The following is a 110117-nucleotide window of genomic DNA, read 5'->3' as shown; positions in this document are numbered from 1 at the left end:
AGGCGTTCAACGACGTGCAGCTCACGCCGACGACCTCGGTGACCGTCGCTTGCCGGGTCTGCCGGTCGAAACCCACGCCCGTACGCTGGTGCGCCGATGCTCCGCCGGGCCACAGCACGACCAGCCCGACCACCACGGCTGCGGTGAACGGGATGAGGATCGCCGCGATGACCTTGCGCAGGTGCTTGGAGACGGGCGCCGCGGGGCCATGGTTGTGCGAGTGCCCGTGGCCGGCGCCCTGGCGGTGCCCGGCACCGGCGCCGTGGCCGTGCCCCGCACCGGGGCCATGAGCATGCTCGGCACCGTGATCACGTTCCGCCCGGGGGCCGTGTCCTGGGCCGCCGCCGGAACCGTGCCCGTGGGGAGGCTCCGTGGGCGGATACGGGTGCTGACGTGTCGTGGTCACCGTCCGATCATTGCAAGAAGAACCGAGGCCCCCTGTTCAGCTCGCCCGGAGTGGCGTTAGCGTGGAGACTCCTTTGCACACGCGGGAGCTCGGAGCACCGGGCTGAGAGGGCGCTGACCTCCGTCCCAGCGATGTTTCACGTGGAACATCACCGAAGTCGAGTGATGGTGCCGGTGAAACGCCGACGGACGGATACGGCTGCGTCGACCGCCGAACCTGTTACCGGGTAATGCCGGCGTAGGGAGTAGGTCTCATGACCAACAAGGACGCACGCACGCCTGCCTCCGAGCATGAGGAACTGTCCACACAGGGCGAACAGTCCGGTGGACGGTCCACGGAGGCCGGGAAGTCCATCGGCTGGCACAAGGCGTATGTCGAGGGCTCGCGCCCCGACTTGCGGGTGCCGGTCCGTCAGGTGCATCTCACCACCGGGCAGTCGGTCACGCTGTACGACACGTCCGGCCCGTACACCGACCCGTTCACCGAAACCGATGTCCGCAGGGGGCTCGCCCCGCTGCGCGAGAACTGGATCATCGCCCGCGGCGACACCGAGGAGTACGCGGGCCGTCCCGTCCGTCCGGAGGACGACGGCATCAAGCACACCTCGCCGCGCGGCGGGCTGCGCAACCTGGACGCGGTCTTCCCCGGGCGTCCGCGCCAACCGCGGCGCGGACGTGAGGGCAAGGCGGTCACCCAGCTCGCCTACGCGCGCCGGGGCGAGATCACGCCGGAGATGGAGTTCGTGGCCCTCCGGGAGAACGTGTCACCCGAGGTGGTCCGCGAGGAGATCGCGGCGGGCCGCGCGGTGCTGCCGGCCAACGTCAACCACCCGGAGATCGAGCCGATGATCATCGGCAAGAGGTTCCTGGTGAAGGTCAACGCCAACATCGGCAACTCCGCGGTGACCTCCTCCATCGAGGAGGAGGTCGAGAAGATGACCTGGGCGACCCGCTGGGGCGCCGACACCGTGATGGACCTGTCCACCGGCCGCAACATCCACACGACCCGTGAGTGGGTGCTGCGCAACTCCCCCGTGCCCATCGGCACCGTGCCGCTCTACCAGGCCCTGGAGAAGGTCGACGGCAGGGCCGAGGAACTCACCTGGGAGATCTACAAGGACACCGTCGTCGAGCAGGCCGAGCAGGGCGTGGACTACATGACGGTCCACGCGGGAGTCCGCCTGCCGTTCGTGCCGCTCACCGCGAACCGCAAGACCGGCATCGTCTCGCGGGGCGGCTCGATCATGGCGGCGTGGTGCCTCGCCCACCACAAGGAGTCGTTCCTCTACGAGAACTTCGAGGAGCTCTGCGAGATCCTCGCCGCCTACGACGTCACGTACTCGCTGGGCGACGGCCTCCGGCCGGGTTCGATCGCGGACGCCAACGACGAGGCGCAGTTCGCCGAGTTGCGCACGCTCGGGGAGCTCAACACGATCGCCAAGCGTTTCCACGTACAGACCATGATCGAGGGCCCGGGACACGTCCCGATGCACAAGATCAAGGAGAACATCGACCTTCAGCAGGAGATCTGCGACGAGGCTCCGTTCTATACGCTCGGCCCGCTGACCACGGACGTCGCCCCGGCGTACGACCACATCACCTCCGGCATCGGTGCCGCGATGATCGCCTGGTGGGGCACGGCCATGCTGTGCTACGTCACGCCCAAGGAGCACCTGGGCCTGCCCAACCGTGACGACGTCAAGACCGGCGTCATCACCTACAAGATCGCCGCCCACGCCGCCGACCTCGCCAAGGGACACCCCGGCGCCCAGGAATGGGACGACGCGCTGTCCGACGCACGCTTCGAGTTCCGGTGGGAGGACCAGTTCAACCTCGCCTTGGACCCGGACACGGCACGGGAGTTCCACGACGAGACCCTCCCGGCCGAGCCGGCCAAGACCGCCCACTTCTGCTCGATGTGCGGGCCGAAGTTCTGCTCGATGAAGATTAGTCAAAGCATCACAGAGCGGTTCGGTGGTGCGGCGTCTGAGGGCGCGTCACCCGAAGAGGTCGCGGAGGGGATGCTCCAGAAGTCGAAGGAGTTCGCGGCGAGCGGGAACCGGGTGTATCTGCCCATCACGGACTGAGGAACCGGTTCGACGAGGGTGGTGTTCGGCTTGCGCTCCCCCGGCCGGCCCCGACGGGGCGCTGCGTCGCGGAGGGCGCAAGCCGGCGGTGTCACTCCGGCTGGTGTTCCGGGCCTCCGAACTCCGGGCTGGTGTAGTCCGGGCTGGAGAAGCTCGGGCGCGGGCCGGTGGCGCCGTCGTCCGGGCTGCTGAAGCCGGGGCGGTCGTAGCCCAGGTTCGGCATGCGGCTGTTCGGCGTCCGCAGTGTCGTGCTGTGCAGTGCGGCGGCGGCGCCCGGGTCGGCCAGGGCCTCCCTGAGGAACGGCATGATGCCGCGCTCCAGGAGTGCGTCGCGCCAGGCCGCCCTGGCCAGGGCCACGTCCTCGCGCAGTTCGCCGTACGGTCCGCTCTCGAGCGAGGGCCTGTTGCGCAGAGCGGTGAGCAACAGGCCGACCGCGGCGACGAGGATCGCGGCCGCGGTCAGCGCGCCGAACACCCAGCCGGTGGTGATCATCGTCTTGCCGAACGTCTGTTTGGGGTCGAGCGACCTGATGACGTAGCCGACGAGGAGGAAGATCACCGCTGCTGTTCCGGCGAGGACGGGTGTGAGGACGGCGGCGACGGCGACGGCGCCCGCGCCGGCGGTCTCGGCGGCCTCGCCGAGGGTGGTGGCGAGCCCCATCGCCGCTCCGCCCGGCTCCGAGGAGCCGGCCTCGCGGGTGGACGGCGGGGTGGACGGCGCCGGCCGGCGCACTTCCTCTCGTACCTTCACGTAGTGCTGGTACTCGACCGCCGCGGCCGCGGTGATGAGCGCGGAGGCGTTGAGCGCCATGGTGCGCAGTTGTTCGGCGTTGAGCCGCTGTCCGACAGCGGCCAGTTCCGGGTGGCTTGGGGCGGAGCGCAGCGCCTCATCGAGGATCCGCTCGTATTCCTGGCGGTCCTCGCTCAGCAGGTGCTGCGGAACGCTGTTCATGTGCATCCCCCGATGCTCCGTAGGGCTTGGGGCTCGCATGCCAACGAGCCGTCGGGCAGAAACGGAGGGGAGCCTGCTACGGATAAGTTGATGGTAGAGCGGTCACGGCACGTGGTGACAGGGGGTTTCCAGAAATTGGGCCCTGGCCTGCGCCGTTCGTCGCGATTCCTCCGCGGGGGGCGCCTGCCCCGTGAACGTTCAGATATCCAGCGGAAGTTGTTGCACCAGTAGCTTTCCGGCCATGGTCACTCCGCCGTCCATCGCGATGGCCAGGCCGTCGGCGTAGACGTGCGGTCCCTCGACCACGGGACCCGCGCTGTCGTCGCCGTCCTCGGAGCCGACCTCGCCCAGCAGGTACGGGATGGGGCTGTGACCGTGAACGATCCGTGTGCCGCCGTAGGTGTCCAGCAGGGAACGGACGGCGGCCGGGCCCCCCTCGTCGCGGAAGGAGAAGCGCTTGGTGAACTTGCGGAACAGATCCCAGCACTCGTCGGCGTCGTTGCGCGTGAGCGTCTCGCGGACGGTGTCGTTGACCGCCTCGATCGAGTCGCCGTAGTCGAGGTAGGCGGTGGTGTCGGAGTGGACGAGCAGATAGCCGTCGACCGCCTCCATGGCGTCGAGACGGGCCATCCACTGCAGGTGGTGGTCCTGCAGGCGGTCCATGTCGGTCTTCTGGCCGCCGTTGAGCAGCCAGGCGGCCTGGAAGGTGGCCGTGCCCGCGCCGGAGTTGACGGGGGTGTCGCCGAACCGCTTGGCGCCGAGCAGCAGCAGCTCGTGGTTGCCCATGAGCGCCTTGCAGTAGCCGCCGGCCGCGGCGGCCTCCGCGGACAGGCGCATCACGAGTTCGATGACGCCGATGCCGTCGGGGCCGCGGTCGGTGAAGTCGCCGAGGAACCACAGCCGGGAGGTGCCGGCGCACCACTGCCCGGCGGCGTCGACGAGGCCCTGTTCCCGGAGGGCGGTGAGCAGCTCGTCCAGGTAGCCGTGCACGTCGCCGACGACGTAGAGCGGGCCGGTGCCGTCCGTCTCCTGCGGGCCGGCCAGGGGCTCCGGGGCGACGGGCACCTGGAGCGTGTCGCCGCGGTTGATGACGGGCAGGTCGCGCTCGGTCGGCGTGTAGCCCTCGGGGTAGGCGGTCTCCTGGGGCGGGACGACGTCGCCGGGGTGCGTGTTGTGGCCGTAGGGACCGGTCTCGTGGACATACGCCGGTACCCGGAAGTCGCGCAATGTCGCCGTCCGTTCCGCTTCGGGTCCCTGACCGGCCCCCTGAGTCATCAGACCCCTCCACCATCGCGCCGCATCTGCACCGCTTCGGACTGCCTGGTCGCAGCGGCCCGCGGTGTCGTGGGCCCATCATAGGAATGCCGATCGCGCCATGTGATGACCCAGGGGTGGTGAATCGGAGTAACAGTCCAGTTCACCGCGGCTTTCGCCCCGATTGGGCAGGGCTTGGGCCGCATGCTGACGGCCCGTGTGCTACTCCTCCTCGGGCGCCCGCGGCGCACTGACCGTCGTCCGCGGCGGACGGCGCTGGGACGAGGTGCGCACGATCAGCTCCGTCGGTATCACCTGCTCGACCGGTCGGTCCGCGTCGGCTCCCTCGATCGCGTCGATGAGGAGCTGGACCACCGCGGTGCCGATGCGCCGCGGCTTGAGCGAGAGGGTGGTGATCGGCGGCTCGGTGCTGGCGTACACGGTGGATTCGCTGCAGCAGACCAGAAGCAGGTCGTCCGGTACGCGCAGACCGTAGCGGCGGGCGGCGGCGAGCAGGTCGGTGCCGTTCGGGTCGAACAGGCCGTAGACGGCGTCGGGCCGGTCCGGGCGGGCGAGCAGCCGGTCGGCGGCGACGGCGCCCGCGCACGGGTCGTGCGCGGGGTAGGCCTCGTACACCGGATCCTGGCCCACGCGTTCGCACCAGCGCAGGTAGGCCGTCGTCGACAGGTGGGTGTACGTGTCCGTCGACGTCCCGGTCAGCAGGCCGATGCGGCGGGCGCCGGCGTCGGCCAGGTGGTCGAGGATGCCGAGGACGGCGGCCTCGTGGTCGTTGTCGACCCACGCGGTGACCGGGAGCGAGCCGGCGGGGCGGCCGTCGGACACGACCGGCAGCCCCTGCCGGACCAGCTCGCTGACGACCGGGTCCTGGTCGGAGGGGTCGATGACGACCGTGCCGTCCAGCGCGACGTTCGACCACACGTCGTGGCGCGAGGTCGCGGGCAGGATGACCAGCGCGTAGCCGCGGGCCAGGGCGGCCGAGGTGGCGGCGCGCGCCATCTCGGCGAAGTAGGCGAACTCGGTGAAGGTGAAAGGTTCATCCCCGTACGTCGTCACGGTCAGGCCGATGAGGCCGGACTTGCCGGTACGGAGGGTTCTGGCCGCTGCCGACGGGCGGTAGCCCAGCCGGTCCGCGACCTCGCGGACATGGCGCCGGGTGGCGTCCGGGAGCCGGCCCTTGCCGTTGAGGGCATCGGAGACGGTTGTGATGGAGACTCCGGCGGCGGCGGCGACGTCCCTGATGCCCGCCCGACCCGGCCGGCCGCCTCGACGTGAGGTTTCCGCGCGGCTCACCTGGTGCTTCCCTGCTGCTGTCATGGCGAGCCGATAGTAGGGCTCATGGAGTGGGGTAGGGCGGACGCATATGCACGCGTTGACAGGCACGTTTCTGCAAGGTCATTCATAGCCAACTACCTTTGAAAGCAAGACAGTTGAACGATGCAATGGCATTACGTGACTTGTCTGTACGCATGGGCCTGCCAAGCCCCGGATGTTTCGAAGAGGTCTCAACTCACCTGTACGGGGGATGCGCACCACGGCGTGAGCCACCGGCGCATAGATATATGTGAGAGCGCCCCTCGATTCGTCTGCCTACGGGTGGTGTTGCCCCTGATGCCCTTGTGACGGAGGAGGACGGAAGGGGACGGAGGAGGTCCGTCCCCGGCTGTACGCGAAGACGCCGAATCCTCATAAGGTAAGCAGTATTGAAAGCCGGTGGTGGTCATGAGGAGGACTGCGGTGAGCGAGACGAGCCCCAAGCTGCGCGCCGAGCTGGCGGGTATCCCCACCTACAAGCCGGGCAAGCCCGCGGCGGCCGGCGGGCCGGTGGCCTACAAGCTGTCCTCCAACGAGAACCCCTATCCGCCGCTGCCCGGCGTGATGGAGACGGTGACGGCCGCGGTCTCGTCCTTCAACCGCTACCCGGACATGGCCTGCTCGGGCCTGATGAGCGAGCTCTCCGACCGCTTCGGCGTGCCCCTTGCCCACCTGGCCACCGGCACCGGCTCGGTGGGCGTCGCCCAGCAGCTGATCCAGGCCACCAGCGGCCCCGGCGACGAGGTGGTCTACGCCTGGCGGTCCTTCGAGGCGTACCCGATCATCACGCAGATCAGCGGCGCCAGGTCGGTGCAGGTGCCGCTGACCCCGGGCGATGTGCACGACCTGGACGCGATGGCGGACGCGGTCACCGGCCGCACGCGCCTGGTCTTCGTCTGCAACCCCAACAACCCGACCGGCACGGTCGTGCGGCGGGCGGAGCTGGAGCGGTTCCTCGACCGGGTGCCGAGCGACGTGCTGGTGGTGCTGGACGAGGCCTACCGCGAGTTCATCCGCGACCCCGAGGTGCCCGACGGAGTGGAGCTGTACCGCGGGCGGCCCAACGTCTGCGTGCTGCGGACGTTCTCCAAGGCGTACGGGCTCGCGGGCCTGCGGGTCGGTTTCGCGATCGCTCATGAGCCGGTGGCGGCGGCGCTGCGCAAGACGGCGGTGCCGTTCGGGGTGAGCCAGGTCGCGCAGGAGGCGGCCATCGCCTCGCTGCGGGCCGAGGACGAACTGCTCGGCCGGGTCGGCTCCCTGGTCTGCGAGCGCAATCGCGTGGTCGACGCGCTGCGCGCGCAGGGCTGGACGGTGCCCGAGACCCAGGCCAACTTCGTCTGGCTGCGACTGGGGGAGCGCACGGTGGCGTTCGCGGAGGCGTGCGAGCAGCACGGCGTGGTGGTCCGGCCGTTCGCCGGCGAGGGCGTGCGGGTGACGGTCGGCGAGACCGAGGCGAACGACATCTTCCTGAAGGTGACGGAAGCGTTCCGCAAGGAGCTCTGAGGCTGCCGCGCCGCGGAGCGGGGGCCGTCCCGCCCCAGTGACCAATTGCACACAGACCGGGTCATCGCCGCGCACGGTCGCGCGGTGGCCCGGATCTCCGTTCCGTGGCCGTGCCAGGAGCCCGCGGAGCATGCGCCCATCGGCTCGCGGGCCGCGTCTCCCGGGCCCGCGGTACACGTCCCGGACCAGGACATTCGGTCGCGGCGGCCCTGATCGGCCGTCTCCGGTGGGCCGGGACAGCTCCCTCGGACCAGGAGCCGTGCGGCCCCACCCGCTGGGGCCGGTCGGGCCCCTGTTGGGGACCCCCCGCCCATCGAGTGCCGGACGCGTATGCGCCATAATTGCTTGTGAATGTGAACGCGTTCACAAACGTGTCCCGGTTGTCCCGTGATGAGTGCTTTCGTCGAGGGCAAACTGCCGCTTGTGACCACGGCCACGTAAGGAGACATACGACGTGGAAATGGCTTTGGCGCCGGAGACACTGGCGCGATGGCAGTTCGGCATCACCACCGTCTACCACTTCCTGTTCGTTCCCCTGACGATCTCCCTGGCCGCTCTCACGGCCGGCCTGCAGACCGCCTGGGTGCGCACGGAGAAGGAGAAGTACCTCAGAGCGACGAAGTTCTGGGGCAAGCTCTTCCTGATCAACATCGCGATGGGCGTGGTCACCGGCATCGTGCAGGAGTTCCAGTTCGGCATGAACTGGTCCGACTACTCGCGCTTCGTCGGTGACATCTTCGGCGCCCCGCTCGCCTTCGAGGCGCTGATCGCCTTCTTCTTCGAGTCGACCTTCATCGGCCTGTGGATCTTCGGCTGGGACAAGCTGCCGAAGAAGATCCACCTGGCCTGCATCTGGATGGTGTCGATCGGCACGATCCTGTCGGCGTACTTCATCCTCGCGGCCAACTCCTGGATGCAGCACCCCGTCGGCTACCGGATCAACAAGGCCAAGGGACGTGCCGAGCTCACCGACTTCTGGCAGGTGCTGACCCAGAACACGACGCTCGCCCAGGTCTTCCACACGCTCGCGGCGTGCTTCCTGACCGGCGGCGCCTTCATGGTGGGCATCGCGGCCTTCCATCTCTTCCGCAAGAAGCACATCCCGGTGATGAAGACCTCGCTGCGGCTGGGCCTGGTCACCGTCGTCATCGCCGGCCTGCTCACCGCGATCAGCGGTGACACGCTCGGCAAGGTCATGTTCAAGCAGCAGCCGATGAAGATGGCGGCCGCCGAGGCCCTGTGGAACGGGCAGGACTCCGCGCCGTTCTCGGTCTTCGCGTACGGCGACGTGAGCAAGGGCCACAACACCGTCGAACTGTCCGTCCCCGGCGTGCTGTCCTTCCTCGCCGACGGCAACGTCAACTCCTACGTCCCCGGCATCAACGACACCAACAAGGCCGAGCAGCAGAAGTACGGCCCCGGCGACTACCGGCCCGTCATCCCGGTCACCTTCTGGGCGTTCCGCTGGATGATCGGCTTCGGCATGGCGTCCTTCGCCATCGGCCTGGCCGGACTCTGGCTGACCCGCAAGAAGTTCATGCTGCCCCAGCATCTGAGGGTCGGTGAGGACGAGGTGCCGCATCTGGTGCTGTTCCGCAACAAGGCCCTCAGCCCCAAGCTGGGCAGGCTGTACTGGCTGGTGGCCATCTGGACCCTCGGCTTCCCGCTGATCGCCAACTCCTGGGGCTGGATCTTCACCGAGATGGGCCGCCAGCCGTGGGTCGTCTACGGCGTCCTGCAGACCCGGCACGCGGTCTCCCCCGGTGTCTCCCAGGGCGAGGTGCTCACCTCGATGCTCGTCTTCACCGCGCTGTACGCCGTCCTCGCCGTCGTCGAGGTGAAGCTGCTGCTGAAGTACGTCAAGGCGGGCCCGCCCGAGCTCACCGAGGCCGACCTCAACCCGCCCACGAAGATCGGCGGCGACACCCGTGACGCCGACAAGCCGATGGCCTTCTCGTACTAGGCCGAGGGAGATCGAGTCATGGAACTGCACGACGTCTGGTTCGTCCTGATCGCCGTCCTGTGGACCGGCTACTTCTTCCTGGAGGGCTTCGACTTCGGGGTCGGCGTGCTCACGAAGCTGCTGGCCCGCGACCGGCCCGAGCGGCGGGTGCTGATCAACACGATCGGCCCGGTCTGGGACGGCAACGAGGTGTGGCTGCTGACGGCGGGCGGCGCGACCTTCGCCGCCTTCCCCGAGTGGTACGCCACGCTCTTCTCCGGCTTCTACCTGCCGCTGCTGATCATCCTGGTCTGCCTGATCGTGCGGGGCGTCGCCTTCGAGTACCGCGCGAAGCGTCCGGAGGAGAACTGGCAGCGCAACTGGGAGACCGCGATCTTCTGGACCTCGCTGATCCCGGCGTACCTGTGGGGTGTCGCCTTCGGCAACATCGTGCGCGGCGTGAAGATCGACAGGAATCTCGAGTACGTCGGCAACCTCTGGGACCTGCTCAACCCCTACGCCCTGCTCGGCGGTCTGGTGACGCTGTCGCTGTTCACCTTCCACGGCGCGGTGTTCACCGCGCTGAAGACGGTCGGGGACATCCGGGAGCGGGCGCGGAAGCTGGCCCTGATGGTCGGTCTCGTGACGGCGGTGGCGGCACTGGTCTTCCTGCTGTGGACCCAGATCGACAAGGGCAACGGCAAGAGCCTGGTGGCCATGGCCGTCGCGGTGGCCGCGCTGGTCGCCGCGCTGGTGGCCAACCAGCGCGGCCGGGAGGGCTGGTCGTTCGCGCTGTCCGGTGTCACCGTCGTGGCCGCGGTCGCGATGCTCTTCCTGACGCTGTTCCCGAACGTCATGCCGTCGTCGCTCAACGCGGACTGGAACCTCACCGTGACCAACGCCTCGTCGAGCCCGTACACCCTGAAGATCATGACCTGGTGTGCCGGTATCGCCACGCCGATCGTCCTGCTCTACCAGGGGTGGACGTACTGGGTGTTCCGCAAGCGCATCGGAACGCAGCACATCGCCGAGACCGCGCACTGAGGTGTGTTTCACGTGAAACCGATCGATCCGCGTCTGCTCCGGTACGCCCGCGCCACCCGCGTGTTCATGGTGGCGGTCGTCGGTCTGGGCGCTGTCGGAGCGGGCCTGGTCATCGCGCAGGCGATGCTCATCGCCGAGGTGGTGGTGGGCGCCTTCCAGCACCGGATGACGGTGTCCGAACTCGGCACTCCCCTGCTGCTGCTGGCCGCCGTCGCCTGCGGCCGTGCGCTGGTCTCCTGGCTCACCGAGCTCGCCGCGCACCGGGCGAGCGCGGCGGTGAAGTCGGAGCTGCGGGGACGGCTGCTGGAGCGGGCGGTCGCGCTCGGGCCGGGCTGGCTGGGCGGGCAGCGGACGGGTTCCCTGGTCGCCCTGGCCACCCGGGGGGTCGACGCCCTCGACGACTACTTCTCGCGCTATCTGCCGCAGCTGGGGCTCGCGGTGGTCGTACCGGTCGCGGTGCTGGCCCGGGTCGTCACCGAGGACTGGGTCTCGGCGGCGATCATCGTGGCCACCCTGCCGCTCATCCCGGTCTTCATGATGCTGATCGGCTGGGCCACGCAGTCCCGGATGGACCGGCAGTGGCGGCTGCTGTCGCGGCTGTCCGGGCACTTCCTGGACGTCGTCGCGGGTCTGCCGACCCTGAAGGTGTTCGGGCGGGCCAAGGCGCAGGCCGAGTCGATCCGCCGTATCACCGGCGAGTACCGGCAGGCGACGATGCGCACGCTGCGGATCGCCTTCCTGTCGTCCTTCGCGCTGGAGCTGCTGTCGACGCTGTCCGTGGCCCTGGTCGCGGTCACGATCGGCATGCGGCTCGTGCACGGGGAGATGGACCTGTACGTCGGTCTGGTCATCCTCGTCCTCGCGCCGGAGGCGTACCTGCCGCTGCGCCAGGTCGGGACGCAGTACCACGCGGCGGCGGAGGGGCTCGCGGCGGCCGAGGAGATCTTCACCGTCCTGGAGACGCCGGTGCCCTCGTCCGGCACGGCGGACGTGCCGGCGGGTGCCATCGCCTTCGAGGACGTGACGGTCCGCTACCCCGGGCGGTCCGAGGACGCGGTGTCGCGGGTCTCCTTCACCGTCGAGCCCGGGGAGACGGTCGCCCTCGTCGGTCCGAGCGGCGTCGGCAAGTCGACGCTGCTCAACGTCCTGCTGGGCTTCGTGCGGCCGGCCGGGGGCCGGGTGCGGATCGGGGGAGTCGATCTCCGCGAGGCCGACCTGGAGCAGTGGCGGTCGCGGATCGCCTGGGTGCCGCAGCGACCGCACCTGTTCGCCGGGACCGTCGCCGAGAACGTACGGCTCGCATGGCCGGACGCCGACGACACCGCCGTACGGCGGGCGCTGGCGGACGCCGGAGCGCTGGAGTTCGTGCGGGCGCTGCCGGACGGTGCCGACACCCTTCTCGGTGAGGACGGCGCCGGGCTCTCCGCCGGGCAGCGGCAGCGGCTCGCGCTGGCCCGCGCGTTCCTCGCGGACCGGCCCGTACTGCTCCTCGACGAGCCGACGGCCGCGCTCGACGGTGCGACCGAGGCGCAGGTCGTGGAGGCGGTACGGCGGCTGGCGGCGGGGCGCACCGTTCTGCTGGTGGTGCACCGGCCGGCCCTGCTCGGCCCGGCGGACCGGGTGGTGCGGCTGGACGCCCCCGCGGTACCCGCGCCCGTGGAACCCCCGGTGTCCGTGGAAGGCCCGGCGCCCGAGGCGCGCCCGGCGGTCCGGGAGACCGACGAGAGTCCCGCGCCGCACGGACCGCAGGACGCCGAACCCGTCAGGAGCCGCGGCGGTGTGCTCACCCGCGTCCGCGCCATGTCCGGCCCCCGGCGCGGCCGGCTGGCCCTCGCCCTGCTGCTCGGCAGCCTCGCGCTGGGCAGTGCCGTCGGCCTCATGGCCACCTCCGGCTGGCTCATCTCCCGGGCCTCGCAGCAGCCGCCCGTGCTGTATCTGATGGTGGCGGTCACGGCGACGCGCGCCTTCGGCATCGGCCGGGCCGTCTTCCGGTACGCCGAGCGGCTCGTCTCGCACGACGCGGTGCTGCGGATGCTCGCCGACACCCGGGTCGCCGTCTACCGGCGTCTGGAGCGGCTGGCCCCCGCCGGTCTGCGCCGCACCCGCCGGGGCGACCTGCTCTCGCGCCTGGTCGCCGACGTGGACGCCCTGCAGGACTACTGGCTGCGCTGGCTGCTGCCGGCCGGCTCCGCGGCGGTCGTGGCGGCCGCGGCGGTGTCCTTCACGGCGTGGCTGCTGCCCGAGGCCGGTCTCGCGCTCGCCGCCGGGCTGGTGGCGGCCGGTGTCGGGGTCCCGCTGATCACCGGGGCCGTGGCGCGCCGCGCCGACCGCAGGCTGGCCCCCGCCCGCGGGGCGCTCGCGACACGGGTGACCGACCTGCTCACCGGCACCCCTGAGCTGACGGTCGCCGGCGCCCTGCCGGCCCGTACCGCGGAGACCCGGCGCGCGGACGGCAGGCTCACCCGGATCGCCTCGCGCGCCGCCACCGCCACCGCGCTCGGCGACGGGCTCACCGCGCTGCTGTCCGGGCTGACGGTCGCGGCGACCGCGCTCGTGGGCGCCCAGGCGGTGGCCGGCGGGCGGCTCGGCGGCGTGTCGATGGCCGTCGTCGTCCTCACCCCGCTGGCCGCCTTCGAGGCCGTCCTCGGGCTTCCGCTCGCGGTGCAGTACCGCCAGCGGGTGCGCAGGAGTGCCGAGCGCGTGTACGAGGTACTGGACGCGCCCGAGCCCGTACGCGAGCCCGAGCGGCCCCGGCAGGCGCCCGCCTCTCCGTTCCCGGTGACCCTCAAGGGCCTGACCGCACGGTACGAAGGGCAGCGGCGCGAGGCGCTCGACGGCCTCGACCTGACGCTCGACCAGGGGCGCCGGATCGCCGTGGTCGGCCCGTCCGGCTCCGGCAAGACGACGCTCGCACAGGTGCTGCTGCGCTTCCTGGACGCCGGCTCGGGCTCGTACACGCTGGCCGGTGTGGACGCCTGCGCGCTCGACGGCGACGCCGTACGCCGCCTCGTCGGGCTGTGCGCGCAGGACGCGCACCTCTTCGACAGCTCGGTGCGCGAGAACCTGCTGCTGGCGAAGCGGGACGCCACCGAGGACGAACTGCGTGACGCGCTCGGACGGGCCCGGCTGCTGCAGTGGGCCGACGGCCTGCCCGACGGCCTGGACACCCTGGTCGGCGAGCACGGGGCCAGGCTGTCGGGCGGGCAGCGGCAGCGGCTGGCGCTGGCCCGCGCGCTGCTCGCCGGATTCCCCGTCCTCGTCCTCGACGAACCCGCCGAACACCTCGACCTGCCGACGGCCGATGCCCTCACCGCCGACCTGCTGGCGGCCACCGAGGGCCGTACGACCCTGCTCATCACGCACCGGCTGGCCGGTCTCGAGGCGGTCGACGAGGTCGTCGTCCTGGACGAGGGGCGGGTGGTCCAGCGGGGGACGTACGCCGAACTGGCCGCCGTGCCGGGGCCGTTGCGGCGGATGGTGGAGCGGGAGGCGGAGGCGGAGTCGCTGCTCGCGGCGGCGTAGTCCCGCCCCGCTCCGCAGGCCCCGACTTTCTTGAACAAAGCGGACTAATTACCCTAGGGAGTATGTCCGTCGAGCCGCTCCCGGGCCCCGAGCAGCCCGTCCCGCGGCTTCCGGCCGACCCGGGCGCCCGTCTGCCCCGGCTGCTGGAGGCCATGCGGTCCGTCGGCAGCGGGCTGGAGCTGCACTCCACACTGGAGCGGATCTGCGAGACCGCGGCCGCCCTGACCGGTGCCCGCTACGCGGCCATCGCCGTCGTCGGCGAGCACGGGGACGCGCTCGCCGACTTCGTCCACCAGGGCGTGGACGAGGCGACCGCCCGCAGGATCGGGCGGCTGCCCGACGGGCACAAGGGACTGTTCGGGGCGCTCCTGCGTGATCCGGAACCGGTCCGGCTCGCCGATCTGACGGCGGACCCGCGCTCCTGGGGCCTGCCCGCGCACCATCCGCCGATGCGCACCTTCCTCGGCCTGCCGATCCGGGTGCAGGGCGAGGTCTTCGGGAACCTGTACCTGACGGAGAAGCACGGCGGCGGCCCGTTCGACGACGAGGACCTCGACATCATCCGCGTGCTCGCCACCGAGGCCGGCATCGCCATCGGCAACGCCCGGCTGTACGAGGCGGCACAGCAGCGTGAGCGCTGGATCGACGGGTCGGTCGCCGTCACCACCGCCCTGCTGGCCGGCGGCGACGTCGACGACGCCCTCCAGGTCGTCGCCGAACAGGCCCGCCGGCTGTCGCGGTCCGCGGCCGGCATCGTGCTGCTGCCCGCCGACGAGGGCGGCCTGGAGATCGTCGCCGTGGCCGCCGACCGTCCGTCCGGACTGCTGGGCACGGTCCTCCCGCCCGAGAGCGGCGTCGTCGCCGAACTCCTCGCCGGACGGGAGGTGTTCACCGGCGACGCGGCCACCGACCGGCGCATGGTCACCGGGCCGGCCGGCCGCTACGGGCCGGTCATGATGCTGCCCCTGCACAGCGGCGGCCGGGTGCTCGGCAGCCTCGTCATGCCTCGCGCGCGCGGGGAGCACGCCTTCACACCGGCGGAGCGCACACTCGCGGTCCAGTTCGCCGCGCAGGCCGCGCTCGCGCTGATGATGGCCGAGGCGCAACGCGACCGGGAGCGGCTCGCGGTGTTCGAGGACCGCGACCGCATCGCCCGTGACCTGCACGATCTGGTGATCCAGCGGCTGTTCGCCACCGGCATGCTGCTGGAGAGCGCCCAGCGGGGTTCGGTCGTGCCCGAGGTGCGGGACGGGGTCGGCAGGGCCGTCGACGAACTCGACGTCACCATCCAGGAGATCCGCAGCGCGATCTTCGCCCTCCAGCAGGGGCCAGCCGAGGCGCCCTCCGGGCTGCGCACCCGCGTGCTGCGGGAGATCAACATGGCCGCCGTGCCGCTCGGCTTCAAACCCTCGCACCGCTTCGTCGGCCCCGTCGACACCCTGGTCGGCGACCTGACCGGCAAGAACCTCATCGCCGCGCTGCGCGAGGCGCTCTCCAACGCCTTCCGGCACGCGGGCGCCGCACGGATCGACGTGGTCGTCGACGCGACCGCGACCCTGCCGGACGGCCGCCCCGGCGTACGTCTGAGCGTCGCGGACGACGGCGTCGGCATCGCCGAGGGCGGCCGGCGCAGCGGCCTGCGCAACCTGCGGCGGCGTGCGGAGTCCCTGGGCGGCGACAGCAGCCACGGTCCGGGCCTCGGCGAGAACGGCGGTGGCACCACCGTGGTGTGGCAGGCGCCGTACTGACCTCCCGGACACGAGTGGACCGTCTGCACCGGCGGGCGGACCCGCGGGTGCGCCCGCGGGCTCTACGGCCGCCCGGTCAGCAGCATCCGCTCGATGACGACCGCCACACCGTCGTCGTTGTTGGCGACCGTGCGGCCGGAAGCCGCGGCGATGACGTCGGGGTGCGCGTTGCCCATGGCGAACGACCGGCCCGCCCAGGTCAGCATCTCGACGTCGTTCGGCATGTCCCCGAAGGCGACGACCTCCTCGTGCGAGATGCCGCGCTCGGCGCAGCACAGGGCGAGCGTGCTGGCCTTGGAGACGCCGGGTCCGCTGATCTCCAGCAGGGCACTGGGGCTGGACCGGGTGACGCTGGCCCGCGCGCCGATGGCGAGCCGGGCGGTGGTGAGGAAGCCGTCCGGGTCGAGGGACGGATGGTGGGCGAGGATCTTCAGCACCGGCTCGTCGCCGCCGGGACCGTCCGGTGCCAGCAGTTCCTCGGCCGGCGCGAGGTGGTCCGGGATCTCCATGTGCAGCTTCGGGTACTCCGGCTCCTGGTGGAAGCCGTAGGTCTGCTCCACCGCGTACATCGTGCCCGGTGCCGCGTCGCGCAGCAGCCGTACGGCGTCCAGCGCGTTGTCCCGGGCCAGCTCGCGCACCTTCACGAACCGGTGGGCGCCCGGGCCGCCGTGCAGGTCGACCACGGCCGCGCCGTTCCCGCAGATCGCGAGGCCGTGGCCGTGGACGTGGTCACTGACGACGTCCATCCAGCGGGCCGGGCGGCCGGTCACGAAGAAGACCTCGATGCCCGCCTTCTCGGCGGCCGCGAGCGCGGCGACCGTGCGCGGGGAGACCGACTTGTCGTCCCGCAGGAGCGTGCCGTCGAGATCGGTGGCTATGAGCCGCGGCGGGACGGCGGGGGCCGCGGTCTCGGGCTGTCGGGTCGCTGAGGTCACCGGTCCATTCTCCCGCATATGCCAGCACGGGCGTGCGGGACTGCGCACATCTGAGTGGTTACCGTCCTCGGGCGCACCGTCACCCTCCGCCGGCTCAGCCGAGCTGCGCCGGTGCGTCCATGGCGATCTGCTCGAAGACCTTCCGGTCGGCGGCGAAGCGGGTCCCGGGGACCGGCCAGTGGATCACGATCTCGGTGAAGCCCAGCTCGTGGTGGCGGCCCGCGAAGTCCACGAACGCGTCCAGGGACTGCAGCGGGCGGTCGCGGTCCGGGGTGAACCCGGTGAGCAGGACCTTGTCCATTTCGGCCACGTTCCTGCCGATCGCGGCGCAGGCGTCGGCCAGTTTCGCGGCCTGTCCGCGAATGGCTTGAACCGACTGTTCAGAAGTGCCGTTCTCGTACAGCTTCGGGTCGCCGGTGGTCACCCACGCCTGTCCGTGGCGTGCGGCGAGCCGCAGCCCGCGCGGCCCGGTGGCGGCCACCGCGAAGGGCAGCCGGGGCCGCTGCACGCAGCCCGGGACGTTCTGCGCCCCGTGCGCCGAGTAGTACTCGCCCTCCTGCGACACGGTGTCCTCGGTGAGCAGCCGGTCGAGCAGCGGGACGAACTCCGCGAACCGGTCGGCGCGCTCCCGCGCGGTCCACGGCTCGCCACCCAGCGCGGTGGCGTCGAAGCCGGTGCCGCCCGCGCCGATGCCGAGGGTGACGCGGCCGCCGGAGATGTCGTCGAGGGAGATCAGCTCCTTGGCGAGGGTCACCGGGTGCCGGAAGTTCGGCGAGGTCACCAGGGTGCCCAGGCGCAGCCGCTCGGTGGCGGTCGCGGCGGCGGTCAGGGTCGGCACGGCACCGAACCAGGGACCGTCGCGGAACGGGACGCGCCAGGACAGGTGGTCGTAGGTGTAGGCGGTGTGGAAACCGAGCTGCTCGGCCCGCAGCCACGCCGAGCGGCCGCCCTCGTGCCAGCGGCGGTGGGGCAGGATCACGGTGCTCAGACGTGGACTCATGGCTCATGAGCCTACGGCGCCGCCGGGCGTTTCCACGAAACGCCCGAGGTGGGCGCAGGTCCGGCATCCGGTCCTGACGAGTCCGCCTCGCCCGTCAGGGACGGACCGGGCGGCCCGGCGCGGGTGCCGGGCGGGGGGCCGAGGTCAGCCGCAGGGCCATCACCGGGCAGGCGGCGACCGCCCGGCGGGCGTCGCGGACCAGGGTGGCCGGTACGGTCGTGGCGCGGAAGACCGGATAGCCCCATTCGTCCAGCCCGATCAGCTCGGGCAGCAACTCGGCGCACAGCCCGTGGCCGTCGCAGACGGTGAAGTCGAGGACGAGCGTGTGGTCGCGGCTCATCGCCATTCCTCCTCTTCCGGTGGCCGGGCGGCCGGTACCCGCAGGGTCAGCGGTGCGTGCGCGGAGGAGCAGGGCCGGTGGCGGACGTGCCGGAGCACGTCGTCGCCGAAGACCCGCAGGGCCGAGGCGGCGAGCCGGGCCGCTCCGTCGGGGTGGCGGCAGGCACCGCGACCGGGGAGCAGCCCGAGCCGCTGGTTCAGGCGCTGCAGTACCGAGGCCCCGGGCCGCCCCCAGGCGAGTTCCGCGAAGTCCTCGGCCACGGAGGGGAGCCCGAAGCGGCAGGGCCCGCACTGCCGGGCGCTCTGTGCCGCCAGATAGGACAGCGCCGCGGCCGTCTCCGCGAGACCGCACGCGTCCTCGGGCAGCGCCGCCAGGACCCCGGCGCCCCGGCCCAGGGTCGCGTCGTTCAGCGGCACGGGCAGCCAGCTGCCGAAGAAACCGCCCGCGAGCACCGCACCCAGCGGTCCGGTGGGCCCGCCCGCCGCGTCCAGCACACCGGCGACCGGGCTGCCCATCGGCACCTCGTACACGCCCGGGGAGCGGACCGCGCCGGAGAGCGTCACCAGGGTGGTGCCCGGCGCCTCCGCGCTGCCGTACTCCCGGAACCAGCCGGGACCGTAGCGGGCGATCAGCGCCAGGTGGGCCAGGGTCTCCACATTGTCGACGAGGGTGGGGCGCCGGCCCACGCCCTTCTCGAAGGGCCGGGGCGGGGTGGCCCGGGGCCGGGCCCCGCCGCCGTTCAGCCAGTTCACCAGCGAGGTCTCCTCGCTGGAGACGAAGTGGTGCGGCAGGGTGTGGATCCGGACCGCGACCCGGTCCGTCCCGGCCCGCCGGCGCTCCTGCACCGCCTCGGCCAGCCGGCGGGCCTGGTCCTCGCGGGTGCGGGGCAGGCACATGTGCACCGCGTCGGCGGCGACCGCCTCCGCGGCGAGTACGGCTCCGTCCAGCACCAGGTGCGGGGCGAGGAAGAGGAGCGTCTCGTCCTTGCGGCTGGCCGGTTCGCTCTCCATGCCGTTGGCGATCACCACGGCGGGCCCCCGCTGCGCGGCGACCGCGGCGAGTTTGCGGCCGGTGGGGAACCCGCCGCCGCCCCGGCCGGTGAGCCCGGCCTGCTCGGCGGAGCTCACCAGCGTGCTGCGGGCCGCGGCCAGGGGCGGCGGGCCGTAGCGGTCGAGGTGCTCGGCGAGACCGGCGGGCCGGCAGGTCTCGTACCAGCCGTGCAGCAGCCGCGCGCCGTACGGGTCGGCCGGTGGCCGCATGTCCGGTCCGGGGGGTGCGGTGACGGTGTCGGGGTTCACTCGCTGTCTCCTCCTTGTGCGTCGTCCTCCCCGGACACCGGCTGGTGGGTGGCGGGCGGTGGTGTGGTCGGCCGGGCCGGGGCGGTGGACGGCACCGCGCCGCCGGAGCGGTGTGCCCAGCCGGGCCGGAGCGGTCCGGCCGCGAGGAACGCGGTGAGCGCCACCGGGACCAGCGCCATGGCGGGCAGCGCCCAGAGCCGGACCCGGCGCGCCGTGGCGCCGGTCGCGCGGGCGAGCCGCCACCCGGCCGCGGCGAGCACGGTCGCCAGACAGCCCGCGTACAGCAGCAGCTGCGGGCCCAGCCGGGTGTCCGTGCCGGTGCCGACCGCGTGGAACACGGCCACCGGCCACGCTCCGTAGGCGAGCCAGTGCACCGCCTTCCACCGGCGGCGTCCCAGCCGGTGGCGCAGGGCGCTGGTGAGCGCGACCGCCAGCAGCAGGTCCAGGGCCACGGCCCCGAGCCCCACCCACAGCGGCCGGTACGCCGACGCGAACGGCACGACGGCGGCCAGCGGGCTGATGCTCGCGTAGCTGTCGGCCACGGCGGTGGCGATGTGCAGGCCGAGGAAGGCCAGGGCGAGCAGGGACAGGTTGCGGTGGAGTGCGGACACCTCGAACCTGGCGATCCGCTGGGGCGCGTACCGTCCGCCGGCCGCGACGCCGAGCGCGACCGTGACGGTGAGCAGCAGCAGCGAGACCGTGCCGGAGGCCCGGGTGGCGTACCAGAGCGGGCTCGGCCCGGACGCGAGCGCGGCCAGGGCGTGCGCGGAGCCGGTCATCGGGCACCTCCCGTCGAGTCGGCGGGCCAGCCGTTCACCCGCAGGACGCTGCCGTCGGGGCGGACCAGCCGGCCGGGCAGCCCGGTGGCGCGCAGCCAGTCGGGCGCGCGTTCGCCCAGGACGATGGCGGCGGTGGTGGCCGTGTTGGCGTCCACGCAGGTGGCGGCGGCCACGCTGACGGTGCGCCAGACCTCCGGCGCCGAGTCGCCGGTGGCCGGGTCGACGATGTGGTGCCGGACCAGGCCGCCGCGACGCCAGGCACGGACCGTGGTGCCCGAGGTGGCGAGGCCGCCCGAGCGCACGGTGATCACTTCTTGCGCCTGCGGGAACGGGGCGGCGTGGTCGTCGGCCATGGCGATCCGCCAGCCGCCGTCCGGGGGCCGGCCGGCCGCCGACAGGTCACCGCCGAGGTTGACCAGGACCCCGCAGCCGGCCGCGCGGGCCGCCCGGCGGGCCGCCCGGTCGGCTGCCAGCGCCTTGGCCGTGGCGCCCAGGTCGAGCGCGGTGCCGGCGGGCAGCCGCAGCAGTCGCAGGTCCGGGTCCCAGCCGATCGTGCGCCACCCGGCGGCGGGCCTGAGCACGGGCGCCGGCCCGGTCCTGGCGACCTGTGAGAACGTCCGGTCGTAGCCGAGGGCGGCGACGGCCCGACCCACGGTGGGGTCGACGGCGCCGCCGGTCAGCTCGGCGGCGCGCAGCGCGGTCTGCACCGCCTCGGCCAGCAGCGGGCCGACCGGAACCGGACGGCCGGTGCCGGCGGCGGCATGGGCGCGGCTGAGTTCCGAGTCGGCACGGAACCGGCTGCACGCGGCGTCGATGGCGGCGAGTTCGGCCCGCAGCACGTCCAGGGCCACGTCCTCGCGGGCCGGGTCGGCGGTGAGCAGGACCGCCGTGGTGCCCAGGGCGCGCAGCGAGGTGCGCGCGGGCTCTGCCCGCGGCCGGCCCGCGACGGCGGCGGTCATGACGCACCCGACTGGGTCTGCGGAGCCTGCGAGGTCGTCCCGGGGGCCTGTCCGGGAGAGGACAGACCACCCGACGTACCCGACGTCCCGCTGTTGTCACCGCTGCCGGGCGCGGTGCGGGACGGCGACGTGTGGACACCGGGGATCGCGTGCGCGTACCCCGCGCCGAGCGTGGCGGTACCCGCGACGGCGGCGGCCACCACCCAGCGGGTGGCGCTTCTCACTCGGCGTCGTCCCTGGTCACGGCGGTGTACGGCAGCCGTGACGGTAGGGTCGGGGCGACGTTCGGGCACAGACATGAGGGACTCCTCAGCAACGAGGCAGTGCTTCCATCTGCCAGACTGCCGTGCGGCCGCTCAGGAACCTGTTCAGGAAACCCTCAGAAGTGGTTAAGACCCCCGGCGGGCAGTTCCAGTACGACGGTCAGGCCGCCGCCCGGGGTCTCCTCCAGCCGCGTCGTGCCGCCGTTGGCGGTGATCAGCCGGTGCACGATGGCCAGCCCCAGGCCGGTGCCCGACGCCTCCGGGTTGCCGAACCGGCGGAAGGCCGCCTCGCGCGCCGACTCGCTCATGCCCGGGCCGTCGTCGGCCACCGTCAGCACGACACGGTCACGGCGGGCCACCCCCTCGACACGCACCCGCGTGCCCTCGCCCAACGCGTCCAGCGCGTTGGCCAGCAGGTTGTCGAGCACCTGCTCCAGGTCCCCCGCCCCCAGGCGGGCGGTCAGCCCGGGGCGGCACCGGTCCACGAGCGAGACGTGCCGTTCCAGCGCCACCGGGTTCCAGGCGGCGACCCGGTCCTGCACCACCTCGTCGACCCGCACCGGAACCGGCCGCGGCACCGCGTTCTCCGCGCGGGCCACCGCGAGCAGCCCGTCGACCAGCCGGGACAGGCGAGCGATCTCCTCCTGGGCGGAGGCGAGTTCGGAGGCCGTGTCGTCGTCGGCGTCCGCCGCCAGGACGTCCAGTCGCAGCCGCAGGGCCGCGAGCGGCGTGCGCAGCTGGTGCGAGACGTCGGCGACCACCACCCGGTGACCGTGGATCAGGGCTTCCAGACGGGCGGCCATGGTGTTGAAGGTCGCCGAGAGCCTGCGCACCTCATCGGGTCCCCGGTCGCCCGGGGCCCGTACCTCCAGGCTGCCCTCGCCGAGCTGCCGGGCGGCGGCGTCCACGGCCCGCAGCGGGCGGCCGACCCAGCGGGCGAGCGCCACGGCCAGCAACGCGCCCGCGACGAGGCCGGCCGCTCCGATCAGGGCCAGCCGCCCCCACATCGTGGAGATCCGTTCGTTCATCGGCTCCGCCGACCGGGACAGCACGGCGGCGCCCGCGGGGTGCGCGCTGTCGCCGACCGGCACCGCGACGACGAGCCGGTCGTCACGTTCCAGGGCCACGGCCGCCTGATCGGCGATCGCCCGGCGCGCGAGTGCGGCCCAGTCCTCGGCGGCCCTTCCGGCTTCCTCCTCCCCCTGCCCCGGACAGGAGGTGGCCGCTTCCCTGTCCCCGTCGGAGTCGAAGACCGCGGCACAGTCCCCGGACTGCCGGGTCCGCTCCAGCAGCTGCCGCATGGACGCCGGGGAACGCCGGTCGGACAGGTGCTCCTCCGCCGCGGCCGCGATCGCCCGGTCCGCCGCCGCGGCGCCGTCCCGGAAGGAGGTGCGCTCGCGCCCCGCGAGCGACAGGCCGAGCGGCACGACCGCCAGCGCCAGGAGTACGGTGACCAGGGCCATGACCGCCAGCGCGATCCGCCGGGTCATCGCGGTACGGGCCCGGTCGGGTCCGTGTCCGGCGTACCGAGGCGGAAACCCCGGCCGTACACGGTCTCGACCAGTCCCGGGACGCCGAGCTTGCGCCGCAGTGCGGCGATGTGCACGTCCAGCACCTTCGTCGGGCCGTACCAGTGCGCGTCCCAGGCGCGCTCCAGGATCTCCTGCCGGGTCACCACCCGTCCGGGGTCGACGGCCAGGGCCTCCAGGATGTCGAACTCCTTGGGGGTGAGGGCCACTTCCCGCTGCCCGACGGTGACCTTCCGGGTGCGCAGATCCATCTCCAGGGGTCCGTGGTGCAGCACCTCCGGGCCCGCCGAGCCGACCGGGCGCACGCGCCGCAGCACGGCCCGGATCCGGGCCAGCAGCTCCGCCAGGCCGAACGGCTTGACGAGGTAGTCGTCGGCTCCCTCGTCGAGTGCGGCGACCCGGTCGCCCTCCTCGCCCCGGGCCGTCACGACGATGATCGCCACGTCCGAGCGGCTGCGCAGCCGGCGGCAGACGTCGACACCGTCCAGATCGGGCAGCCCCAGATCCAGCAGCACGACGTCGGGCTCCGGCACCGCCGTCAACGCCTGGTGGCCGCTGGACACACTGCCGGCGGTGTAGCCGGCCCGCCGCAGTCCGCGCACCAGAAGGTCCGCGATCCCGGGGTCGTCCTCGACAACGAGTACCCGCATCCCCTCAGCGTAGAGCCTGTTGCGACCGGCACCGTCCGCCCCCGAGGGAGCGCCGGCCGAGGCGAACGGGCCCGGCCGGGACGCGGCGGGCGAACAGGACCTGAGCGAGGGCCGGAGCCGGAGCCGGAGCCCGTGGCGTCCGGCGGGGGTCAGCGCGCCTCGGGAAAGCGCAGGTAGCGCGGCGGTACGGCCTGTGTCAGCCACACCCCGTTCGCGCTGACGCGGAAGACGTGTCCGTCCCGGTGCATCGCGCCGGCGTCGACCGGCAGGACCACCGGGCGGCCGCGGCGGGCGCCGACGCGGGTGGCCGTCCCGCGGTCGGGCGAGAGGTGCACGTCGTGCCGGTCCATGGGGCGCAGCCCCTCGGCGCGGATCGCGTCGAGGTGGCGCGCCACGGTGCCGTGGTAGAGGTACGCGGGCGGTGTCGCCGGGGGCAGACCGAGGTCGACCTCGACGCTGTGGCCCTGGCTGGCGCGGATCCGGGACCCGTCGATCGCGAAGCGCCTCTTGTCGTTCACGGCGACGACGTGGTCCAGCTCCTCGCGGGTGAAGCGGAATCCGTGGGCGGCCGCCGCGGCCAGCAGCGCGTCGATCTCCACCCAGCCGGCCTCGTCGAGGGCGAGCCCGATCGTCTCCGGCTGGTGGCGCAGGTGTTTCGAGAGGTACTTCGACACCTTCACGGCGCGTCTTTCGTCCATCGGCTCAGCATGGCGGAAGAGACGCGGATCACGTGAACTGTTTTCGCCGTGCGGGTTTGATCCACAGCCAACTGGTGTTATCCACAGGCTGGTTGGCGTTTCTGTGGACAACTCCCCGCCGCCCGGCCCCGTCTGCCCGGCCCCGTCTGCCCAGGCCCGTCCGCCAGGCCCCGTCCGCCCCGCCCCGCCCGTCGGGCTCCCGCCCCGCCCGGCAGCGCGCGCCCGGCCGGCGCGCTCACAGCGGTGGCCGCATCCGGGCGACGGCCCCCGACAGGCGCGGGGCGAACCGGGACAGCAGGCGGGCGCCCCGGGCCTCCGGGGTGACCGGCACGACGGCCTCGTCGCGCACGACCGCGCGCAGGACGGCGTCGGCGACCTTCTCCGGCGGGTAGTTCCGCAGGCCGTACAGACGCGCCGCCCTTCTCCGGAGCCGTTTCTCCTCGTCGGCGTCCACCCCCGCGAAGCGCGCGGTGGAGGTGATGCCGGTGTTGACGAAGCCGGGGCAGACCGCGCTCACGCCGATGCCCCGGCCCGCCAGTTCCGCGCGCAGGCACTGACTGAGCATCAGCACGGCCGCCTTGGAGGTGCTGTAGGCGGGCAGCGCCCTGGAGGGCTGGTAGGCCGCCGCCGATGCGGTGTTGACGATGTGGCCGCCCTGTCCGCGCTCGGCCATCTGCCGGCCGAAGAGCCGGCAGCCGTGGATCACGCCCCACAGGTTGACGTCGAGGACCTTCTTCCAGTCCTGCGGGGTGGTGTCGAAGAAGGAGCCGCCGAGTCCGACACCGGCGTTGTTCACCAGTACGTCCACCACGCCGTACTCGGCGGCGACCTTCTCGGCGAGCTCCTCCATGGCCCTCTCGTCGGAGACGTCCGCGGTCTCCGCCCACGACTCGGGGGCGCCGGCCGGGCGGCACAGCTCGGCGGTGCGGGCGGCGGCCTCGGTGTCCCGGTCGACGGCCACCACGCGCGCGCGCGCCTCCGCGAAGGCGAACGCCGTGGCGCGTCCGATGCCGCTGCCGGCGCCGGTGACCAGGACGAGCTGCCCGCCGAAGCGGTCGGCGTACTTGCCGGTGGCCCGCGCGGTGGCGGGTGTGCCGCCCTCGACGGACGTGACGAACTCGGTGATCCAGGCCGACAGCTGGTCGGGACGGGTGCGCGGGATCCAGTGCCCGGCCGGCAGGGTGCGGCGGGTCAGCCGCGGAACCCACTGCTCCAGGTCGTCGTAGAGCCTCTCCGACAGGAAGGCGTCCCCGAGGGGCGTGATGAGCTGCACGGGCGCGTGCGCGTAGGCGTCGGTACGGGGCCCGCGCAGCCGGGAGCGCACGTTGTCGCGGTACAGCCAGGCGCCGTGCGCCGCGTCCGAGGGCAGCGAGGGGGTGGGGTAGTCGCCGGCCGGGACCTTCTCCACGCGCCGCAGGATGCCCGGCCAGCGCCTGCCCAGGGGGCCGCGCCAGGCCAGTTCGGGCAGCACGGGGGTGTGCAGCAGGTACACGTACCAGGACTTGGCGCCCTGACCGAGGAGCTGGCCGATCCGGCGCGGGGTGGGCCGCCTCAGGCGCCGGCCGATCCAGTGGCCGAAGTGGTCCAGGCTCGGCCCCGACATGGAGGTGAAGGAGGCGATGCGCCCTTCGGTGCGCCGGACGGTGACGAACTCCCAGGACTGCACCGAGCCCCAGTCGTGCCCCACCAGGTGCACCGGACGGCCGGGGCTGACCGCGTCGGCCACGGCCAGGAAGTCGTCGGTCAGCTTCTCCAGGGTGAAGCCGCCGCGCAGCGGCCTCGGCGCCGTCGACCGGCCGTGCCCCCGGACGTCGTAGAGCACGACGTGGAAGCGGTCCGCGAGCCGGACGGCGACCTCGGACCACACCTCCTTGCTGTCCGGGTAGCCGTGCACGAGGATCACCGTCGGCCGCGCCGCGTCCCCCATCTCCGCCACCCGCAGCTCGACGCCGCCGGTCCGTACCCGGCGCTCGCGCGCGTCCTTCGGCAAGGTCACCTGTCCTCCGCCCAGCGCCGCACGTGCGGCAGATCGTCGCATGCCGATCGCGGTACGCGTCCGTAACGTGACATGGGCGAATCTGACAGTTGTTAGAGGCCACGTCAATAGCGGGGCCGGGCCGTGGACCGTGCCGGGGCCGGGCCCCGGACCGCGCTCCGTAACTCTCAGGTAGGGGGCACCCCTACGGACCCGTACATCTGGAGTCTGAGGCCAAGACAGCTCTGCGGTCTGACGACCGGCGTGGCGCGCGTCACTATCGTCGGGGACGTGACTGTGATCGCGACCGAAAGCCTGAGCAAGCGGTTCCCCCGGGTGACCGCGCTTGACCGGCTCTCCGTCGACGTCGGGCCCGGTGTGACCGGCCTCGTCGGAGCCAACGGAGCCGGCAAGTCCACGTTGATCAAGATCCTGCTGGGTCTGTCCCCCGCCTCCGAGGGCCGCGCCGAAGTGCTCGGGCTCGACGTCGCGCACAAGGGCGCCGCCATCCGGGAGCGGGTCGGCTACATGCCGGAGCACGACTGCCTGCCGCCGGACGTCTCGGCCACCGAGTTCGTCGTCCACATGGCGCGCATGTCCGGCCTGCCGCCCACGGCCGCGCGCGAGCGCACCGCGGACACGCTGCGGCACGTCGGTCTGTACGAGGAGCGCTACCGCCCCATCGGCGGCTACTCGACCGGCATGAAGCAGCGCGTCAAGCTCGCGCAGGCCCTCGTGCACGACCCCCGGCTGGTCTTCCTCGACGAGCCGACCAACGGCCTCGACCCGGTCGGCCGCGACGAGATGCTCGGCCTGATCCGCCGGATCCACACCGACTTCGGCATCTCCGTCCTGGTCACCTCGCACCTGCTGGGCGAGCTGGAGCGCACCTGCGACCACGTGGTGATCATCGACGGCGGCAAGCTGCTGCGGTCCAGCTCCACCACGGACTTCACCCAGACCACGACGACGCTCGCGATCGAGGTCACCGACACCGACGGCCACCCGGACGGCACGCGCGCGGTGCGTGAGGCGCTGCAGGCGCGCGGGGTGGAGGTCATCGACGGCAGCGACGGCCTGCCGGGCGCCGGGCACATCCTGCTGCTCACCGCGCGGGGCGAGGAGACGTACGACCTCGTGCGCGACGTCGTCGCCGACCTCGGCCTCGGCCTGGTGCGCATGGAGCAGCGCAGGCACCACATCTCGGAGGTCTTCCACACGGGCCCCGAGGACCGGGACGCGACGAAGGAGGCGGCCGTCCATGGCGGTTGAGCAGCCACAGCCCCTGCGGACGGCGGCCGGTGCGCCGGGCGACCAGACCCGCATCCACAACATCGGCTACCGCAAGTACGACGGCCCCCGCCTCGGCCGCTCCTACGCCACCCGCTCGCTCTACTCGCAGTCCCTGCGCGGCGCCTACGGCCTCGGACGCTCCATCAAGTCCAAGGTGCTGCCGATGCTGCTGTTCGTGGTGATGTGCGTGCCCGCCGCCATCATGGTGGCCGTCGCGGTCGCCACGAAGGCCAAGGACCTGCCGGTGGACTACACGCGCTACGCGATCATCATGCAGGCCGTCATCAGCCTGTACGTCGCCTCGCAGGCACCGCAGTCCGTCTCGCGCGACCTGCGCTTCAAGACCGTGCCGCTGTACTTCTCACGGCCGATCGAGACGGCCGACTACGTGCGCGCGAAGTACGCGGCCCTGGCCTCCGCGATGTTCGTCCTGACCGCGGCGCCCCTGATCGTGCTCTACGTGGGCGCGCTGCTGGCCAAGCTCGACTTCGCCGACCAGACCAAGGGATTCGCACAGGGACTCGTCTCCGTGGCTCTGCTCTCGCTGCTCTTCGCCGGCATCGGCCTGGTCATCGCCTCGGTGACCCCGCGCCGCGGCTTCGGCATCGCGGCCGTCATCGCCGTCATGACCATCTCCTACGGCGCCGTCTCCACGCTCCAGGCGATCGCGGACGCGCAGAACAGCTCGGGGGCCATCCCCTGGATCGGCCTGTTCTCCCCGGTCACGCTCATCGACGGCGTGCAGTCCGCGTTCCTCGGCGCGAGTTCGGCCTTCCCCGGGGAGGTCGGCCCGAGCAGCGGCCAGGGCGCCGTCTACGTCCTCGTCGTCCTCGGCCTCATCGCCGCCTGCTACGGCCTCCTGCTGCGCCGCTACCGAAAGGCCGGACTGTGACCACCCTCAGCATCGACCACGTCTCCCGCTGGTTCGGCAACGTGGTCGCCGTCAACGACATCACCATGACCATCGGCCCCGGCGTCACCGGCCTGCTCGGCCCCAACGGCGCCGGGAAGTCCACCCTCATCAACATGATGGGCGGCTTCCTCGCCCCCTCCACCGGGACCGTCACCCTCGACGGGCAGCAGGTCTGGCGCAACGAGGACATCTACCGGCACATCGGCATCGTCCCCGAGCGCGAGGCGATGTACGACTTCCTCACCGGGCGCGAATTCGTCGTCGCCAACGCCGAGTTGCACGGCCTGGGCGCCAAGGCGGCCCAGCAGGCGCTGGCCACGGTCGAGATGGAGTACGCGCAGGACCGCAAGATCTCGACCTACTCCAAGGGCATGCGCCAGCGTGTGAAGATGGCCTCCGCCCTGGTGCACGACCCCTCGCTGCTGCTGCTGGACGAGCCCTTCAACGGCATGGACCCGCGCCAGCGCATGCAGCTGATGAACCTGCTGCGGCGCATGGGCGACGAGGGCCGCACGGTGCTGTTCTCGTCCCACATCCTCGAAGAGGTCGAGCAACTGGCCTGGCACATCGAGGTCGTCGTCGCGGGCCGGCACGCGGCCAGCGGCGACTTCCGCAGGATCCGCCGCCTGATGACCGACCGGCCGCACCGCTACCTGGTGCGCTCCAGCGACGACCGCGCCCTCGCGGCCGCGCTGATCGCCGACCCCTCGACGTCCGGCATCGAGGTCGACCTCGCCGAGGGCGCGCTGCGCGTCCAGGCCGTCGACTTCGGCCGCTTCACGGCCCTGCTGCCGCGGGTGGCCAGGGACCACGGCATCCGGCTGCTCACGGTCTCGCCGTCCGACGAGTCCCTCGAGTCCGTCTTCTCTTACCTGGTCGCGGCGTAGGAGGCCGAAGATGTACGACCCCACAGTCGCCCGGCTCACCTACCGGGCCCTGCTCGGCCGTCGCCGGGCCCTCATCCTGGGGGCACTGCCCCTGCTGCTGATCGCGATCTCCGTCGTCGTACGGGCCCTGGCCGGCGCCGACGACCAGACGGCCTCGGACCTGCTCGGCGGACTCGCGCTCGCCACGATGGTGCCGATCATCGGCGTCATCGCCGGCACCGGTGCCATCGGGCCGGAGATCGACGACGGTTCGGTGGTGTACCTGCTGTCCAAGCCGCTGAAGCGGCCGACGATCATCTTCACCAAGCTGATCGTCGCGATCGCGGTGACGATGGTGTTCTCGGCGCTGCCCACGTTCGTCGCGGGCCTCATCCTCAACGGCAACGGCCAGCAGATCGCCGTGGCCTACACCGTCGCCGCCCTCGTCTCGTCCATCGCCTACGCCGCGCTCTTCCTGCTGCTCGGCACGGTCTCCCGGCACGCCGTGGTCTTCGGACTCGTCTACGCGCTGGTCTGGGAAGCCCTGTTCGGCTCCCTGGTGCCCGGTGCGCGCACGCTGAGCGTCCAGCAGTGGTCGCTGGCCGTCGCCCACAAGGTCGCCGGCGGAGACCTGGTGACGTCGGACGTCGGGCTGACGACGGCGACGGTACTGCTCGTCGTGGTGACCGTCCTGGCCACCTGGTACGCCGGGCAGAAGCTGCGGTCGCTGACGCTCGCCGGGGAGGAGTGAGGGGCTTCCGCCCCGGCGGGGCGTCGTCTTGACGGGGGCTTCATCCCTGTCCGGGCACACTGGGCGAAACGGGACGGACGGTCAGGAGGGCCGGGAATGGCAGACGACTGGGACGACCTGGTCCTGGACGAGGACTTCATACGGTCCGCCGAGACCTCCGAGCCGTCAGCCCGTGCCCGTATGCTCGCCGCGCGCTGGCGGAACGAGGAGCCCGAGCCGCGGCCCTGGCGCTCCGACGAGCCGCCCGCGGGGTGGTTCTTCAGCAAGGCGCGGCGGCGCAGGTGGCGGCGCCGCTGACCGGCGCGCGGCCGGTTTATTCGATGGCGCCCGGCTCGGCGTGCAGGCACCATGGGTGTGTGAACAAGCCGGTGGTCACCGGCGCCACGTTCCGGGAGAGGAGCCGGACGGTGTCCATGCACGGCAGTACGTCCCGCTCCCCACAGGGCAGCCCGCGGCGGGTTCCGGTGTAGTTACCCCCACCGTCGAGCCCGCTCCGCATCCGGAGCTGCCCGGGGCGGCCGCTTCGAGCACGCGGCGCTCTGCGCCCGCGTGGGCCGCCTTCCCTCCGTCGCCCCCGCCGCACGGGGGCGCCCTCCGCTGGGGCGGTCGACCGGCCACGGACTCCGTGGGCCGGGAGCCGCCCCAGCGGCACGACCGCCGCGGCTACGGCAGCAGGCGCTCCAGCACCACCGCGATCCCGTCCTCCTCGTTGGAGGCCGTCACCTCGTCCGCCACCGCCCTGAGTTCCGCGTGGGCGTTGGCCATGGCCACTCCGTGGGACGCCCAGCCGAACATCGGGATGTCGTTGGGCATGTCGCCGAAGGCGATCGTGTCCGCGGCCTTCACACCGAGCCGCCGCGCCGCGAGCGACAGCCCGGTCGCCTTCGACAGTCCCAGCGGCAGCAGTTCGACGATGCCCTCGCCCGCCATCGCGACCGTGACGAAGCCGCCCGCGGCCTGGCGGGAGGCCTCCGCGAGTTCGTCGTCGGTCAGGTCCGGATGCTGTATGTAGATCTTGTTCAGCGGGGCCGCCCAGAGGTCGGACGCGTCCGTGAAGGGCGTGGACGGGAGCGCGCCGGTGACCGCGTAACCAGGGCCGACCAGCACTTCGCCCGACAGGCCGTCACGGCTCGCGGCGAGGTACAGCGGGCCGACCTCCGCCTCGATCTTGGCCAGCGCCACGCCCGCGAGCTGCCGGTCCAGGGTCACGGACGTCAGCAGGCGGTGCGCCCCGGCGTCGTAGACCTGGGCGCCCTGCCCGCAGACCGCGAGGCCCCGGTAGCCGAGGTCGTCGAGGATGTGGCGGGTCCAGGGGACCGCGCGGCCGGTGACGACGATGTGCGCGGCGCCCGCCGCGGTGGCGGCGGCGAGCGCCGCACGGGTGCGCGGGGAGACCGACTCGTCGGAGCGCAGAAGCGTTCCGTCGAGGTCGGTCGCGATCAGCCGGTACGGGAGACCCCGGGCGGGGGACGCCTCGCTCACCTGGCGACCGGTTCCAGGACCTCCCGGCCGCCGAGGAACGGGCGCAGCACCTCCGGCACGCGCACCGAACCGTCGGCCTGCTGGTGGTTCTCCAGGATCGCCACGATCGTGCGCGGCACGGCGCACAGCGTGCCGTTGAGCGTCGCGAGCGGCTTGACCTGCCCGCCCGTCACCCGACCACCACCCCGGCCGGAGGTCGCTTCGCTCCCGCCGGACTTCTCCCGGACCCGGATGGACAGGCGGCGGGACTGGAACTCGGTGCAGTCCGAGGTCGAGGTCAGCTCGCGGTACTTGCCCTGCGTCGGGATCCACGCCTCGCAGTCGAACTTGCGGGCGGCGGAGGCGCCGAGGTCGCCCGTGGCGACGTCGATGACCCGGAACGGCAGCTCCAGCGAGGTCAGCCACTGCTTCTCCCACTCCAGCAGGCGCCGGTGCTCCGCCTCCGAGTCCTCGGGCGCGACGTAGGAGAACATCTCCACCTTGTCGAACTGGTGGACGCGGAAGATGCCCCGGGTGTCCTTGCCGTGCGAGCCGGCCTCGCGGCGGAAGCAGGGCGAGAACCCGGCGTAGCGCAGGGGCAGGCGGTCGGCGTCCAGGATCTCGTCCATGTGGTACGCGGCGAGGGGCACCTCGGAGGTCCCGACCAGGTAGAGGTCGTCCTTGTCGAGGTGGTACACGTCCTGGGCCGCCTGGCCGAGGAAGCCCGTGCCCGCCATCGACTGGGGGCGGACCAGGGCGGGCGTCAGCATCGGCGTGAAGCCCGCCGCCGTGGCCTGTGCCATCGCCGCGTTGACCAGGGCGAGCTCCAGGAGGGCGCCGACGCCGGTGAGGAAGTAGAAGCGGGAGCCGGAGACCTTCGCACCGCGCTCGACGTCGATGGCGCCGAGCAGGGTGCCGAGCTCCAGGTGGTCCTTGGGCTCGAAGCCCTCGGCGCCGAAGTCGCGGATCGTGCCGTGCGTCTCGCGGGTGACGAAGTCCTCCTCGCCGCCCACGGGCACGTCCGGGTGGACGAGGTTGCCGAGCTGGAGCAGGAGCTCCTGGGTCTCGGCGGCGGCCGCGTCGCGCTCGGCGTCGGCGGTCTTGACGTCGGCGGCGAGCTGGCTCGCCTTCTTCAGCAGCTCGGCCTTCTCGTCACCGGCGGCCTTGGGGATGAGCTTGCCGAGCTGCTTCTGCTCGGCGCGCAGCTCGTCGAAGCGGACGCCGGACGACCTGCGCCGCTCGTCGGCGGACAGGAGAGCGTCGACGAGCGCGACGTCCTCTCCACGGGCGCGCTGGGAGGCGCGCACACGGTCGGGGTCCTCACGGAGCAGGCGAAGGTCAATCACGCGGTCAAGGCTACCGGTGCCGGGATACGGCTCACGACACGTTATCGCCGACACTCCCTACCGTCCTTTACGGGGCGTTATGGGTTAATTGCGCAGAGTGTCAACAAAAAGCGCGCCTCTCCCTGGAACGGGGCGGGCCGGTCAGTGCCGGGTTGACCGGATTCCCTTGTGCGGGGCGGGACTTGAGGAGTCCCTCGTCCACAGCGATCCACAACCCTCCCAGGGTTATCCACAGGGTGTGCGGCCCGTCTGTGGATTTCGGAGTTGATCACTCCGGAACCGTCGTGTCACGGTGCGGATTCCTCGCGCAAACCCGCTTTTACCACCACTTTCGACGGAAAACAGTCGCCCCAAAGGATTGCCTATGGGAAACGAGTGGACGAACGGTGACATGCGCGCGAGTGGACGTCGCGGGTGCCCGCAGGGCGATTTGTCGACTGACTGAGGCCCTGCTGTCGACTTGTCCCCAGGTCGAGAACCCCGCCTGTGGATAACTCCTGTGGACAACGAAAATCTGCAGGTAGGACTGGCGAGGACGAGCGCGCGGCCGGCTAGAAACGGCCGTCCTGGCAGCGGGCCACCCAGTCCGCCGCCGCCACGAACTCCTGGTCGGACGTGCCCTGCCGCGGGGCGCTCACGTCCTCGACGCCGATGTCCGCACGCGGGTACGAACCGAGGAACCGCACTTCCAGGCAGATCCGCTTGAGGCCCATCAGGGCCTCGGCCACCCGGCGGTCGGAGATGTGGCCCTCGGCGTCGACGCAGAAGCAGTAGTTGCCGATGCCGGCGCCGGTGGGCCGGGACTGCAGCAGCATCAGGTTGATGCCGCGGGTGGCGAACTCGCCGAGCAGGTCGCGCAGGCCGCCGGGGTGGTCGTCGCGCTGCCACAGCACGACGGAGGTCTTGTCCGCGCCGGTCGGCGCCGCGGGCCGGGCGGGCCGGCCGACCAGCACGAAGCGGGTCTGGGCGTTCTCGGCGTCGTGGATGCCGGTCTCCAGCGCCTGAAGGCCGTACAGCGCGGCGGCGAACTCGCCCGCGAACGCGGCGTCGTACCGGCCCTCCTGGACCAGGCGGGCGGCGTCCGCGTTCGAGGCGGCCGACTCCCAGTGGGCGTCGGGGAGGTTGTTCCTGAGCCAGTTGCGCACCTGCGGCTGGGCGGCCGGGTGCGCGGAGACCGTCTTGATGCCGGACAGCTCGGTGCCCGGCCTGACCAGCAGCGCGAAGGTGATCGACAGCAGCACCTCGCGGTAGATCGTCAGCGGGGCGCCCGCGACCAGTTCGTCGAGGGTGGTGGTGATGCCGCCCTCGACGGAGTTCTCGATCGGCACGAACGCGGCCTCGGCCTCACCGGCACGGACCGCGTCCAGCGCGGACTGCACGGAGACGTACGGGATCAGCTCCCGGGTGGCCGCCTCGGGAAGAGTGCGCAGGGCGGCTTCGGTGAAGGTGCCCTCGGGACCGAGATACGCGTAGCTCGCTGGCATGCTTTCACCCTAATGGGCGCAACGGGACGCGGCTCGCACCTCTCACCCGGGCCGCCCGGGTGAGTGAACCGAGGCTGTCTCATCCCTCCAGCAGCCGCTGGCCCACGTACTCGCCCTGCGCGGCCCCGCCCGGCACCGCGAACAGACCGCTCGCCTCGTGACGGATGTATTTCGACAGGGCGTCGCCGCGGTCGAGTTTGCGCTGGAGCGGGACGAAGCCGCGCAGTGGGTCGGCCTGCCAGCAGATGAAGAGCAGGCCCGCGTCGGGCACCCCGTCGGCGCCGATGCCGTCGTGGTACGAGAACGGGCGCCGGAGGATCGCCGCACCGCCGTTCTGGTCGGGGCGGGTGATACGGGCGTGGGCGTTGACGGGGACGACGTACTCGCCCCGGGCGTCGGTCTTGTCGAGGTTCATCGCGGTCGTCTCGGAGCCGCCGGACAGGGGCGCCCCGTCGGCCTTGCGGCGTCCGATGACGTTCTCCTGCGCCCGGAGCGTCAGCTTCTCCCAGTCGTCGAGGAGCATGCGGATACGGCGTACGACGGCGTAGGAGCCGTTCGCCATCCAGGACGGGCCGGCCGAGCCGGAGGCGGGCACGAAGATCCGCCGGTCGAAGTCGGAGCCGGCGGGCCGCGGATTGCGGGTGCCGTCGATCTGGCCCATGAGGTTGCGTGCCGTCATGGGGCGGGCGGTGGCGCCCGGTGTGCGGTTGAAGCCGTTCATCTGCCAGCGCACCCGGGCGGCGCTTCCCGCGTCCCGCTGGATCGCGCGCAGGGCGTGGAAGGCCACCAGGGCGTCGTCGGCGCCGATCTGCACCCACAGGTCGCCGTCGCTGCGGGCCTTGTCGAGCCGGTCGGAGGAGAAGTCGGGCAGTGGGTCGAGGGAGACCGGGCGCTGCTTCTCCAGGCCGGTGCGGGAGAAGAAGCTGTGCCCGAAGCCGAAGGTGATCGTCAGCGACGACGGCCCGGCGTCCCGTGCCACGCCGGTGTCGTCGTGCGCCGCCGGCTCGCCCGCCATCAGCCGCTCGGCCGTGGCCGACCAGCGGCGCAGCAGGGCGGCCGCCTCCGGGCGGCCCGCGCCCGCCGCCAGGTCGAAGGCGACGAGGTGGCCCTTGGCCTGGAGGTCCTCGGTGATGCCGGGCTGATGTTTCCCGTGAAACATCGACCGGCCGGTGCCGACGGAGGTCAGCGGGGTGGCCGCGGAGGGCGCGGCCGCGTATCCGGCGGCGGCGCCGGCCGCGCCGAGCACGAGCCCGGTGGCGCCGGCGGTGCCGAGCAGGGTGCGCCGCGTGACGCCCCGCTCGGTCGGGGGCCGGGGCGGAGCACCGGCGTCCGCTCGGGTGCGGGCCTGCGGTGTGGACTGGTCAGCCATGGTGCGGTTCAGCCGATCTGCGCGTTCTTGGAGACGGTGACCTGGTCGATGTCGGAGGTGCGCACGGTCACGGCGACCTTCCAGTCGCCGGCCATGGGGATCTGCACGCCGTTCGCCGTCCAGTGTCCGGTGGTGATGCGGTCGGGGGTGATGGGCAGCGGCCCGATCTTCCTGGCCTCGAGCGTGAAGGCGAGCTTGACCTCGGGGACGTCGAAGGCGCGGCCGTCGGGCCGGGTGACGTAGACGTGCAGTTCGTTGCCGCCCACGCGCGCGGGGTCGAAGCCCACCGACACGACGCCCTTGCCGCCGGTGCCGCCGGTGTCGAACGGCATGGTCAGCGTCAGGGCGCCGGAGGAGGCGTCGGCCGGGTCGGAGGAGGAGGCGGTGGCCGGGGAGGCGGTGGCCGCCCTGGCGTCCAGCTCGGTGCGGCCCGGTTCGGTCTGCGTCAGCACGGTGGTGACGGCGAGCAGGACCACGGCGACGCCGGCCTCGGCGAGCACCGATCGGCGCAGACCGAGGCGGTGGGGGTCCGCGTCGCGCTGCCGCTTCCTCTCGGCGGTGGCCACGGCGGCCCGCTGCCGGGCGAGCTGGGCGGCACGCTCGCGGCCGCCGGGCGCCGCGGAGCCGTCGGCACCGGTGTTCTTCGCGTCCGGAGTGGTTCCGGTCGTGGTGGTGCCGGTCGTGGTGTTCTGCGTGTCCGTGGTGGTGCCGGTCGTGGTGTTCTTCGCGTCCGTGGCGGTCCTGGTCGTGGTGTTCTTCGCGTCCGTGGTGGTGCCGGCCGCGGTGTCCTTCGCCTCCGTGCCGGTATGGAGCGCCGTGTTCTCCGCCACGGCGGCTTCCGTCGCCGTGCTCTCCGCCGTGGCGGGGGCGGCGCCGGCTGTCGTCTTCTCCGTCTCCCGCCGCCGGGTCCGAGGGGGCGCCGTGTCCGCCAGCTGCGCCGTCCACCGCCGGGAGAACCACCCGAGGCCGGCCAGCACGCCCACCAGCGAGACCTTGGCGAGCAGCAGCTGTCCGTACGCCGTGTCGGTGAGGGCCGGCCAGGAGCCGAGCTGGCGCCACGACTGGTAGACGCCGGTCGCGACGAGCACGAGGACGCTGCCGAAGGCGATCCGGGAGAAGCGCCGTACCGCGGCGGACTCGATCGGGGCCGGCGAGCGGTACAGCGCGACCAGGAGGGCGCACAGTCCGCCCAGCCAGGCCGCGACCGCCAGCAGGTGGACGACGTCGACCGGCATGGCGACGCCGGGCTGGAGCCCGGTGGAGGCGTGTTCGGCCATGGCCCAGCTCGCCGCGAGGCCGGCCGACACGACGAACCCGCCGATGGCGAGGCCGAAGGCCAGGTCCCGCTTCTCCTCGTCCTCACGTTTGTCGTAGGCGCCGAAGAGCACGGCGATGAAGAGGGCAGCCGCGGCGAGCAGCAGCAGCCGGGAGACCAGCGCCGCTCCGGTCTTGGTCTGCAGCACCTGCCCGAGCAGCCCCAGGTCGAAGATGTCGCCGGCCTTGCCGGAGCTGGTGTAGGAGCCGCGCAGCAGGAGCAGCAGGAGGGTGGCGGCGGTGAGCGAGAGCCATCCGGAGACGACGAGCCGCTGCAGCGGCCGTACCCCGGAACCGCGCCGCCAGCAGGCCAGGACGAAGGCGGCGCCACCGGTCATGACGATGAAACCGGCGTACGACAGGTAGCGGCCGAGGCCGTACAGCGCGCCGACCAGGCCGCCGCCGACCTCCCGGCCGACCACCTTGACCGAGGTCGTCGACGGGGCGCCGACGGAGAAGGTGAAGGCGCCAGCGACGGGGTGGCTGTCCGCGGACACGACCTGCCAGGACACCGTGTAGGTGCCGTCGGCCAGGCCGCTTCCGAGCCGGACGGCGTAGGAGGTGCCGCTGACCTCGGACGGCTTCCCGGTGTCGACGCGCCGGCCCTTGGGGTCGAGCACGCGCAGTGAGTCGCCGGAGGTGGCGACCTTCTCCGAGAAGGTGAGGGTGACCTGGTCGGGCGCCTTGCCGACCACCACCCCCGGCGCGGGGTCGCTGCCGGTCAGCGCGGCGTGCGCGGAGGCCGGTCCGGCACCGGCGAGGAGCACGCCGATGACGGTCAGGCACAGCAGCACCAGGGTCCGCACGCGGCGGGGGGTGATGGTCTGCGTCACGGTGGTCCGTCCCTCAGTGTCCGTTCATGGGCTGGTACGTGGCCGGCTTCACCGGCATCTCGACCTTGATCGGGCCCGAGTCGGCGAAGTGGAGCTCGACGGTCACCTTCTCGCCCTGCTTCGGTTTCCGCTTCAGCTTCTCGAACATCAGGTGGTTGCCGCCGGTTTCGAGTACGAGCCGGCCGTGCGCGGGGACGTCGAGCGACGTGACCTGCCGCATGGACTGTCCCGCCGTCCGGTGGAGGGTGACGCTGCCGGCGGCGTCACTGGTGACGGAGGTCAGCGCGTCCTTCGCGCCGCCCTTGTTGACGATCGTGAGGAAGCCGGCGGCCATGTCGGAGACCGGCTGCGGTATGTAGGAGGAGCTGACGGACAGGTCGGCCTTCGTCCCGCCCGGGTCTCCGGAGCCGCCGCAGGCCGTCAGGGCCAGCGCTCCGGCCGCGACCGCGGCGGACACGGCGAGGTGTCTCACGGGTTCTCCCCCTTGATGAGCTTGGGGAGGTCCTTGGTGTAGTCGTCCACGGTGGCGTCCTCGCCGTAGAGGACGTAACCGCCGTCGGTCTTCGGCGAGAACGCGATGACCTGGGTGCCGTGCACCGAGACGGTCTTGCCGGTCTTCTTGTCCTTGTGCGTCGGCTCGATGGAGATGCCCAGGGTGCGGGCGCCGGCCTGGATGGTGGCGAAGTCGCCGGTCAGGCCCACGAACTGGGGGTCGATGCCCCTGAGCCACTTGCCGAGTTCGGACGGGGTGTCGCGCTGGGGGTCGGTGGTGACGAACACGACCCGCAGCTTGTCCTGCTCGGCCCTGGGCAGCGCCTTCTTCGCCACCGCGATGTTGTTCATCGTCAGCGGGCAGACGTCGGGGCAGTGGGTGTAGCCGAAGTAGACCAGTGTCGGCCGGCCTGCCGTCTGCTTGCGGAGGTCGTACTTCTTGCCCTGTGTGTCGGTCAGGACCAGATCCGGCTTCTCGAAGGGCTGGTCGAGGACGGTCGCGGCCTTCTGCGAGGTGTCCTCGGACACCACCGAGACGGGTGACGTGCTGTCGTCACCGCTGCCGCAGGCGGAGAGGGTCAGGGAGGCGGCGGCGAGCAGCGCGGCCGCGGCGAACGTCTTCTTGCGCATAGGAAAATGTCCCAGATGTGAGAGTTTCAGTGCGCACCGGGGCGTGCGCGGGCAGGCGCCCCGGTGCGGCACACGGACGGACGGGCCTCAGCCGTCGCCGCGGCGACGGCCGGCGAACACGCCGTACGCCACCCCGAGCGCGCCGACGAGGATGCCCACGACGCCCAGCACGCGCGCGGTGGTGTCGCTGCCGTGGGAGCCGGAGGCGGTGGTGCCGGCGGCGGTGTTCCCGGCGGTCCCGGAGCCGTCGGAGGCGTCCTCGGCGGCGGTGCCGTGCGCGCCGTCCGCGGAGGCGGCGGACAGGGTGAGGACCGGAGCCGGGTGCTCCGGCTCGGCCTGGCCCTTCTGCTGCACCTCGATCCAGCGGACGACCTCCTTGTCGGAGTACGTCTGCAGCGCCTTGAAGGTCAGCTGGTCGGTGTCCTCGGGCAGGGCGCCGACGGAGACGGGGAACTTCTGGAAGAAGCCGGGTGCCACGCCGCCGTTCTTCGCCGTCCAGGTGATCCTGGAGACGGCCTCGTCGATCTTCTCTCCGTGCATCTCGACCGGCTTGGCCAGCTTGGACCTGGTCACCTTGATGTCCCAGCCGTCCATCGGCTCCGGCATGGCGGAGGCCAGCGGGTGGTCGGCGGGGAACGCGACCTCGAACTTGGTGGTCGCGGTGTCGTCGCGCTCGTTGGGGACCTTGAAGTCGACGACCGCGTAACCGCCCTTGGCGGCGGTGCCCTCGGGCTGCACGCTGACGTGTGCGAAGGCGGGCGAGGACAGGACGACGACGGCCGAGGCGGCGAGGACGCCGGCGGCGGCGAGGCGGGAAGCCTTCATGAACGGGTGCACTCCACTTCGAGTGGGTACCGGTACGCAACCGGTGGATTCCGGTGGTCGGAGGAGCGCGTGCGCACGCGGGCGCCGGCGACGGCGCCGGGGGCGGGCACGCGCGGGTGCCGCACGACGGCGGCCCCTCCGGGTGGCTGCACCGGGTGGCGGTCGCGTCGTGTCAGGCGGCGAGGGCGAGCACGGCGGCCGGCGGGCCGCGCCTGATCACGGTGTGCTGGAGCGCGGTGGTACGGGGTTTTGGTGACGTCCGCCGCGCGGTGCGCGGGGGACGCGGGTCCGCCTCGGGTACGGCCGGGAGCCCGGCACGCAGGGCGCGTACCAGCGCGAGCGCCGCGCGCAGGGAGCGTACGGCCGCGCCCTCGGCGACCGACTGCGCCGACAGCGCGGACAGTTCGGAGAGCCGCAGCAGGGCCAGGTCCCCGCGGCGCAGCAGCCAGCCGGCGGCGACCGCCGCGAGGACGTGGCCGAGCAGCATCGGCAGGGACGGCAGCAGTGAGGCGACGGAGCCGGAGGCGGACAGGGCGTCCGCCCGGTGGGGCAGGGAAGCCGTGCCCGCGCCGGTGGTGGTGTCCGGGGACAGGCGGGCGGCGGCGAGGATCCGGTGGGCCTGGGCGGGGCTGATCGCCGCGGCCGTGGTGCCGCAGACGAGGCGTGCCGCGCGTGCCACGAGGGTGGCGTCGGACGGGGCGTGCAGGGTGGCCGCCGACGGCATCGACGCCATGGGGGACGATGCCGCGGCCAGCTGCTGTCCCAGTTCGAACAGCGTGTGCAGCGCGACCTGTCCGACCGCGAGCAGCGCCACGATGCCGGGCAGCGAGCGGGCCCGTCCGGCGAGCGGTGCGGTGACCAGGACGGTCACCGTGAACCCGGCGCCCAGCGTCCACAGCGGGACCGTGGCACAGGAGGCGAGGATGTGACCGCCCGCGGCCAGCGCGACGCAGACCGCGGCGAACACCGTGGCCCTGAGGATCCGGAGATCGTTTCCGGAGCGCGCCGTGCGCTGGTGGGGGGCAGTCATGGCGGGCCCATCATCGCACTGGGCCCGAGGGGGCCGTGCGGCAGGTCCGCAAGGTTCCACAGGGGCCGGAAGGTCACTCTCTGGTACGGGCCGCCCGCGCATACACCGATTCCGTTCCGGACGCATCGCCCATATGGGCTGCATCACGTCAACTCTGTGCTTACACCGGGGCACTCGCGGCAATAAGAAACGGTATGTCGAGTCGCTGCCTGGAGGCCGGAGCATGAGCATCTGGTGGTCACTCCACTTGCGGCGGGAAGCCGCGAGCGTCCCGCTCGCCAGGCGGCTGCTGCTCGGCACCATGGAGTCGGCGGGCGTCGACCCCGACATCTCCTACGACCTCTCCGTGGCCCTCAGCGAGGCGTGCGCGAACGCCGTCGAGCACGGCGGGGGCACCGTTCCTTCCGAGGCGTACCGGGTCACGGCCTACCTCGACGGCGAGAAGTGCCGCATCGAGGTCACCGACTCGGGGCCGGGCTTCACCCCCTCCCCGGCCCCCCGCCCCGTCCGCGCCGACTCCGAGCACGGCCGGGGCCTCTTCTTGATCCGCGAACTCGCCGACCACGTCCACATCGCCGAGAAGCCCGGCCGCGAGGGCACGATCGTCAGCTTCGACAAGATCCTCAAGTGGCGGGAGAACGCACCGCTGCTGGCGGTGTGAACCACCCGCCGCTGATGCCGGGCCGCGTGATGACGGCGCTGCGCCCGAGCGAGGCCCCGACGCGGCTCACGGCCGCCGCACGGGGCTGACCTCCCGCGGCGACGGCGGCCCCGGGCACCGCCCGGCACCCGCGTGCGGCCCACGAGGCGGCGGGTCCGCTCGCGGGGGTCAGTCCACCGCGAGCACCTTCCGCAGCACCTCGAGCGCCTCCGGGTACGCCCGCTCCCGAGGCGTGCCGTAGCCGACGACGAGCCCCTGCGGCCGGCCCGGGCCGGGCGTGTGCCAGTGGTCGCCCAGGTGCCCGACCGCGAGCCCCTCCGCCTCGGCGCGCTCGAGCGCCTCCTCCTCGTCGGCGACCGCCACCAGCGCGTGCAGCCCGGCGGCGATCCCGCGCACCTTGTTCCGGCCGCCGATCCGGTCCAGCAGCTGGTCCCGGCGCCTGCGGTAGCGCAGTCGGGACGCGCGCACGTGCCGGTCGTAGGCGTGGCTGTCGATGAGTTCGGCGAGTGCGAGCTGGCCGATGGACTCGGTGTGGTGGTCGCTGTGCAGCTTGGCGTCGGCGACCGCGTCGACGAGGTGCGGCGGCAGCACCATCCAGCCGAGCCGCAGCGCGGGGCCGAGCGTCTTCGAGGCCGTGCCCAGGTAGACGACCTGTCCCGGGGCCATGCCCTGCAGGGCGCCGACCGGCTGCCGGTCGTAGCGGAACTCCCCGTCGTAGTCGTCCTCGACGATCAGTCCGCCCCGCGCGCGTGCCCAGTCGGTGACCGCCCGCCGCCGCTCGGGGTGCAGCGTCACCCCGGTCGGGTACTGATGGGCGGGCGTCACGACCACGGCCCCGGCGTCCCCCAGCTCCTGTGCGCACAGGCCCCGTCCGTCGACCCCTACCGGCACCACGTTTCCGCCGTTGCGCCGCACCACCTCCCGGTGGAACGGCAGTCCGGGGTCCTCCATGGCGATCGTGCCCCCGTTGAGGACACGGGTGAGCAGCGCGAGCCCCTGCACATAGCCCGAGGTGACCACGATCCGCTCGGGCGGCGCGATGACCCCCCGGGCCCGTCCCAGGTATCCCGACAGCGCGGTGCGCAGCTCGATCCGGCCGCGCGGATCGCCGTAGTCGTACGCCAGCAGCGGCGCCGTCGCTATGGCCCGGCGCAGCGCCCGCAGCCAGGCCGCCGCCGGGAACGCGCCGACGTCCGGGCTGCCGGGCCGCAGATCGAAACGCGGCGTACGCGCGCGTGCCGCCGCCGTGGGCGCGCCGTCGTCGAGCGAGGGCAGCGAGGCGACCTGCGTCCCCGACCCCTGCCGCGCCGTCAGATACCCCTCGGCGACGAGCTGGTCGTAGGCCGCCTTGGCGGTGCCCCGCGACACCCCGAGTTCCGCGGCGAGCCGCCGGGTGGCCGGCAACCGGGTCCCGGGCGCCAGCCGCCCGTCCCGCACGGCGTCGCGCAGAGCCCGCTCGAGCCCGACCCGCCGTCCCTCGCCGTCGTCGGTCTCCAGATGCAGATCGACACCGACACCGGCCAGAAAGCCGTCCACCTATCAACCCCCGTGAGCAGAGCGCCCCTCGGGGGCGCGGGGAACTGCGCGACCGGCCCACGACTACCCGCAGACCGCAGAGAAATGGCCGGGCACACGTCGTACCCGGCCATCGATCCGGCCGTCAGCCCTTCAGCGAAGCCATCCAGGACTCGACCTCGTCCGACCGCCGCGGCAGCCCGGCGCTGAGGTTGCGGTTGCCGTCCTCGGTCACCAGGATGTCGTCCTCGATCCGCACCCCGATGCCCCGGTACTCCTCGGGCACCGTCAGGTCGTCGGCCTGGAAGTACAGCCCCGGCTCGACGGTCAGGCACATGCCCGGCTCCAGCGTGCCGTCGACGTACGACTCCACCCGGGCGGCGGCGCAGTCGTGGACGTCGAGGCCGAGCATGTGCCCGGTGCCGTGCAGCGTCCACCGCCGCTGGAGACCGAGCTCCAGCACCCGCTCCACGGGCCCCTCGACGAGCCCCCACTCGACGAGCCGCTCGGTGAGCACCCGCTGCGCCGCGTCGTGGAAGTCGCGGTACTTGGCGCCCGGCCTGACGGCCGCGATCCCGGCCTCCTGCGCGTCGTACACGGCGTCGTAGATCTTCTTCTGGATCTCGCTGAAGCGCCCGCCCACCGGCAGGGTGCGCGTGACGTCCGCCGTGTAGTACGTGTGCGTCTCGACGCCGGCGTCCAGGAGCAGCAGCTCACCGGAGCGCACCGGCCCGTCGTTGCGCACCCAGTGCAGCGTGCACGCGTGCGGTCCGGCGGCGGCGATGGTGCCGTAGCCGACGTCGTTGCCCTCCACGCGCGCGCGGAGGAAGAACGTGCCCTCGATGTACCGCTCGGAGGTCGCCTCGGCCTTGTCGAGGACCTTCACGACGTCCTCGAAGCCGCGCACGGTCGAGTCGACCGCCTTCTGCAGCTCGCCGATCTCGAACCCGTCCTTCACCAGCCGCGCCTCGGACAGGAAGACGCGCAGCTCCTCGTCCCGCTCCGCGGTGACCTTGTCGGTCAGGGCCGCCTCGATCTCCGCGTCGTACCCGCGCACGACGCGCACCGGACCGGTGGCCTCGCGCAGCGCGTCCGGCAGCTCGCGCACGTCGGAGGCGGGGACGCCGTACAGCTTCGCCGCCTCGGTGAGGGAGTGCCGGCGCCCGACCCACAGCTCGCCCTGACCGGACAGCCAGAACTCGCCGTTGTCCCGGTCGGAGCGCGGCAGCAGGTAGATCGTCGCCTCGTGGCCCCCGCCCGCGGGCTCCAGCACGAGGACGCCGTCCTCGGTCTGGTTGCCGGTGAGGTACGCGTACTCGACCGACGCGCGGAAGGGGTACTCCGTGTCGTTCGAGCGGGTCTTGAGGTTGCCCGCCGGGATCACCAGGCGCTCGCCCGGGAAGCGCGCGGAGAGCGCGGCGCGGCGCGCGGCGGTCTCGGCGGCCTGGGCGATCGGCTCCAGGCCGCGCAGCTCCGTGTCGGCCCAGCCGGACTTCATGTTCTCGGCCAGCTCGTCGGAGACGCCCGGGTACAGGCCGTTCTTGCGCTGCTTGATCGGCTCTTCTTCAGTGGTCTCCATCCCCGCTGCGGCAGCAGCAGGTTCCATGGAGTCCGGGAGCTCCTCCGCCACGGTCATCCTCCTCGATACGGCACTGGACCCCCTCCATCGTACGGTCGTACGGAAAGGGGTCCGGGACCGGAAGCCCTGCTCCGGGCGGTCACTCGAAGCGCGCCGCCAGCAGTACGACGTCCTCCGGGCTCGGCGCCTCGTCCAGCCCGTCGGGCAGCACGGTCCGCAGCACGTGGTCGGCGATCGCGTCCGGGTCGTCGCGCAGCGCCCTGGGCACACCCGCGGCCGCCGCGTGCAGCCGGGCGAAGGCGCGGTCGGTGGGGTCGCCGGTGCGGTGCAGCAGCCCGTCGGTGTAGAGCAGCACCGTTTCGCCGCGCTCCGCCTGGAGCTCCACGCTCGGCGCCTCCCAGCAGGCGAGCATGCCGAGCGGCGCGGACACGGACGTCTCCACGAACTCCGTGCGCCGCTCGCCGACCAGCAGCGGCGGGCAGTGCCCGGCACCGGCCAGCGTGATCTTGCGCAGCGCGGGCTCGCAGTAGGCGAACAGCGCGGTGGCGGAGCGCGCGGGCTCGGTCAGCCGCAGCAGCAGTTCGAGGTCGGACAGGACGGCGACCGGGTCCTCGCCCTCCATCACGGCGTACGCGCGCAAGGACGCCCTCAGCCGTCCCATCGCGGCCACCGCGCTCGGTCCGGAGCCCGTCACCGAGCCCACGGCGAGACCCAGGGCGGCGTCCGGCAGCGGCAGCGCGTCGAACCAGTCGCCGCCGCCGCGCGGACCGGTGCGGTGCCGGGCGGCGAGCTGGACGCCGCCCACGCGGGGGAGCCGGGACGGCAGCAGCTCCTCCGACATCGTCGCCATGGACGCGCGCGTCCGCTCCAGCTCCACCAGCCGGGCCAGGTGCTCGCCGGCGTAGCGCGCGTAGAGGCCGACGAGGTGGCGCTGGCGCTCGAGCGGCTCGGCGGGCTCGTCGTACAGCCAGACCGCCGCGCCCAGCCGGCCCGCGCTCTCGCCGGCCAGGGGCAGGGCGTAGCACGCGGCGTAGCCGAGGCGGGCGGCCACCTCGCGGTGCCGGGGGTCGAGCCCGTCCTCGGCGAAGAGGTCCGGCTGGGCGATCTCGCCGTCCGCGCCCGGCGTGCCGTCGAGGATGCGGCCGTAGGACATGGCGCTGCGCGGCACCGTCTCGATGTGCCCGAGGTCGGCGCGGGCGAGGCCGAGGCCGATCGTCGTGTCGGGGCCGAGCCCGTCGCCGGGTTCCAGGACGACGAGACCGCGCCGGGCGCCCACCAGGGCGGCGCCGGCGCGCAGCAGTTCGCTCAGGGCGTCCGCCAGCGTGTCCGTGCGGGCCAGGCGCTCGGTGAGTTCGTGCAGTGTCGTGAGGTCCGAGACCCAGCCGGCGAGCCGGTCGGTGAGCAGCGCCCCTGGTGGGTGCGGCAGGGAGACCGGAGAACTGCCGGAGGCTGCGGGCGCGGGCGCGACAGTGTGTGCGGGCTTGGGAACCGTTGAATCGATTCCGGCCACTTTCGGAAGGTGAGGGGCGTTCATGGCGTCCGGCTTTCCGACCGGTGCGTACTGCTCAAAAGCATCGCAAACCCCCATGTCATTCTGCGTCGCCGGCAGTGTCTCCACATGTACACGCACTCGTGAGGGGATGTCCAGCATTGTCCTGCCGGGATTCCTGGTGTCCAGGGGCAAGCAGTGGCTCCTCTGCCTAAAAGCAAATTTGGCTTAAAACTGACTCCGGTTACGGCTTATTGCGGTCGACTGGGTTTGCTCCACAGAGCGTCACAGCGGTCGTGATGGGTACGTACTCGGTGAAGGCCAGGGGTGGTTGCCGCCACCCGGAACCTGGTACCCGACCCGGGCGTCTTAGCCACCGACGACCGTGCCCCATCCTCCCGTGGCAGCGGCGAAGAGAAATACACGGACGGCAAAACGCCAGACTTCGCCACCCCCGCGCCACGCCCATGCTTCTGATGGAATCGGCATGGACGGTGCCGTCGAGGCTGCCGCGGACGCAGTCAATGTTCGGCCGATAGGGGTTCCCCGTGCCTTCGGGCGGGGTGTGATGCGCCAACAGGTACGCACGGTGAAGTGATCGACACATGGTGTGATGTGGCCCACGGTGTTGCCAGCGGTGCAACGGAAAGGAACGAGCGCTCATGCGCGAGATCCTCGGAAGGCGACGCAGGCTCCTGTCCCAGCGCGGCGACGGAAGGCCTGAGTTGATCGGCGCGGCCCTGACCTTCGCGACCGAGTGGCAGTGGCCCGTTCTCCCGGGCGTGGCGGCGGACCCGCGGGGGCACTCCCGCTGCGGCTGCCCCGACGCGGACTGCACGGTGCCCGGCGCGCACCCCTTCGACCCCGGCCTGCTCGCGGCCACCACCGATGCCCGGATGGTGCGCTGGTGGTGGACCAACCGGCCGGCCGCGCCGATCGTCCTGGCCACCGGGGGCAACGCGCCCTGTGCCGTGAGCCTGCCGGCCCTCGCCGCCGCGCACACGCTCACCGCGCTCGACCGCCTCGGCATGCGCCTCGGCCCGGTCGTGGCCGCCCCGAGCCGCTGGGCGATCCTCGTGCGGCCGTACACCATGGAGCAGCTCGGCGAACTGCTCTACGCCAAGGACTTCGTCCCCGGCTCCCTCCGCTTCCACGGTGAGGGCGGTTACCTCGCCCTGCCCCCGTCCGAGACCGGCGAGGGAGAGGTCCGCTGGGAGCGCGCACCACTGCCCGGTTCGGCCTCCCCGTGGGTCCCGGACGTCGAGGCCGTGGTGGACGCCGCCGTCGAGGCCCTCACTCGTACGGGTGTGAGCGCGCCCGAGTTCTAGGGGTGTCGGGCGCGCACAGGTCCGCGCGCCCCGAAGCGGTGGCTATCTTCCGCCCTATGCTGCGACAACCTCGGGGACACAGCGCCCCACAGCCGCCCCGCGGCGGGCCAGACCCCCGGAAGGTCCGCCTCCTCGCCCTGGTGGGGGTCGTGGCGTGCGCGGTCGCGCTGCCGCTGGCCGTGGCGTCCGCGGGACCGGCGGGTGACGCGGGCCGCACGGTCGTACGCGCCCCCGCACGCGAGACCGTGCGGTCCTCCCCGCGCGAGACCGTACGGCCCTCCGGGCACGAGGAGGACGCCAAGGCGCGCTCCGCCGCCCCCGCCGGCTCGCCCCTGCTGCTCGGCCTGGGCCTGGCCACCGCCGTCCGCTGCGGCCCCGAACTCACCTCCCCCGGCGGCGTCGAGGCGCAGACCTGCGTGCTCACGCAGGGCGAGGAGACCTGGGCGCGCACCTACTACCGCAATGTGACGGGCGGGGCGCTGGACTCCGTGCTCAGTCTCATGGGGCCGGGTGGCCGCGCGGTGCGGATGACGTGCCGCGTGGGGGCCGATGACGAGCCGGGGACCTGCGAGACGCCCCGCCGGCCCAACCGGGGCGAGCCCTCCGCCTACACCGCCGTCGCGGAATTCGCCGGGCGGGCCGCGAACGGTCCGCTGCTGCTGCGTGCCGGAAGCAACTCCTCCGGACCCACCGGTGGTTGACGTCCCGTTGCGTTCCGTAAAGGAACTCGCGCGGAAAAAGGCCCGGTTGCTGGCGACGGGGGATGCACCAGCAACCGGGCTAATGGAACGGTAACAAGAGATCGGCGGTTCGCAAATTCGATCCTGACTTTCCAGTCACGTAATGTGCGTGGATCGAACGGGACTTGCGAGCGGACCAGCCGATTCCGGATGCTCGGGTTCAGCTGACCCGCCGGTCAGCCCGGCCCGGCCGCGCCGGATCCGTCAACTGAGCGTGACCTGCCGGTTGGTGAGGCCGCCGCGGGCCCGGCGCTCCTCGGCGGTCAGCGGCGCGTCCGAGGCGAGGGCGGCCTCGAGGCGCTCGGCGAACTCGGCCGCCGGCTTCTCGACGTCCTCCGCGCCGACCCCGCTCGGCAGGTCCCAGACCGGGACGGTGAGCCCGTGAGCACGGAAGGACCCCACGAGACGGGTGCCTTCACCGAGGCTCGAGCGGCCCGCCGCGTGCAGCCGCGCGAGGGCGTCCAGAAGCTGCTCCTCGGCGTGCGGCATGACCCAGCGCAGATGGTTCTTCTCCGGGGTCTCGCACCAGTAGGCGGCGTCCACGCCGGTGAGCCGGGCGGTCGGGATGGCCGCGGCGTTGGCCCGCTCCAGGGAGGCGGTCACCTCCGGCGTGGCGTTCTCCGCGTCCGGCACCCAGAACTCGAAGCCGCTGTGCACAACTGGCTCGAACGCGCCTTCGGCATCGAGCAGGTCCTGCAGCCGCGGGCCGCCGGCCGGAGCGCGGCGGCCCTCGACCGGCGTACCGGGCTGGACGGTCAGGGCGCGCCGGAGGTTGTCGGCGAGGTCGCGGCTGACGTCACCGGACGCCGTGTCGTTCTGCAGGCCCAGCAGCACCGAGCCGTCGTCGCGGCGCAGCGCCGGCCAGGCCATCGGCAGCACGGTCGCGAGCGTCACGGACGGCACGCTCTCCGGCAGGCCGCCCTTCAGCGTCAGCGCGACGGTGGCCGCGGGCACCAGCTCACGCAGCGCCACCCAGTCGCACTCGCCCGCGAGGCCCTCGAAAGGACGGTGCACCAGTTCGGTCGCGGCGTGCGCGGCGGCCCGCCCGTGGCAGGCCTTGTAGCGGCGGCCGCTGCCGCAGGGGCAGGGTTCGCGCGCGCCGACAACCGGGATCTCTCCGTCCGTGATCTGCGGCTTGGCCTTCGTCTGGGGTCGCTTCTTGGCCATCGTGGGTGTCTCCCGGTTACGGCTCGTCTGGTACGGCGGGAGCCTAGCCGTTCACACCACGACCCACGGAAACCTGCCACGCGTTCACCGCGGACGCCTGGGATACCGGGGACGATCGTCCGGATCCGGCCCGTGGGCCGCTCGGTCCGGGCCGGATCGTCCGGACCCGGCCTGCGGGCCGCTCGGTCCGGACCCTCGCACGCGGACCACCGGGTTCGTGTCCGCTGGGTGGGTCTGTGTCCGGGTTGCGGTTGTTTGGCGCGCGACTGCTGGGTGGGTCTGTGTCCGGGTCGCGGTTGTTTGGCGCGCGACTGCTGGGTGGGTCTGTGTCCGGGTCGCGGTTGTTTGGCGCGCGACCGCTGGGTGGGTCTGTGTCCGGGTCGCGGTTGTTTGGCGCGCGACCGCTGGGTGGGTCTGCGTCCGCGGCACGGTTGCTCGGTGCCCGACCGCCGGGCGTGTCCGCGTCCTGGTCGCGGTCGCGGGCGCTCGAATCGGTCCGTGTCCTGGAAGGTCAGTCCAAGTCCTCGAAGGCGTCCGCGAAGTCCAGGTCCGGCATCGGCGGAATCCTCGACGCCGACGGGGCGGTGACGCGCGTAGGACGCGCAGGAAACGACTCGCGGACCGGTCCGGCCTCGTGGTCCGGGATGCCGTCGTGCACCACGACCCACACGGTGACCTCGCCCCGGGCGTCGTCCCGGACCCCCCAGTCGTCGGCCAGCGCGGTGATGATGTTCAGCCCGCGGCCGCCGTGCGCCGTGATCGACGGGGTGGCCGGAGCCGGGCGGGTGGGTCCGCCACCGTCCGTGACCTCGACGGTGAGCCGGCCGCCGTGGTCCACGCGCCAGGCCGCCCGTACGTCGCCGTCCCCCGCAAGGGCGTCACCCAGTGGCCGGCCGTGCTTGCACGCGTTGCTCAAGAGTTCGGACAGAATCAGTACGGCGTCGTCGATGACCGAGTCCGGCACACCGCCCCTGCGCAGTTGCTCGCGCATACGATGTCTCGCCCGCCCCACGCCCGCAGGACCATGGGGTACGGCCATGCTCGACGACGTCGGCACCTCCTGTGCCACCACCAACGCCACCCCCGAGACCTCCTTTGCCCCACGCCACGGTGTGGATGCCCCATTGGCCTGAACCGGAAACCGGCCAGTCCACGTTGAGTGACGCATTCGCAACGATCGAACACGGACCGAACGCGCCGGAGCACTCCCTGTAGCCGCATGGCTGGATTTCGACTGTGGCCAAGTCTGGAGAATGGTGCCGAAGGGGTGCATGGGTCAAGGGTTCTTCACAGGTCTTTACCACTGAAGCGGGTTCGGACAGTGACGAAAGCGGCTCAGCGGTCGAGTTGCCGCAGAACGGCGCGCGGCCGGTTGGTGATGATGGCGTCGACGCCCAGGTCGACGCAGAGATCCACGTCTTCCGGCTCGTTCACGGTCCACACGTGCACCTGGTGGCCCGCCCGCTTCAGCCGCTCGATGTACGCAGGGTGATTGCGCACGATCCGGATGGAGGGGCCCGCGATCCGGACACCCGCCGGCAGCCGTCCGTCGCGCAGCCGGGGCGAGACGAACTGCAGCAGGTAGACCGTCGGCAGCGACGGCGAGGCGGCCCGCACGCGGTGCAGCGACCGCGCCGAGAAGCTCATGACGCGCACGGGGGACTCCTCGGCGGAGGCCGGGGCGTCCAGGCCGAAACGCTTCAGCTGCACCAGCAGGCGTTCCTCCACCTGTCCGGCCCAACGGGTCGGGTGTTTGGTCTCGATGGCCAGTTCCACCCGCCGCCCCGCGTCCGCGACCAGCTCCAGCAGCCGCTCCAGCGTCAGTACGGAGGTGTCCTGGGGGTCCTCGGGCAGGAACTCCCAGTCCGGTTCCTCGTCGCGGGTGCGCCAGAACTCCCTGGTCCTGCGCGAGCCGAAGTCCAGCGTGGCGAGGTCGGCCAGCTCCAGCGCGGACACCGCGCCCCGCCCGTTGGACGTACGGTTGACGCGACGGTCGTGCACACAGACGAGATGGCCGTCCGCCGTCAGGCGCACATCGCACTCGAGGGCGTCCGCACCGTCCTCGATCGCCTTCTTGTACGCGGCCAGGGTGTGCTCGGGCGCCTCCTCGGAGGCTCCGCGGTGGGCGACGACTCGGATCCGGTGCTGCCGTGCATGGGTCACCGCGTCATGGTGCCACCGGAGCTGGGTAGTCGTGCGATCGGAGGAGCATAGATTGCGCCCCTTTTGCCTGTCATGGCCTATATAAAGAACGGTCCCGGACCCACAGGCACCGCTTATGGCGCCCTGACGGCTCATGGGAAAGGCTGACGGCATACAAAAGAACATGCACAGCTGCAGCGCGCCGGACCGTCGACCAACGTGAACAAGCGTGTACGAGCGTGAACGAGCGTTACCCAGTGCGACCCAATGTGACCGAGTGCGACCGAGCGTGATCGAGAAGAACAGCCGTGGACCGAGGAGAGAAGCTGTGAGCACCGAGAACGAGGGAACCGCGGTACCCCCGGCCCCGTCCGCACCCCCCGTGCCGGTGGACGCTCCCCCTCCCTCGGCACCCGAGGCCCCCGCGGGCGGCGCCCCGACGGCCCCGCTCCCGCCGGTGCCTTCGAGCGCCCCCGGTGCCCAGGAGCAGGAACTGGTGCACGCGGGCCAGGGCCCCGGCTCCGGCCACGCGTCGGCGGGTTCGCAGGACCCCCAGGGACCGGGCGCCCCGCAGGGGCCCGGATCCGGAGCGCCCCAGGGCCAGGCCCCGGACGCCTCCTGGCCGCCCCCGCCGCCCGCGACGCCGTCCTACTCCGACCCGGGCTCCGGCGGCGGGCACTCCGGGGGTTCCGACTCCGGCGGCTCGGGAGCCGGATGGGGCACCACCTACCAGCAGGCCGCGCCGAAGTCGGGCCGCGGGGGCCTCGTCGCCGCGATCCTGGTGGCCGCGCTCGTCGCCGGCGGCCTGGGCGGCGGCCTCGGCTACACGCTGGCCAAGAACAACGACTCCTCCGGCTCCACGACCGTCTCCGCCTCCGACAGCGGCGGCTCCGTCAAGCGCGACCCGGGCACGGTGGCGAACGTGGCCGCCAAGTCCCTGCCGAGCACGGTCACCATCCAGGCCGAGTCCACCAACGGCCAGGGCGGCACGGGCACCGGCTTCGTCTTCGACACCCAGGGCCACATCGTCACCAACAACCACGTCGTCGCGGACGCCGTCGACGGCGGCAAGCTCACGGCGACCTTCCCGAACGGCAAGAAGTACGACGCCGAGGTCGTCGGCCACGCCCAGGGCTACGACGTGGCGGTCATCAAGCTCAAGAACGCCCCCTCCGACCTCAAGCCCCTGACACTGGGCGACTCCGACAAGGTGGCCGTGGGCGACTCCACGATCGCGATCGGCGCCCCCTTCGGCCTGTCCAACACGGTGACGACGGGCATCATCAGCGCCAAGGACCGCCCGGTGGCCTCCAGCGACGGCACCGGCAGCAACGCCTCGTACATGAGCGCCCTGCAGACGGACGCCTCGATAAACCCCGGCAACTCCGGCGGCCCGCTCCTTGACGCCTCGGGCAACGTCATCGGCATCAACTCGGCGATCCAGTCCACCGGCAGCGGCGGGCTCGGCGGCAGCAGCCAGTCCGGCTCGATCGGCCTGGGCTTCGCCATCCCGATCAACCAGGCCAAGTACGTCGCCCAGCAGCTGATCAAGACCGGCAAGCCCGTCTACGCGAAGATCGGCGCCTCGGTCTCCCTGCAGGACTCCAGCAACGGCGCGAAGATCACCGAGCAGGGCGCGGGCGGATCCGACGCCGTCGAGGCGGGCGGCCCCGCGGCCAAGGCCGGCCTCAAGCCCGGTGACGTGATCACCAAGCTCGACGACCACGTGATCGACTCCGGCCCCACCCTGATCGGCGAGATCTGGACCCACAAGCCCGGCGACAGGGTCACCATCACCTACGAGCGCGACGGCAAGACCCACACGGTCCAGCTCACCCTCGGCTCCCGCACGGGCGACAGCTGACCCACCGACCCACGCGCGCGTACCTCCCCGGGTTAGCACCATCTGCCCCACGCGCGCGCGTGCCAACCCGTTACTCTTGTCCCCGCGCCGCGCACGCCCGGCGGCGCGGGGAGGCGTGCCCGAGCGGCCGAAGGGAACGGTCTTGAAAACCGTCGTGGCAGCGATGTCACCGTGGGTTCAAATCCCACCGCCTCCGCACGACGAGCAGTGAGAACGGCCCCTGACCAGGAACATCGGTCGGGGGCTCTCGCCATGCGCGGTGCCTGCTAGTGACCGTGGTTCCCCGTGAGGTCCCGGTCTATCGGGCACGGATGGGGGCACGGCTTCAGTCGCCCTGGAACCACAAATAGCTGCCCGGAGTGCCGGCGCACTGCTCCAGCAACCCTGCAAGGTCCTCCAGGGCAGCGAGCTGACGCTCATCGGTGCACCGTCGCCGTAGATCGGGGATCTCAGCGAGAGCAACGGCAGCCTCCTGCTCATTCATCAGAGCATCCCCGTACGGATCCACGGCGGTCAGCTGCCCAGGCACCCCGAGCAACCGGAGTGAGCCGATCGCATCGGCCAACGCGTCCCCGTGCCCGTACGAACTGTGTAGCAGCGTCGCTCGGGACTTGCGCCAGTTACGGGTCAGCCGTGCTGAGTGCAGCTCCACGTCTATGCCCACGGGGCCATGATGCCTGCTACAGAGGCTCAGCATCTGATCCGTAGCTCTGTAGAGATCGGTCAATGGAGGTCATACGGGTTGCGGAAAGCATCGTGCGGGCCGATGTCGGTCGCTGGCGGTTGCTGGGGTTGCTGTACTTGGTTGCTGTACAGCAGGATCCCGGCCTGGGGGTGAAGCCATGGAGCGGGGAGAGCTCGAACGACTACTGGGTGATGGTGACGAGACGTCGTTGGCCGCTCTGTCTGCTCTCCGCTCGGGCGCTTCGTACATCGTCTGGGACGGGACGTCGTCAGCCGAGTCGCTCGCGACGGTCTACGGGCGCCGACTCCGCCACACCCTTCGGAGAGGCATCGAGACCACCGGCTTGGCGCGGGCCGTGCAACGCCTTGACCTGTACGACCGACCGGTTCGACTGGGCCAGATCAAGACGGCTGACGGATCGTGGATCTTCATGCTGTTTCTCGACGAGGACGGCGGCACGCTGGTGGCGTGCACCGGCGTCCGGCAAAGCCAACCGGGCCCGGCACGGCCAGACACTGGCTGACTCGCACTGCCAATACGCTTTCCAACTGTGGTGGTGGGGCTGAGGGCTGTGTGCAGGGGCGTTCACCTGGGTTCATGGGCGACCGGACGCTTACGTGTGATCGGGCTTCCAGTCCGCCGTGAACGGCGGTGAACCGAGCTGAATGAGAAGGAAATTGAGACGGAAATTGACACGGAGGCTGCCATACAACTTGGGTGACTGCGGGCTTCAGTTGGCTCTAGCGTTTCTGCCGTGATCAGCAGCGATGGAGTACGTCTGGGCGCGGAAGCCGCCCGTCGTCTGGCAGAGACGGGCCTGTATGAGTTCGAGCCGGGGCTGACGGACGCCGAGTTCGCCCGTATCGAGCGCGAGTACGGCTTCGAGTTCGCAGACGATCACCGAGCGTTCCTTGCCGCCGGCCTGCCGGTCAACGTTCCTCCCGAGGACGGGCAGACCTGGTCCAGGCCCTGGCCGGAGTGGAGGGGTGGCGACCTGGGCAGCCTGCGTCGACAGCTCGCCTGGCCGGTCGAGGGTGTTCTCCTCGACGTCGAGCACAACGCGTTCTGGTACGCCGGCTGGGGCGAGCATCCGTCTGATGGGGCGACGGCACTGGAGACGGCGAGGCGTCATCTGAGGGCGGCGCCGGTGCTGGTGCCCGTGTACGCCCACCGATACCTGCCGGCCGGGCGGGGAAGCTTCGGTCATCCGGTGCTCTCGGTGTGGCAGACCGATGTCATCTACTACGGGCTGGACCTGGCCGACTACATGCACCAGGAGTTCAACGAGGCACGCGGCGACGTCGACGAGCACTGGAACCCGAGGGCAACGGTCCCCTTTTGGGGGGACCTCATCTGAACCTGCTGTTGGACCGAGCAACGTGCGCCCTGAGCTTGGGAAGCTGCGGTCATTTGGGCCGATTGGGGCGCTGGCCTGGGCGAACGGGCGGGGAACTGCCTCGTCGGGCTCGGCTGCCTTCACCGTGATCCCCCGCTGTTCCCCGCCCGATCTGGTGCGCTTGTGGTGCGCCCGTACCGCTGTCAGACCCGAGTGCCAGGATGGCCGCCATGGACGAGGATGCGTTCTGGGCGCTGATCGAGGAATTCCGACTGGCTGAGCCTGACCCCGATGCTGATGGCCTCGCTGCGGCCCTTACCGCTCGTCTTGCGGCCGGGCCGTTGTCCTTGATCGTCGAGTTCGCCGAGCAGTTGGCCTGGATGCTGTACCGATTGGACCTCCAGGAGTACGGACATGGCCTCTCCGGCGACGCGTTCCTCTACGCGCGTGCGGCCGTCGTCGCCGACGGCCGTGAAGCCTACGAGCGGGTACTCAGGAATCCCGCGCGCTTCACGCCGTATGCCGAGGGCCTGATATGGGCCGAGTCTTTGCTCTACGTGCCAGACCGGGCGTACAAGGCCCTCACTGGGCAGGAGTGGGATCGCGGCACCCGCTACTCGTACGAGTCTTACTCGAACCGGGCCGGCTGGGGGCGACAGGCCATGACGGATGACGAGCTTGTCGAGGCCGTCCGTACCCGCGTCGCCGAGCGTGACCTGCCCCCGCCGGCAACGCTGGAGGACGTCGCGGCGGTCGAACGCGCGGTCGGCCGCCCGATGCCACAGTTGCTGCGGCGCCTCTACCTCGAAGTCGCCAACGGCGGCTTCGGAGTCTGGGAATGCCTCTCGTTGACGGACACCGGCAATTGGTTCAGCGACGAGCAGGACATTATCGAGGCCCACCGGCTCTTCTCGATGAAGGACGACTCCGACATCCCCGCAACACCCGAGGGGGTCGTCCCGCTCATGGACCGCGGCTGCTGCATGTGGACCCTGATCGACTTCAGCACCCCCGAGGGCCGCGTCTGGGACTGGGATGGCAATGACTGCTGCGTCCTGGTGCCGACCACATTGACCCTCGCGCGTTGGCTCACGGGATGGCTGGAAGGCTGGATCGTCCCAGGGCCGTACTCCCCGTTTAGGACACACGCTGACGGCTGCCCTGATCGGCAACCGTCTTCTTCGTAGCGGGCTCGGCTTAAAGCATCTCGTCATCAAGGGCTCGTCCGGAGGTAGTCCACGGCAGCCCTGACCACCGCTTTAGGGGTTCGATCGCTGCTCGGCTCTGCCGGGTGACCACCCAGTCGCGCCATTCAGGCCGTATCACCTGGGAGTGCTGGCGTCCGGCGCCGTTGACGTCACTCGTAGATGTCAGAACGGCGCAACCGTGTGGCGCACGCTGGCACGATGGTTCCGTGGCTGAACTGGAGCGTACCGCGGAGATCGTGGCGTACTACCGAGCACTCGACGAGCGCGCCGTCCTACGGCACTACTTCCGCCACGAGGACGAGGAGGGTGGCTGCTGGTACATCGAGGCGGCCCCCGACCGAGGCGAGTTGATCGTCCTCAAGCAAGCCGAGCTGACTTCGGCCGGCCAGCTCCACCGATATAGCTGGGAGCACCTGGAGGACGAGCGCGGGGGCCTGACAGACCAAGCGATCGATCCGGAAGAGGACCCCCTGGAAGGCATCTCGGCCGAAGAGTTCCAACGAGTGTGGAACCGGTGAGTGCACTGGACAACCACTTTAGGAGCGAGGTTGGGCGGTCATGGGCGTGACCTGCTGGTTCCTCGTCTCGGCTGACCATCTGTCGGTGCTCCGCTGGGTGCCTCGGTTCCCCGTGAGTCCCCGCTCCTTCTGGCACGCGAGTGGCACGGTCGGGGCCGCTTGTCCGTCGACGAGTGGATCACCTCACCGTGGAGCGTTCTGCCTGTAGTACGTAAGTAGGGGGAGCCGGTCACGCCGTCCAAGGAAGCGCTCTGACCTGGCCCTCAACCATCGTGCGGCCATGGACTGGTTGATATCCCTCGCCATCGCCGTCCCCCTCGTGGCGCTGGAGACGGCCATCGTCCGGGACTATTGAGGGCTTCGGAGTAGCTTCTACCAGCCTCGGACGGGACCTCCGTCGGAGGCAGCGGAGCAACGCTATGGGGGAGTCATCCGGCTTGTCGGTTGGGTCTTCATCGTGCTGCCGCTGTACCCGCTCGTCGGTGAGACGATCCGACTGCTCCTGTAGGTCTGTGTGCGATCTTGAAAACCGTCGTGGCAGCGATGTCACCGTGGGTTCAAATCCCACCGCCTCCGCGCACGTCAGAGACGTAGCAGGTCAGAAGGGGTGTCACTCTGCGGAGGGCACCCCTGACCGTTTCGTGGGGCTGCGGTCAGGTCAGGGCGCCGCGTTCGCAGACCAGGCGGGCGACCTCGCGGAGCTTGATGTTCTTCTCCTGCGAGTAGCGGCGCAGCACGGCGAAGGCCTGGTCCTCGGTCAGCTGGTGGCTGCCCATGATGATGCCCATGGCCTCGCCGATGGTGTGGCGGGTGGAGAGGGCCTCTTCCAGCTGGGAGTGCGTGCGGGCGCTGGAGAAGGAGACCGCCGCGTGGGAGGCCAGCAGCCAGCCCGCCAGTTCACTGGCCTCGGTGAAGGCGCCGGGGCGGCGGGAGTAGATGTTGAGCGCGCCGAGCTCTTCGTCGTCGGTGTAGAGCAGGAAGCCCATCATGCTGCCGATGCCGAGCTCGTGCGCCTTGGGGCCGAACAAGGGCCAGCGGGGCTGTTTCTGGGTGAAGTCCGGGATGCGGAACACCCGCTCGCCGTCCTTGGTACGGGCCGCGTCGAAGCACGGGCCCTGGCCCAACTGCTCCTGGAGCCGGTCGCTGTCGGTGACCATCTGCTCGGTGGGGGCCAGCGTCCGCACCTGTGTGTCCTTCAGTACCAGGATGCCGGCGGCGTCGCAGCCCTCCACCAGGTCGACGGCCGAGGCGGTGATGCGTCCCAGCGTGGAGTCGACCGATGTCTGCGCCAGCAGGTCCCGGGCCATGGACGCCATCTGCTGTGCGAAGTGTGCCCAGTCCATCGGGTTACCACCTTCCTGGCGTCCGTCGAGCCCCACGTCCAGCATTTCACGCCGGTCCCGCGGCGCGCGGGAGGTGCTGTCAGGCCGCGGACGTCTTGCGGAGCGCCCTGAGCAACTGGTCGCGGGTCATCTTCGAGCGGCCTTCGACCCCCGCGTCGGCGGCACGCCGGTAGAGCTCTGTCTTGGTGAGGGAGGACAGGTCGCCGTCGGCCTTTTCCTTCCCCTGCGCCTTTCCCTGTGCCTTCCCGTGTGCCTTTTTCTTTCCCTGCTCCTGCTTCTTCTGCTTGTTCGTCTCCTTCCGCTCCTTGCGGCGGTGCGAGTCCAGTTCGTGGATCTCCGCGGTCTCTGCGGTCTTTCCGGTCTTTGCGCGGGACTTCCCGCCGCCCCGGCGCGAACCCTTGGCGCCGGCGCCCTCGATGCTCTTCTCGAGGGCGGACATGAGGTCGAGGACGTTGGTGGTGTCCGGCGGGCCGGACTCGCTGACGACGTCCTCGCCGCGCCGCTTGGCGTCCACGAGTTCCTTGACGCGCTCCTCGAAGGTGTCCCGGTAGTCCTCGGGGTTCCAGTCGATGGTCAGGGCGTCGACGAGCTCCTGGGCGGTCCTGAGTTCCTTGCCGGTGGTCCTGGTACGTCGCGTCGGCAGCAGGTCCGCCACGTCGGCGGGGTCGCGGACCTCGTCGGCCCAGTGCATGGTGTGCATGACCAGGACGTCGGACTGGGCGCGCAGGGCGGTCAGATACTGCTTGCCGTGCATGGTGAAGGTGGCGACGCCCACCTTGTCCGTGCGCTCCAGGGCGGACCGCAGCAGCTCGTACACCTTGACGTTGTCCTTGCCGCGCGGCGCGACGTAGTAGGTGCGGTCGAAGTACACCGGCTCGATCTCGGGGAGGTCGACGAAGCCGGCCATCTCGATCACCTTCGACCTTCCCGGTGCCACCTCCTCGAGCTCCGCCGGCTCCACGACGACATAGTCGCCGCCTCCGAGGTCGTAGCCCTTGACGATGTCGCGGTGGTCGACCTCGCGGCCGGTGCGCTCGTTGACGCGCTTGTTGCGGATCCGGTCGGAGGTGCCGCGTTGCAGCTGGTGGAAGTGGACCGTGTGGTCCTCGGTCGCCGTGAAGAGGGCCACCGGCACCGTGACCAGTCCCAGCGTCACGACTCCGCTCCAGACGGGTCGCGCCATCACCTATCGCCTCGCTCTCTGCTTGCCTGTGCGGGTACGCCCCCGTGGGCGCCCACGCCCCGGTTCGTCCAGGCGCTTGACCTGGTCGGCCGCGCTCTCGGCGCGGCGCCGGGCCTCCCTGACCCGCCGGTCGGCGCCGCGTGCCTGCTCGCGCGCCTTCCGCGCGGCCGCCTCGGCCCGCTGCTGCTCCTCCTCGAGCCGGCCCAGCTCCTCGGCCAGCTCGCCGACGCGCCGCTGGAGCGAACCGGCCCGTTCCCGCGCGTCGTCCGCCTGCCGGTCGGCCTCCGCGGCCTCCTCCTGGCGGGTGGTGAGCTCGCGTCGGGCGGCCTCGGCCTTCTGCCGGGCCTGTTCGAGCCGGCGGCGGCGTTCCTGCTCGGCCTTGCCGTTGTCCTCGCCGCGTCGTGCGGGCCCGGGCCGTGCGGGCCCGGTCCCCTCCCGCTGCCGCGCCGTCCTCGCGGGCCGCGGGCGGGCATCCTCCGCCGCCGCGGGAAACCCCGCGGCCCGGTCGAACGCCTTGACCAGGCGCCCGGTGGCCCACTCCGCGGCGGCGCCGGTGTCGGCCAGCACGGCGTGCAGGATGGTCTCGACCTCCCGCTGGGCGTCCTCGCTGATCGGATGCCCGGCCTGATCGGCCAGCTGCCGTGCCTGCCGGGACAGCGCGTTGATCACGACGTGCTGCTGCCGGCTGAGGTCGCGCAGCTGTGCCCCGTCCAGATCACGGTGGGCCCGGCGCAGTTCCTCCCCGAGTCGCAGCAGCGACTCGGTCTCCTCCGGCTGCTCGCGGACCAGCAGGTTGCTCGCCCACGCCGGCAGACTGGGCCGGCGCAGCTTGCCGATCTTCCCGGCGAGCGCGCGGTCGCCCGCTCTGCGGGCCTCGGCCGCGCGGGCGTCACGGGCCGCGGTGAAGTCCTCCGGCCGCAGTCCGTACAGCTCGTCCGCGACAGTGTCCAGGTCCACCGCGTCCCTCCGCGATCGACGCCACGGTGCCGAGTCCTCCCGCGATCGACGTCACCGTCCCTTCGCGATCGAGGTCACCGAGGCGGGCCGGTCACCCGCGCTGCGCGCTCCGCTCCTCTTACGGGTTCCGCACCGCCCTTCGCTACCGCCCTTCGCTCCTGTTACGGGTTCCGCGCTTTTCGCTCCCTATGCCACTGTCTGTCTCGGATAGCGGGGGCATGCTGCTGTCGGCCTGGGCACGTTGCCGCCGTCTGTCCTGGGCACGCGGGCACGCTGCCGCCGTCCCGGGTGCACACAGCACACAGCACACAGCACGCTGCCGCCTGCCGCCGGCCCAGGCAGGGGCCCGCCCGCGCGCACGCTGCCGTCGCCCCCGGGCACTCGCGCAAGCCGCCCCCGCGCACACCACCCGGCACGCCGCCACCCCAAGCACCGGCACCCCCCAAGCACCGAGACCCTAAGCACCGAGACCCTAAGCACCGGCACCCAAGCACCGGCACCCAAGCACCGGCACCCAAGCACCGGCACCCAAGCACCGCGACCCCAACCACCGCCCCCGGAATCGCCGCAGTCAGCCGAGGTCGATCTGAGGGCGGTACATGTCCAGCCACTGGGTCAGGTCGAGGGCCCGTTCCAGGCCGCGTCGCTGGGCCTGGTTGCTCACGGGCGCGTCGTGGTGGGCGACGCGGTGCAGGCGGTCGTGGTCGACGAGGTCGAAGACCGGGTGGGCGGGCCGGGCCAGCAGGTCCTTGGCCTGGTCCTGGAGCGCGACGGCGTACTTGGGGTCCTGGGTGGAGGGGTACGGGCTCTTGACCCGGTCGTACACCGACTTCGGGAGCAGGTCGGCGGTCGCCTCGCGCAGCAGGCTCTTCTCCCGGCCGTCGAAGGACTTCAGCGCCCAGGGGGTGTTGTAGACGTACTCGACGAGCCGGTGGTCGCAGAACGGGACCCGTACCTCGAGGCCGACGGCCATGCTCGCCCGGTCCTTGCGGTCGAGCAGGATGCGGACGAAGCGGGTGAGGTGGAGGTGGCAGATCTGCCGCATCCGGTACTCGAAGCCGCTCTCGCCCTCGAGGCGCCGGACGGCGCCCACCGCGGTGCGGTAGCCGTCGGCGACGTAGCCGTCCAGGTCGAGCGAGGCGAGCAGGTCGGGGCGCAGCACCTCGGAGTCCTCGCCGAAGTGGCGGCCGAAACTGACCAGCCAGGGGAAGGTGCCGCCGCGGCGGGCCTCCTCGTCGAAGAACTGGAGGTAGCCGCCGAAGACCTCGTCGGCGGACTCGCCGGACAGGGCGACGGTCGACTGGTCGCGGATGGCCCGGAAGAGCAGGTACAGCGAGGCGTCCATGTCGCCGAACCCGGCGGGCAGGTCGCGGGCCCTGATCACCTTCGCGCGCACCTCGGGGTCGGCGAGCGCCTGCGCGTCGAGCACGATGTCCTGGTGCTCGGTCCGGGCGGTGCGGGCCACGTCGTGCACGAACGGGGTGTCGGGGGTGCCGCGCAGCTCGTCGGCGACGAAGTGGTCGCTCTGGCCGACGAAGTCGACGGCGAAGCTGCGCACCTTCTCGCCGTGTTCGCCGAGTTGGCGTGCGGCGAGCGCCGTCATGGCCGAGGAGTCGAGGCCACCGGAGAGCAGGGTGCAGCGGGGCACGTCGGCGACGAGCTGGCGGCGCACGATGTCGTCGAGCAGGGAGCGGACGGTGGCGATGGTGGTGTCGCGGTCGTCGGTGTGCGGCCGGGTCTCCAGCCGCCAGTACGCGCGGCGGTGCACGCCCGAGCGGTCGACGGTGACGACGGTGCCGGGTTCGACCTCCGCCATCCCCTCCCACACGGCGTGCCCCGGGGTCTTGATCATCGTGAACAGCTCGCGCAGGCCGTCCAGGCCGACCCGGGCGGAGGCCAGCGGGTTGGCCAGGATCGCCTTGGGTTCGGAGCCGAACAGGACGCCGTCGGGGGTGGGGTAGTAGTAGAAGGGCTTGATGCCCATGCGGTCGCGGATCATCACCAGCTTGTCGTGGCGGCCGTCCCACACGGCGAGGGCGTACATGCCGTTGAGCCGTTCCGCGACCTGTTCGCCCCATTCGAGGTAGCCGTGCAGGACGACCTCGGTGTCGGAGTCGGTGGTGAAGCGGTGGCCGCGGGCGGTGAGGTCGCGGCGCAGTTCGGTGAAGTTGTAGGTCTCTCCCGAGTACACGAGCGCCACGCTCCCGTGCGGGGTGCCGGCGGTCATCGGCTGCCGGCCGCCGGGCAGGTCGATGATCGCGAGCCTGCGGTGCCCGAGGGCGGCCGGGCCCTGCACCCAGGTGCCGCGGTCGTCGGGGCCGCGGCAGTCCATGGTCTCGGTCATCGCATCCAATGCGGCTGACTCGGTGCGCAGATCGCGGTCGTAGGAGATCCAGCCGGTGATGCCGCACATGGGGCGCCTCCTGATACGGGTCTGCCGCAGGGGCCTTCCTCACATGCGGTTTCCCGCGCGCAACGGCACCCTGAGAGCAAACAAGATGTAATTGCCATCTATGTGTGAGGGTGCGTCGGGCCGGGCGAATGGTCAACACGGCCGTAACCCGTACGGCCCCCGCGACCCGACGGTTTCGGCCTGACTTTGCTCACGCGAAACCCGTCGATCCCCGTCGATCCCCGCCCCGCCGGGCCGGCCCCGCCGGATATCGGCCACAGGCAAAAACTTCCCCGGCTCGGCCGGCCCCCGCGGCTCAGGGTCCCGCCCGCACCTCGTGGTCCCGGGCCAGCCGTTCCCAGTCCACCCCCCGCAGCGAGGCCTCCGCGTCGCACTCGTGCGGGATGCGGGTCGTGCGCTGGAACCAGACGATCGTCAGGGCCGACCGGGCGAGGACCGGGTCACGGGCGGGGTGCAGGGCCGTGGAGCGGAAGGAGCCGACGCAGGCGACGGGGGGCAGGAGCTCGACCGGGCCGTAGGCGCCGGGATACAGGTGGGGGTACTCGCGCGGGGGCGGGACGAGGTGTACGGGGACGGTGGGGAAGGAGCGTTCGGCGCCGCTGAGGAGACTTCCGATCACCCGGTCGTTGAACGGTTTGCAGGGGTAGCCGTCCAGTCCTTGGTACGTCGAGGTGAACCGCACCTCGGCGAGTTCGGTGGTGCGGCCGGAGGCGAGCACCACGCGCGTCAGCGACATGGTGCGCACCCCAGAGCGGTCTTGCATGGAGCTCCTCATGGTTCTCGTGCTCCCACGGCTGCCCCGTGGGTCTCACGGCCGGTGCCCCGTCATCCGGGCCGCCGAAGCGATCGTCGCCCGCGCCTCGCGTTCGGTCAGGCCCGCGTTGAGCGCCGCCTCGACCAGCGGGTCGAGCAGCGCGGGCCCGATGCCGTCCTCGTAGGCCCGGCACGCCGCCCAGAACAGGCGGGTGTTGCGCTGCCCCTCGTGCGCGGCGAGGACGAACTGGACCAGCCCCTGCCCGTGGTCGCCGACCGCGGCGTGCGCGGGCCGGGGCGTGCGCGGGGGTGGCAGCAGCAGCCGCAGCAGGGCGGGTGGGCAGGCGGCGGGTGCGAGGTGGGCGGTGCCGGGCGCCGCGACGTAGACGCCGTGCTCGGTACGCGAGCCGGGGCCGACGAGGTAGCCGCCGGCGCCCCGGATGTCGATGCCGGGGGCCAGCCGGCCGGCGGAGTTGGGGACGACCACGTCCGGCGGCCCGCTCAGCCAGAGGTGGCGGCCGCCGCTGGGGGTGATGACGACCACCGTGTCGGGGATCGTGAACAGGTGGCGCAGCGCCAGCTCGCGCAGAGCGGCCGAGGAGTCCGTGCCCGTCTTCGTGTCGAGGTCGACGCCGATCAGATGGTGCGGCGGAAGGCCGCACGCGATGCCGTAGCCGGTCGCCCGGGGGGCCGCGGCGAACAGCTCGCGGATCCGGGCCGGGTCGGTCGAGGCGTCGTACACGCCGTGCCCGAGGCGGCCGCACTCACCGTGGCAGGGCCGGGGGCCGGGGTCGTCGTGGTGGGGGGAGCGCAGGGCCGGCAGCTTCGTCCGGGACAGGGGTATGACGGCCAGCCCGCGCTCGGCGGCTGACAGGGCGTGTGCGAGGGCCAGCGTCGTGGCCTGCCGGTCGGTGGTGGCCATGCCTCTATGTTCGTACGTACGTTCGAAAAAGGGAAGCAGGAATCGGACGCGACGCGCCCGGTGCGGGGAGGTTGGCCGGAAAACTGCCGGAGCGGTTCTTCCCTTGCGGCGCTTGGGCCCGGGCTGTCCGGACTGCCCCCTCTCGGCTGCTTGAAGTCGCGTTAGGGGTTTATCGACTTGTCGTAGCACTTGAGGGCGAATCGCGCCTTCCGGGGTGGTTCGCCGGGGATTCGGTGGGCAACTCTGATCACGCGACGTCGTGCACGAGGAAGGACCGAGGCGGTCGGCCAACTGCCCTGGTGACAGCCGTACTTCACGTACTTCACGTACTTCACGTTGGTGTTCTGGAGGAACAACATGGCAAGCATCCGTACCGCCCGCGTCATCGCCGCCGTCTCCGCCCTCCCGCTGGCAGCGGTTCTGTTCACCGGCGTCGCGGCGGCGGACAACGGCGCCATCGCGGACAACGGATCGAACGCGGGTGTGGCGAGCAGCATCGGCAGCGGTGTCGGCCACGACAACAACGGCAACTCGTCCACCACCCAGCAGAACGCGGTCGGCAACGGCGCCTCGAACCAGAGCAACACCGCCCAGGTCACCGGCTCCGCGTTCACGGCCGTCAACCAGGGGAACAGGAACGTCGCCATCAACTTCAGCGAGCTGTGGTGAGCCGGCGCCCCTGACGCGGGGGACGCGGGGTGCGCACAGTTGGGGTGCAGGGCGTCTGCGCGGCGGTGCTTCGGTGCCGCCGCGCAGGCGTCCGCACGCGTGCCGCGACGACCTTGACAGTCCGCCCGATCTGACGGACAGTCAGAAACCCCGAGAGTCGGAGGTGCGGTCGTGGACGACGAGCTGGGCGCACGGCTGAAGTCCTACGAGGGGCGGGCCGCCACCCTCACCGGCAAGGGCCGGGACCCCGTCAACCTGCCGATGATCCGGCACTGGTGCGAGGCGATGGGAGACGCCAACCCCGCCTACACCGGCCCCGGCGCCATCGCCCCGCCCACCATGCTGCAGGCGTGGACCATGGGCGGCCTCGCCGGTCACCAGGGGCGCGCCGCGGCCCACGACGAGATGTTCGCCCTGCTCGACCGGGCCGGCTGCACCTCGATCGTGGCCACCGACTGCGAGCAGGAGTACCTGCGCCCGCTGCGCCCCGGCGACGAGGTCACCTTCGACACGGTGATCGAGTCGGTGTCGCCGCGCAAGACGACCAGGCTGGGCACGGGGTACTTCATCACGACCCGCACGGACGTCCGGGTGGGCCCGGACCTCGTGGGCACGCACCGCTTCCGCGTCCTCAAGTACGCCCCGGCCGGACCCGGCCCGAAGCGCCCGCCCCGCCCCCGCCCGGTCGTCAACCGCGACAACGCCGGCTTCTGGGAGGGGGTCGGACGGCACCAGCTGCTCATCCAGCGCTGCACCGCCTGCGCGGCCCTGCGCTTCCCCTGGCTGCCGGGCTGCGACCGCTGCGGCGGCCCGGACTGGGACACCGTCGAGGCGAGCGGCGAGGGGACGGTCTACTCCTACGTCGTCATGCACCACCCGCCCTTCCCGGCCTTCGATCCCCCCTACGCGGTCGCCCTGATCGAACTCGCCGAAGGAGTGCGGATGATCAGCAACGTGGTGGGGGTGCCGTACGACAAGGTGCGCATCGGCATGCCGGTGCGGCTGGAGTTCCGGTCCTGCGACGAGGAGCTGGTGCTGCCGGTGTTCCGCGCCCGCGAGGAGGCCGCCGTATGAGCAGCCGCATGAGGAGCCGCATGAGGGCCGGTGAGCAGCTGCCTCCGCTGGAGATCGAGATCACCCGCACCCTGATCGTGGCCGGCGCCATCGCCTCCCGCGACTACCAGGACGTCCACCACGACGCCGAACTGGCCCGGCGGAAGGGCTCCCCGGACATCTTCATGAACATCCTGACGACGAACGGCCTGGTCGGCCGCTACATCACCGACCACTTCGGCCCGGCGGCCGTCCTGCGCAAGGTGGCGATACGGCTCGGTGCGCCCAACCACCCGGGGGACACCATGGTGCTCACCGGCACCGTCGAGCAGGTCGACGGGGACACCGCCACGGTCCGGGTGACCGGGACGAACGGCATCGGCAGCCATGTCACGGGCACCGTCACCGTCACCGTCCCGCCGGGAGGCGCCGGATGAACCCGCGCACGGAGGACGGCCTCGGCGGGCGCGCCGCGATCGCCGGCATCGGGGCCACGGAGTTCTCCAAGGACTCGGGACGCAGCGAGCTCGGGCTGGCCGCGCGGGCGGTGCGCGCGGCGCTCGACGACGCGGGCCTCACCCCCGGCGACGTGGACGGGATGGTCACGTTCACGATGGACACCAGCCCGGAGATCACCGTCGCCCAGGCCTGCGGCATCGGCGAGCTCTCCTTCTTCTCCCGCGTCCACTACGGCGGCGGGGCGGCCTGCGCGACGGTCCAGCAGGCGGCGCTCGCCGTCGCCACCGGGGTGGCGGAGGTGGTCGTCTGCTACCGCGCCTTCAACGAGCGCTCGGGCCGCCGCTTCGGCTCGGGCGTGCAGCACCGCGAGCCCTCGGCGGAGGGGGCGGCGCTCGGCTGGGCCCTGCCGTTCGGGCTGCTCACCCCGGCCTCGTGGGTGGCGATGACCGCCCAGCGGTACCTGCACACCTACGGCCTCACCCCGGAGGCCTTCGCCCACGTGGCCGTCCTGGACCGCGGGTACGCGGCGACCAATCCGGCCGCGTACTTCCACGGCCGCCCCATCACCCTCGCCGACCACGCGGCCTCCCGCTGGATCGTCGAGCCGCTGCGGCTGCTGGACTGCTGCCAGGAGACCGACGGCGGCCAGGCCCTCGTCGTCACGTCGCTGGAGCGGGCCCGCGACCTGCCCCGCCCGCCCGCCGTCGTCGCCGGGGCCGCCCAGGGAGCCGCCCGCGGCCAGGAGCAGATGACCGGCTTCTACCGCCACGACCTCACCGGCCTGCCCGAGACGGAGGTGGTGGCCCGCCGGCTCCGGCGCGCCTGCGGGCTCACCCCGGCCGAGGTGGACGTGGCGATCCTCTACGACCACTTCACGCCGTTCGTGCTGATGCAGCTGGAGGAGTTCGGGTTCTGCGGGAAGGGGGAGGCGGCGGACTTCGTGGCCGGGGGGTCGCTGCCGATCAACACGCACGGAGGCCAGCTGGGGGAGGCGTACCTCCACGGGATGAACGGGATCGCCGAGGGTGTGCGGCAGCTGCGCGGGACGGCCGTGAACCAGGTCCCCGGGGCACGGCAGGTGCTGGTGACGGCGGGGACGGGGGTGCCGACGTCGGCTCTGGTCCTGGCCGCGGACGGCTGAGCGCCCGGGCGGCCCCCAGGGGTCATCCCGCAGTATCCCCGGCCCGCTCGTCCACCTTCAGGAGGTGGGGCCACCTCCACCCCTACAACCTGAGGCGGACCCGGCTTCGGGACCTGCGGCCGATCCGCCCGAGGTGTCCTCGCTCCTAGCGTGGAGCCATGACCACACCCGTCTGCACCAGCGCTCCGGACGCCGCCACGCCGGCGACGCAGACCCGCCCCGCCGCTCGGCTCGGCCCGGGCGCGGGGGCCCCCGTGTACCCGTCGTTCGCGTCGTACGTGCGGGCCCGGCAGCCGGTGCTGCTGCGCACCGCCCGCTCGCTCACCGCGAACCCGAGCGACGCGGAGGACCTGCTGCAGACCGCGCTCACCAAGACGTACGTCGCCTGGGAGCGCATCGAGGACCACCGCGCGCTCGACGGCTATGTGCGCCGGGCCCTGCTGAACACCCGCACCTCGCAGTGGCGCAAGCGCAGGGTCGACGAGTTCGTCTGCGAGGAGCTCCCGGAGCCGGAGCCGGTGCGCGGTGCGGACGACCCGGCCGAGCAGCAGGCACTGCGCGACGCGATGTGGCGGGCGATCATGAAGCTGCCCGCCCGGCAGCGGGCCATGGTGGTCCTCAGGTACTACGAGGACCTCAGCGAGGTCCAGACGGCGGAAGTGCTCGGTGTGTCCGTGGGCACGGTGAAGTCGGCGGTGTCACGTGCGCTGGGCAAGCTGCGGGAGGATCCTGAACTGGGACTTGTGCGGTAATGCGCCGACCTGGTGGGCCGTGAGGGGCCGACCTGGTGGCTATTGGGACCCGGCACGTTGTGATCGATCACCCGGACCCTAGTGACATACCACGCGGTATGTGCGCAGAATCAGCGCAACCCTTACCGCCGCGTAGGCAATGTCGCCCCGGGAGGACACCGTGCTGAGCACGATGCAGGACGTACCGCTGCTGATCTCGAGGATCCTGACCCACGGGTCCACGGTCCACGGGACATCGCAGGTGACCACCTGGACCGGCGAGGGCGAGCCGCACCGCCGCTCCTTCGCCGAGATCGGGGCCAGGGCGGCCCAGCTCGCGCACGCCCTGCGCGAGGACCTCCAGGTCCAGGACTCCGACCGGGTCGCGACCCTCGCCTGGAACAACGCCGAGCACGTCGAGGCCTACTTCGCCATCCCCTGCATGGGCGCGGTGCTGCACACGCTCAACCTCCGGCTGCCCCCCGAACAGCTGACGTTCATCGTCAACCACGCGGCCGACAAGGTCGTCATCGTCAACGGCTCGCTGCTGCCGCTGCTCGCCCCGCTGCTGCCGCGGCTGCCGACGATCGAGCACATCGTCGTCACCGGCCCCGGCGACCGCTCCCTCCTCGACGGCGCCCGCGCCCGGGTGCACGAGTACGAGGACCTCATCGCCGGAAAGCCCACCGGCTACGACTGGCCGGAGCTGGACGAACGCCAGGCCGCCGCCATGTGCTACACCTCCGGCACCACCGGCGACCCCAAGGGCGTGGTCTACAGCCACCGCTCGATCTACCTGCACTCCATGCAGGTCAACATGGCGCAGTCGATGGGCCTGACCGACCAGGACACCTCCCTCGTCGTGGTCCCGCAGTTCCACGTCAACGCCTGGGGCCTGCCGCACGCCACCTTCATGACCGGCGTCAACCTGCTGATGCCGGACCGCTTCCTGCAGCCCGCGCCGCTCGCCGAGATGATCGAGTCCGAGCGCCCGACCCACGCGGCCGCCGTACCCACCATCTGGCAGGGCCTGCTCGCCGAGCTGACCGCCAAGCCGCGCGACGTCTCCTCCCTCACCCAGGTCACCATCGGCGGCTCGGCCTGCCCGCCCTCCCTGATGGAGGCCTTCGACAACCTGGGCATGCGGGTCTGCCACGCCTGGGGCATGACGGAGACCTCCCCGCTCGGCACGGTCGCCCGCCCGCCGGCCCACGCGGTCGGCACCGAGGCGGAGTTCGCCTACCGCCTGACCCAGGGCCGTTTCCCGGCCGGCGTCGAGGCCCGCCTCAGCGGCCCCGGTGGCGAGCGCCTGCCCTGGGACGGCGAGTCCGCGGGCGAGCTGGAGGTGCGCGGCAACTGGATCGCGGGCGCGTACTACAACGGCCCCGACGCCGAGCCCCTGCGCCCCGCCGACAAGTTCAGCGAGGACGGCTGGCTGAAGACGGGCGACGTCGGGACCATCGACCCCGAAGGCTTCCTCACCCTCACCGACCGCGCCAAGGACGTCATCAAGTCCGGCGGCGAGTGGATCTCCTCGGTGGACCTGGAGAACGCGCTGATGTCCCACCCGGACGTCGCCGAGGCCGCCGTGGTCGCCGTACCGGACGAGAAGTGGGGCGAGCGCCCGCTGGCCACCGTCGTGCTGAAGGAGGGCTCCACCGCCGACTTCGAGTCCCTGCGCGCCTTCCTCGCGAGCGACGTCTGCAAGATCGCCAAGTGGCAGCTCCCGGAACGCTGGACGATCATCGAGTCGGTGCCGAAGACCAGCGTCGGCAAGTTCGACAAGAAGGTCCTGCGCCGGCGCTACGCCGAGGGAGACCTGGACGTCACCAGGCTCTGAGGCTCCGACGGGACGGCACCGGCCGGCGCGGACACCGCGTCGGCCGGTGCCGATCCGCGGCACGCGTCAGTTGGTGCCGATCCGCGACAGCAGGTCGACGATCCGGCTCTGCACCTCGGCACTGGTGGAGCGCTCCGCGAGGAAGAGCACCGTCTCGCCGGAGGCCAGCCGCGGCAGGTCGGCCTGGTCGACGGCGGCGGTGTAGACGACGAGCGGGGTGCGGTTGAGCTGCCCGTTCGCGCGCAGCCAGTCGATGATCCCGGCCTGGCGCCGGTGCACCTGCATCAGGTCCATCACCACCAGGTTGGGCCTGAACTGCCCCGCCAGCGCCACCGCGTCCGCGTCGCTCGCGGCCCGCGCCACCTGCATCCCGCGCCGCTCCAGCGTCGCGGTCAGCGCCAGCGCGATCTCCGCGTGCTCCTCGACCAGCAGCACGCGCGGCGGGTGCTGCTCGCTGTCCCGCGGCGCGAGCGCCTTCAGCAGCACCGCCGGATCGGCGCCGTACGCCGCCTCGCGCGTCGCCTGCCCGAGCCCCGCGGTCACCATGACCGGCACCTCGGCGGCCACCGCCGCCTGGCGCAGCGACTGCAGCGCGGTCCGGGTGATCGGCCCGGTCAGCGGGTCCACGAACAGCGCGGCGGGGAAGGCCGCGATCTGCGCGTCGACCTCCTCGCGCGAGTGCACGATCACGGGCCGGTAGCCGCGGTCGCTCAGCGCCTGCTGGGTCGTCACGTCCGGCGCGGGCCACACCAGCAGCCGGCGCGGGTTGTCCAGCGGCTCCGGCGGCAGTTCGTCGTCCATCGGCTGCGGCCGCGGCGGATCCGCGATCTCCACGGCCCCACCGGGCCCGTCCAGCGGCTCGGGCCCCTCCACGGCGTTCTCGGCCGGGGCCCCTATGGCGTACGACCGCCCGGCGGCCTCGGGCCCCTGCGCGAGCCGCGACTGGCCGGCGAGCGACGGCTGGGGCTGCGGCGCGGCCTGCGCCGGCGCGGGCGTCTGCTCGGCCGGCGGGTGCGCCCGGGCCGCCTGCTCCGCGGCGGCGGGACCGGTCCGCGTACCGAGCTTGCGGCGCCGGCCGCCACCGGCCGGGTTGTGCGGCGCGGGCGTGGCGGACGCCGGCTGCTGCACCTGGGCGGCCTGCCGGGTGAAGGGCACGCCCTGCCCCAGCGTGCGGACGCTGATCGCCCGTCCCTGCGTGGAGTTCGGGTCGACCGGAGCGCCCGGTGCCGCGGGGGCGGCCGCTGCCTCGGCGGGCAGCGGCTGAGCGGGCTGCGGCTGCCCCTGGACCGGCGTCTGCGCCCGCGCCGCGGGAGCCTCCGGCGGGAGCGGGGTGGCCGGCGCCTGCCCGGGCTGCTGCTGCGGCGCGGGCGTGGGCTGACCGGGGGCCGCCTCGACGGGAAGCGGTCCGGCGGCCGTCCCGTGGGCGGGAGCACCCGGCGCGGGCAGTGGCTGGCCGGCGGGCACCTGGGCGGGAGCCTGCGGAGCCGGGGCCGGCTGGGCGGGGGGCGCCTGCGCGGCAACGGGCGCCGCCTGCTGGACCGGCACCCCCTGCCCGGGGACCTGACCGTGACCGGGGACCTGACCGTGCCCGGGGGCCTGACCGTGCCCGGGGGCCTGACCGTGCCCGGGGGCCTGACCGTGCCCGGGGACCTGACCGTGACCGGGGGCCTGGCCGTGACCGGGGACCTGACCGCCGGCCCCTTGCGCCGCCGCGGGCTGCGCCACCGCACGGCGTCGGCGCCCCGTCGGCGCGCTCGTCGGATGCGGCTGCGGCGGAGTGTGGTCGCCGGACTCGTCGTGCGGTACGGCGTCGTGCCGGCCGTCGTCGGCCAGGGCGTCGGCGGAGGAGTCGTGGCCACCCTGACCCGGCACCTGCGCCGCGACGGGAGCCGCCTGCCCCGGAATCTGCGGCTGGGCCTGCGCCGGAACCGGAGCCTGCGCCGCCACACCCCCGGAAGGGCGGTCCGCCTCGGCCGGCGGCAGCGCGAACACGGACCGGGGCGCCGCCTCCTGCGCGGCGGCGCGGTCCTGCGCGGCGGCCAGAGCACGGCGCCGGCGCCCGGTCGGCTCGGCCTTCTCGGCGAGCGCCGGCTGCTCGCCGGGCGGGCCGGGGGCGGCGGGCGCGGGCAGCGCCGCGGGCAGGGCGTTCTGCGCACCGCCGCCGTGCCGCGCCCGCCGGCCGCCCGGCGCGGGCACGCCCTGCGGCGGCACCGTGCCGCCCAGACCCGTACCGGCCGCCGCGGTCCCCGCGGAGTTCTCACCCGCCATGACGACGGCGCCCTCGGCGGCACCCTCGGCCGGCCGCCCGCGCCGCCGCCCGGTGCCACCGGCCACCTCCAGCTCGCCCGCGGACGAGGCCGCGGCCGCCTCCGACTCCTCGACGGCACGCCTGCGCCGCCGCCCGGTCGGCGCGGCCGCCCCCGTGTCCCCGGCCTCGGCCGTCTCCCCGGACTCCGCCGGGTTCTCGCCGCCGAGGAAGGCGTCGACGGAGGGGCGCCGCGCGCGCCGCCGTCCGCCGGAGGCCGGGTCGGAAGCGCCGTCACCCGCGTCCGAGGCCTGCGCCGGGACCTCGGCGGTCACGGCACCCGCCCCGCCGCCGATGGGCACCTCCAGCACATAGGCGTTGCCGCTCATGCCCGGCACCTCGTGGGTCTGCAGCACACCGCCGTGGGCGCGCACGATCCCGCGCACGATCGGCTCGTGCACCGGGTCTCCCCCGGCGTACGGCCCGCGCACCTCGATCCGCACCACCTCACCGCGCTGCGCGGCCGCCACCACCACGGTGTTGTCCATGTAACCGCCGGCCGACACGGGTGCGTTGCCGGTCGCGTCGACGCCCGCGACGTCCGCGATCAGATGGGCCAGCGCGCTCGCGAGGCGCGGCGGGTCGACCTCGGCCTCGATGGGCGGCGCGTGCACGGCGAACTGCACCCGGCCCGGGCCGATCAGCTCGACGGCCCCGTCGACACCGGCCGCGACGACGGCGTCGAGCATCACCTTCACGCGGGTGATCTGCTCGCTCCCGGCGTCGATCAGCTGGTAGCCGAGGACGTTGTCGATGAGGGTGGTGATCCGCGAGTAGCCGGCCGACAGATGGTGCAGCACCTGGTTGGCCTCGGGCCACAGCTGCCCGGCGTCGTCGGCGGCGAGCGCGGCCAGCTCGCGCCGCAGCTCGTCCAGCGGGCCGCGCAGCGACCGTCCCAGCAGCGTCAGCAGCTGGTCGTGGCGCGCGGCGAGCGCCTCGTAGCGGTCCTTCTCCCGCTCGCCGAGGGCGGCGTAGCGCTCCTCGCCCGCGGCGAGTTCCTCGCCGTGCTGCTCCTGCAGCTCCTCGATCTCGCCCACGTGCTTCTGGCGCAGTGCGGTGAGCTCGGAGGCGTGCTCCTCCTCGATCCGCTCCAGCTCCTCGGCGTGCCGCTTCTCCAGCTCGGCCTTCTCGTCGGCGAGCGCGTCGTAGGGCCGCCGGTCGTTGAAGGTCATCACGGCGCCGACGAGCTGGTCGCCGTCGCGCACGGGTGCGGTGGTCAGGTCGACGGAGACCTTCTCGCCGCCCTTGGCGTACAGCACCTGCCCGCGCACCCGGTGCTTGCGCCCGGAGCGCAGGGTGTCGGCGAGCGGCGACTCGGCGTACGGGAAGGGGGAGCCGTCGGCGCGCGAGTGCAGCACCAGGTCGTGCAGCTCCTTGCCGCCCAGGTCGCTCGCCCGGTACCCGAGGATCTGCGCGGCGGCCGGGTTGACGAGCACGATCCGCCCGTCGGTGTCCGTGCCCACGACACCCTCGGACGCGGCCCGCAGGATCATCTCCGTCTGCCGCTGCGAACGCGCCAGCTCCGCCTCGGTGTCGACGGTCCCGGTCAGGTCCCGTACGACGAGCATCAGCAGCTCGTCACCGCTGTAGCCGTAACCGTCGTAGGCCTGCTGGCCGTTCTCGAGATTGGCGCTGGTGACCTCGACGGGGAACTCCGCCCCGTCGGTCCGCCGCGCGATCATCCGGGTCGGCTTGGTCCGCCCCGCGGGGTCCATGTGGTCCGGCCGCCGCATGGAACCGGGGATGAGCTTGGAGTCGAACTGCGGCAGCAGGTCGAGCAGTCCCCGGCCGACGAGTGCGGTCCCGGGCGCTTCGAAGGCCTCGAGGGCGATGGTGTTCGCGTTGACGACGGTCCCGTTGGCATTGACCAGCACCAACGCGTCGGGCAGCGCGTCCAGTATGGCTGCGAGGCGAGCAGCGCCTCGGGATGGCCTGCTGCTCACGAGACGCTTCCTCCCTGTTACCGCACCTTGCCGACCGCTCGGGCCATCTTGCCAACCGGCCCGCGACGTGTCACGCGAGGGAGTCTACGGGCACCGATTGTGCTCACGGCGGCGGATGAGAGGGAGGTCGCACGAGGAAGTGAAGTAGAACGTGTGACCGCATCCCTTGGCCTGCGGGCCTTGCCCGCCCTTGACTCCAGGCCGCGTCCGCCGCGTCCGCCGCGACCGCTTGGACGGGTCATGACTGCCGTGGGCGGGCGCCATGGCCGCTATACCCGCGACAGGCGCTACGTCCGCCATGCCCGCTACGCCCGCTCGTGTGGCCGCAGGTCGGGCAGGAGCGGTACGAGCCGGTCCCAACGCCCGATCTCACAGCCGTCGCTGCGGTCGTACGAGGCGTCGACGGGCCGCCCGGCCCAGCTCCCGGTGACACGCGCGGTGGCGGGCCCGCCGTACTGCATGGTGCAGACACTTCCGTCGGGCACGGGAGCGAAGGTGTCCTTCCCCCACGTCGTGCGCCGATCGAGCGCCGCACACGCACCGTCGGCGTCCGGATGGCTGCCGCCCCCGGGGTGGCACAGGAGCTCGTACGTCCCATCGGCACCGCGGCCGGCGTGCCGGACCGTGACCGTGAGGTGATCACCGCCGCCGCCCCCGTCCCCGCTCCGCACGGGCGGCGGAGCGGGGACGGGACGCATGGCGCCGGCGGCGAGGAGAGGGGAAGGCACGGTGTGCGTGTGCGTGTGGTTGCGGGCGGTGGCGTGGGCGGGAGGCACGGCGTCGGCGTGGGCGTGGGCGGAGACCGGCCCGACGGTGGCGGAGACGGCGGCGGTGGCGGCGACGACCAGGTACCGGGCGAGCGACATGACCTGACTAACGTCCCACCCACCAGGACGTTGCGCGCCCGTTCCCACCGGCGGCGGGGGCCCGGCGCGACCGGGAAGGGCTTTGCTCTGCGGCCCGCCTGCCTAGTACCGTAGGAGCCGATTGGTGACAGCGCGCTCGACTGTGTCATCATCTGCACGCACCACTCGCGCTCGCGCGGGCGGCTGTGCTGGAGGCGTCGCCTAGTCCGGTCTATGGCGCCGCACTGCTAATGCGGTTTGGGCCTTAAAGCCCATCGAGGGTTCAAATCCCTCCGCCTCCGCCCGCTGACCAGGGAGTTCGGCCCTACAAGGCTGGGCTCCCTGAGTCGCATTCAGAGCCATTTTCAGCCCCCAGATGGCACGTTGCTGGCACCAACCGCCGAAAGGCGATTCTGGCGCGGAATGAAGGCCGCGATCCGGCGCGTGGCATCCTCCGCCAGCTCCTCGGCGACCACCGCGTACACGTCCTTGGTGAAGGCCACCGACGCGTGACCGAGCACCTCCGAGACGAACTTGTCGTCGACGCCAGCAGCGATCAGCATCGTGGCCGCGCCGTGCCGGAGGTCGTGGAAGCGGATGGGCGGGAGGACCAGGCGCAAGGCCACCTCGACGGCGGCCTCGGTCGTGCGGAACCTCCGTGCAATCCGCTCGGCCGGCCAACCCTCCTTGCCCTTGGCACGGATGTTGGCGTGCCGTTCCAGCAGGATCCGGAAGCGGGATGACAGGTACTCCGCCTTCAGCGCGGTCCCGTCCTCGTACGAGAAGACCCGTCCCGCGTCCCTGTACGCCTCGCCCCACTGGAGACGCTCCTCCAGCTTCCGCTTGTGCCATGCCTTCAGGACGCGCACAGTCTCGTCGTCGAGAGGGATCTGCCGGTACCCGGCATCGGTCTTGGTGTCGTCCAGCTCGTCATCGGCCTGCGCCTGCAGGACATGCAGCCGCTTCCGTTCGAGGCTGAGGTCTTTCTCCTCGGCGCCGACCAGCTCACCACGCCGGGGCCCGTAGTAGGCGTCCAGATGGAACGCCGGGTAGAGCCGCTCGCCGGACGCCTCCGCGAAGTCTAGGAAGTTCCCGCACTGATCGGTCGTCCACACCATCACCTTGCCCGGAACGGCGCCGGTCTTCTCCCACGCGGCGACGCGCTCCGCGGTCCACAGCAGGGGCTTCGCGCGGCCCTGCTTCCGCTTCCCGCCCTTCGACCGCCACACCCCGTCAGCCGGGTTGTCCGTCCGGATCTTCGACAGCTTCTGTGCGTCCGCGAGGGCGCCGTGCAGGACGGCGTGCACGCGGCGGATACGCGACTCGGAGATGGGACGGCTGTGGAGCCGCCTGCCGTGGCGGGTTGCGCGCACTTCCTGCAGGCGGCGCAGGATCTCCGTACGCTCCGCCTGCTCGTCGGGCCGGTTGATCTTCCGCATCGCCGCGTACAGCTCACGGATGTGCTCATCGTCCAGCTCGACGACCTTGATGTGGCCAAGGCCCGGGCTCAGGTAGAGGTCGATGGCCTCGCGCTCAGCGTCCAGCGTCGACTTCTTCAACCCCTCGCCGGTCTCGGCCTCCGACGTCCGCCACGTGTACCGGCGCTCGAGGTACTGGCCGAGCGTGGTCTTCCGCTCGTCGTGCGCCTTCGGGTTCACGGCCGTGCCGAGCGCCTTCGCAAGCGCCTCCTTGCACGCCTTCTCAGTGTCGAAGGGGCCGATACGTGGCTGCCGGCGCTTCCCGTCCGCGGACTTCGGCGCCTCGTAGCGGGCGTACCAGCCGCCATGCCCCTTCTTGCTGAGGTCGGGGCACTTCTTGCCGAGCAGCCGTTTGGTCTCCGGGTCCCGGCACGAACACGCCTTGTACGGCCTCACTCCTTCTCCTCATCGTCGTCCCTGACCTCGTCCTGGGTCTCCGCCTGTCGCTCCTGCTCACGCCGCTCCCACTCCAGCGTCTGGCGGTTGTGTTCGCCTTGGCGCTCAGGGGTGAACCACGCGACGGAGGCGGCTCGCTGGCGTTCCTGCGACATCGCGGGGAAACCGGCAGCGAGTTCGGCAAGGCTCTCCGGCGGCTTGTCGTAGCCCTCCGGGAAGATGCGGCCGAACTCCTCCGGTGTCAGATCGCGAAGGAGCGGGCCGGGCTCGGCGCCGGCACGGCCCTTGACGCTCGGGCCGAGCCATCCCGCCTTGCGGGCACGCGCAACCCAGGACCGCACCGTCTCTTCCGGCCGGTCGAACTCCTGAGCCATCCGCTTCACTGCCCCCGCCGGACGGCCTGGCGCGGTCTCGGCGAGGTAGGCGACGGCGACGCCCCGAAGGAGTTCATCACTGAGCGCGCCGCGGCCGCTGCTCCTCGGCTGCCAAAGCGGGTACTCCGGCGCCGGCGCCCTCGTTGACTGCGCGGCCCGGGCGGTGACAGCTCGCGCAACGTGCAGGACGTCGCCAACTTGGATGCGACGCAGCAGGCTGCCAGTGATCCCGCTGCCGGCAGGGTTGTGGGCCTGCAGCTCGACGCGGGAGATGACCAATCCCTGTGAGCCGCGCGCAATCTCACCCTTGGCCAGCCACTCGCCTGATGTGGGACGACACTCGAACGTGGCCACGACCGCACCCTCGGCCTGCTGGGCGGCCGCATCGGGGTCAGCAAAGGCGCTGATGTGGACCTCGTCCGGATTGTCGGAGGGCGTGGGAGTCTCGGGTTTCGTCACCTGGTGAGCATCGCAGCAAGCGCAACAGTAGGTCAACACACCAGCCCGGCAGACGTGGTGCACCATGTCAGCTGACGTGGTTGACCATATGTGGCCAGGTCTGCCAAGCTGGCCACATGACAGCCACAGCGCTTCGCGTTCGTGCTCGTCTGCGCCTGCGCCAGGACCTCCCGTCCCCCGCAGAGCGACGAGCGATTCGTAAGGCGGCGGGCCTCTCGCAGGGGGAACTCGCCGAGGCAATCGGGGTCACCCGCCAGGCCGTCAGTCACTGGGAGGCCGGCACCCGTACCCCGCAGGGCGCGATGCTCGACCGTTATGTGTCCGCGATCCGCACGCTTCGGGACGCGTCATGACGGCCTGGACCCGCGAGGCGATCGAGGCGCGCGGTCCGGTCATGGACGTTCCGACGGTGGCGTCGATCCTCCTCGTCAACAAAGACACGATCTACGCGCAGATTCGGCGCGGTGAGTGGACGGCGACCCGAGTGCTCACGCTCGGCCGGAAGATCAAGATCCCAACGCGGGACTTGGTCACCTTGCTCTACGCGCCCGATGCCCCTCCCGCTCCCTCAGGCTCCCGGAGCGATCCGCACTGTGAATCAGGGCCACATAACCCCAGCTCAGGTGCGGTCACATCGCATACCCAATGCGGTTGCAGGGTTGAGGGTTCGGCCGTGGCGCACCCCCTCCGAGGCGTCTGAGACGGCCCCGCTGCCCGCATCTCTACACGACGAAGACCCCGGCGCTCCACACGGCGCCAGGGCCCCCACAACAAAGGAACTCCGTCCCGATGAAAGTATCCGGACCCGTCCGAAGGCTCAACCAGAAGATCGCCCGCTCCGAGTCCGCCAGCATCGAAGACCGCTGGCGCTGGGGGCACGCCATCCTGCGCGACCCGCACCTCATGACCGGGTCGGGCAAGTCACTGCGGCACGGCGCGGCAGAGAACTTGATCGCCAGCGCGGGCGAGACGCCCGGCGGCAAACCGCTGCTGTCCGAGGGCGAGATTCAGCGGCGTCTACGGTGCGCCCGCGCCTATCCGTACGCCTCTCAAATCCGTCACGCCGTGACGGATTTCGGGACCTGGCGAGAGCTCGTTCAGGCCGGGTTTCCGCCCTACGAACCGGAACTCGGCGAGGACCCCGCGGACCCGCGGACAGCGGACGAGATCCGCCGGGAGCGTGAACGCCAGTACGCGACGCTCCTGGGGGAGCAGGTGGGGTTGTTCCCGCTCGATGCCTACGTGCCGGAGCGCACCTCGCTGAAGGAGCTCGGCGAGTTCGTGGCCGAGTCCGAGGAGATGGCCGTGTCCTTCACGAAGACCTCTCGCCGTCGGCGCGCCTACTTCGACGAGCTGACCACGGCGGCCTGCGGGGATCTCACGAGGTCCTGGGCGGAGGCGCACCGGCTCCTCGACGACCCGCGCCACCCATGAACGCCCCGGACGACGACGACTCCAGCGCCGCCGTCCGGGTGCACAACCCCGTTCACGACAGAACCCCGGCCTGCTTGGCGGCTGGAACCGGGGCTCGTGTCTGACCTGAAGGAGTCGTCTTGACCAGAATGCCAGACCGCAGGGGCAAAGCGCCTACCGTCCCGCCGGTTGATCTCACTCCGCGCGGCAGGCTCCCGTACCTCGTCAAGCAGGCGGGAGCGAGGGAGTGACCCGCCGCGCGGGCTGTCTCCGTCTGGTGCACGACGCCGGTCGGCCGCGGCCCGCGCCCTCGTACGGCCGCTGGGCCCCGCGGATTGCCGAGCGCTACGGCCTGACCCTCGCCGAGGCCCGTGCCGAACTCCGACGTCTTGCTGCCAACGGCTGGATGCCGTGGGAGTTCGCGCACCGCTTCGACCGCGACTGCACCAGTAAGGACTTCAGCGAGTGACTCAGCACGATGGCAACGGCGCACGGTCGACGCCGGGTCGGCTCGAATACGAGCGTGCGATCCGGCGCAGCGACCTGCCGCCGCCATCGCGCCACCTGGCGCTGACCATCGCCACCTGGGCAAATATCGAGACCGGCATCATCCCGGACCGCTTCCAGCCAGCGAAGGGCGTGTTGGAGGAATCAACGGGGTTGTCCCGCGGCGCGATCGTGAAGCACCTCAACGTCTTGGAGTCGAACGGCTGGATCGGCCGGGAGACCGGGGGAGGCGCCGGACGCCGAACGAAGTATCGGCTGTGCATCCCTCATGCAGAAACGGGTCACGTCGTGACCCCTTCTGGCTCCGAGAACGGGTCACGTCATGACCCCTTTTCCGAAAACGGGTCATCTAGTGACCCGAAAACGGGTCACGTGGTGAACAGAAACGGGTCACCACGTGACCCCAAGAGTCCCTCTCAGTCCCGTGAGTCCCTCTCTCTCGCTGAGCGCGTCGTCCGTGACGCCGGCGTCGTGGCCGATGACGAGAGAGAGACCTTCATCAGCTGGCTGCAAGACAAGCACCAGATCCGCGGCATCGGCTGGTGGAAGACCGTCACCAAGGACGACCTCGTCGAGCACGCCGCCAACTGGCGTGCGCAGCGCACTGCGCCCTCAGCCTCCCTGCCGCCTTGGTGCGGCGCTTGCGGCGACAACCACCCCGGCGCCGAGTTCAACCCCAACCTTCGGATGCTCGACGGCGCCCTGTGCCCTGACTGCCACCCCGACGTACGACGGAGCAACGCCTCATGACCGAACCCCAGACCGAGTTCGAGCGGGTACCCCCGAACGACCGGACCGCTGAACAGTCCGTACTCGGCTCCCTGATGCTGTCCAACGACGCCATCGGCGACGCCGCCGACATCCTCCGTTCCGCCGCGGACTTCTACTTCCCTCCCCACCAGACGATCTACAACACGGTCCTCGACATGTACGGGCGCGGTGAGCCCGTCGACCCCATCACGCTCGCCGCGGAACTCGGCCGGACTGGCGACCTCGAGCGCATCGGCGGCGCTTCCTACCTTCACCACCTCGTACAGCAGGTGCCGACGGCCGCGAACGCCGAGTACTACGCCGAGATCATCGCCACCCTCGCGGAGTTCCGCCGGATCGGTTCGGCCGGCGTGCAGATCACAGAGCTCGGCTACCAGGCGCAGGGCGACATCGGCGACGTCAAGGAGCGCGTCGGGGCGGCCGTGGAAAGGGCGCTCCTCGCCCGCGAGGAAGCCCAGGGCGCGTTCATCGGCGACCGTATGGAGGAGTACCTCGACGCCCTCGAGGCGCGCCGTAATGGCGGCGAGATCACGGGCGTTCCGACCGGCTTCACCGACCTCGACGCTCTCACCAACGGCCTGCATCCGGGCCAAATGGTCATCGTTGCCGCCCGCCCGGCGATGGGTAAGTCCACGCTCGCCCTCGACTTCGTTCGGGCCTGCTCGATCCGTCACAGCCGTCCCTCGGCGTTCTTCTCGCTGGAGATGAGCCGGAACGAGCTGCTGGACCGGGCGCTGTCCGCCGAGGCGAAGGTCGCGCTCCACCATCTGCGGTCCGGTGACCTCTCCGATGACGACTGGACTCAGATCGCCCGCCACCTGCCCGACGTCTCCGCTGCGCCGCTGTTCATCGACGACACTCACGGCCAGACCCTCGCAGCCATCAAGGCCAAGTGCCGGCGCCTGCAGCAGCGCACGGGCCTCGAGCTGGTGGTCATCGACTACCTGCAACTGCTGGGCTCAGGCACCTCGAGGCGGCACGAGAACCGGCAGCAGGAAGTGTCGGAGCTGAGCCGCGGGATCAAGCTCCTCGCCAAGGAGCTACAGGTTCCGGTCGTGGTGCTGGCGCAGCTGAACCGTGGCCCGGAGCAGCGCGCCGACAAGAAGCCGATGCTGGCCGACCTGCGTGAGTCCGGGTCGCTGGAGCAGGACGCCGACCTCGTGATCCTGGTCCATCGGGAAGACGCGTACGACCGCGAGTCGGTACGGGCCGGTGAGGCTGACCTGATTGTCGCGAAGCACCGGAATGGGCAGCTGACCACGGTGACCGTAGCGAGTCAGCTGCACTACTCCCGGTTCGTGGACATGGCCAGGCCCGACGGTGGGCCCGCAGTGCGGATCCCGCGGAACCTGCGCGCGGTCACCAACCACTTCCAGACGCAGCAACCCGCCAACTGAGCCGCCTCATGGTCGATATGACGCCCTGGATCAGCCGGGCCGAATGCCGCCGGACCCGCCACGAGCAGCAGCGCAGCGACGCACGAACGGAGTCCGCATGATCCGCACCCCGCACCGTACGAAGGGCGCGCCCGTGCTCGGCGCTACCGGCCCGGGCCAGTCCGGACCCTTCGGCCCGTACGGCGCCGACGGCCTCGACGAGGACGACGTCCCGGCCAACGACGAGCAGCCGGACGGCGAGACCACCGACTGACCCCAGACTCCGGCCGTCGCCCGGCGGCCGGCCAACGAAGGAGAACCACCGTGACCGACATCCAATGGACCGACGAGACCTGGAACATCACCCTCGGCTGCACCAAGGTCAGCCCCGGCTGTGACAACTGCTACGCCATCCCCGAAGCGTGGATGCGCATGCACCACAACAACCCCAAGGTGGCCGAAGCGTTTGCCGGGACCGTCACCAAGACCGATGACGGCCGCCTCGACTGGACCGGCAACATCAACCTCCTCGACGCCCGTCTCGACCAGCCGAAGCACTGGCGCAAGCCGCGCAAGATCTTCGTCAACTCGATGTCCGACGTGTTCGCCGCCCGGGTGCCCGTCAAGTTCGTGGCCAAGATCTGGCGCACCATGCAGGGCACGCCCCGGCACACCTACCAGGTGCTCACCAAGCGCCCGGAGAGGGTCGCCCGGGTCCTCGCCAAGGTGCACGCCGACCTCGGGCTGACCGAGCCGCTGCCGAACGTGTGGCTCGGGACGAGCATCGAGAGCGACGACTACACCCGCCGTGCCGACGCGCTGCGCCAGGCCCCGGCCGCCGTCCGGTTCATCTCCGCCGAACCGCTCCTCGGCCCGCTCTCCACCCTCGACGTGACCGACATCAACTGGGTGATCCTCGGCGGCGAGTCCAGCAAGCGGAAGGAGGATGCCCGCCCGCTCGAACCGGACTGGGTCCGGGACGTGATGGACCGATGCCGTGACGCGGATGCGGCCGTGTTCGTGAAGCAGCTCGGCGCGGTGTGGGCGCGCGCGAACGAGGTCGAGGACAAGAAGGGCGGGACACCGGAGGACTGGCCGGCGGATCTGCGGGTGCGCGAGTTCCCGGCCGCGGCGTGACCGAGACGAGCACGGGCCGCCCTGTTGCTGTCAGGGCGGCCCACCCCGACATCATCCCGGAGGAGAAGCCCGTGACCGTCACCCGAGACGCCGTCGAGGCGTTCCTGACCGAGACCATCACCGACCCGAACGGCATCCCCACGACCACCCTGCACGCCCTCGCCGAGGAGCGCGGTATCACCCCGCAGGACATCAGGCAGCACGGCCGCAGGCTGCGCCTCACCACCGCCTCGTGCGCGCAGCAGATGACCGGCCTGCAGCGTGGGCCCTGCATCGCCTGCGGTGAGTCGACGTCGTACGCCGACCCTGACCACCGTCTCGCCTGCTGCCCCGACTGCACCAGCCCGATCACGACCTGGCGGTGGGAACGCCCGGAGCCGGGGCGGGCGCGCCGCAAGGAGAAGGTCAAGGCTGGGCGCCGCGACACCGGTTGGCCGGCGAACGAGGGGCTTGCCCGACAGGCCACGTGCAACAGCGTGATGGACCGGGCGCGCGCCAAGGTGCCGTTCTGCACCGAGACGGTGGTGTGGAAGGTGGAGGTCGTACGCGGTTCCACGATCTACCGCTCGTACTGGTGCGACGCGGACCTCCCCGTCGCCGATCGGCCAGATGCTCCGGCGCCTGCACTGTCTTCCGGCGGTGGCGGCTCCGGCGAGCAGCACGGCCTGTTCTGACCCGCACGCGAAACGGCCGGCCCGCGGGTATCGGGCCGGCCACCCCTCCAGCATCCACGAAGGGAGCGTCATGACCTACCGCACCGAAGGGGGGTCGTCATGACCGAGCCGTCGACCTCGGCCGTGGAGCAGGCCATCGCCGCCCGCATCGCGAAGGTACGGGCCGAGGGCGAGCGCAGGCGCCAGCAGCGGGCAGAACTCGCCGCGGCCCGGGCCGCAGGCCTCGGCCAGCGTCACGCGGCGAAGCTGCGCCGCCAGGCCGCAGCCGCTACACCGGCCGGTGCATCCTCGTTCCACCCGAACGGAAGGAACCCCATGCCCGACTCCCGCACCCCAGCCGGCACCGAACTCTGGCGTACCGCCCACACCCTCGAGGACCTCGGCGAGCTCACCGCCCAGTGGCTCGAGGGCCGCATCACCCACCTGCCCGGCTACTACGCGGATGGCCCCGACGAGGAGACGACATCCCTCGTGCCGCATCTCGCCGAGGCCAACCGCAACGGCTACGTCACCGACTTCTCCCAACCCGGACTCACCTACCCCGGCGGCGACGCACAGCGGGCCGCAGTCAGCGGCTTCTGCACCGAGGACGTCGCAGACCGCATCGGCGCCGCAGTGCTCCTCACAGACCTGGTCGCCATCGTCACCCCGCCCGGCTCCAGCAACCCGACCCAGATCCCCGTGACGACCGACGACGGGGAGGCCTTCACATGGGTCGGTGGCGGCATGGACGACGGCAGCATCGACGACATGTACGGCGACGACTGCCCGGACGCTGTGGAGGCCCTGAAGGCCGCGTGGCAGGTCGACATCTTCGACCCGGTGTGGGGCCGCCAGGACCTGCTGTGGGAGCGGCTGTCGGCCGTGTGGGCGCAGTAGCTGACCGAGGGAAGGAAGGAGATCGTCATGGCCTTGTCGCCGGATGCCGATCGTCATGGCGTGCCCCGCTGTGGCGGGAAGAAGAAGCAGGGCGAGGGCACGTGCACGCAGCCGGCCGGGTGGGGGACGGATCACGCGGGGGTCGGGCGCTGCAAGTTGCACGGGGGGTGTACGCCGAATCAGGCGGTTTCTGCGGGCCGTCAGAAGGCGGAGGCGGAGGCGCGGCGGGTGCTGGCTGAGCTGAGTGTGGGGCCGGTCGCGGATCCGCTGGAGGCGCTTTTGAAGCTGGCCGGCGAGGTGTTGGCGTGGCAGCGGGCGACTGCCGGGTTGGTGAACCAGTTGGACAGCATCCGCTATCCGGGCGGGAACGGTACTGAGCAGTTGCGCAGCGAAGTCGTGCTGTACGAGCGGGCCATGGACAGGGCTGTGAACGTTCTGGCGGCGATTGCCCGCCTGAACATCGACGAGCGGCTTGTCGCGGTGACGGAGCGGCAGGCGGATGCGGTGGTGTCCGCGATCAACGCCGCGTTGGAGGCGGCGGGTGTTTCTGGTGTTGAGGCGGAGGCGGCACGTAAGGCGGCGGCCCGGCATCTGAGGAGCGTGAGCTGATGGACAGCTTCGAAACAGCGGCGGACTGGCTGGAGCGCGGTCGGCCCGAGGAGCGGGATACGGCCGAGTTGGGGGCCTTGGTGTGGAGTGCGGGCGGCCAGCGGGCGTTCGAGCGTCAGGACGCGGACGCGTGGCGGCTGACCATCGTCGGGGGCGGGTCGCGGGTGGTGTACGAGGTGCTCGGGCTCGCGTTGGGTGATCTGCGGTGACGGGCGCGTTCGGGCTGGCTGCGGTTCGGCTGGAGCGGGATTCGGTGCTGGCTGAGCGGATCGGGGGCCTCATGGCGGATCTGTTGGACGGTGTCCTCGATGAGCTGCATCTGAGTGCTGAGCAGCGGGCGGTGGCGGATGAGTTGGTGTCCCGCCGGCTGGGTCTGCTGCGTGAGGCTGTGGCGGGTGGGAGCGGGCTGTGAGTGGGGTGCGTGGCCGGGGTTGTCCGGATCGTGCGCGTGCGGGTGAAGGGGGGTTCACGTTGGTTGTGGGCTCGGAGGCGTTGTGTCGTGCGGATCCGGAGGCGTACTTCGTTGAGGGTGTGCGGCCTCTGGCGGCGCGGGAGTTGTGTGCGGGGTGCCGTTATCTGGCGCAGTGCCGGGCGTTTGCCCTGGCCAGGCCGGGCCTGCATGGCGTCTGGGGTGGTCTGACGCGGGGTGAGCGGGAGTCGTTGAGGCGGCAGCGGCGGTCGGATGGGGAGCGGGGCCCGCCGGGCGGATGGGGGGCCGTGTGTAGGACTTCCGGGTGGACGTGTGCCCTCCCGGTTACCAGCAGAGTCGATCAAGGAGTAACGGGCATGGCAGTACTGATCAGTGAAGAGCAGATGCGGCAGGCCGAGTCGGAGGCCGAGGCGGCGGCCGGTGCGCTGAAGGAGGCTGAGCGGGCCTATGCATCCAACCGTGCCAGCCGGAGCGCGTACGACACCCATCAGGACGCTGTCCGTGCGGCGGACTTCGCGACGACGAAGGTCAAGGTGTTGCGGGAGGGCTGGCAGGCGCAGCAGGCGGAGCGGGACCGGCGTGCGGCCGCAGGCAGGGATGCGGTGAAGGAGATGGCCCCGCAGATGAAGGAGGTCGTGAGGACGAGGGAGGCGGCCGTGAAGGCGGCCACGGCGGCGGCTGCGGCGCTGGGTAAGGCGCTGGCGGCGCTGGACGCGCACGATCAGGCGGTGCGGGGTGTGGGTGTGGAGTTGGGCAGGCGGGGGCTGCGGAGTGTCGACGGGGAGGCGACCGGGGTGAACCTCGATGGGTCCGTCCGGGTTGACGGGGTGTTGTGGCCTCTCACCGATGTCACCGGCGTGTTGCTGACGCTGCTGGCCGGCGAGGTGAAGGCCACGTATCCGCGGCATCCGTTTGTGAAGGAGACGCATCGCCCGTTCGGGGGTGTGTCGGCGGCCCAGGGCCGGGATGCGGTGCTGGCTGCGGTGCGGGAGGCGTCGGGCCGCTGAGCGGTTGTGGGTTGGGTGGCGCCCGGTCTTCCGGCGGGGAGGGCCGGGCGCCATCGTGTTGTTGTCGTGTTACGACAATGCATGCTCGTGTGCGTCTCAGTGATACGTGAATGTTCCCATGCATGAGTTTTGATGTGTGCACGCGATTTTTCGTGCAGACCGTCAGTAAACATGCAGGTAGACACGTAAACTCGATGCCATGGCAGACGTGAATGCGCACGGTGACGCGCCCCGGAAACTCCCCCTCGATCGGCGGGTGCCGCCCCGTGAGCGCGCCGCCGTCCTCCTCGCTCTTGGTGGAACTTCCACAATCACGGGCCGTGCGCTGGGTGTGGATCCGTCCACGGTCCGCCGGTGGCGGCAGCGGGAGGACTTCCGCAGCCAGGTGCAGGCGCAGCGGCTGCGGCTGATCAGCCATGACCCGGTGGGCGCGCTGACCGCCCTGCTGGGAACGCCGGCGGCGGGGGACGACGGGATGGACCAGTGAGGGCGTCCCGGGCGCGCAGGCTGCGCCGCAGAACGGGCCGCCGCGCCCCGGCCGAGGTGCCGGGCCTGGTCCTCACCGACTACACGCCCGGGGACTCGGCGTGGGCCGACGGACTGCGGGAACAGCTCATCACCGCCGACATGCCGCGGTGCAAGGACCTCGAAGACCGGGACGGCCTGGGCTACGTCTACGCCGGCGAGGGGTATGCGCGCTGCCTGCCCTGTAGAGATCCTGGTTACGGCTAAGGACCTCGCCGGCCCCACCATGGCCCGCGTCAACGCCCAGGTCAACGGGACGAGCAAGGCGATGGCCGCGTTCCACAAGACCGCGCTGCTCGCCGGTGCCGGGTTTGCTGCGATGGGCGTCGAGTCCATCAAGATGGCGTCGAAGTTCGACGCGTCGATGACGCTGCTGCACACGCAGGCCGGCGTGGCGCAGGACAAGATGGCCGGGCTGAAGAAGGGCGTCCTGGACCTGGCGGGGAAGGTCGCGCAGAGCCCCGACAGCCTTGCCGAGTCGTTGTTCCATGTGGAGTCGAACTTCGAGTCCATGGGCATCAGCAGCAGCAAGGCGCTGAAGCTGACGGAGACCGCCGCAAAGGGCGCCACGGTCGGTCACGCCGGCCTGGTGGACGTCACCAACGCACTGACAGCGGCGGTGGCGTCCGGCATCCCGGGCGTGAAGGACTTCGACCAGGCGATGGGTGTCCTCAACGCCACCGTCGGCGTCGGCGACATGAAAATGCAGGACCTCGCCAACGCGTTCTCCACGGGCATGCTGGCCACCGTCAAGGGCTTCGGCCTGTCCATTCAGGATGTTGGCGCCGCGCTGGCCGTGTTCGGCGACAACAACAAGCGGGGCGCGGTAGCAGCCACTGACCTGCGTATGGCCGTTCAGGCACTGGCGAGGCCCGCAGCCGGCGGCGCGGACGCCCTGAAGAGCATCGGCCTGCAGACGAACACCCTGGCGAAGGACATGCAGAAGGGCGGCCTGAAGCTCGCGCTGGAGGACCTCGTCGACCGCATGCACAAGGCTGGCGTCTCCTCCAAGGAGCAGGGCCAGATCATCACGGACGCGTTCGGCCGTAAGGCAGGCTCGGGCTTGAACATCCTCGTCGGGCAGTTCGACCGGCTGAAGTCGAAGTATCCCGCGTTGACGGAGGGTGCGAACAAGTTCGGCTCGGCGTGGAAGGACACGCAGAAGACGTTCGCGTTCCAGATGAAGAAGCTGAAGGGGGAATTCGATTCCCTGATGATCAAAATCGGGTTGAAGCTGATCCCTGTCGTGATGAAGTTCGTCAAGTTCCTCAACGACGACTTCGGCAAGGTGGCCGGCCCCATCGCCACGGACGCGCTGAAGGCGCTCGGCACCGTGGGCGGCGCCGCACTGGACTCGCTGGGCGTGGCCTTCAAAATCCTCCGCCCGTTCCTCAAGGAAGTCGGAGCGGGCTTCCAGTCCCTGATGGAAGTGGCGGCCCCGTTCGCTTCGATGTTCAAGGGCGTGGCCGGCGCCATTTTCGACGCGGTCATCCCGCACGGCGCCTCCAAGAAGATCGTGGGCCCCTTCGAGGAACTCCGCGACGTCATCCGCAGGAACAAGGGCACGCTGCTGGAAGCCGCACGCCAGATGGGCGATGTCTTCATCGTCATGGCGGAGTCAGCCATGCGCGCGATGCCCATCGTGATCAGCGCCTTCCACCTGATGGCATCGACGGTCCTGTCGTCCCTGGGAATGATCATCGATGGGGCGGCGTCAGCGTTCAAATGGGTGCCGGGGATCGGCCCCAAGCTGGCGACGGCCGCGAAGGGCTTCGACGACTTCAAAGACTCCGCTCTCAGGGGGCTCGACAAGGCGGACGCCGCGGCGGCGCACTTCGCGGCCTCGGCGGTCCCCAGGCTCGAGCACAACCGGCTGAAGCTGGATATCCGGAACTGGGACGAGCAGATCAAAACCGCGAAGGACCAGCTCGGGAAGGTCCCAGCGTCGAAGCGGGCGGAACTCAAGGCCCGCATCGCGGATCTGCAGGCCAAGGTCAACGCGGCGAAAGCCAAGCTGGGGGAACTGAAGGACAAGACCGTCAGCGCAACCGCCCGGGACCACGCGACGCGGACGCTGACGTCCGTGGCGCGGCTCCTGGGGAGCCTCGACGGCAGGAACGCGACATCGTACGTGACCACGGTCTACCGCAAGTTCGTCGAGTCGACGAACGCCCCCCGGTTCAAGGCGAGCGGCGGCGTGATCACCGGCGGCTCCGGTACCCACGACGATGTGCCCATCATGGCCATGGGCGGCGAGTTCGTGGTCCGTAAGGGGCCGGCGCAGAAGCACCACGCTCTCCTGGAAGCCATCAACGACGACCGGCTGCCGAAGTACGCCCGCGGCGGCAGCGTCACGAAGTCGGAGCGGGCAGCCCGCTCGCATGCCTGGTCGGACCTGACGATCAGCCACTTCGGGCACATGGCCGGCTACCGGCACTCCGAGTTCGGCTCCGCGCTGAGCAAGCCCGGCTCCCTCTCCGACCTGGTGAACGCGTTGAACCAGTGGCGGACCATCATCAAGAAGGCCACCCATGGCAGGCAGGAGCACAGCCTGCTGCGGGCCCTGGACTCCTCCGGCCGCAGGCTCCTGAGCTGGGACAAGCAGCTGGGGAAGGTTGAAGCCTCGCTGAGCAAGGCGCGCGACAAGCTCAACAGCCTCAAGGACGCGGCTTCCCAGCTCGCCTCCTCGGTGAAGTCGGGGATCCTGTCCTCTGCGAACATCACCAAGTCCGCGTCCGCGGGCGGTGGTTCCACGCATCCGACGATCAACACGATCATGTCGCAGATGGCCGGAGACGCCGCGAAAGCACAGGGCTTCAGCAGCCTGCTCGCCACCCTGAAGAAGCGGGGCGTCGACAAGGGCCTCCTGCAGGACATCGCCACCGCCGGGCTGGAGGGCGGCGGCCTGGAGACGGCGCAGGCCCTCGCGGGCGCCTCCGCCTCGCAGATCAAGGACCTCAACAAGCTTCGCTACCAGCAGGTGAATGCTGCAGGCGCGGCAGGCAAGACGGCGGCGGACGCCTTCTACAGTACGGCGATCAAGGCGCAGGAGAAGACCGTCAAGAGCCTCACACACAGCCAGGACAGGCTGAAGGCGTCCATGGACAAGCTGACCCGGTCCATGGAGAAGATGATCGAGCGGGCGTTCAAGGGGCGGGCGGCGGGCGGCATCATCGGCGCCGCGTCGGGCGGGATCCGCTCCAACCTGACGTGGGTCGGTGAGCACGGCGCCGAGCTGCTGGATCTGCCTGCCGGGGCGCGGGTGTGGTCGAACCCGGACTCGCAGCGGATGGCGGCGCCTTGGGCGTCGATGCTGAACACGCCCCGCCGCGGGCCGTCGTACGGGCCGGGGCCGGCCGGGCAGGTTGGTCAGGTCGGGCCGATCGTGCTGAACGTCCATTTCGGCCCGCACGAGTTCGGGCAGATCTGGGTGGACACCGGCCGTAAGGAAGTCAAGACCCGCGGCGGGCTCACCGCGACCCTGGGGAACTGACCATGACGGAGGGGTGGCCGCCCCGGGTCGCGAAATGCGAAGCGGCGCTACGGATTTGGGGCCTGGGATACGGCATGCGCACCCCGCGGACGTATCCCGCCTACCAGCGGTGAGTCGACGCCTGCCGTCAGCCCTGCGACGGCCAGACCGACCCTACGAGGGCGGGGGCGGCGGCCGCTGTCACGGTGTGGGAGTGGCGTTCATCAGTTCGCCGAGGACGGCGTCGATGGCCTTGTCGAGCCCTTTCTCGGTGAGGTAGCCGCAGGGGTTGTAGTCGGGCGTGGCGTCGATGCTGCCGGAGGGGTCCTTCAGCTTCTTCACGATCCATGCGTGGCAGTCCGGGGTGAGGTTCGACGTGTCGATCTTCCGGAACTGGTCGCGGATGAGTTCGCCGGCGAACCTCTGGATTGTTTTGCTGGCGACGCCGTGGCACTGCGGCGGTCGCGTGCCGGGCGTTGCCTTGTTGCCAGCGTCGATGCCGTCCTTGAGTCGCTTGCTCATGGCAGCTTTGCAGGCGGCCGGATCGGCGACGGGGGCCGTGTTGCTGCTGCAGGCGGTGAGGAGCGGGGCGGTGAGAAGGGCCGCGCAGGCGGCAACGGCGGTTCGGGTGTGCATGGTTCCCCCTGGACGAACGTGCTGAAGAGGGCATCATGCGCCGGGCCGGGGATGCGTCGTGGGCGGTGTGTCCGTGTTGTGACACGGCAAGGGCAGGCGCGCGGAAGGGTCTCTCCGCCGGGAGACGGGCTTGCAGCCGGACAGTGTGGGGCGCCTCCAGCGTGCGCCGGAGGCGCCGGGCCTTCCTCCGTCCCGGGGAGGTGAGGAAGACCGCTTGTGCTCGCCTCGGCCGGCGCGCTTCCCAACGGCTGGCCGAGGCGAGCGTCTTGGGCCCGTCCGCCCACTCTGGCACGGGGGTACGTGTGCGGACGGGCGTTTCAGGCGCGCAGAGCGCGGTGGAGCAGGACGCGCGCCACGATCCGCACCGCGTCCGGGTCCGGGCCGACCAGGTCGGCGTGCGCGCGGTGCGCCCACACGTCCCAGCCGGGCCCGCTGTTGCCCATCTCGTGGCCGAGGTACACGGCGTCGGCCGGGTCGTCGATCGGCTCGTCGCAGTGCCGGCACACGGGCCGGGCGGTCATCGGGCGGCCGTGCGGTGGCAGGCGCAGCGGCAGCGGCGCACGAGGGTGATGGCCGGGGCGCCGGGCATCGGCACGTCGGCGAGCTGGGTGCACGTGCCGTGCAGATCCTCGTACCCGGGGCGTCCGGCGAGTTCGCACTCGACGGACAGGGTCTGCTCTGCCGCTGTCGGCGGATGGGTGGTATCAGTTGCCATGTCGGCGCTCCTCGGAAGCGTTGGCCGCGCCCCGGGAGGCCAGCACCTCGCCGGGGTCTCAACGCTCCAACCCTGCGAGGGCGGACGGCTTCTGACTTCCCGCCGGGGGGTACCCACCATGGGGGTACCCTCCCCTCAGACCAGCCCTCGTCACAGCGCCGTGAGGCACCTCATGACCGGCAGACAACCGCCCACCGCACTGCCCGAGAGCCTCCTCGTGCGCCCGGACATACAAGCCGCCCTGCACACCCACGACTTCGGGACGGTGTTCCTCCTCGCCCGCGCCGAGGCCGGCATCAGCTACTCGGCCATCGCCGCCGAATGCGGCATCAAGCCCGAACGCGTCGGCGCCCTCGCCAGGGGCCGCGGCCACGTCACCACGTTCGAGAAGATCGTGCGTATCGCCGACGCCCTCCGCGTGCCCGGGCACATGGTGGGCCTCGCCCCCAGACCGTGGGAGCAGCCGCCCGAGAGCCCGTCTGCGGCGCCGCGCCGGGAGTTCCTCAAGACGTCCGCAGCCGCCGGGCTCGCCGTCGGTCTCCCCGAACTCTCCCGCCCTTCGACGGGCGGCCGGGTCGGCGGCGACCTGCCCGAGAAGCTGCGGCAGCGCACCGCCCGCCTGCGGCGCCTGGACGACGTCCTCGGCGGCGGCGACACCTACCGCACCTACCTCGGCGAGTACCAGGCCACCAGGGCGCTGCTGCGCCACCGTACGTACAGCGAGGAGACGGGGCGCGGGCTGCTGTCCGTGCTCGCCGAGCAGGCGCAGCAGGCCGGTTGGGCGGCGTTCGACAGCGGCCGGCATGCGGAGGCGCGTGGCCTGTACGAGGCCAGCCGTACGGCGGCCGTGGACGCGGAGGATGCGGCCCTGGCCGGGAACGCGCTCGCGTTCCTCGCCTACCAGGGGCTGCGGGGCGGCCGGCAGGACCGGCAGGACGCCGTGCAGACCGCGGCCCGGTCGTGCGCGACCGCGGGCCGGGACGCGGCGCCCGGGGTGCGCGCGCTGCTGTACGAGCGGCTCGCGTGGGCGCATGCGGTCGCCGGGCAGGCCGAGGAGACGGAGCGTGCCCTGGAGACCGCGCGTGCCGCGCTCGGCGAGGCTGCGCCGGCGGCGCAGCCGGATTGGGCGGCGTGGGTTGATGAGACCGAACTGCAGATCATGACCGGCCGCTGCTGGACGGAGCTGCGCCGGCCGCTGCGCGCGGTGCCCGTCCTCGAGACCGCGCTCGCCCGGTACGAGGACGCGCACGCCCGCGACAAGGCCCTGTACCTGTCGTGGCTCGCCGACTCCTACCTGATGGCCGGGGAGGTCGAGCAGGCCGCCACCGTTGCCGGGCGGGCGCTCGACCTGTCGTCGGGGGTGGCGTCCGTGCGGCCGCGGGAGCGTCTGGCGCCGGTCCTGGCGCGGCTCGGCGAGCACCAGGCGCTGCCCGCGGTCGCCGACGTCCTCGAGCGGGCCCAGGCCTGAACTACTCGGCGGGCGCGGTGTTCGCGGTGATCCAGTCGAGGCAGCCCTTCGATCCGGCTTCGATGGCGACGGCCGAGACCTCCGGGTTCTGCCAGGGGTGGTGCTTCAACAGGTGGGTCTCCAGTTCCGGGTAGCGGGCCCGGGTGGTCTTCAGCAGCAGCTGCCACTCCTCGCCGGTGCCGAACTCTCCGTCGTGCCAGAACGCGGAGGTGACGGGGCCGATGATCTGCGCCCCGGCGGCGAGCCGCTCGGCGACGGCGGTCCGGGCCAGTTCGACGGCCTGCTCGCGGGTGGGTGTGGCGGTGGATACCTGAAGGAAGTCAGCCATGCGCGGGAGCGTATGCGGGGGCTCCGGGCACGCGAAAGGCCCCCGCCCTCGAGAACCCGGGGCGGGGGCCGCTGCTGGTCGGGAAGGGTGCCGCCCGCACGGGCGGAGACCGAAGCTTTGCGAGGTTCAACCTGAACCCCGCGAATCCGTGCCGCCCGCACGGGCAGAGACCGAAGGCAGCTCAGATGGGTTCTTCCCGGCGCCAGCTACTCGCCGTCTTCGTACATCTCGCCGCTGAGGATGTCCCGTGCCATGCGGGCAATCATGTCCCGGCGGGTCGCGGAGCCGGTGGTCGGCGCGGGGTAGTCGGCGGGCAGGTCGCGCTCGACGGCATCGACGATGTCGTTCACCTGGAACGTGATGTCGGTGTCCGTGGCGAGATGGGCGACGTTCTCGACCGCCTTCTCGGTACGGGCGATCAGGTCATGGACCAGGGCCTCATAGGGGTCGGTCATGCGGTTCGTCCTTCCTGGTCCTGCTGTTCACGTTCGACCTGCTCGGCGATTGTCATCGGCGGGCGCGTGTGAAACTCGCGGACGAGCCGGCCTCCGTCTGTGCCGTCGCGGTGGACGACGCGCACGCGTACCGTCCGGGTGTTCTGCTGCTCGGTCATGGGCTTCTCCTTCTCGATCACTCGCCGCTTCGCTTCTAGCATACCTTCTAGCATCACTTCCGGTATAGTTTCCAGCATCACTCTAGCGGTGCGGGAGAAGCGACCATGAACCTGAACGAGATGACCGAGCAGCAGCGCAAGGTGCTGGAGAACAGGCTCCGCCGGGCAGCCGAGCGGCAAGGGCTCCAGCTGACGAAGTCCCGGGCGCGTGATCCCCGCGCGCTCACCTACGGGACGTACATGCTCACCGACATCGCGACGAACGCGATCGTGGCCGGCGACACCCAGAACGGCTACGGACTCGACCTGGACGACGTCGAGAAGGCCCTCACCGAAGACCGCGACTGACACGCACGAAGGCCCCCGGACCGTGCCCAGTGGAGTGCGGGCCTGGCCGGGGGCCTGGCCGTGCGGGGAGGGAGGCAGCGGAGGGGAGTCCAGCACCCAGATTCCGGGGGTCTGGACGTCTCTCCGCCGCTGCCTCCCTTGCCTCCCTAACCTGTCGTTTCCGCAGGTCATGCCGAGGGAGGCAGGGCAGGGAGGCAGGTGGGGAGAACTCCCCTACTCCTCGTCGCCTCCCTCGTCGCCGGCGTCCTCCTCCCGGGCTGCGATCGCGTCGAGAATCCGGTCGAGAGAGACGTGCATCTTCCCGCCGGTCTTGTAGTCTCCGTGACCCGCGTCGTCGAGGACCGCCTTCAGATCCCGCGGCGACCAGCTGCCGTACTCGACCGGGTTGCGGTCCTTGAGACCGTGCAGCACATCGAGGGTGAGCATCCGCGTCTCGTGCCCGAGGACGGCCGCGATGTCCGCAAGGTGGTCGACCGGGACGAACTCCGGCGCGTCGGTCGGCCCGCTGCCCTCGTACAGCGCCATGGCCCGCTCAACGACCGGCGTCACCTCGTCGATGCCCTTCTCCGCGTCCCGCTGCACGTAGTACGACCGGATCACCTCGAACGGCTTGGACGTGAAGCCCACCGTCACGGCGGTGCCGATGTCGACGCCCGGGATCAGCTCGGTCGCCCGCACGCCGGCCTTGTACCGGCCGGAGCCGAGGAGACCGTCGTTGGCGACCTGGTCGCCGACCGCGAACGCCACCCGGTGCGAGGTGTTGCGGGTGACGTCCCGCGGCAGGCTGTCGGCGGTCGGGGAGACCGTCGTCCAGATGAGGGTGATGCCCACCTTCCGCGCCTTCTTCATGACGCGAATGGCCAGCTCAGCGGCCTCTTTCCCGTAGTCCTTGTCCATGAACAACTCGTGGCACTCGTCGAAGACGACGACGCGGGGCCGCATCCGCGGGTCTTTCAAAGCCAGTTCACGGGTCAGCTTCGGCGACTCGCCGCCGAGCTCCTCGAGGAGCTTGCCGCGCTCCGTGACCTCCTGGACCAGAGTCCGCAGCCGGTCGAGGGCCGCTTTCAGCTGCTCCTTGTCATCGCCCTTCACCAGGGTCTTCAGCCGCGGCTTGAGCGGGTCGTAGTCGATGTTCGTCGCCATCACGTACACCTCGGCCTCGACGATCGGGTCGAGGATCGCGCCGAGCAGCAGCGTGACGACGATGGACGTCTTACCCGAGCCCATGATGCCGCCGACGATCCAGTTGGACGCCATCAGCTTGCCGATGACGGGGTCGCCGCGCTGGCTGAGGGCGACCGGTACGCCCTTGAAGTAGTCGACGCTGCCCTCGTGCAGCAGCGGCCACGGCGGCACCGGCCCGTTCAGGGAACCCTGGTCGGCAACCCACAGGTCGAGGACACCGGGCATGTTCGGCGGCTCCGTCGGCCACGTCTCGACCGGCTTGCGCATCAGGTTGTGGGCCAGGACGTTCTTCTTCGCGTTGACCATCTCAACGGTGACGCCCAAGGGCATCTGCAGCTGGGTGTGATAGCCGTTGCCGAGCCGCGTGGTGGGCTGCACCCAACGCGGCTGCCATCCCTCCTTGATAGCCGCGTTCAGCGGGGCGATACCCAGCTTACCCAGGGCCCGCATGATGGCGTTCTCATCAGGGAGAACGTCAAGATCTGCCGTGTCTGCGGGCAGGGCCCACGTGGGGGCGGTGCGCTGCTTACGCCCGACGGCCCACACCCCGAGCAGGGCCAGCACGGGCAGGGAGTACAGCAGCGGCTCGAAGACGACCGACGCCAGGAACGCCACCCAGCCGACGAACTCGACGGCCGCGTTCAGCGGAGCCAGCACCTGGCGCACGTCGTGCTGATACCAGGCGAGCAGGACACCGAGGGCGAGCAGCAGGCCGGCGCCGGACGCGAGCGCGGACGCGAGGGCTTTGGGCAGGGTGAGCGCCATCTGCAGCAGCTCGGTGCGGCGGCGATGCCGGGTGAACCGGTAGACGTGGGCCCGCTGCTCCCACTGGCGCACCAGCTCCTCGTTCCCGGACGCCTCAGCGATACGGATCATCCGGTGGTGCAGGGACGCGGTGCGGGACTCCCACGCCCGGCGGGTGAGGACGCGGGTTCCGCCCCACAGGTAGGCGCCGTGGCGGACGGTGAACCGGTAGGCGGGGTGCTGGCGGGTGTCGACGAACACGCGGCGCAGTGAGTCGATGCGGATCCGGCGGCGTGGCCGTGGCGGGTCTACGGGCTGCTCGGTGGCCGTCTCGGGTGCGGGTTTGGTGAGGTCGACGGCTGGCGGCTGGTCAATGATCTCGGTCATGCTGTGATCTCCGGTCGCTTCACAGGTTGATCGGGTGCACGGGGCGGCCGACTGCTTTGGTCGGTGGCGGCCGCCCCGTGGCGGCGCTACTTCTTGCCGTTCTTCTTGCGGCGCTCGGCCCGCTGCTCGATGCGGCGGACCTTGTTCTGCAGGTCGCTCAGGTCGACGTCGGGGCCGGCCATCCCGCGCTTGGCCATGCGGGCGTGCAGGAGGACCAGTTGGGCTTTCTCTCCGCCGGTGAAGTCGCGGAAGTGCAGGTCATCGGCCATGGGTTCCTCTTTTCAGCGGCGGCGCGGGTAGCTGTGTCCGGTAGGCGGGTACGGGTCGGTGATCACGTCGCTGATCAGGCCGTCCATCACGACGTGCGCGAAGTCGGAGTGTTCGGTCTCGAACGCGACGTCTCCGGCATCGAGGAGGCGGCGGGTACGGTCGTTGTCGTCGGCCGCGGTCTCTGCCCTGCGGAAAATCCCCATGTCAGCGGCCCTTCCTGACGTCCTGCCACATGGAGCGCAGGACCAACAAGCAGACCGTGACGCAGACCCCGCCGACGGCGACGGCCACGGCCAGCACGGCGGCCGCCATGGCGAGCCCGGTGAGCGCACCCGCGCCGACGATCCCGAGGACGACGTAGCTGGCCGGGATCGCGGGCATCCGCCGAGGTGCCGGAGCGGCCGGCGGCGGGGCGGGCTGGGGCTGCGCGGCCTGCTGCGTGGCCAGGACGGCGGCGACAATCCGCGCGACGTCGGTGTTCGCGGCGGCCTCCCGCGCCGCCTGCTCGGCCTTCTCCAGCGGCGACGGCTCGGTCATCGCGTCCACCTCCGCAGGCGGGTCGAGCGCAGGCCGGCCGCCAGGCCGAGACCAAACGCCACCAGGACGGGCTTGGACAGGATCACCGCGGCGACGGCGACGACGACCGCGAGCAGGGCCGGGTACAGCAGCAGGACGCCGAGGACGACGCCGAGGAGCAGCCACTTCACGGCGATCACTCCCCACCCTCAGCGAGGGCCTTCTCACGGTCGTACAGGGCGTCGATGACGTCCCAGCCGCCGGTCAGGCCGCGCGCGTTCATCTCCGCCCGCATCGCCTCCCGGAACTTCCGCTTCGACGGCGGCGGGTCGGTGGCGTACAGCTCGACGGCCAGCAGGGCGACGGCCCGACTGTTCGCCTCCCGCGGACCCTCCAGCGGGGGCGTGCCGGAAACGTGACCGACGACCGTGCCGGGGAGGGCGGAACCCCCCGCGCCATCTGCGGGTTCGTCGTCCGGCACGCCCCCGGCGAGGAGGGCCTCCAACTCGCGGTCGGAGACCAGGGCGGGAAGGTCGGTGTGCCAGTCCGGCACGGGGTGCTGGTCGAGGGTCTCGGCGTACGTCTCGTACGCCTCGAAGGTGGTCACCGCGGCGTCCGCCTCGGCCTTCCTCGACCGCTTCACGATGTCGGCGGCGGCCTTCGTTTCGTCGGCGCGGGCCTGCGCGACGGCGCGGGATACGGCGATGCGGTCACGGGTGACGGCGCGGGCCCGGTCGATGGCGGCCTGCGCGCGGGTACTGATCCGGGTGCGGTCCCGGTCGATGGCCATCACCAAGGTCATCTTGGCGAGGACGGGGACCAGGCCGCCGACGATCGCGGCGAGGACGTCGCCGACGAGGAGCCCGTGCGTGACGAGGATCGCGACGGTCAGCGGCAGGAACACCCAGCCGATGACCTGGGGGAGGCGGGCGCTGGAGCCCTGCCGGCGGTGGGCGGTCTCCATGGCGAGCCCGTACAGCCAGACGGCGTCGTAGAGGACGGCGACGGAGTACGCGAACGCGGGGTGTGCGGTCGCGGTGAGGATGCCGCCGATCGCGGCGACGGCCCACACGACGGCGACGGCGGTGAGGATGCTGGGCAGCACCCAGGGGGCTGCTTTCCGAATGGGGTTCATGCTTCGCCTACCTGTAGTTCGGCGGCGCGCACGACGCGGTGCGCGCACAGGGTGACGGCCTCGCGGTCGCGGCGCTCGTTCGCTTCGAGCAGCGCGGCCATCAGGGCGGACAGACGGGAGGGGCCGGGCCGACCGGCAGGCCGCGCGGATGGCGGCGTGCTCGGTCGGCCGGCGTACGGCGGCGTGCCGCTTCACTGGCCGTCTCCGGCGTGGAGCGCGGCCAGCTGGTCGGCGAGGTCGCGGAGCTGGTCGGCGTGCGCCTCGAACGTGGCAGCGAGGTCGTACACGCTGAGGGGGGTGAGGGTGTGGGCGTAGTCGCCCTGCTCGATGTACAGGCCGATCGTGCTGGGCTCGCCGGGGGGCGCGAACGGGGCTTGCGCGAGGAACGCGGTGAACAGCACCTCGCCGTGGTGGCGGAGCAGGTGCTCGGGGCCTTTGTGGCCGATCTCGACGCGGTAGGTGTCGGGCTGGTGGTCGGTATGCCCGGTACACCAGGCGGGCTCGGGGATGGTGACCGGGCCGTGGTCGCTGGTCTGCAGCGTGACGGTGCTCGGCGTGCTCACTGGCCTTCACCCCGTTCGGCCTCCATCGCGGCGGCCAGGCCCCGCAGCCGCATACGCAGGGCCACAGCGGACCGGATCATGTCGGCGGTGTCGTGGATGTCGGCGGCGGCGGTCTCGTCGAGGACGCGGGCGGCCATGGTGAGTTCGGCGGCTACGTCGAGCGGGATCGGGTCGCCGTCGTAGGCGCCCAGGGTGACGGTGCCCGTGGTCACTGGCCCTCACCTCGCTGGCGGGCCTCGGCGCGGCTGAGCTGCTCCGGCCGGGTGCGCGGGGCGTCCGTCATCCACGGGAACGGGCGGATGGTGTCGGCAGCCTTGAAGACGCGGATGGCTGCGCCGTCGGGGGCGTCGGGCAGGGCGTAGACGCGGCCGCCGTCGAGGGAGGCGAGGAGGCGGGCGCCGTGGTGCTCGCAACCGTTGGCGCCGGCGTTCGCGGCGTCCAGCACGGTTACGACGACCGGGCCGACGCACGGCGTCGGGTCCTCGGGATGAGCGGCCGGGCAGCGCTGCTCTCCTCCAGGGCTGGAGGAGAGCTGTCCGGGCCGCTTCCAGCCTCCTCCAGCGGTGGAGGAGGGTACGTCTGGCTCGGCGTCCAGTAGCTGCGTCTCCTCGGCTGTGGCCTGCTCGGTGCGGGCCTGCCACGTCGCGTACCGCACGGGGTGCTGGGCGGTCCACTCGCGCAGCCGCATCGCGGTACGGGTCAGGTCCCCGTGCGTGAGGCAGAGCTCGACGAGGACGCGGGTGTCGGTGGCCCGTTGGGTGAGGAGGTCGGCGCGCTGCTTGTCGTCGACCGGCCGGTCCGCGAGCGGCACGTCGAGGGCGGCGTGGATCGCGGCGAGCAGGTTGGCGACCGGGCCGGGCAGGGCGCCCACCGGGGTGGTGGGCGCCTGCACGTGGGCGGTGCGGAAGGTCACGACGACGCCTCCATGTCCTGGCCGGCGGAGGCCGCGTATACGGCGCGGGACCGGACCAGTTCCGCGTGGACGCGCCGCAGCTCGGCGACCCGTTCGGCGAGGACGTTGATGACGGTCGCGAGGGCGTCCGGGTCGAGGCGGTCGACGTAGTGCTGATCGACCAGCTCGATCACCGCGTACGGCAGGGTCTCGGCGACCGTGTCCGAGAACGGGCGGACCTCGAGGAACGCGTTGAGGACGCGGGCGTCGATGGGGTCGCCCTCGGCGTCGACCGGCAGCGTCACGGCGTCCTCGTTGGACTGTGTGGAGCAGGTGATGTCCCCGGGGAAGGTGGGGGTCACCGTGTCGCGGTCGTGGTCGGTGGTGCAGCCGGGCAGGCAGGTGACGGTCACCGGCCGGCCGGTCGCGCGGTTCGTGAACGCCCAGGTGTGCGGCGGCAGGGAGGGCCAGGTCGCGGTGAGTTCCCTGGTGGCTCGGGCGCAGTCGGCGCAGTGTCCGTACCGCTGTCCGAGGGGGCCGGTGAGGACCTCGACCGAGGGCCGGCCGTCGTACACACAGGTGGTGGTCGGGCGGGAGAGGACCGGCTGCAGCCGGGGGTGCTGCTCGATGATGCGCCGGTTGATGAGGGCGTCGGCGATGGGGTCGATGATGGGGCGGTTCCTCATCGGGCACCCCCGGTGTGGGCGTGGGTGAGGCGGGCGGCCGTGTCGGCGGCGGTCTGCCGGGCCAGTTCGGGCGTGTAGTGGTGCGGGAGCGTCTTCCGCATGGCCGCGTCGACCGCGGCGGGCAGCACGGCGAGGAGACCGTCGAGGGCGGGGCGCGGCGCGGCCGGGGTGACGACGCTGGTGACGGGGTTGGTGCTCATCAGGCAGCCACCTCCGCCAGGGTCTCGATGCCGGCCGGGGTGGTGTCGACGAGTTCGACCTTCAGCGACGGCGCGCACGGCTTCATCGGCACCGGGCCGAGGCCGAGGCGCTTGTAGGTGGCGGTGATGGCGGCGAGGTCCGGGGTCTGCCTGGAGGACGGGGTGCGGAAGATGCGCCACGTGCCGTAGATGCCGGCGGGCAGCTTGTCGAGGACCTTGCGGGCGGCTCGCTTGCCGCGGTCGGCGCGGCGGGCCTGGTCGGCGGCGCGCTCGTACTCGCGGGCGGCGGCCTCGATGGTGGCGGTTTCGGGCATCTCGTCGGCGCTGTAGATGTCGGCGGGGTCGGGGGCCTCGACGGGCTCGACGTCGGCGGGCGCCTCGGGGGCGATGGAGCGGATGGCGTCGGCGGCCGACTCGACGAGCGCGCCGATCAGGCTGCGCACCGTACGGGTGGCGCGGGGCGACGTGAGAAGGTTGAGCATCGGTTCTCCCTGTTGCTGCAGGTGGTTCCGTAGGCCCTCGCCCGGTGCTCCAACACCGGCGGGGGCTGCTTGCGTTGTCGGCTGGCTTCCCTGCCAACAACTCAACCTTAGGGAACATAATGTTCCGTCGTCAAGCGCTCTGACGCTAGACAACGAAGCAAGTTTGCGTAACATCAGGTTCCATGACGATGGATGGAACACTATGTGCCATGGATAAGCGATCACTGACGCAGGTGGCCTCACGCTTCAGGGAGGCCGAGGTGCGCGCCGAGATCCTGCGGCAGGAGCTGGCGGTCGCGATCAGGCAGGCCGATGCGGACGGCGTGACGCAGAAGGACATCTGTGAGGCCACTGGCTATACGCGCCAGCAGGTGCGCCGCATCGTGAAGGCCGGCGACGGCGAAGATGCCGAGGCGGTCGCTCCCGAGTGAACAGGGTGCACGCGTAGGCGGTCGGCACAGATGGCACGCCGATGGCACCAAGAGGCCAAGGGGCGTTCCGGCGGGGACCAACACCGTCGGATGGCGCATCTGCTGTGATCTGCGGCGGAGCGTCTGGGGCGGTCGGGGTCCGTCGCCGTCAGACGAACCCCAACACACTGCTAATGCGGTTTGGGTCTTAAAGCCCATCGAGGGTTCAAATCCCTCCGCCTCCGCCCCTGATCGACATGATCACCGAAGCCCCGGTCCACGGACCGGGGCTTCGCTGTTCCCGCAGTCGCCTGCACGGCCCTTTCCGCAGGTCACAAGGGGTACGGCAAACGGATTTCACATGGCGGCGGCAGTCATGTAATGTTCTTCCTGTCGCCGCGAGCGGGCCCAAAGGACCAGGATCGGCGAAAAACAGAACAAGCACTCGTAGCTTAACGGATAGAGCATCTGACTACGGATCAGAAGGTTGCAGGTTCGAATCCTGCCGAGTGCACGCAGCTCAGAAGCCCCGGATCACTCCGGGGCTTCTGGCGTTTCAGGGGCGTACAGCAGCGAAGTACAGCAACGGTTGATGTCAGCCGGAGGAGGATCCTTGATCGGGAGCGTCGAGCCGCTCGACTTGATCGTCCTGGACGACGGTGTGCAGAGCGTTGCCGTCCGGCTGCTGTCCCCGGCTCCGGAGTACGGCTACTACGACGCCGAGATCGTCATCCGAAGCGGCTTCGTGAACGCGATCGTGCGGACAGGCTTCAACGCTGGCGATCTCGACGACTGGGCGGCGCTTCTGGAGGCGGTCGACGAAAGCGCTGCCGACACCGACGAGCCCGATGACGTCTTCGCCGGCAACTGGCCCGCCGAGGGGCGCACGGCGTACCTCACCCTCATTGCGGAGGACCCGTACGTCGTCGAGGTGCACGACGCGCCGAGCACTCAGATTTCCGTTCGCGTCCCGATCGACCTCAAGGGCGAATGGATTGAGGCGTCCCGAGAGCGGCTGGCCGCTGCGCGACGGGCGCTTGACGCGTAGCAGGGCGTTCATGACTGGCCCATCACCTGAGACAGCCTGCTGACTGCTGAGCGCACTTCTTCTTCGCTCGCTTCCGCATAGACCTCCATCGTCATGGCGATCTGCGAGTGCCGGAGGATGCGCTGAGCCACCTTGGGGTGGACCTTCAGGGCGACCAGGAGCGAGCTGCACGTGTGCCGGGTGTTCCGGAGCGGGATGACCCGGAGGCCGGCGCGGCGGGCGCGCAGGGCGAACATGCGGGTGAGATTGCCCGGCTCGATGGCCGTCCCGTACTTCGTGGTGAAGATCAGGCCGCGGGTGTCCTGCCAGAGCTCCCCGGCCGCTTTCTGGTCGCCGGTCTGCTGAGCGCGGCGCATCCGGAGCGCCTTGAGACAGAACTCGGGGAGCGGAAGGAAGTCGTCGGACTCCTCGGTCTTGGTCTCCCGGTGGAGGATCTGACGACCCGCGCGCTGGATCTGATGATCCACGTACAGCTCACTGCTCTCGAAGTCGATCGACTTCCAGGTGAGGCCAAGGACTTCACCGCGGCGGAGCCCCAGGCAGAGCACCAGCACCCAGGCTGCGAACAGCGGATCCTCCCGAGCCACGGAATCGGCGAGGAAGCGGCCCGCTTCTACGACGGACCACGGCTTGATCCGTCGGCGACGAGGCTTCGGGACCTTGACCAGGGAGGCGACGTTCTTGCTGATCTCCTCCTCGGTCACGGCGTGAGTGAGCGCGGCTCGTAGCGCGTCGCGTGCCGCCTGGACGATTCGGCGAGACGGGTACGCCTCACAGCACTCACCGATGGCACAGCACCGCTGCCGGTCCTTGGACCGCTTGGCGTCCTTGCCCTGAGCGCAGCACTGGCAGATGCCGGCCAGCTTGGTCAGCCATTCGCGGACGTCCCGGACGGTCAGCTTGTCGAGCCGCTTCGTGCCCAGGTGCGGGGCGATGTAGAGCCGCACCGAGCCCTCGTACGAGACGTACGACAGCGGGGCGAGGTTGGGTTTCACGATGGAGTCGAGCCAGTAGGAAAGGAAGGCTTGTACCGTGCGGTGGCGGGTCTGAACGGGTCCCTTGGTGGCTTCGTTGTGGAGCTTGATCCACTTCTCGTGCGTGTCCTCGCGGGTCTTGCCGTACACGTACTTCCGCTTCCGCTCGCCGTCGGGGGTGGTGACCCAGACGTAGGCCGCGAAGCCGTTCTTGTACGGGTAGATGGAGCCTTCGCCGTTGGCGCGTTTGCCGCTCATGCCGCCCACTCCTCGGTGCCGGCCGCGCAGCGGTTCACGTACTCGTCGACCCACGCCGGGAGGATGCGCCGGTTGCGGCCGACCTTCACGGAGCGGATTTCGCCGCTCAGCACGAGCGCCTTCGTCTTGGAGAGGCCGAAGCCGAGCATCTCGGCGACCTCGGCCGTCGTGTGCCACTTGCGCTGGATCGTCGCGGTGGTCACTTGGTCGGCTCTCCTTCGGTTCCGGGGGCGGGTTCGAGGGATGCGGCAAGCCAGGCTTCGGCGTCCGAGAGGCCGGTTCCGGCGAAGACCCAGTGGGCGAGGACGTATGTCGTCTCGGTCTCGCGGCCGTTGGCCGTGGCTGCTGCGGCTTCTGCCCGGCGCCATTCGGCGCGGGCGTTGCGGAGGGCGCCGAGGGTGGTGGAGTAGCGGCGGGACTTGGTGGAGAAGTGGCCGCGGAAGCCGAGCATGTGGGCCCAGGCGCGTAGGCGGAGGTGTTCGAGGCTCTTGCGGGCGCCCAGCGTCCAGGCGGTTCGGACGAGACGGCGGGCGTGGTCGCTGATGTCGAGCTGGGCGAGTTCGGCGGCGAACTTCAGGGGGCGGTCGAGAGCTCCCGTGGCGGTTTCGGCGCCCTTGGTGGCGTACTTGGCGATGTAGGCGGCGACGGCGCGTTCGGTGAGTTCCTGGCCGTCGTTGAAGTCGGCGGATTGGATGGTGCGGACGTCGAGTTGGCGGCCGAAGGTGAAGGTGTGGGTGCGGTCGTCGATGGCCGGGCCGTCCACGCGGACTTTGGCGGTGGCGGTGCGGATGGCGTCGGTGAGCAGTTCGGCGGTGGCCCAGGGCGGGGGCGGGGTGTCTCCGCCGGTTGGGCCGTCGATGCGGATGACGGCGTGGAAGTGGACGGCGCCGCGCTTTTGGTACTCGGCGACCTTGGCGAAGGAGACGCGGGCGTGTTCGCGGAACCGGCGCTGTGACAGGCCCGCCCGCTTGGCGACCTCGCGGCGGAGATAGGTGGAGAAGCGCCGCCACAGTGCGCCCGCGTGTGCGTTCCAGAGCACGGCAGCGTCGTAGTCGTAGGTGTCCGGGTTGAGCGGGGTGCCGAGTGCGTCGTCGTCCTGGTCGTGTGGGACGCCGCAGCGGCAGGTGCGCCCGCTGGATGGGCGGTTGTGGACCGGGCCGAAGCTGGGGGCGGTGAAGGTGGCGAACACGCGGGGGTGGGCGGCGACGTGTTCCGGGGTGCCCTTGCCGCCGCGTAGGCCCGAGGTGATCAGGTGGAAGGTGTCGCGGCGGTAGACCTCGGCGCAGGCCGGGCAGCGGGTGGTGCGGCGGTTGTTGCAGCGGACGAGGAGTTGGCCGGTCGGGAGGGTGGTGGAGTCGAGGTGGTGGAGGACGGCACCGATCTCGCCGGTGGTGGTGTCGACGCCGTACTCGGTGCGGTGGCCGTCGAGGCGGATCGGCTGGGTGCAGCCGCCGAGGCTGGAGAGCTGGCGGAGGATACCCGGGAGCGTGCCCTGGGCGGCCAGGTTCGCGACTTCCGGGAGTGGGGCCGGTGTGGAGCGGGTGAAGATGGCGTTCTCCTTCTGACTGGCTCGGTCGGTAGGAACGGCCCCGGGGCGGCGATGCCTGGTCATGCGGCGCCGCCCCGGCGGCCGGAAGTGCGGTCAGTGCCGGTGGTGTTCGCGGAGCAGGGAGCGCAGGACGACGGCGGCGACGGCTACGGAGATGGCCGTGACGGCGACGGCGGCCAGGAGCGCGGTGAGGACGACTCCGCCGACGACCAGGGCGACCACGGCGTTGCGGTCGATGGACACCGACGGCAGCGAGTGGCGTACGGGTATCGGGTCGGTCGGTGCGTGGGTGTGCGCGGGCGGCGGGGTCGGGCTGTCGGGGTACTTGGGCAGGAGCACGGCGAGCCCTTTCTCATCTACTCGTCTAGTTATGTGAGCCGTTTATGACGTCCACGCCGGAGCGCGTGCCGGACTCGATGGCCGGGGCCATGAAGGTGTGGGAGAGCCAGAAGCCGAAGAGGGCGATCAGGACGACGACCCAGGTACGGACGCCGAGGAACTTGACCGCTCCCCAGGCGAAGAAGCCGAGGACGAAGACGAGCGGGAGGCTGACGGTCACGGGGCGGCGGATCCTTTCAGCGGACGGGGCAGCGGTGGGTACGGGCGGCCAGTTCGGCGGCGGCGCGGTTGTCGTAGTCGGCGGAGAAGCCGCAGCGCGGGGCGGTGCAGGCGGCGGTGTGCTTCTCCCGGCCCCGGCCGTCGTAGGAGGTGCCGACCTGGACGGGGCCGATGCGGGTGACGCTGCGGAAGCGGCGGTTGGCTGGCACAGCCGGTTTCCTTTCCTTGGTTCGCTTGTCTGGGGCGCGCGGACGTGCGTAGATGAGCGGCATGTCACGAGGGGCGCGGCGGCTGGCCGCCTTCGGTTCGGCCGCGTTGGTACTTGGGCTCGCGTGTGTTGGGGGAAGGTGGTGGGTGGGCGAGTCCTGGGCCACCGTGATCACCATGTGCTGCCTTGAGGTACTGATCATTTCGGCCGTTGTCGGAACCCGGCGAGTGTTGCGGAAGCGGTAGAGCCTCCCGACGGGGCCCGTCTTCAGAGCTGTGCGGCGATGGCTTCGGCCATGGGAGCCGGGACGCCGAGGCGGGTGCGGAGGGTTGGGGCGTCGATCGGCGTGCCGGTACGTGTGTGGTGTTCGGCTGCGACCTTGCGGGCGTGTTCGACCAGGGCGGCCGGGACCGGAACGGTCGGGACCGAGACGGTCGGCCGCTCGGACAGGGCTTCGATGGCCGGTTGGGCGGGTGGCTCAGGAGCGGATTCGGGTGCGTCCTGCCGGTCCTCGACGACCTCGACGGCGGGTTCGGGGCCGTCGCCCTGCTCCACGGCCGGGGCGGAGTGGGCGAGCAGTGTGCCGCCGAGGAAGGCGATGGCGGGCCAGCCCGCGACGAGGATGCGCAGCCAGGCCGGCACCTGATGCAGGTCGAGCAGTCCGGCGGTGGCGACGTTGGCGCCGAGGGACGCGGTGAGGGCGATGACGAACCAGCACCAGGAGGACGCTTTGCCGCCCCCGGTGCGCAGTCGGCGCCAGGCGGCGACGAGCAGCAGGTCGACCGAGACGGGGTAGGCCCACGCTTTCCACCCGTCCTGTCCGGCCGCCGCAGCGATGTCGTGCAGGTGGGCGAAGGACAGCGCGGCGGCAATGAGCGCCTGGACGAGCACCGCGTCGACACGGGCCAGCAGGGCGCGCATGATGCGGCTCCTTCCGGGTTCAGGCATGGCAGGGGTAGGGAGTTGGCGCGAGGCGGTCACGCCGACCGGGGTGAGTGGTGGATCAGTCGGTGACCGGGCGCGGCTTCACGAGCGGGACCGGGGCCTCGATGGGTCCTACGGGCACCTCGGGCCGGAAGGGCTTGAGTGCGGCCAGTTCGGGGACCAGGTGCGCGGAGGTGCGGCAGATCTCGGCGGCGTCGCCGAGGGAGAGGTACGGGGTGCGGATGCGGGACCAGCCGCCGGAGGTGTCACCGGCGACGGCGAGACCGGGCCGTTCGGGGGCGATGCCGCAGGCAGCCGTGACGGCTTCCGGGGCGATGTCGCCGAGCGCCATTTTGGCGGAGGCTTCGTCGTTGACGCGGTGGCAGACGCGGCCGGTGAGCTGGGCCCGGAGCATGGTGGCGCCCTTGCCGAGTTCGGCGCCGAAGCGCTGGCCGCAGACCTCCAGGTAGATGCCGGCGGCGCGGCCGAGCTGGGCGAGGCGGATGAGCTGGGTGACCATCTCGTCGCGCCGTTCCTCGTCCTTCTTCGTGGCGACGAGGAAGAGTTCGGCGATCTCGTCGACGAACAGCACGATCGGCGTGGGGCGTTCGCCCTCGGGCAGGCCCCAGATGTCGGAGGTGATCTCCTCCTCGGGAGTGCTCGGGGCGATGCCCTGCCGGGCCTTGATCAGGTCGTATCGGTCCTCCATTTCCTGGACGAGTGCGGGCAGCAGCTCGGCTGCCTGCTCCGGGTCGGTAGCGAGGGCCGAGAGCCGTGACGCGAACGGCGCCAGCTCCACGCCCCGCTTGCAGTCGATGCCGACCAGGGCGACCGGCTGCCGGGCGAGTCCGGTGATCAGGTGGCGCAGGTACATGGACTTGCCGGACAGCGTGGCGCCGAGGGTGAGTTGGTGCGGGATGGTGCGGTAGTCGCGGACGAAGGGAGTGGCGTCCTCGCGCAGTGCGACCGGGATGCGCAGGTGCCCGCCGCCGACCTTGCGGGGCATCCGTACGCGCCGCAGGACGTCGAAGCCGATGAGCCGCAGTTCGACGACACCGGGCTTGATAGTGGAGACGTACACGGCGTGCACGCCCCAGGCGTGCCGGAGCCGTTCGGCCGAGGCGGCGACGTCGGCGGGTTCCTGGCCCGGGGCGAGCCGGAGCCGAATCCGCAGCCCGGTCGAGGTGGGCCGGATGAGGCCCCGGCGTGGCGGAACGGGCCGTACTTCCCGCCGAGTGGTGGCCCTGACCGCGAGGATCCGCAGCCGGGACGGCGCCACGGTCAGCCCGCACGCCTCCATGACCGAGCCGTACGAACCGAGCAGCCGGGCCGTCGATATCGGCAGGCCGACCGTGGACCAGTACACGCCCGGGTGCTTGGCCCGGGTGTAGGCGGTCCCGCCGCCGAGTGCGGCGAGGGGACCACCCACCTCCAGGAGTGTCGTCACATCGGACATCAGGCGGCGGCCTCGGTGTCGGTTCCGGTGGCGGCCGGGAAGGCGGCCGGGGTGACAGCGGCGGCGCGGAAGGCGATCCCGTGCCGCTGCTGCCCGTTGAACACGCTCTCCCACGGCCGGGCGACCAGCCCCGGCAGCGAGACCGGCGATCCCAGCGCCAGCCCCTCGGACACCCCGCTCTCCGGGAGGGTGACCTTGAACAGCGACGACTCGCCGTCCTCGATGTGGACGACGCCGATCGTCATGAGTGCTTCCCCGCTGACGGCGTCCTTGGCGATCTCGCCGGTCTGCCGGTCGCGGACCTTCTTCTCGGGAGCCTCGGTCAGCAGGATCGTCGCGGCCGAGGTCTCAACACGGATGGTACGCAAGGAACTTCCCCTATCTACTCGTCTATACATGTAGCGTCCTGCGAACCCGATGCCGGGAACGCGTGGACCACTATGCAT

General features: G+C 71.5%; 113 protein-coding genes, 3 tRNA genes and 1 pseudogene (1 of these 117 running past the window's edge). 49 read left to right on the top strand and 68 right to left on the bottom strand.

What is annotated here, in order from left to right; translation table 11 throughout:
• Positions 1-406, bottom strand: the 5' end (the start) of a protein-coding gene (locus ACJ9NR_RS20075; RefSeq protein WP_412493952.1) for a YibE/F family protein. 1247 nt of this gene lie to the left of the window's left edge; 406 of the gene's 1653 nt are visible here — the first part of the coding sequence; its start codon is at positions 404-406; its stop codon lies off the left edge, out of view.
• 253 nt (positions 407-659) lie between these two features.
• Here ACJ9NR_RS20075 and thiC point away from each other — a divergent pair, with 253 nt between their 5' ends.
• Positions 660-2492, top strand: a complete 1833-nt coding sequence (thiC, locus tag ACJ9NR_RS20070; RefSeq protein WP_412493951.1) for a phosphomethylpyrimidine synthase ThiC — start codon at positions 660-662, stop codon at positions 2490-2492.
• A gap of 91 nt (positions 2493-2583) precedes the next feature.
• Here thiC and ACJ9NR_RS20065 read toward each other — a convergent pair whose 3' ends face one another.
• From ACJ9NR_RS20065 to ACJ9NR_RS20055, 3 genes are all read right to left on the bottom strand, one after another.
• Positions 2584-3450 (bottom strand): hypothetical protein, encoded by an 867-nt coding sequence (locus ACJ9NR_RS20065; protein WP_412493950.1) that lies wholly within the window; start codon positions 3448-3450, stop codon positions 2584-2586.
• Between the two features lie 192 nt (positions 3451-3642).
• On the bottom strand, positions 3643-4719 hold the full coding sequence (locus tag ACJ9NR_RS20060; protein WP_412493949.1) for a metallophosphoesterase: 1077 nt from the start codon (positions 4717-4719) through the stop codon (positions 3643-3645).
• 201 nt (positions 4720-4920) lie between these two features.
• Complete coding sequence (locus tag ACJ9NR_RS20055) at positions 4921-6033, bottom strand: LacI family DNA-binding transcriptional regulator (protein ID WP_412493948.1); 1113 nt, start codon at positions 6031-6033, stop codon at positions 4921-4923.
• A 420-nt stretch (positions 6034-6453) separates the two neighbouring features.
• On the opposite strand from ACJ9NR_RS20055, the gene hisC reads away from it, so the two are divergent.
• The 5 genes from hisC to ACJ9NR_RS20030 all read left to right on the top strand — a co-directional run bounded on the left by hisC (position 6454) and on the right by ACJ9NR_RS20030 (position 15789).
• Positions 6454-7533, top strand: coding sequence for a histidinol-phosphate transaminase (gene hisC / locus ACJ9NR_RS20050; protein ID WP_412493947.1), 1080 nt, complete (start codon positions 6454-6456; stop codon positions 7531-7533).
• A gap of 454 nt (positions 7534-7987) precedes the next feature.
• The gene (locus ACJ9NR_RS20045; RefSeq protein WP_412493946.1) at positions 7988-9496 is read left to right on the top strand and encodes a cytochrome ubiquinol oxidase subunit I; all 1509 of its coding nucleotides are present in this window, start codon (positions 7988-7990) and stop codon (positions 9494-9496) included.
• A gap of 18 nt (positions 9497-9514) precedes the next feature.
• A complete protein-coding gene (gene cydB, locus ACJ9NR_RS20040; protein WP_412493945.1) occupies positions 9515-10519 on the top strand; it encodes a cytochrome d ubiquinol oxidase subunit II in 1005 nt (334 codons plus the stop codon).
• Between the two features lie 12 nt (positions 10520-10531).
• On the top strand, positions 10532-14041 hold the full coding sequence (gene cydD / locus ACJ9NR_RS20035) for a thiol reductant ABC exporter subunit CydD (RefSeq protein ID WP_412493944.1): 3510 nt from the start codon (positions 10532-10534) through the stop codon (positions 14039-14041).
• A 152-nt stretch (positions 14042-14193) separates the two neighbouring features.
• Complete coding sequence (locus ACJ9NR_RS20030) at positions 14194-15789, top strand: sensor histidine kinase (protein ID WP_412494105.1); 1596 nt, start codon at positions 14194-14196, stop codon at positions 15787-15789.
• 62 nt (positions 15790-15851) lie between these two features.
• On the opposite strand, the gene ACJ9NR_RS20025 is transcribed toward ACJ9NR_RS20030, so the two are convergent.
• The 11 genes from ACJ9NR_RS20025 to ACJ9NR_RS19975 all read right to left on the bottom strand — a co-directional run bounded on the left by ACJ9NR_RS20025 (position 15852) and on the right by ACJ9NR_RS19975 (position 26236).
• Complete coding sequence (locus ACJ9NR_RS20025; protein ID WP_412493943.1) at positions 15852-16742, bottom strand: HAD hydrolase family protein; 891 nt, start codon at positions 16740-16742, stop codon at positions 15852-15854.
• Positions 16743-16818: 76 nt separating this feature from the next.
• A complete protein-coding gene (locus ACJ9NR_RS20020; protein WP_412493942.1) occupies positions 16819-17724 on the bottom strand; it encodes an LLM class flavin-dependent oxidoreductase in 906 nt (301 codons plus the stop codon).
• Between the two features lie 94 nt (positions 17725-17818).
• Positions 17819-18064 carry a ferredoxin gene (locus tag ACJ9NR_RS20015; RefSeq protein WP_412493941.1) on the bottom strand — a complete coding sequence of 82 codons (246 nt, stop codon included), beginning with the start codon at positions 18062-18064 and terminating at the stop codon, positions 17819-17821.
• Positions 18061-19362 carry an NADH-ubiquinone oxidoreductase-F iron-sulfur binding region domain-containing protein gene (locus ACJ9NR_RS20010; RefSeq protein WP_412493940.1) on the bottom strand — a complete coding sequence of 434 codons (1302 nt, stop codon included), beginning with the start codon at positions 19360-19362 and terminating at the stop codon, positions 18061-18063. The genes ACJ9NR_RS20015 and ACJ9NR_RS20010 overlap by 4 nt, the downstream gene beginning before the upstream one ends.
• On the bottom strand, positions 19359-20141 hold the full coding sequence (locus ACJ9NR_RS20005) for a ferric reductase-like transmembrane domain-containing protein (protein WP_412493939.1): 783 nt from the start codon (positions 20139-20141) through the stop codon (positions 19359-19361). The genes ACJ9NR_RS20010 and ACJ9NR_RS20005 overlap by 4 nt, the downstream gene beginning before the upstream one ends.
• Positions 20138-21100, bottom strand: a complete 963-nt coding sequence (locus ACJ9NR_RS20000) for an FAD:protein FMN transferase (protein ID WP_412493938.1) — start codon at positions 21098-21100, stop codon at positions 20138-20140. Before ACJ9NR_RS20000 ends, ACJ9NR_RS20005 begins: the two co-directional genes overlap by 4 nt.
• Positions 21097-21324: a hypothetical protein gene (locus ACJ9NR_RS19995; protein ID WP_412493937.1), complete on the bottom strand. Its 228-nt coding sequence runs from the start codon at positions 21322-21324 to the stop codon at positions 21097-21099. Before ACJ9NR_RS19995 ends, ACJ9NR_RS20000 begins: the two co-directional genes overlap by 4 nt.
• A gap of 155 nt (positions 21325-21479) precedes the next feature.
• A complete protein-coding gene (locus ACJ9NR_RS19990; protein WP_412493936.1) occupies positions 21480-22853 on the bottom strand; it encodes a sensor histidine kinase in 1374 nt (457 codons plus the stop codon).
• Complete coding sequence (locus tag ACJ9NR_RS19985; RefSeq protein ID WP_412493935.1) at positions 22850-23542, bottom strand: response regulator transcription factor; 693 nt, start codon at positions 23540-23542, stop codon at positions 22850-22852. The genes ACJ9NR_RS19990 and ACJ9NR_RS19985 overlap by 4 nt, the downstream gene beginning before the upstream one ends.
• Positions 23543-23691: 149 nt before the next feature.
• Positions 23692-24240: an RNA 2'-phosphotransferase gene (locus ACJ9NR_RS19980; protein WP_412493934.1), complete on the bottom strand. Its 549-nt coding sequence runs from the start codon at positions 24238-24240 to the stop codon at positions 23692-23694.
• 235 nt (positions 24241-24475) lie between these two features.
• A complete protein-coding gene (locus ACJ9NR_RS19975) occupies positions 24476-26236 on the bottom strand; it encodes an SDR family oxidoreductase (RefSeq protein WP_412493933.1) in 1761 nt (586 codons plus the stop codon).
• A gap of 276 nt (positions 26237-26512) precedes the next feature.
• Here ACJ9NR_RS19975 and ACJ9NR_RS19970 point away from each other — a divergent pair, with 276 nt between their 5' ends.
• The 5 genes from ACJ9NR_RS19970 (at position 26513) to ACJ9NR_RS19950 (ending at position 30335) form a co-directional block, all read left to right on the top strand.
• On the top strand, positions 26513-27487 hold the full coding sequence (locus tag ACJ9NR_RS19970; protein ID WP_412494104.1) for an ABC transporter ATP-binding protein: 975 nt from the start codon (positions 26513-26515) through the stop codon (positions 27485-27487).
• Positions 27477-28400 carry an ABC transporter permease subunit gene (locus tag ACJ9NR_RS19965; RefSeq protein ID WP_412493932.1) on the top strand — a complete coding sequence of 308 codons (924 nt, stop codon included), beginning with the start codon at positions 27477-27479 and terminating at the stop codon, positions 28398-28400. Before ACJ9NR_RS19970 ends, ACJ9NR_RS19965 begins: the two co-directional genes overlap by 11 nt.
• Positions 28397-29308 (top strand): ABC transporter ATP-binding protein, encoded by a 912-nt coding sequence (locus ACJ9NR_RS19960; RefSeq protein WP_412493931.1) that lies wholly within the window; start codon positions 28397-28399, stop codon positions 29306-29308. Before ACJ9NR_RS19965 ends, ACJ9NR_RS19960 begins: the two co-directional genes overlap by 4 nt.
• A gap of 10 nt (positions 29309-29318) precedes the next feature.
• Positions 29319-30038, top strand: a complete 720-nt coding sequence (locus ACJ9NR_RS19955) for an ABC transporter permease subunit (RefSeq protein ID WP_412493930.1) — start codon at positions 29319-29321, stop codon at positions 30036-30038.
• A gap of 96 nt (positions 30039-30134) precedes the next feature.
• Positions 30135-30335, top strand: coding sequence for an SGM_3592 family protein (locus tag ACJ9NR_RS19950; protein WP_412493929.1), 201 nt, complete (start codon positions 30135-30137; stop codon positions 30333-30335).
• Positions 30336-30701: 366 nt separating this feature from the next.
• Here ACJ9NR_RS19950 and ACJ9NR_RS19945 read toward each other — a convergent pair whose 3' ends face one another.
• From ACJ9NR_RS19945 to ACJ9NR_RS19905, 9 genes are all read right to left on the bottom strand, one after another.
• Complete coding sequence (locus tag ACJ9NR_RS19945; RefSeq protein WP_412493928.1) at positions 30702-31520, bottom strand: HAD family hydrolase; 819 nt, start codon at positions 31518-31520, stop codon at positions 30702-30704.
• Positions 31517-32845: a serine--tRNA ligase gene (gene serS / locus ACJ9NR_RS19940; protein ID WP_412493927.1), complete on the bottom strand. Its 1329-nt coding sequence runs from the start codon at positions 32843-32845 to the stop codon at positions 31517-31519. Before serS ends, ACJ9NR_RS19945 begins: the two co-directional genes overlap by 4 nt.
• Before the next feature lie 551 nt (positions 32846-33396).
• Positions 33397-34329, bottom strand: a complete 933-nt coding sequence (gene pheA / locus ACJ9NR_RS19935; RefSeq protein WP_412493926.1) for a prephenate dehydratase — start codon at positions 34327-34329, stop codon at positions 33397-33399.
• 79 nt (positions 34330-34408) lie between these two features.
• A complete protein-coding gene (gene efeB, locus ACJ9NR_RS19930; RefSeq protein WP_412493925.1) occupies positions 34409-35698 on the bottom strand; it encodes an iron uptake transporter deferrochelatase/peroxidase subunit in 1290 nt (429 codons plus the stop codon).
• A gap of 8 nt (positions 35699-35706) precedes the next feature.
• A complete protein-coding gene (locus ACJ9NR_RS19925; RefSeq protein WP_412493924.1) occupies positions 35707-37845 on the bottom strand; it encodes a copper resistance CopC/CopD family protein in 2139 nt (712 codons plus the stop codon).
• 13 nt (positions 37846-37858) lie between these two features.
• Positions 37859-38317, bottom strand: a complete 459-nt coding sequence (locus ACJ9NR_RS19920) for a copper chaperone PCu(A)C (protein WP_412493923.1) — start codon at positions 38315-38317, stop codon at positions 37859-37861.
• Positions 38314-38967 carry an SCO family protein gene (locus ACJ9NR_RS19915; protein ID WP_412493922.1) on the bottom strand — a complete coding sequence of 218 codons (654 nt, stop codon included), beginning with the start codon at positions 38965-38967 and terminating at the stop codon, positions 38314-38316. The genes ACJ9NR_RS19920 and ACJ9NR_RS19915 overlap by 4 nt, the downstream gene beginning before the upstream one ends.
• An 87-nt stretch (positions 38968-39054) precedes the next feature.
• Positions 39055-39792, bottom strand: a complete 738-nt coding sequence (locus ACJ9NR_RS19910; protein WP_412493921.1) for a YcnI family copper-binding membrane protein — start codon at positions 39790-39792, stop codon at positions 39055-39057.
• Positions 39793-39964: 172 nt separating this feature from the next.
• Positions 39965-40822 (bottom strand): hypothetical protein, encoded by an 858-nt coding sequence (locus ACJ9NR_RS19905; RefSeq protein WP_412493920.1) that lies wholly within the window; start codon positions 40820-40822, stop codon positions 39965-39967.
• Between the two features lie 223 nt (positions 40823-41045).
• On the opposite strand from ACJ9NR_RS19905, the gene ACJ9NR_RS19900 reads away from it, so the two are divergent.
• Complete coding sequence (locus ACJ9NR_RS19900; RefSeq protein WP_412493919.1) at positions 41046-41483, top strand: ATP-binding protein; 438 nt, start codon at positions 41046-41048, stop codon at positions 41481-41483.
• A 168-nt stretch (positions 41484-41651) separates the two neighbouring features.
• Here ACJ9NR_RS19900 and pdxR read toward each other — a convergent pair whose 3' ends face one another.
• From pdxR to ACJ9NR_RS19885, 3 genes are all read right to left on the bottom strand, one after another.
• On the bottom strand, positions 41652-43019 hold the full coding sequence (pdxR, locus tag ACJ9NR_RS19895) for a MocR-like pyridoxine biosynthesis transcription factor PdxR (RefSeq protein ID WP_412493918.1): 1368 nt from the start codon (positions 43017-43019) through the stop codon (positions 41652-41654).
• A gap of 124 nt (positions 43020-43143) precedes the next feature.
• Complete coding sequence (locus tag ACJ9NR_RS19890; RefSeq protein ID WP_412493917.1) at positions 43144-44634, bottom strand: aminopeptidase P family protein; 1491 nt, start codon at positions 44632-44634, stop codon at positions 43144-43146.
• An 82-nt stretch (positions 44635-44716) separates the two neighbouring features.
• Complete coding sequence (locus tag ACJ9NR_RS19885; protein WP_412494103.1) at positions 44717-46228, bottom strand: PP2C family protein-serine/threonine phosphatase; 1512 nt, start codon at positions 46226-46228, stop codon at positions 44717-44719.
• 500 nt (positions 46229-46728) lie between these two features.
• On the opposite strand from ACJ9NR_RS19885, the gene ACJ9NR_RS19880 reads away from it, so the two are divergent.
• Together ACJ9NR_RS19880 and ACJ9NR_RS19875 are read left to right on the top strand one after the other, a co-directional pair.
• Positions 46729-47394 (top strand): bifunctional DNA primase/polymerase, encoded by a 666-nt coding sequence (locus ACJ9NR_RS19880; RefSeq protein ID WP_412493916.1) that lies wholly within the window; start codon positions 46729-46731, stop codon positions 47392-47394.
• Between the two features lie 56 nt (positions 47395-47450).
• Positions 47451-48095 (top strand): hypothetical protein, encoded by a 645-nt coding sequence (locus ACJ9NR_RS19875; RefSeq protein ID WP_412493915.1) that lies wholly within the window; start codon positions 47451-47453, stop codon positions 48093-48095.
• A 243-nt stretch (positions 48096-48338) separates the two neighbouring features.
• On the opposite strand, the gene ACJ9NR_RS19870 is transcribed toward ACJ9NR_RS19875, so the two are convergent.
• The 3 genes from ACJ9NR_RS19870 to ACJ9NR_RS19860 all read right to left on the bottom strand — a co-directional run bounded on the left by ACJ9NR_RS19870 (position 48339) and on the right by ACJ9NR_RS19860 (position 51464).
• Entirely contained in the window at positions 48339-49301 is a 963-nt protein-coding gene (locus tag ACJ9NR_RS19870; protein WP_412493914.1) for a DUF5926 family protein, read from the bottom strand.
• 511 nt (positions 49302-49812) lie between these two features.
• The gene (locus tag ACJ9NR_RS19865; RefSeq protein WP_412494102.1) at positions 49813-50469 is read right to left on the bottom strand and encodes an ATP-binding protein; all 657 of its coding nucleotides are present in this window, start codon (positions 50467-50469) and stop codon (positions 49813-49815) included.
• A 167-nt stretch (positions 50470-50636) separates the two neighbouring features.
• On the bottom strand, positions 50637-51464 hold the full coding sequence (locus tag ACJ9NR_RS19860) for a glycerophosphodiester phosphodiesterase (protein ID WP_412493913.1): 828 nt from the start codon (positions 51462-51464) through the stop codon (positions 50637-50639).
• 307 nt (positions 51465-51771) lie between these two features.
• Here ACJ9NR_RS19860 and ACJ9NR_RS19855 point away from each other — a divergent pair, with 307 nt between their 5' ends.
• Positions 51772-53307, top strand: a complete 1536-nt coding sequence (locus tag ACJ9NR_RS19855) for a S1C family serine protease (RefSeq protein ID WP_412493912.1) — start codon at positions 51772-51774, stop codon at positions 53305-53307.
• 109 nt (positions 53308-53416) lie between these two features.
• A tRNA-Ser gene (locus ACJ9NR_RS19850) sits at positions 53417-53503 on the top strand.
• A 129-nt stretch (positions 53504-53632) separates the two neighbouring features.
• On the opposite strand, the gene ACJ9NR_RS19845 is transcribed toward ACJ9NR_RS19850, so the two are convergent.
• Positions 53633-53971, bottom strand: a complete 339-nt coding sequence (locus tag ACJ9NR_RS19845) for a hypothetical protein (RefSeq protein WP_412493911.1) — start codon at positions 53969-53971, stop codon at positions 53633-53635.
• A gap of 178 nt (positions 53972-54149) precedes the next feature.
• On the opposite strand from ACJ9NR_RS19845, the gene ACJ9NR_RS19840 reads away from it, so the two are divergent.
• The 4 genes from ACJ9NR_RS19840 to ACJ9NR_RS19825 all read left to right on the top strand — a co-directional run bounded on the left by ACJ9NR_RS19840 (position 54150) and on the right by ACJ9NR_RS19825 (position 57054).
• The gene (locus tag ACJ9NR_RS19840) at positions 54150-54515 is read left to right on the top strand and encodes a hypothetical protein (RefSeq protein WP_412493910.1); all 366 of its coding nucleotides are present in this window, start codon (positions 54150-54152) and stop codon (positions 54513-54515) included.
• Positions 54516-54746: 231 nt separating this feature from the next.
• A complete protein-coding gene (locus ACJ9NR_RS19835; RefSeq protein ID WP_412493909.1) occupies positions 54747-55349 on the top strand; it encodes a hypothetical protein in 603 nt (200 codons plus the stop codon).
• 209 nt (positions 55350-55558) lie between these two features.
• Positions 55559-56515, top strand: coding sequence for a DUF4240 domain-containing protein (locus ACJ9NR_RS19830; protein WP_412493908.1), 957 nt, complete (start codon positions 55559-55561; stop codon positions 56513-56515).
• 227 nt (positions 56516-56742) lie between these two features.
• Positions 56743-57054, top strand: coding sequence for a hypothetical protein (locus ACJ9NR_RS19825; protein ID WP_412493907.1), 312 nt, complete (start codon positions 56743-56745; stop codon positions 57052-57054).
• Positions 57055-57707: 653 nt separating this feature from the next.
• Here the strand turns inward: ACJ9NR_RS19825 and ACJ9NR_RS19820 are convergent.
• From ACJ9NR_RS19820 to ACJ9NR_RS19795, 6 genes are all read right to left on the bottom strand, one after another.
• On the bottom strand, positions 57708-58397 hold the full coding sequence (locus tag ACJ9NR_RS19820; protein ID WP_412493906.1) for a GAF and ANTAR domain-containing protein: 690 nt from the start codon (positions 58395-58397) through the stop codon (positions 57708-57710).
• A gap of 79 nt (positions 58398-58476) precedes the next feature.
• The gene (gene ku, locus ACJ9NR_RS19815) at positions 58477-59580 is read right to left on the bottom strand and encodes a non-homologous end joining protein Ku (protein ID WP_412493905.1); all 1104 of its coding nucleotides are present in this window, start codon (positions 59578-59580) and stop codon (positions 58477-58479) included.
• A 3-nt stretch (positions 59581-59583) separates the two neighbouring features.
• Entirely contained in the window at positions 59584-60537 is a 954-nt protein-coding gene (locus ACJ9NR_RS19810) for a hypothetical protein (RefSeq protein WP_412493904.1), read from the bottom strand.
• A 571-nt stretch (positions 60538-61108) separates the two neighbouring features.
• Positions 61109-62950 carry an asparagine synthase (glutamine-hydrolyzing) gene (gene asnB / locus ACJ9NR_RS19805; protein ID WP_412493903.1) on the bottom strand — a complete coding sequence of 614 codons (1842 nt, stop codon included), beginning with the start codon at positions 62948-62950 and terminating at the stop codon, positions 61109-61111.
• A 295-nt stretch (positions 62951-63245) separates the two neighbouring features.
• On the bottom strand, positions 63246-63713 hold the full coding sequence (locus ACJ9NR_RS19800) for a hypothetical protein (RefSeq protein WP_412493902.1): 468 nt from the start codon (positions 63711-63713) through the stop codon (positions 63246-63248).
• 45 nt (positions 63714-63758) lie between these two features.
• Entirely contained in the window at positions 63759-64625 is an 867-nt protein-coding gene (locus tag ACJ9NR_RS19795) for a bifunctional DNA primase/polymerase (protein ID WP_412493901.1), read from the bottom strand.
• A gap of 357 nt (positions 64626-64982) precedes the next feature.
• On the opposite strand from ACJ9NR_RS19795, the gene ACJ9NR_RS19790 reads away from it, so the two are divergent.
• The 6 genes from ACJ9NR_RS19790 to ACJ9NR_RS19765 all read left to right on the top strand — a co-directional run bounded on the left by ACJ9NR_RS19790 (position 64983) and on the right by ACJ9NR_RS19765 (position 70518).
• Positions 64983-65294 carry a hypothetical protein gene (locus tag ACJ9NR_RS19790; protein ID WP_412493900.1) on the top strand — a complete coding sequence of 104 codons (312 nt, stop codon included), beginning with the start codon at positions 64983-64985 and terminating at the stop codon, positions 65292-65294.
• A gap of 171 nt (positions 65295-65465) precedes the next feature.
• Positions 65466-66368 carry a bifunctional MaoC family dehydratase N-terminal/OB-fold nucleic acid binding domain-containing protein gene (locus ACJ9NR_RS19785; RefSeq protein WP_412493899.1) on the top strand — a complete coding sequence of 301 codons (903 nt, stop codon included), beginning with the start codon at positions 65466-65468 and terminating at the stop codon, positions 66366-66368.
• Between the two features lie 20 nt (positions 66369-66388).
• Positions 66389-66784, top strand: a complete 396-nt coding sequence (locus tag ACJ9NR_RS19780) for a MaoC/PaaZ C-terminal domain-containing protein (RefSeq protein ID WP_412494101.1) — start codon at positions 66389-66391, stop codon at positions 66782-66784.
• On the top strand, positions 66781-67947 hold the full coding sequence (locus tag ACJ9NR_RS19775; protein ID WP_412493898.1) for a lipid-transfer protein: 1167 nt from the start codon (positions 66781-66783) through the stop codon (positions 67945-67947). The genes ACJ9NR_RS19780 and ACJ9NR_RS19775 overlap by 4 nt, the downstream gene beginning before the upstream one ends.
• 158 nt (positions 67948-68105) lie before the next feature.
• A complete protein-coding gene (locus tag ACJ9NR_RS19770; RefSeq protein WP_412493897.1) occupies positions 68106-68699 on the top strand; it encodes a SigE family RNA polymerase sigma factor in 594 nt (197 codons plus the stop codon).
• 139 nt (positions 68700-68838) lie between these two features.
• The gene (locus tag ACJ9NR_RS19765; protein ID WP_412493896.1) at positions 68839-70518 is read left to right on the top strand and encodes a long-chain fatty acid--CoA ligase; all 1680 of its coding nucleotides are present in this window, start codon (positions 68839-68841) and stop codon (positions 70516-70518) included.
• A 66-nt stretch (positions 70519-70584) separates the two neighbouring features.
• Here ACJ9NR_RS19765 and ACJ9NR_RS19760 read toward each other — a convergent pair whose 3' ends face one another.
• Positions 70585-74766: a PAS domain-containing protein gene (locus ACJ9NR_RS19760; protein WP_412493895.1), complete on the bottom strand. Its 4182-nt coding sequence runs from the start codon at positions 74764-74766 to the stop codon at positions 70585-70587.
• A 305-nt stretch (positions 74767-75071) separates the two neighbouring features.
• Positions 75072-75464 (bottom strand): SSI family serine proteinase inhibitor, encoded by a 393-nt coding sequence (locus tag ACJ9NR_RS19755; RefSeq protein WP_412494100.1) that lies wholly within the window; start codon positions 75462-75464, stop codon positions 75072-75074.
• A gap of 358 nt (positions 75465-75822) precedes the next feature.
• Here ACJ9NR_RS19755 and ACJ9NR_RS19750 point away from each other — a divergent pair.
• Positions 75823-75913, top strand: a tRNA-Ser gene (locus ACJ9NR_RS19750).
• 63 nt (positions 75914-75976) lie between these two features.
• Here the strand turns inward: ACJ9NR_RS19750 and ACJ9NR_RS19745 are convergent.
• Both ACJ9NR_RS19745 and ACJ9NR_RS19740 read right to left on the bottom strand, forming a co-directional pair.
• Complete coding sequence (locus tag ACJ9NR_RS19745; protein WP_412493894.1) at positions 75977-77485, bottom strand: tyrosine-type recombinase/integrase; 1509 nt, start codon at positions 77483-77485, stop codon at positions 75977-75979.
• Complete coding sequence (locus tag ACJ9NR_RS19740) at positions 77482-78318, bottom strand: hypothetical protein (RefSeq protein WP_412493893.1); 837 nt, start codon at positions 78316-78318, stop codon at positions 77482-77484. Before ACJ9NR_RS19740 ends, ACJ9NR_RS19745 begins: the two co-directional genes overlap by 4 nt.
• A gap of 116 nt (positions 78319-78434) precedes the next feature.
• Here ACJ9NR_RS19740 and ACJ9NR_RS19735 point away from each other — a divergent pair, with 116 nt between their 5' ends.
• From ACJ9NR_RS19735 to ACJ9NR_RS19655, 17 genes and pseudogenes are all read left to right on the top strand, one after another.
• Positions 78435-78671 carry a helix-turn-helix transcriptional regulator gene (locus tag ACJ9NR_RS19735; protein WP_412493892.1) on the top strand — a complete coding sequence of 79 codons (237 nt, stop codon included), beginning with the start codon at positions 78435-78437 and terminating at the stop codon, positions 78669-78671.
• A 436-nt stretch (positions 78672-79107) separates the two neighbouring features.
• Positions 79108-79752 carry a hypothetical protein gene (locus tag ACJ9NR_RS19730; protein ID WP_412493891.1) on the top strand — a complete coding sequence of 215 codons (645 nt, stop codon included), beginning with the start codon at positions 79108-79110 and terminating at the stop codon, positions 79750-79752.
• Between the two features lie 226 nt (positions 79753-79978).
• Complete coding sequence (locus ACJ9NR_RS19725) at positions 79979-80200, top strand: hypothetical protein (protein ID WP_412493890.1); 222 nt, start codon at positions 79979-79981, stop codon at positions 80198-80200.
• On the top strand, positions 80197-80988 hold the full coding sequence (locus ACJ9NR_RS19720) for a hypothetical protein (RefSeq protein WP_412493888.1): 792 nt from the start codon (positions 80197-80199) through the stop codon (positions 80986-80988). The genes ACJ9NR_RS19725 and ACJ9NR_RS19720 overlap by 4 nt, the downstream gene beginning before the upstream one ends.
• Positions 80985-82406 carry a replicative DNA helicase gene (gene dnaB / locus ACJ9NR_RS19715; protein WP_412493887.1) on the top strand — a complete coding sequence of 474 codons (1422 nt, stop codon included), beginning with the start codon at positions 80985-80987 and terminating at the stop codon, positions 82404-82406. Before ACJ9NR_RS19720 ends, dnaB begins: the two co-directional genes overlap by 4 nt.
• 97 nt (positions 82407-82503) lie before the next feature.
• A complete protein-coding gene (locus tag ACJ9NR_RS19710; protein WP_412493886.1) occupies positions 82504-82659 on the top strand; it encodes a hypothetical protein in 156 nt (51 codons plus the stop codon).
• Positions 82660-82709: 50 nt separating this feature from the next.
• A complete protein-coding gene (locus tag ACJ9NR_RS19705) occupies positions 82710-83522 on the top strand; it encodes a DUF5131 family protein (protein ID WP_412493885.1) in 813 nt (270 codons plus the stop codon).
• A gap of 71 nt (positions 83523-83593) precedes the next feature.
• Positions 83594-84196, top strand: a complete 603-nt coding sequence (locus tag ACJ9NR_RS19700) for a hypothetical protein (protein WP_412493884.1) — start codon at positions 83594-83596, stop codon at positions 84194-84196.
• 99 nt (positions 84197-84295) lie between these two features.
• The gene (locus ACJ9NR_RS19695; protein WP_412493883.1) at positions 84296-85075 is read left to right on the top strand and encodes a DUF6919 domain-containing protein; all 780 of its coding nucleotides are present in this window, start codon (positions 84296-84298) and stop codon (positions 85073-85075) included.
• A gap of 27 nt (positions 85076-85102) precedes the next feature.
• A complete protein-coding gene (locus tag ACJ9NR_RS19690; protein WP_412493882.1) occupies positions 85103-85684 on the top strand; it encodes a hypothetical protein in 582 nt (193 codons plus the stop codon).
• The gene (locus ACJ9NR_RS19685) at positions 85684-85893 is read left to right on the top strand and encodes a hypothetical protein (protein WP_412493881.1); all 210 of its coding nucleotides are present in this window, start codon (positions 85684-85686) and stop codon (positions 85891-85893) included. Before ACJ9NR_RS19690 ends, ACJ9NR_RS19685 begins: the two co-directional genes overlap by 1 nt.
• Positions 85890-86096 (top strand): hypothetical protein, encoded by a 207-nt coding sequence (locus ACJ9NR_RS19680; RefSeq protein ID WP_412493880.1) that lies wholly within the window; start codon positions 85890-85892, stop codon positions 86094-86096. Before ACJ9NR_RS19685 ends, ACJ9NR_RS19680 begins: the two co-directional genes overlap by 4 nt.
• A pseudogene (locus tag ACJ9NR_RS19675) lies at positions 86093-86335 on the top strand (WhiB family transcriptional regulator); the annotation flags it as partial. The gene ACJ9NR_RS19680 and the pseudogene ACJ9NR_RS19675, both read left to right, overlap by 4 nt.
• 135 nt (positions 86336-86470) lie before the next feature.
• Complete coding sequence (locus ACJ9NR_RS19670; RefSeq protein WP_412494112.1) at positions 86471-87121, top strand: hypothetical protein; 651 nt, start codon at positions 86471-86473, stop codon at positions 87119-87121.
• Positions 87122-87320: 199 nt separating this feature from the next.
• The gene (locus tag ACJ9NR_RS19665; protein ID WP_412493879.1) at positions 87321-87608 is read left to right on the top strand and encodes a hypothetical protein; all 288 of its coding nucleotides are present in this window, start codon (positions 87321-87323) and stop codon (positions 87606-87608) included.
• Complete coding sequence (locus tag ACJ9NR_RS19660; protein ID WP_412493878.1) at positions 87605-87853, top strand: hypothetical protein; 249 nt, start codon at positions 87605-87607, stop codon at positions 87851-87853. Before ACJ9NR_RS19665 ends, ACJ9NR_RS19660 begins: the two co-directional genes overlap by 4 nt.
• Before the next feature lie 19 nt (positions 87854-87872).
• Complete coding sequence (locus ACJ9NR_RS19655; protein ID WP_412493877.1) at positions 87873-91139, top strand: phage tail tape measure protein; 3267 nt, start codon at positions 87873-87875, stop codon at positions 91137-91139.
• Between the two features lie 180 nt (positions 91140-91319).
• Here ACJ9NR_RS19655 and ACJ9NR_RS19650 read toward each other — a convergent pair whose 3' ends face one another.
• From ACJ9NR_RS19650 to ACJ9NR_RS19640, 3 genes are all read right to left on the bottom strand, one after another.
• Positions 91320-91754, bottom strand: a complete 435-nt coding sequence (locus ACJ9NR_RS19650) for a hypothetical protein (RefSeq protein ID WP_412493876.1) — start codon at positions 91752-91754, stop codon at positions 91320-91322.
• Between the two features lie 317 nt (positions 91755-92071).
• Complete coding sequence (locus ACJ9NR_RS19645) at positions 92072-92275, bottom strand: hypothetical protein (RefSeq protein WP_412493875.1); 204 nt, start codon at positions 92273-92275, stop codon at positions 92072-92074.
• Entirely contained in the window at positions 92272-92469 is a 198-nt protein-coding gene (locus tag ACJ9NR_RS19640) for a hypothetical protein (protein ID WP_412493874.1), read from the bottom strand. The genes ACJ9NR_RS19645 and ACJ9NR_RS19640 overlap by 4 nt, the downstream gene beginning before the upstream one ends.
• A 172-nt stretch (positions 92470-92641) precedes the next feature.
• Between ACJ9NR_RS19640 and ACJ9NR_RS19635 the strand changes: the two genes are divergently transcribed.
• The gene (locus ACJ9NR_RS19635; RefSeq protein WP_412493873.1) at positions 92642-93937 is read left to right on the top strand and encodes an NsdA family TPR-like regulatory protein; all 1296 of its coding nucleotides are present in this window, start codon (positions 92642-92644) and stop codon (positions 93935-93937) included.
• A 1-nt stretch (position 93938) separates the two neighbouring features.
• Here the strand turns inward: ACJ9NR_RS19635 and cutA are convergent, their stop codons facing one another.
• The 3 genes from cutA to ACJ9NR_RS19620 form a co-directional block, all read right to left on the bottom strand.
• The gene (gene cutA / locus ACJ9NR_RS19630) at positions 93939-94265 is read right to left on the bottom strand and encodes a divalent-cation tolerance protein CutA (protein WP_412493872.1); all 327 of its coding nucleotides are present in this window, start codon (positions 94263-94265) and stop codon (positions 93939-93941) included.
• A 206-nt stretch (positions 94266-94471) separates the two neighbouring features.
• Positions 94472-94720, bottom strand: coding sequence for a hypothetical protein (locus tag ACJ9NR_RS19625; RefSeq protein WP_412493871.1), 249 nt, complete (start codon positions 94718-94720; stop codon positions 94472-94474).
• Positions 94717-94878, bottom strand: a complete 162-nt coding sequence (locus ACJ9NR_RS19620) for a hypothetical protein (RefSeq protein WP_412493870.1) — start codon at positions 94876-94878, stop codon at positions 94717-94719. Before ACJ9NR_RS19620 ends, ACJ9NR_RS19625 begins: the two co-directional genes overlap by 4 nt.
• A gap of 105 nt (positions 94879-94983) precedes the next feature.
• Between ACJ9NR_RS19620 and ACJ9NR_RS19615 the strand changes: the two genes are divergently transcribed.
• The gene (locus ACJ9NR_RS19615) at positions 94984-95226 is read left to right on the top strand and encodes a hypothetical protein (protein ID WP_412493869.1); all 243 of its coding nucleotides are present in this window, start codon (positions 94984-94986) and stop codon (positions 95224-95226) included.
• Positions 95227-95439: 213 nt separating this feature from the next.
• Here the strand turns inward: ACJ9NR_RS19615 and ACJ9NR_RS19610 are convergent, their stop codons facing one another.
• From ACJ9NR_RS19610 to ACJ9NR_RS19555, 12 genes are all read right to left on the bottom strand, one after another.
• A complete protein-coding gene (locus ACJ9NR_RS19610; RefSeq protein WP_412493868.1) occupies positions 95440-97542 on the bottom strand; it encodes a zonular occludens toxin domain-containing protein in 2103 nt (700 codons plus the stop codon).
• 86 nt (positions 97543-97628) lie between these two features.
• Complete coding sequence (locus ACJ9NR_RS19605; protein WP_412493867.1) at positions 97629-97811, bottom strand: DUF6257 family protein; 183 nt, start codon at positions 97809-97811, stop codon at positions 97629-97631.
• A 12-nt stretch (positions 97812-97823) separates the two neighbouring features.
• The gene (locus tag ACJ9NR_RS19600; protein WP_412493866.1) at positions 97824-98015 is read right to left on the bottom strand and encodes a hypothetical protein; all 192 of its coding nucleotides are present in this window, start codon (positions 98013-98015) and stop codon (positions 97824-97826) included.
• Position 98016: 1 nt separating this feature from the next.
• On the bottom strand, positions 98017-98349 hold the full coding sequence (locus ACJ9NR_RS19595; RefSeq protein WP_412493865.1) for a hypothetical protein: 333 nt from the start codon (positions 98347-98349) through the stop codon (positions 98017-98019).
• A complete protein-coding gene (locus tag ACJ9NR_RS19590; RefSeq protein ID WP_412493864.1) occupies positions 98346-98519 on the bottom strand; it encodes a hypothetical protein in 174 nt (57 codons plus the stop codon). The genes ACJ9NR_RS19595 and ACJ9NR_RS19590 overlap by 4 nt, the downstream gene beginning before the upstream one ends.
• 5 nt (positions 98520-98524) lie before the next feature.
• Positions 98525-99463 (bottom strand): hypothetical protein, encoded by a 939-nt coding sequence (locus ACJ9NR_RS19585; protein ID WP_412493863.1) that lies wholly within the window; start codon positions 99461-99463, stop codon positions 98525-98527.
• Positions 99464-99654: 191 nt separating this feature from the next.
• On the bottom strand, positions 99655-100026 hold the full coding sequence (locus tag ACJ9NR_RS19580) for a DUF6907 domain-containing protein (RefSeq protein WP_412493862.1): 372 nt from the start codon (positions 100024-100026) through the stop codon (positions 99655-99657).
• Positions 100023-100238, bottom strand: coding sequence for a hypothetical protein (locus ACJ9NR_RS19575; RefSeq protein WP_412493861.1), 216 nt, complete (start codon positions 100236-100238; stop codon positions 100023-100025). The genes ACJ9NR_RS19580 and ACJ9NR_RS19575 overlap by 4 nt, the downstream gene beginning before the upstream one ends.
• Positions 100235-100939 carry a hypothetical protein gene (locus ACJ9NR_RS19570; protein WP_412493860.1) on the bottom strand — a complete coding sequence of 235 codons (705 nt, stop codon included), beginning with the start codon at positions 100937-100939 and terminating at the stop codon, positions 100235-100237. Before ACJ9NR_RS19570 ends, ACJ9NR_RS19575 begins: the two co-directional genes overlap by 4 nt.
• Positions 100936-101604: a DUF6907 domain-containing protein gene (locus ACJ9NR_RS19565; protein WP_412493859.1), complete on the bottom strand. Its 669-nt coding sequence runs from the start codon at positions 101602-101604 to the stop codon at positions 100936-100938. Before ACJ9NR_RS19565 ends, ACJ9NR_RS19570 begins: the two co-directional genes overlap by 4 nt.
• Positions 101601-101804, bottom strand: a complete 204-nt coding sequence (locus ACJ9NR_RS19560; protein ID WP_412493858.1) for a hypothetical protein — start codon at positions 101802-101804, stop codon at positions 101601-101603. Before ACJ9NR_RS19560 ends, ACJ9NR_RS19565 begins: the two co-directional genes overlap by 4 nt.
• Positions 101804-102286, bottom strand: a complete 483-nt coding sequence (locus tag ACJ9NR_RS19555) for a hypothetical protein (protein WP_412493857.1) — start codon at positions 102284-102286, stop codon at positions 101804-101806. The genes ACJ9NR_RS19560 and ACJ9NR_RS19555 overlap by 1 nt, the downstream gene beginning before the upstream one ends.
• A gap of 182 nt (positions 102287-102468) precedes the next feature.
• On the opposite strand from ACJ9NR_RS19555, the gene ACJ9NR_RS19550 reads away from it, so the two are divergent.
• The 3 genes from ACJ9NR_RS19550 to ACJ9NR_RS19540 all read left to right on the top strand — a co-directional run bounded on the left by ACJ9NR_RS19550 (position 102469) and on the right by ACJ9NR_RS19540 (position 103744).
• Positions 102469-102717 (top strand): MarR family transcriptional regulator, encoded by a 249-nt coding sequence (locus ACJ9NR_RS19550; RefSeq protein ID WP_412493856.1) that lies wholly within the window; start codon positions 102469-102471, stop codon positions 102715-102717.
• A 420-nt stretch (positions 102718-103137) separates the two neighbouring features.
• Positions 103138-103210: transfer RNA gene (locus ACJ9NR_RS19545), tRNA-Arg, on the top strand.
• A 99-nt stretch (positions 103211-103309) separates the two neighbouring features.
• Positions 103310-103744, top strand: coding sequence for a DUF5959 family protein (locus tag ACJ9NR_RS19540; protein ID WP_412493855.1), 435 nt, complete (start codon positions 103310-103312; stop codon positions 103742-103744).
• Between the two features lie 8 nt (positions 103745-103752).
• On the opposite strand, the gene ACJ9NR_RS19535 is transcribed toward ACJ9NR_RS19540, so the two are convergent.
• The 9 genes from ACJ9NR_RS19535 to ACJ9NR_RS19495 all read right to left on the bottom strand — a co-directional run bounded on the left by ACJ9NR_RS19535 (position 103753) and on the right by ACJ9NR_RS19495 (position 110039).
• Positions 103753-104976: a tyrosine-type recombinase/integrase gene (locus ACJ9NR_RS19535; RefSeq protein ID WP_412493854.1), complete on the bottom strand. Its 1224-nt coding sequence runs from the start codon at positions 104974-104976 to the stop codon at positions 103753-103755.
• Positions 104973-105179, bottom strand: coding sequence for a helix-turn-helix domain-containing protein (locus tag ACJ9NR_RS19530; protein WP_412493853.1), 207 nt, complete (start codon positions 105177-105179; stop codon positions 104973-104975). The genes ACJ9NR_RS19535 and ACJ9NR_RS19530 overlap by 4 nt, the downstream gene beginning before the upstream one ends.
• Positions 105176-106480, bottom strand: a complete 1305-nt coding sequence (locus tag ACJ9NR_RS19525) for a replication initiator (protein ID WP_412494099.1) — start codon at positions 106478-106480, stop codon at positions 105176-105178. Before ACJ9NR_RS19525 ends, ACJ9NR_RS19530 begins: the two co-directional genes overlap by 4 nt.
• A gap of 138 nt (positions 106481-106618) precedes the next feature.
• The gene (locus ACJ9NR_RS19520) at positions 106619-106864 is read right to left on the bottom strand and encodes a SpdD protein (RefSeq protein ID WP_412493852.1); all 246 of its coding nucleotides are present in this window, start codon (positions 106862-106864) and stop codon (positions 106619-106621) included.
• A gap of 25 nt (positions 106865-106889) precedes the next feature.
• Positions 106890-107084 (bottom strand): hypothetical protein, encoded by a 195-nt coding sequence (locus ACJ9NR_RS19515; RefSeq protein ID WP_389294896.1) that lies wholly within the window; start codon positions 107082-107084, stop codon positions 106890-106892.
• Between the two features lie 16 nt (positions 107085-107100).
• Positions 107101-107292, bottom strand: a complete 192-nt coding sequence (locus ACJ9NR_RS19510; RefSeq protein WP_412493851.1) for a mobile element transfer protein — start codon at positions 107290-107292, stop codon at positions 107101-107103.
• A 266-nt stretch (positions 107293-107558) separates the two neighbouring features.
• Positions 107559-108212 carry a DUF2637 domain-containing protein gene (locus tag ACJ9NR_RS19505; protein ID WP_412493850.1) on the bottom strand — a complete coding sequence of 218 codons (654 nt, stop codon included), beginning with the start codon at positions 108210-108212 and terminating at the stop codon, positions 107559-107561.
• Between the two features lie 82 nt (positions 108213-108294).
• On the bottom strand, positions 108295-109671 hold the full coding sequence (locus ACJ9NR_RS19500; RefSeq protein WP_412493849.1) for an FtsK/SpoIIIE domain-containing protein: 1377 nt from the start codon (positions 109669-109671) through the stop codon (positions 108295-108297).
• Positions 109671-110039, bottom strand: a complete 369-nt coding sequence (locus ACJ9NR_RS19495) for an SCO3933 family regulatory protein (RefSeq protein WP_412493848.1) — start codon at positions 110037-110039, stop codon at positions 109671-109673. Before ACJ9NR_RS19495 ends, ACJ9NR_RS19500 begins: the two co-directional genes overlap by 1 nt.
• Between the last annotated feature and the right edge of the window lie 78 nt (positions 110040-110117).

Source organism: Streptomyces sediminimaris, from assembly GCF_047049295.1.
Taxonomy (GTDB): Bacteria; Actinomycetota; Actinomycetes; order Streptomycetales; family Streptomycetaceae; genus Streptomyces; species Streptomyces sediminimaris.
This window is presented reverse-complemented; position numbering and strand designations above follow the sequence as displayed.

Excerpts from the sequence above, each read along its gene's own strand:
- ACJ9NR_RS20020 (WP_412493942.1), bottom strand. The coding sequence starts at position 17,724 with ATGAGTCCACGTCTGAGCACCGTGATCCTGCCCCACCGCCGCTGGCAC.
- ACJ9NR_RS19535 (WP_412493854.1), bottom strand. The coding sequence starts at position 104,976 with ATGAGCGGCAAACGCGCCAACGGCGAAGGCTCCATCTACCCGTACAAG.
- ACJ9NR_RS19755 (WP_412494100.1), bottom strand. The coding sequence starts at position 75,464 with ATGCGTCCCGTCCCCGCTCCGCCGCCCGTGCGGAGCGGGGACGGGGGC.
- ACJ9NR_RS19615 (WP_412493869.1), top strand. The coding sequence starts at position 94,984 with ATGAACCTGAACGAGATGACCGAGCAGCAGCGCAAGGTGCTGGAGAAC.
- ACJ9NR_RS19505 (WP_412493850.1), bottom strand. The coding sequence starts at position 108,212 with ATGCGCGCCCTGCTGGCCCGTGTCGACGCGGTGCTCGTCCAGGCGCTC.
- ACJ9NR_RS20025 (WP_412493943.1), bottom strand. The coding sequence starts at position 16,742 with ATGCGGGAGAATGGACCGGTGACCTCAGCGACCCGACAGCCCGAGACC.
- ACJ9NR_RS19560 (WP_412493858.1), bottom strand. The coding sequence starts at position 101,804 with ATGAGCACCAACCCCGTCACCAGCGTCGTCACCCCGGCCGCGCCGCGC.
- ACJ9NR_RS20015 (WP_412493941.1), bottom strand. The coding sequence starts at position 18,064 with ATGAGCCGCGACCACACGCTCGTCCTCGACTTCACCGTCTGCGACGGC.
- ACJ9NR_RS19650 (WP_412493876.1), bottom strand. The coding sequence starts at position 91,754 with ATGCACACCCGAACCGCCGTTGCCGCCTGCGCGGCCCTTCTCACCGCC.
- ACJ9NR_RS20000 (WP_412493938.1), bottom strand. The coding sequence starts at position 21,100 with ATGACCGCCGCCGTCGCGGGCCGGCCGCGGGCAGAGCCCGCGCGCACC.
- thiC (WP_412493951.1), top strand. The coding sequence starts at position 660 with ATGACCAACAAGGACGCACGCACGCCTGCCTCCGAGCATGAGGAACTG.
- ACJ9NR_RS19640 (WP_412493874.1), bottom strand. The coding sequence starts at position 92,469 with ATGGCAACTGATACCACCCATCCGCCGACAGCGGCAGAGCAGACCCTG.
- ACJ9NR_RS20030 (WP_412494105.1), top strand. The coding sequence starts at position 14,194 with ATGCGGTCCGTCGGCAGCGGGCTGGAGCTGCACTCCACACTGGAGCGG.
- ACJ9NR_RS19550 (WP_412493856.1), top strand. The coding sequence starts at position 102,469 with ATGACGATGGATGGAACACTATGTGCCATGGATAAGCGATCACTGACG.
- ACJ9NR_RS19565 (WP_412493859.1), bottom strand. The coding sequence starts at position 101,604 with ATGAGGAACCGCCCCATCATCGACCCCATCGCCGACGCCCTCATCAAC.
- ACJ9NR_RS20005 (WP_412493939.1), bottom strand. The coding sequence starts at position 20,141 with ATGACCGGCTCCGCGCACGCCCTGGCCGCGCTCGCGTCCGGGCCGAGC.
- ACJ9NR_RS19820 (WP_412493906.1), bottom strand. The coding sequence starts at position 58,397 with ATGGACTGGGCACACTTCGCACAGCAGATGGCGTCCATGGCCCGGGAC.
- ACJ9NR_RS19870 (WP_412493914.1), bottom strand. The coding sequence starts at position 49,301 with ATGGCCAAGAAGCGACCCCAGACGAAGGCCAAGCCGCAGATCACGGAC.
- dnaB (WP_412493887.1), top strand. The coding sequence starts at position 80,985 with ATGACCGAACCCCAGACCGAGTTCGAGCGGGTACCCCCGAACGACCGG.
- ACJ9NR_RS19900 (WP_412493919.1), top strand. The coding sequence starts at position 41,046 with ATGAGCATCTGGTGGTCACTCCACTTGCGGCGGGAAGCCGCGAGCGTC.
- cutA (WP_412493872.1), bottom strand. The coding sequence starts at position 94,265 with ATGGCTGACTTCCTTCAGGTATCCACCGCCACACCCACCCGCGAGCAG.
- ACJ9NR_RS19685 (WP_412493881.1), top strand. The coding sequence starts at position 85,684 with ATGGACAGCTTCGAAACAGCGGCGGACTGGCTGGAGCGCGGTCGGCCC.
- ACJ9NR_RS19585 (WP_412493863.1), bottom strand. The coding sequence starts at position 99,463 with ATGAACCCCATTCGGAAAGCAGCCCCCTGGGTGCTGCCCAGCATCCTC.
- ACJ9NR_RS19555 (WP_412493857.1), bottom strand. The coding sequence starts at position 102,286 with ATGCTCAACCTTCTCACGTCGCCCCGCGCCACCCGTACGGTGCGCAGC.
- ACJ9NR_RS19610 (WP_412493868.1), bottom strand. The coding sequence starts at position 97,542 with ATGACCGAGATCATTGACCAGCCGCCAGCCGTCGACCTCACCAAACCC.
- ACJ9NR_RS19625 (WP_412493871.1), bottom strand. The coding sequence starts at position 94,720 with ATGACCGACCCCTATGAGGCCCTGGTCCATGACCTGATCGCCCGTACC.
- ACJ9NR_RS19980 (WP_412493934.1), bottom strand. The coding sequence starts at position 24,240 with ATGGACGAAAGACGCGCCGTGAAGGTGTCGAAGTACCTCTCGAAACAC.
- efeB (WP_412493925.1), bottom strand. The coding sequence starts at position 35,698 with ATGGCTGACCAGTCCACACCGCAGGCCCGCACCCGAGCGGACGCCGGT.
- ACJ9NR_RS19605 (WP_412493867.1), bottom strand. The coding sequence starts at position 97,811 with ATGGCCGATGACCTGCACTTCCGCGACTTCACCGGCGGAGAGAAAGCC.
- ACJ9NR_RS19765 (WP_412493896.1), top strand. The coding sequence starts at position 68,839 with ATGTCGCCCCGGGAGGACACCGTGCTGAGCACGATGCAGGACGTACCG.
- ku (WP_412493905.1), bottom strand. The coding sequence starts at position 59,580 with ATGGCGCGACCCGTCTGGAGCGGAGTCGTGACGCTGGGACTGGTCACG.
- pheA (WP_412493926.1), bottom strand. The coding sequence starts at position 34,329 with ATGCCAGCGAGCTACGCGTATCTCGGTCCCGAGGGCACCTTCACCGAA.
- ACJ9NR_RS19775 (WP_412493898.1), top strand. The coding sequence starts at position 66,781 with ATGAACCCGCGCACGGAGGACGGCCTCGGCGGGCGCGCCGCGATCGCC.
- ACJ9NR_RS19910 (WP_412493921.1), bottom strand. The coding sequence starts at position 39,792 with ATGAAGGCTTCCCGCCTCGCCGCCGCCGGCGTCCTCGCCGCCTCGGCC.
- ACJ9NR_RS19595 (WP_412493865.1), bottom strand. The coding sequence starts at position 98,349 with ATGACCGAGCCGTCGCCGCTGGAGAAGGCCGAGCAGGCGGCGCGGGAG.
- ACJ9NR_RS19885 (WP_412494103.1), bottom strand. The coding sequence starts at position 46,228 with ATGCTGGACATCCCCTCACGAGTGCGTGTACATGTGGAGACACTGCCG.
- ACJ9NR_RS19890 (WP_412493917.1), bottom strand. The coding sequence starts at position 44,634 with ATGACCGTGGCGGAGGAGCTCCCGGACTCCATGGAACCTGCTGCTGCC.
- ACJ9NR_RS19695 (WP_412493883.1), top strand. The coding sequence starts at position 84,296 with ATGACCGAGCCGTCGACCTCGGCCGTGGAGCAGGCCATCGCCGCCCGC.
- ACJ9NR_RS19865 (WP_412494102.1), bottom strand. The coding sequence starts at position 50,469 with ATGCGTCACTCAACGTGGACTGGCCGGTTTCCGGTTCAGGCCAATGGG.
- ACJ9NR_RS19830 (WP_412493908.1), top strand. The coding sequence starts at position 55,559 with ATGGACGAGGATGCGTTCTGGGCGCTGATCGAGGAATTCCGACTGGCT.
- ACJ9NR_RS19795 (WP_412493901.1), bottom strand. The coding sequence starts at position 64,625 with ATGGCCACCACCGACCGGCAGGCCACGACGCTGGCCCTCGCACACGCC.
- ACJ9NR_RS19670 (WP_412494112.1), top strand. The coding sequence starts at position 86,471 with ATGGCAGTACTGATCAGTGAAGAGCAGATGCGGCAGGCCGAGTCGGAG.
- ACJ9NR_RS19840 (WP_412493910.1), top strand. The coding sequence starts at position 54,150 with ATGGAGCGGGGAGAGCTCGAACGACTACTGGGTGATGGTGACGAGACG.
- ACJ9NR_RS19710 (WP_412493886.1), top strand. The coding sequence starts at position 82,504 with ATGATCCGCACCCCGCACCGTACGAAGGGCGCGCCCGTGCTCGGCGCT.
- ACJ9NR_RS19665 (WP_412493879.1), top strand. The coding sequence starts at position 87,321 with ATGGCAGACGTGAATGCGCACGGTGACGCGCCCCGGAAACTCCCCCTC.
- ACJ9NR_RS19950 (WP_412493929.1), top strand. The coding sequence starts at position 30,135 with ATGGCAGACGACTGGGACGACCTGGTCCTGGACGAGGACTTCATACGG.
- ACJ9NR_RS19620 (WP_412493870.1), bottom strand. The coding sequence starts at position 94,878 with ATGACCGAGCAGCAGAACACCCGGACGGTACGCGTGCGCGTCGTCCAC.
- asnB (WP_412493903.1), bottom strand. The coding sequence starts at position 62,950 with ATGTGCGGCATCACCGGCTGGATCTCCTACGACCGCGATCTGCGCACC.
- ACJ9NR_RS19915 (WP_412493922.1), bottom strand. The coding sequence starts at position 38,967 with ATGCGCAAGAAGACGTTCGCCGCGGCCGCGCTGCTCGCCGCCGCCTCC.
- ACJ9NR_RS19500 (WP_412493849.1), bottom strand. The coding sequence starts at position 109,671 with ATGTCCGATGTGACGACACTCCTGGAGGTGGGTGGTCCCCTCGCCGCA.
- ACJ9NR_RS19985 (WP_412493935.1), bottom strand. The coding sequence starts at position 23,542 with ATGCGGGTACTCGTTGTCGAGGACGACCCCGGGATCGCGGACCTTCTG.
- ACJ9NR_RS19735 (WP_412493892.1), top strand. The coding sequence starts at position 78,435 with ATGACAGCCACAGCGCTTCGCGTTCGTGCTCGTCTGCGCCTGCGCCAG.
- ACJ9NR_RS19635 (WP_412493873.1), top strand. The coding sequence starts at position 92,642 with ATGACCGGCAGACAACCGCCCACCGCACTGCCCGAGAGCCTCCTCGTG.
- ACJ9NR_RS19800 (WP_412493902.1), bottom strand. The coding sequence starts at position 63,713 with ATGCAAGACCGCTCTGGGGTGCGCACCATGTCGCTGACGCGCGTGGTG.
- ACJ9NR_RS19655 (WP_412493877.1), top strand. The coding sequence starts at position 87,873 with ATGGCCCGCGTCAACGCCCAGGTCAACGGGACGAGCAAGGCGATGGCC.
- ACJ9NR_RS19780 (WP_412494101.1), top strand. The coding sequence starts at position 66,389 with ATGAGGGCCGGTGAGCAGCTGCCTCCGCTGGAGATCGAGATCACCCGC.
- ACJ9NR_RS19955 (WP_412493930.1), top strand. The coding sequence starts at position 29,319 with ATGTACGACCCCACAGTCGCCCGGCTCACCTACCGGGCCCTGCTCGGC.
- ACJ9NR_RS20060 (WP_412493949.1), bottom strand. The coding sequence starts at position 4,719 with ATGACTCAGGGGGCCGGTCAGGGACCCGAAGCGGAACGGACGGCGACA.
- ACJ9NR_RS19600 (WP_412493866.1), bottom strand. The coding sequence starts at position 98,015 with ATGGGGATTTTCCGCAGGGCAGAGACCGCGGCCGACGACAACGACCGT.
- ACJ9NR_RS19645 (WP_412493875.1), bottom strand. The coding sequence starts at position 92,275 with ATGACCGCCCGGCCCGTGTGCCGGCACTGCGACGAGCCGATCGACGAC.
- ACJ9NR_RS19690 (WP_412493882.1), top strand. The coding sequence starts at position 85,103 with ATGGCCTTGTCGCCGGATGCCGATCGTCATGGCGTGCCCCGCTGTGGC.
- ACJ9NR_RS19875 (WP_412493915.1), top strand. The coding sequence starts at position 47,451 with ATGCTGCGACAACCTCGGGGACACAGCGCCCCACAGCCGCCCCGCGGC.
- cydB (WP_412493945.1), top strand. The coding sequence starts at position 9,515 with ATGGAACTGCACGACGTCTGGTTCGTCCTGATCGCCGTCCTGTGGACC.
- ACJ9NR_RS19730 (WP_412493891.1), top strand. The coding sequence starts at position 79,108 with ATGAAAGTATCCGGACCCGTCCGAAGGCTCAACCAGAAGATCGCCCGC.
- ACJ9NR_RS19905 (WP_412493920.1), bottom strand. The coding sequence starts at position 40,822 with ATGACTGCCCCCCACCAGCGCACGGCGCGCTCCGGAAACGATCTCCGG.
- ACJ9NR_RS19965 (WP_412493932.1), top strand. The coding sequence starts at position 27,477 with ATGGCGGTTGAGCAGCCACAGCCCCTGCGGACGGCGGCCGGTGCGCCG.
- ACJ9NR_RS19880 (WP_412493916.1), top strand. The coding sequence starts at position 46,729 with ATGCGCGAGATCCTCGGAAGGCGACGCAGGCTCCTGTCCCAGCGCGGC.
- ACJ9NR_RS20065 (WP_412493950.1), bottom strand. The coding sequence starts at position 3,450 with ATGCACATGAACAGCGTTCCGCAGCACCTGCTGAGCGAGGACCGCCAG.
- ACJ9NR_RS19990 (WP_412493936.1), bottom strand. The coding sequence starts at position 22,853 with ATGACCCGGCGGATCGCGCTGGCGGTCATGGCCCTGGTCACCGTACTC.
- ACJ9NR_RS19790 (WP_412493900.1), top strand. The coding sequence starts at position 64,983 with ATGGCAAGCATCCGTACCGCCCGCGTCATCGCCGCCGTCTCCGCCCTC.
- ACJ9NR_RS19770 (WP_412493897.1), top strand. The coding sequence starts at position 68,106 with ATGACCACACCCGTCTGCACCAGCGCTCCGGACGCCGCCACGCCGGCG.
- ACJ9NR_RS20055 (WP_412493948.1), bottom strand. The coding sequence starts at position 6,033 with ATGACAGCAGCAGGGAAGCACCAGGTGAGCCGCGCGGAAACCTCACGT.